The following is a 115,343-nucleotide window of genomic DNA, read 5'->3' as shown; positions in this document are numbered from 1 at the left end:
CCACCAGCCGCTGACAGTCCTGCGGCAGCACGTCGGGATCGATACCGGCGGCGCGGGCCGGGATCAGCAGCACCGACCGGCCGCCCGCCTGGACCTCCGGCGCGGGCGGCACGAGCGAGGTAGTCCCCGAAGCCCTGCTCGCTGATCCGCTGCACGACCCGCCCGGCCACCACCAGCTCATCACGCTCGACCCGCACATCGACCAGCTGCTTGACCAGCCCCTCTTCCAGCAGGTGCGGCTCGTGGTCCCGCGATCGGCGTCGGGGTATCCGTAGGGCTCGTGCAACCAGGTACACACGTTTGAGTCCGCCCAGGTCAGCGGTGCCCTATGGATCGGCGGGGAGGCGTCCGACGGCGTCTTCGAGGTCGGCGTGGGTGGGCGGGGTTGGCCGCGTCGTCGGTCAACGGCGCACCCCATAGCGCAGGTGAAGCACCCGGTCGGCCTGAATCACCACGTCAGGATCCTCCAACAGGTGCTGCGCGTGGACCGACCCGAAGTAGCGCTTGCCAGACCCGAACACGACGGGTACGACGTCCATGCGCACCTCGTCGATCAGGCCCGCGGCAAGCACCTGACCACCGACGTCGCCGGCGGCGACCTCGACCACGCGGTCGCCCGCAAGCTCCCGCGCCTTGGCCACGGCTGCATCGACGCCGTCGACGAAGTGAAACGGCGCCTCGGGGGCCCAGCCGTCGGGCATCGGCCGGTGCGACACGACGACGACGTGGTCGATCCCGCCCGGAGGCTTCCCGTCCCAGCCGTCCGTCAGGTCGAAGACGTGGCGGCCGACGATCGTGACTCCGATCTGGTCCCAGTACGGCCGGGTGTGGTCGTAGGACGTCTGCGACACCTTCAGCTCGCCGCTCTCGTCCAACGGGACGTCACCGCTGGACAACCAGTCGAACAGCGGTCCGGGCTGGTCATTCTCGTCCGCGACGAAGCCGTCCACCGACACCGAGCCGTACATGACCACCTTGCCCACGGGGCTCTCCTCTGCTTTGGGTGCCCCAAATTAGCGTGTCGTGAGGGTCGCTCCTGTAAGGACCAAGTCGACGACGACCTCCCGTGACGGCGCCCTCTGAGACCTCGACCGCACAACGGTCCGCACGCGGGCTCAAACGCGCTCCCCGGTCCGCGGGTACGAGGTGATCCAGCCGCGGCGCACGTCCCAGGTGCCGCCGTCGGCGCTGGCGCCGCGCAGGCCGTGGAGGGCGGCGGGGCCGGTGAGCGCGGTGAGGCGCGAGTCGCTGAGGGTGGCGAAGGCGAACGCGCGGGCCGGGTCGAAGTCGGTGGAGTGGCGCAGGCGCCGTGCGAGCTGTGCGAAGCCGAGGACGCCGGCGGCGATGACCCAGGCGTCGGGTCCCCCGGCGGTCAGCCGGGTGGCCGGGCGCAGCCACGAAGCTGCGGTCTCAGGCCAGTTCACCACCGCGAGCACCTGTCCCCCGCGCGCCTGCCACGCGGAGGCGAAGGCCTCGGCCGCCGCAGAGGAGGGGCCGTCGCGGCTGTGACCGATGGCGACCGTCCGGGGCTGCGGTTTCATCGCCAGGAGCCCGAGGAGGGCTTCGAGTTCGGCTTCGGTGTGCGGCTGGGGCGCGGGCAGGTCGCGCGCGTAGGTGGTGACGTCGTCGGCGCTGGCCAGCGGCGACAAGGGGTTCTCCGACGGGTCGGCGGGTGGGCTCATGGCATGGTGCCTTCTCTGTTCGCTTTCCAGCGGGCGTACTCGGCGGGCATGCACACGGCGCACGGCCGGTACCCGGCCTTCGACGCGGCGTCCTCGTCGGCGAAGAACACCCGGTGCTCGGTATAGCGGCCGCAGGCGACGGCCCGTAGCGCGGCCCTGCAGTCCAGGCGCCCGTACAGGCGGCTCCGCCGGTTCCCGGCGAGCGTGCCCGGCGTCGGGCTCCGGTAGGGCCGCCCGTCCGGGCCGATCAGGGTGTAGGTCCGCGGTGATCCGCCTCGGGCGTGGCCGCCTGTGGTCATGCCGCGTCGTGGAAGACGAGGCCGAGGGTGTGCCGGCTGCCGGAGCGGACGGTGCTCACACCGTGCCGCATCGGCCCGTTGGACCAGCCCCGCTTCGTGGCCACCGGGCGGTCACGTGTGGTGAAGACGAGGCCGTGTCCCTGCGGGAGGGTCGTCGCCGAGCCGCGGGACTGGGCGCGGGGCCGCTGCTCGGTCATCAGGAACTCGCCGCCGGTGAAGTCGGTGCCGGGCGCGTCGAGTCCGACGACGACCTGGAGCGGGAAGACCATCTCCCCGAACACGTCGCGGTGCAGGGCGTTCCAGTCGCCTGGGCCGTAACGCAGCAGAATCTGCGCGGACTTTGCCTGGCCGGCCTCGTGGCACATCGCGAGCCACTTCTCCAGGCTGTCGGGCCAGGGCGCCGGCTTGCCGAGTTTCGCGGCCCAGTCCCTGGCCACGGGCAGCAGCCGGGGGTAGAACGCCTGGCGGAGCTCCGCGATGATGTCGGGCAGGTCGTGGGTGAAGTAGCGGTACTCGCCGGAGCCGAAACGGTGGCGGGCCATGTCGACGGTGGTGCGGAACCGGGGGGCCTCGTCGTACAGGTCGGCGATCCGCCGACACTCGGCCGCGGTGAGGATCTGCCCGGTCAGGGCGTTCCCGTGCTCGTTCAGCTCGTCGGCCAGGGCGGTCCAGTCAGCCTCTGCGACCCGGTGCGCGACCGGCGCCGTGAGCAGGGTGGTCTCGGTCATGGTGGAGTCCTTGGATCGGTGGTGGTGCTGCTCCGGCCCGGAACGGAGTCGGCCGGGGCGACGGCGTCTCAGGCGGCCCGGTGCACGCGCTCGGCGTCCAGGAGCTGCCGCTTGCGCTCCAGTCCTCCGGCGTAGCCGGTGAGCGCGCCGTCGGCGCCGACCACGCGGTGGCAGGGTCGTACCACCAGCAGCGGGTTCGCGCCGATGGCCGCACCGACGGCCTGCACGGCCTTCCTGGGGGCGCCCACCTCGTCGGCGATGCGGCCGTAGGTGGTCGTGGCCCCGTAGGGGACGGCGTCCACGGACCTCCATACCCGCTGCTGGAAGTCCGAGCCGCTCGCCACGTACTCGAGGTCGAAGCGTGCCAGGCTTCCCTCGAAGTAGGAGCGCAGCTGGGCGGCGATCTCGGCGAACGCCTCCGGCTCATGGGTCCAGCCCTCCTTGATGGTGGCTGCTCCCCTCTGCCCGGGCACCGACAACGAGACGAGTGCGGTGCCGCCCTTTGCCGTGGCGGACTCCTCTCCCACCAGCAGCAGTTCGCCCAGAGGGCTGTCGATCTTCGTGTAGGCAGTCATCGGTCCGGTGTCCTTTCGAAGCGTCGCCCTTCGGTGTTCCGCCCTCTACTTTGCAGCGTCGCCGCGGTCGTGTCCGGCGGGATTCGGACACTGCTTTCGTGCGGGACTTCCGGTGGCCGCGGGGCGGGCTGTGCCCGGTCTGCTACTTCTGGAACGCGGCAGCCGACCGGCGCCTGGAACCCGCGACCCGAGCCGACGACACGCCCGCCGACCAGCGTGCCCACCGCCCGAGGCGGTGCACTGTAGGACTGGCCGAAGCGACGGCCGAGCTGCCGGAGCCAGGACACCCCCGACCCGGAAAGGTAGTGCCGCCATGACGAGGGAAGTCATCCGCGTCGAGCCCCTCTCGTCGTACCTCGAACGGTGGAAGGCTCCGACCTCCGCCGTCACGAGGCACGGCGACACGCTGTACGTCTCGGGGTTCCCGCCCTTCGACCCGCAGACCGGCGAGATCGCCGCCGGGGCCACGGTGGAACGCCAGACGGAACTCGTGATGGAACAGCTGAAGCTCTGCCTGGAGACCGCCGGTTCCTCCCTGGACAACGTGCTCAAGTGCCACGTGTACTGCACGTCGGTCGAGGACTTCGCGACGGTCAACTCCGTGTACGCCCGCTACTTCACCGGTCCGCCGCCGGCCCGCATCCTCACCGCCGTGCCCGCCTGGCCGGGACCCTTCGACGTCGAGGTCGACTGCGTCGCCGCCTGCTGAAGGCCGCCCGGGACTGCGGGGCGCCCCGACACCCCGCGCCCTCTCGACGGAACGGCCTGACGCACAGGCCCTGTTGGAAAGGAGCCGCACACGATGTTCTCCGTACTCTTCGAGGTCCGCCCCGGCTCCGGCCGGTGGGACGACTACCTCGGCTACGCCAAGATGCTCAAGCCCGAACTCGGGGGAATCGACGGCTTCGTCGACAACATCCGCTACGGCAGCCTCACCCGCAACGGCTGGATCCTGTCCCTGTCGAACTGGGACAACGAGAAGGCGCTCGTGCGCTGGCGGACCCGGGCCCGCCACCACGGCGTGCAGGAGGCGGGCCGCGCCGGAGTCCTGTCCGACTACCACCTGCGGGTCGGGCAACTGACCGCGGACTCGGGCCTGTCCCCGGGGCAGACTCTGCCAGAGCAGCGACTCGACGAGACCGAGACCGGCGAGGGGACCACAGTGCTCATGGTCAGCGCCGAACTCCCCTCCGGGGAACGCGAGGACGCCGACCCACGCGGCCTCGCCGAGCGGCTCGGCCTGGTGCGCGACGCCCCCGGGCTCCTGGGATGGGACGTCTTCGACGCCGTCCTCACGCCGGGCGACGTCATCCTCGTCTCCACCTGGCGGGACCACGACGCGGCAGAGGCCTACCAGCAGACGGCCCCCATCCCGGACGGCGCCCGCAGCCGACGTGTCCGGGTGGTCCGCGACTACAGCATGCGCGACCGGGATGAGGCACCGCAGTACTACCCCGACGTCGAGTAGCCGTCACCGCACCGGCCGCCGCGACCCCGCCGGCCCCCGCCGCCCCACGGCGGGGGCCGGCCAGCCCCCGATCGGAACGCCCCACGCTATGGAAGAGCCCGACCCCCACAAGGCCCTCGCCGCGCGCGAGCCCGCCTTCGCCCGCCTGATCGCAACGTACGGCCCGCAGGACCCCTTCGTATGGCACGACGGAGGGCGGACCGGGAAGAGCCTGTTCGCCGCGCTGCTGCTGCACATCACCGGCCAGAGGATCTCGGCACTGGCCGGATTCACCCTGTTCGACCGGATCGCCGCCGCCGCGGACGGGATCCCCACCCCCGAATTCGTACAGGGCCTCGGTGTCTCCCGGCTGCGCTCCATGGGGTTGAGCAACACCAAGGCGGAGTGCGCGGTGGCGCTCGCCGGCGCCCAGACGCACGGGACCCTCGACCTCGACGCCCTCGCCGGCGTGGACGACCGAGCGGTGGTCGACGCACTCACCTCGGTCCGCGGCATCGGCCAGTGGACAGCACAGGCCTTCCTGATGCGGCAGCTCCATCGCCCTGACGTCCTACCGGCGGACGACGTGGGCCTGCGGCAGTCCGTCCAGCACCAGTGGCGCCTCGGTCACCTCCCCACGGTCGGCGAGGTGCGCACCAGAGGCGCCACGTGGTCGCCGTACCGCAGCTACGCCTCCGCCCTCCTGTGGCGCTCCCTCAAACCGGTAGGCGAACTCTCCGACCCCAAGGAACGTGCCCTGTACCATCTCGGCGGACCGACCGGGACCCGGCCTTCCTGAAGTGCCCAGCCACGGACCGCCAGTTGGCGCCCACCGGCTCGACAAGGATCCGCTTGCGGACTTCGGGTCCCGAGGGTGGTCCGCGTGACGGGCGGCGCCTCTTCATACGGTTCACCGAGCCGGCCGGTGACGCGCAGGACCGGTGATCGGACGAGGGGACGATGCTGCGTGGTCTCGTCGTAGTCTCCTCCCCCGTTCCTACGCGTCGGCCGCACGCCGGGCGAGCCGCTCACGTGCCCAGTGCATGAAGGCACGGAAGAACTCGTCGAGCTCGGCGTCGGCCTTGTCCAGCAGGGCTGCCACGGCAGCGACCGGGTCGTCATCGACACGCAGAAGGACCTCGCTCATCATCGCGTTCCTGAACCGCACCAAGCCGTCGTTCGGGTTGATGCGCGTCTCCGCCGGCAGGGTCTTGCGGTCCGACAACGGCACCATGCAGGACCGATCCCGGCCTGAGTCAGCCGTGCTGGTGCTGGGCGAGCTCGGGCGGTGTCCTGCTCATGTACCAACCCTCGACGCGGGGTCCGACGAGGTCGGACGGCCATCCTGCCGTCTCGACGGCGGCATCGTAGACGGCGTCACCGAACGCCACAATGGCCTGGTGCGGGTCCGCTGCCTCCCTGAGCTTGGCCCACGGCAGACGAACCAGACCGGCGTCGGGATGCCAGGCGGCGCCCTCAACACCCCAGGACCGGCCCCCGAGACCGTCCGGCTGGGGCCAGATGTACGCGTACATGCCGACGTTCGGCGCCATGGCGTCCCCGAAGGAGAATCCCACCGACACGTACGCGTCGAGCTGGGCATTCTGCATGAACGGCGGCTGGTGGGGCGTCGGCACGGTGGGCTGCGCCCGGTAACGCGTGGCGGACAGGTCGAAGCCGCCCCACATCACACCGACCCGGGGGCGGTGTCCCAGGAAGGGGGCCTGCCACGCCTCGAGCCCGTCAGCGGCGAGGTTGAGCGCTGTCCAGATCAGTCGGGCCGCGTGGCTGTCCCAGGTGCGTTCGACGTGATCGTTCTCGAAGCGCGGCGGGGCATCCGGAATCTCGCAGATCAACGAGCTGCGGGGTGGGTGTATGCCGAGCTCCTCCGCAGCGTCGCAGAAGGACGCGTAGAACATGGCGAGTGATCCCTTGGACAATGGCACCGTCCGCGAGCCACTGTCGGCCTCGATGATCACGTCGGCGTCGAGCAGGTTGTAGTGCACCGTGAAGGTCACGCCTCGCTGCCGAAGGGTTGGCGTTCTGAGCCCCCGGGGGGTGACATCGAGGACGGTGTTGCCCCAGCCGGCTTCGAAGGGCTCGTCGAGGGTGTACTTGCCTGCGACCTGTACCACCCGGTTCAGGTAGTCGACCATGGGTGCCAGGTCCTGATAGTCCAGCGTCGGCCACGCATTGAGACGTTCGCTCACGGAGAGCCTCCCAACGTGTCGAGCGGATCAGCGGGAGGAGACGTCACGTACCGCGCCCGCTCCCCCATGTGGCGAGGCCTCGGACACGGAAGTGCGATCCAGTACCCAATTTTCACACGCAGGTCAGGGTCCTGCCCGCTCGGTGGCGCCGAGCATCCGACCTGCTGGGTCGGTCATACGTCCCGCGAGATCGTCTGGGACGCCCTCACCGGGCACGTTCGCGTGTTCGAGAACGTGCTCACCCAGCTCTCGGGTGACCACCTCCCGCGGTGGATCAAGGCAGTCCGCGCGACGACCTGCCTCGCCTCCGCACCTTCGTCAACGGCCCGGGCTCTGCTGGAGTCGCTCCGCAGCCTGAGCAGAGGCGTCGTAGTAGCCAGGCTGTGCCACCAGGACTGAGCTGAGGCAGTAGCCCTGCTCTTCTTCTGGTTCATCGTCGGCTGCGAACGGGCGCCAGAAGCTCAGCAGCAAGTCTTGGGCGATGAATGAACCAGCGTCGTCGGGGTCTTCCTCGATGGAGGTGAATTCACCGACTCGTCGGGCGACCGCTCGAGCCGGGAGCCCGAACACATCCACACCCCGGAAGAGCATTCGGTCTGTCGGGGTCGAAGGTCTCTCCAGTTCAGCAACCCAGCCCAGCCACCCCCGAACAGAGCACACACCGCACGTTTCCGGGCCGACCTTCTCCGTGACGGGCGCACAGCACCCGTCTGGCGGCAGAGGCGACCTCGCCCCGCAAATCACCTGGACGGCACCGGGCCGCGGCTTGTGCGGCAGTCCGCGGCCCCGGCACGCAGTCAGAGCCGAGGAGCTTCCGACCGCTCGTCCTCAACGGCTTCCGCGTGCCCTCGTCCGCACGAGATGGCCTGCTGGGAGGCCGTCACCGGGTGCTCTCCGCCACCCCCGAGCCGGAACACCCGGGAGCCGCACCGCAGGAGTTCGACGAAGGCGTCCGGCGGCAAGCGGGGCGCACCCGGTTCATCCGTCGACCCGCTCGACAGGACACAGACAGCAGGACGGCTTCGCATCGCAGTGGAGAGGGACCGCATGTCGGTCGACCATGGCGGGATGACCCTCTACACGTTCGACAGACACCACGACAGCAGGAGTCTCCACACCGGCGAGACCGTGCGATGGCCGCCGCTCCCTGCCGAACCACACCACGACGAGCCGATGAAGAAGTGGACCCACATCACACGGAACGACGGCACCATGCAGTGGGCCTATGACGGCAAGCCCCTGTACACCTTCGTCAAGGACAGGAAAACCGCGAACACGACCGGCGACGGTGGCGGAATGAACGACGTCCTCCCTCCCGCCAGGCCGTAGAAGAAACAACCGCCGGGCGCGTCGGTTCCGGTGGACAGTCCCGCGCGACCCGACCACGCGCCTCCGCAGAGCGCCGCGCGCAGCCCCACCCTGCCAGCCCGGCCGCGGCATCCCGCACACCGTGGCGCCCGCGTGATCGACACACAAGCAGCCCCGGCCGGTGTCGGTCCCGGCCGGGGCTGTCGATGCGCGTGGTCGTGAAGGGCGGTCGCCTCCGCGGCGAACGGCTCCATGAGGCTTCAGCCGAACGATCGTCCTCATGGGCCAGAGGTGAGGCCCGGGGACACTGTCCCCTTCACCACCACGATCTCTCCAACCACGGCAGGCGTACGGATGTTCCCGGCCCCGTGCGACGGACCGGTTTCCGGTTCCAGGCCGCCGGTACCGTCCGGCCTCCCGGAGGTAGCTGGTCGGCGAGGCTGCCAGAGCAGGCCAGTCGCCATCATGACGGCATGCGGCGTCCTACCCGGAAGAGGTACACCGATGCGGCCGCCGGGATCAGCACGCTGGGAACGACGAGAGCAAGGAGCCCTGAGTCAAGCGGGCCCGTCGCCGTCGAGGTGAACGCTATGCCGACAAGCGCTACCGGGACCGGGAGCGCGGCCACGGTGCCGATGGCCTTGTCCCGCCGGCTCCATTGAGGTGCTGCCCACAGCAGCACGACGCCCGCGATCATGGCGATGCCGCCCAGGACGAGGCTGAAGCCCCCGAGGAGTCCGGCCACAGGCAGCAGGATCAACGGGGCGAGGCTGTGCCACTTGCCGACCGGCAGGGCGACGGTCTCGCCTTCGCGGGCGGTGGCCACGATGACGCGAGGGTCGCCGAGGCGGTCCAGGACCGCCTTCACCTCTGCCTCATCGCGGGCCGGCTGCTCGGCGAACGCCACCGCGAGGTGCTCCGTCAGATCGGCGAGAAGTTCGTCGCGGCGCTCCGGGCCCAGGGCTGCGGCCTCGCGTGCCACCGTCTCCAAGTAGGCCACCGCAAGCGGGTGCTCGATGGTCTTCATAGTGAACCTCCAGGTAAAGGCAGTGCGGAGTTGGGTCGTTCAATCGCTGATGAAGCGGTCCACGGCATCGCGGAAGTACGGCCAGATCTCGGTGAACTCCTCCAGCGCCGCCTCTCCCTGAGGGGTCAGCACGTAGTAGCGGCGCGGCGGCCCGCTCGGGGACTCCTGCCAGGTGGTGTCCACCAGGCCGTCACGGCGCAACCGGGCCAGCAAGGGATAGATCGTCCCCTGGCTGGTGGTCATCACGTTCACCGTGCCCAGTACCTCCAGCAGCTCTACGCCGTAGCGCGCGCCACCTCGCAGAAGCCCCAGGACGCAGTACTCCAGCACTCCTTTGCGGAGCTGACTTTCCGCCTTCCCTGAGCCACCCTTGCTTGCCTCATCAGGTACCATGCAATGCATGGTAGGCGGCACGGCCGTGTACGTCCAGACCGGACCGGCACCCGGCCCGGTACCGCCCCGGGTGCCGGTGGACGTGCGCAGTTGCGCCACGACCCGGGTTGGGGATGTGGTGCGGGTCGAGACTGTCCGTGCGCGGAATCGCCAGCGGGTGCGCTTCGTCGATGGTGTCGAGGGCTGACCCCGACCAATAAGGAGCACCGGACAGTGCGCAAGGAATCGTCCGCTGTGGCACGGCACCGCCGTGTCCGGGTGTGTCAGGCGGACAAGTACAGGCCGAAGAAGTCGGTGAGCCCGGTGACCGCGGGGGCCTGATCACCGACTTCAGCCGGATCCCGGAAAAACAGAGGAACCTGGTGCGGCTGGCATTCCTCGACCCGGTGTGCCGCCCGGCTGACAGGCCACCACGCGAAGAGCGAGCGCCCCGGCGCCTCGTCAGGCGGAGGTGAAAGCCTCCTCGGGAGCGTCGTCGAGGACGAATCCGTTGTCGAGCCGGACCCGGACCGTGACGCGGAGCATCCGTCGCTGGTAGGCGACCCAGTGCTCTTCCAGGGCCCCTACCTGTTCTTCGAGTTGTTTTCCGCTCGCCGACGGCATCTGGTGGCCGAAGTCGTCGAGGAGCGACTTGAGACGCAGGTACTCACGGACCTCGTGGCTCTGCTGCCGGTGATGCTCGTCCACACGCTCGACGGTGCCCTCGATGCCCTGCGCCAGGGCCAGAGAGGCGGCGAAGGCGCCCGTCTCCTCCGGAGGCTCCCCGGCTGGGGTCACCGACCCGGCCAACCGGAGATCCGCCGCCAGCCGCACCCGTTGGCCCACGTTCAGCGTCATCGATCCTTCGTCTTCCTCGTCGGTCACCGGCGATCCGGTACACGTGGCGTCACCAGGCCCACCGGAGGGAACAGGATCATCCCATCCTCACCTCCGGTCCCGGCACGCTCGAAGCCCTCACCGACCCTCGCCCTGGACCACCTGGGGGCGGCGGTACCACCGGGCCGCACTACGCGACGTTCTGCACGTGATCAGTGCCAACTGCCCTGCACACCGTTGGTCTCGCCGGTCCCCAGAAGATTCTTCAGGAACCGGCCCGGTGCTCCGAGGAACTCGCGTGTCAGACGCACGGGGAGGGCCTGATCGAATTCGACCCGCTCCAGTCCGCCTTCGTCGGAGATCTCCATGATGGTCGCGCCGGGGAGGGCGAGGAGTACCGGTGAGTGGGTGGCCACGAGGAACTGGCAGCCCTGTGCAGCGAGTTCGTGCATGCGGGCCAGGAGGGCGAGGCAGCTCTGGACGGAGAGGGCGGCCTCCGGCTCGTCCAGCAGGTACAGCCCCGAGGGCCCGAAACGGTGGGTGGCCAGATCGAGAAACGACTCTCCGTGGGAGCGCTCATGCGGAGAGACCCCGCCGTAGGCCGGCATCAGTGGCCGTCCTCCGGCTGCGTCGAGCCTTTCGATCTCGCTGGCCACGTTGTAGTAGGACTCCGCCCGCAGGAAGAAGTCGGTGCGAGGCTTCCGGATCCCCCAGGCCAGGATCAGGTGGTTGCCCAGCTCGGACTCGGTGGCCCGAGTGGCGAACCGGAAGTTGCGGCTACCGCCCTCCGGATTGAACCCTGCCGCCACCGCGATCGCCTCGATCAGCGTCGATTTTCCTGCGCCGTTCTCCCCCACCAGGAACGTGACCCCCGGCGGCAGGGTGAGTGCGCCTGAACAGGCGAGTTGCCTCACAGCGGGAAGGCTGAAGGGGTACCGGCCTTCGTCGGCGCCAGGGGCCAGCCGGATCTGCAGGATGAACCTGCCCTCTGCGGACGTCATGAGGCACCCACCACGCTCGCGTGCGGGGCCCTGGTCTGACGCCTGTTCGGCGGCGAAAGTTCGTCGTTGGCCACGCGGACTCCCGAACATCCTGGCTGCAAGGCGAATGGCTGCGTTGCCACGCCACGCTACAGGCCCTCGCCGACGGATCGGGGGTAGGTGATCCCCAGCGAGACCGCGCCCACTGAGTTCCGCGGTTTCGGTAGGGGAAGTCCACTGACCCGAGCCGCAACGCCTTCCGGCCCGAGCAGGAGGCCTACGCCGACACGACGTCGGTCTGCACCGACATCGCTCGCGCGGGGATGGTCCCGTGCCGCCCCGAGCCGCGGAGGGTGTACGCCAAGGGGGCCATCCTGATGACGTCGCGCTCTGTCTTGAGCTCGACCGGTTCCCCTTGGCCATGGTGGCGACCGTGGAGGACACGCTCGTGGTCCCCGTGCGTGCCGTGCGTGCCGTGCGTGCCGTCCGTGCGTCCGTGCGTCCGTGCGTCCGTACGTCCTGCCGTCGCCGACCGACGGGGCGTCGGCGTGATCGCCGGCGAGGTCCGGCGCTCTCCCCGTCGGCACCGCCCCCAGGGACCACGCCGTGGTGTGCACGGCGTCGACGGCGGCCGCTGCCGTGGCGACCTCCCTGCTCCTGTCGAACATGCTCCTGTCGAAGACCGGGTCGGGGACACCGAGGGAGACAGGGCGGCGCCCTTGCCGACGGTCACGCCATGGGATCGGTATCGTCCGCCCCGATGCCCCGAGTCCGCGGCCAGCGGCCGGCACCGAGGAGGAGCACCATGGCCGACCGCCAGCAGGGAACCGCGTCGGATGACGGATCCGCGTCGCGGGCACCGGAGGTGCGTCCGGCGAGCGCGCACGACTCGGTGCGCCTCGCGGTGGTCATCGGTGCTCTCGGCGTGGTCTTCGGCGATATCGGCACCAGCCCGATCTACACCCTCCAGACGGTGTTCAACCCGAGCGACCCGCACCCCGTACCGGTCACCACGGGCAATGTGTACGGGGTGGTCTCCCTGGTGTTCTGGTCGGTGATGGTCATCGTCACGGTCACCTACGTGCTGCTGGCGATGCGCGCCGACAACGACGGCGAGGGCGGCATCATGGCGCTGATCACCCAGCTGCGGCGATGGAGTTCGCAACGGGGGCGGCAGGCCGCCGTCGTACTCGCCGCGCTGGGCATCTTCGGTGCCTCGCTGTTCTTCGGTGACAGCATGATCACCCCGGCGATCTCGGTGCTCTCCGCGGTCGAAGGGCTCAAGGTCGTCGAGCCGTCGCTGGGCAGCGCGGTCGTCCCCGTCACCGCGGTGATCATCATCGTGCTGTTCCTGGTGCAGCGCCGGGGAACCGCCGCGGTGGGCCGGGTGTTCGGGCCGGTCATGATCGTCTGGTTCGTCGCGATCGCCGCGTGCGGCGTCGCCGGCATCGCCGACCACCCGGACATCCTCAAGGCACTGTCACCGACGTACGCGCTGGGCTTCCTGTTCGGGCATTGGGGCACGGCCTTCTTCGCGCTGGCCGCGATCGTGCTCGCGGTCACCGGCGCCGAGGCGCTCTACGCGGACATGGGGCACTTCGGCCGCCGGGCGATCACCCGAGGCTGGATGTTCCTCGTGCTGCCCGCCTGTGTCCTGAGCTACATGGGTCAGGGCGCGCTGATCCTCGACGATCCGGACAACATCAGCAGTCCGTTCTTCCTGCTCGTGCCCGACTGGGGCCGCTGGCCGATGGTCGTCCTGGCGACGGCGGCGACCGTGATCGCCTCCCAGGCAGTGATCACCGGCGCGTACTCGGTCGCCTCCCAGGCGGCCCAGCTCGGCTACCTGCCGAGGCTGCGCATCGCGCACACCTCCGAATCCACCATCGGCCAGATCTACGTCCCCTGGATCAACTGGCTCCTGATGGTCTCGGTACTCACCCTGGTCTTCGCCTTCCGCAGCTCCGCGGCGCTGGCCTACGCGTTCGGCATGGCGGTCACCGGCACCATCACCATCACCACCCTGCTCTTCTTCTATGTCGCCCGCGCCAAGTGGGGTACGCCCCGGTGGCTGCTCGCCATCGGCGCCGGCGTGCTGCTCTCCGTGGACCTGCTGTTCATGGCGGCCAACATGACCAAGATCGTCCACGGAGCGTGGCTGCCGCTGCTGATCGCCCTCACCGCGTTCACGGTGATGACGACCTGGCAACGGGGCCGCGAACTCGTCACCGCGGAACGAGCACGCCAGGAAGGCCCGCTGCCCGAGTTCATCGACCACCTCCGCGCAGAGCGGATGGAGACGCTCCGGGCGCCCGGCACGGCCGTCTTCCTGAACCGGGGCAAGGAGACCGCGCCCCTGGCCATGCGAGCCAACGTCGAGCACAACCACGTACGGCACGAGCATGTCGTGATCCTGTCCATCGGGACCGAGCCCGTGCCCCGCGTCCCGGCCGACCAGCGGATCGTCATCGACGACCTCGGGTATGCCGACGACGGGATCATCCACGTCACCGCCCGGTTCGGCTACATGGAGACACCGGACGTGCCCGCCACGCTGGCTCTGCTCGACCCGGCCGAAACCGAAGGGCCGCTGCAACTCGACCAGGTGTCCTACTTTCTGTCGAAGATCGAGCTCCGGCGCGGGAAGGCCCCGACGATGGCGCCCTGGCGCAAGCGGCTGTTCATCGCCACCTCCTACATCTCGGCCGATGCCGCCGAGTACTTCGGCCTTCCCCGCGACCGCACGGTCATCATGGGCTCGCACGTCGAGGTGTGAGAGGGAGCTCGCACGGCTCGGCGTATCAGGAGGTCACCGTGCGGTGGGCCCGCACCGCCGGCGTCAACGGATTTTCGTGCGCCGGGCGTTGACGTGGTGGCGGCCATGGGGGGACCGGGCGTCACCACTTGAGGAAGAACGCTCCGGCCACGAGACCGGAGACTCAGTGAGCCCCAGGAGACCTCACGGGATGTCGCGCACCCCCGGATCCACCCCCGGGTCCGGTGCAGAGGTTCACGATGCTGGAGGAGGCGCCCCGTCGGCCTGGCGGCACAGCTGACGCATCTGCCCGGGATGGGGTGGGGCGCGTCGTGGCCGCCTCCGTCGCCCGGTGGTCAGTCTTGCCGAACGAGGTGTTCCAGTTTCTCGGTGACGTGGTCCTCGCCGTAGCCGAACCGCGTGCCGAGTGCCCGGCAGTGGCTGTACTGCTCCTGGGTGAGGGACGGGGACACCACGTCGAGCAACCGCAGCAAGAGCCGGAATCCGAGGTCGGCATCAACGTCGGTGACGACCTCCTCGACGGCGGCCAGCGCGCTCACGCCCGGAATCGGCTCCCAGTGCGGGCTGATGACCGCGCCCTTCAGGAGCGGTGCGGCCTCCCGGACGGCCCGCAGCACAGCGCTCCGGAGGTCGTTCGACAGGTCGTTCCGGTCTGGCGGTTCGGCATGCCGGTACTGGGGGGCGATCCGCGTCAGACGCTCCTCGCACGTGCCTCCGATCAGCCGGAGCCAGTCCCGCGCGTCGATACCGCGGTGGTCGATGTTGTAGCCCCGGCCCGTGGCGGACAACCACAGCACCTTGATCGTCTCGGTACGCAGAGAAGAGTCGAGCAGGCGGCGTACGTCCGCGAGCAGCAGTGCCGCAGCCGAGCCCGGCGTCTGCGCACTGTCGTCGGCGGCCACGGCCCGCCGGACCCGTTCGTGTGCGGTGCTCTCCTGCCAGTCTCCTTCGAACCACGAGGTGAGCGCGGAGAGCCCGAAGTCGCCCGAGGCGTCGCGGCGCGCCGTGTCGATGGGGGGCCACAGCACGTTCAGGCCGTCGTACACCAGCGGTCCGGGAAAGCCGAGAGCGGCGTCCAAGGCCATGAGACGGTCGTACTGTTCCTTGCCGACCGGTACGTCGTGCCCCTTCAACACGCGCAGGAACAGCCGGAGTCCGAGGTCGCCGTCGCCTTGCCGGGCGACGGCCTCCAACGACTCGACGACCGCGCCGGACGGCAGTGCGAGGTGGCCACTGTCGGCAACGCATCGGCCGACCTGGACTGCCGATGCGCGGATCTCCGCGACGACGGCCGTACGTAGGTCCTCCTCGTTGATGTTCGGCCGGGCGTACCAGTGTCCGGGGGCGTGCCTGCGCTCGGGTTGCGGCCAGCGGTCGGCGAGCCGGCGCAGCCAGCCTCGGACACCCGACTCGCACGCCGCCGGATCGAAGCGCCCGTGCGCGGCGGCGAGCCACGCCGTGCGGATGATGTCGTCCGGCAACGGAGAGTCCAGGAGACAGCGCACGTCGACGCCCAGCTCGACCGCGCCCTCGCCCTCGGTGGCAGCGGCGACCTCGGACGCGAGACGCAGTGCGTGTGCCTCGTCGGGGGATCCGGTCGTCACGGACAGCATTTCGGCGAGTGCGCTGAGGCCGAAGTCGCCCTCGTAGAGAATGCCGTACTGCTCACGCTGTCTCGCCATGGTGGGTTGCCCTGCCTTCGAAATACGTCGGCGGGTGGGCCCCGTCCTGTTGCCGGAACGGGCCCACCCGCGGATTGGAATGTCAGCCGTCCACACCGTGTGTCCGGGTGCCTGTCGGGCTCCCTTGTCTGGGGCGCGACAGAGCATCACTTTCTTCGCTCAAAGAGGGCGGGCCCGGTCGAAGGCAACGGAAGAACAGCGGCCCTGGACCGGTAGGCCGGTGCCCATGGCGTGGGCTGGACCAGCCTGCGCGGACAGCCGGCACGGCGGCATGGCGAAGCAACCCCTCCCCGTGGGCGACGGTGTTCCCCCGGTCGCCGAATGACAGACGCGTGTGTCCGGGCTGGTCGAGATCCACCGCACGCAGCGCTCACCATAGACAGAGAACGCGTGAACGGAACAGGAGAAATTCCGGGCGTCCACGCGCACTCCTGTCCCCCGCGCACAACACCCTCGGCATCGGGGTCGACACCGTCCGCAACGGCTTCCGGCTGGAGTGACGGCTGAAGTCGGTTTGCCCGCGTGGAGGCCGTCACGATCCGGTCAAGGCCGCTTCACCACCGCTTACCCCACCGCGTCCGGTCTGACAAGATCACCGGAGGGGCGGCAGCGGTGACGACGGAGGTTCGGGGGAAGCCGGGTGGCGACGTACGGGGGGAGTTCCAGGGTGCGTTCGGGGCGTGCCGTGCTCGTGCTGGCGAGGGCGCGGGCGCATCGCACGCTGGTCGCCGCCGCGCTCGTCACCGTGCTGCTGGCCACGTCGGTGCTGGCGGCGCTGGCCGCGTACTCGAGCGCGATCGGCGACGCGGCCCTGCGCCATTCGCTGGCGGAGCCGCGCAACGCCGCCGATGCCGCGCTGGTCGTCAAGGCCGAGGTGACGGCCGATCGCCGGCGGGCCGCCGACGCCGAAGTTCGCGAGGGAGCGCGCCGTACCTTCGACGGGCTGCCGGTGACCGTGCGGACGCTGGTGCGCTCCGGCCCGTACGCCCTGCCCGCGACCATCCGGGCCGCGGCCACCCGGGCGGGCGACGATCCCGACCTCACGCACTTCGCGGCACTCGACCCCACGCAGGTGCGGCTCAGCGAGGGGCGCCTGCCCCGCGCGGGCACGCCGGACGTCGAGGTGGCGTTGCCCGAGACCGCCGCGCGGCGACTGCGGCTGGCGCCGGGCGCCCGCTTCACCGTCACCGACCGGCTCGACGGGCCGCCGGTGCGGATCCTCGTCACCGGCGTGTACCGGCCCGCCGAACCCGCCTCCCCCTACTGGCTGCTGGACGAACTGGGCGGTCGGGGTGTGCGGACGTCCGCCTTCACCACGTACGGCCCCCTGCTGACGGCGCCCTCCGTGGTCACCGGCGGCCGGGTGAGCGACGGGTCGTCGGCGTGGCTCGCCACCGCCGACTTCGCCCGCCTCACCGCCGGCCGCATCGACGCCCTGCGTGCCTCCGCGCGCACCGGGCCGGCCGCCCTGCTCAAGCTGCCCACCGGGGACGGCAGCAAGGGCGGTACGGCCGGCCGGGCGACCGCGAGCACCGCTCTGCCCGCGGTCCTCGACCGGGTCGAGCGTTCGCTGCTCGTCTCCCGCTCCACTCTCCTGATCGTCGCCCTCCAGCTCGCCCTGCTCGCGGCCTGCGCGCTGCTGCTCGTGGCCAGGCTGCTCGCTGCCGAACGCACCGGCGAGACCCGGCTGCTGCGCGCCCGCGGTGCCTCCCGCGCCGCCCTCGCGGGCCTCGCCGCCCGGGAGGCGCTGCTGCTGGCGGGGCCCGCGCTGCTGATCGCCCCGCTGCTGGCCGGCCCGCTGGTCCGGCTGCTGGCCGAGCGGGGGGCGCTGGCCCGGCTCGGCCTGGACCTGGAGGTGCCGGCCGGCGGACGGCCGGGGGTGTGGCTGACAGCGGCCGGTGTGGCGCTGGGGTGCGCGCTCGCGGTGACGGTCCCGGCGGTCGCGTCGAGCGGATTCCGCACCGTGCGCGCCCGCGCGCTGTCCGCTCCGCTGCGGGCCGGGGCGGACCTGGGGCTGGTGGCGGTGGCCGGGGTCGCCTACTGGCAGCTGCACAGCCGCACGTCGGGCGCCGTGAGCGCGGACATGACCGGCGCCTGGGGCGTCGACCCGCTGCTGGTCGCGGCGCCCGCCCTCGCGCTGCTGGCCGGTGCGGTCCTGACGCTGCGTCTGCTGCCGGCGGCCGCCCGGCTCGTCGAACGCCGGACGACGAGCGGGCGGGGACTGGCGGGAGCGCTGGCCGGCTGGCAGCTCAGCCGCCGTCCGGGGCGCGGCGCCGGTCCCGTACTCCTGCTCGTGCTGGCCGTCGCGCTCGGCGTACTGGCGATCGGCCAGGGCTCCTCCTGGGAACGCTCGCAGGACGATCAGGCCGACTTCGCGGCGGGCGCGCCCGTCCGGGTCCTGGGCAACGGTCCCGGTGAACTGGGCAGCACTCAGGACTACGCGGCCGTGCCCCGTGTGCGCGAGGCCGTCCCCGCCGTGCGGACGACCCTGCCGCTGTCGGGGGACCGCACGGCGACGGTGCTGGCCCTGGACACCGCGCACGCGGCGGACACCGTCCTGCTGCGCCCCGACCTGGCGCCGGTCCCGGCGGAGCAGCTGCTGGCGAAGCTGGGTGCGTCCGGTGCGTCGGCGGGCGCGCGCGTGCCCGCGGGGGCGACCCGGCTGACACTGACGGCGAGTCTGCACAGTTCGGTGCGGGGCACGAAGAGCGCGGCGACCGTGACCCAGACCCTGGAGGACGATCACGGCGTCCCCTACTCGTTGCCGTCCGGCTCCCTCCCCGCCGACGGTCGCCCGCACCCGCTGTCCATCGAACTGCCGCGCGGGCATGGACCGTTGACGCTCACCGGGGTACAGCTCATGCTGCCCATGCCGGCCCTCCACGCCGAACGGCACACCCTGACCCTCGACGCCCTGACCGCGGCGACCGCCACCGGGCCGGCCCGGCGAATACCCCTGCCGGCGTCCTGGACCACGGCCTCCGACACCTACGGTGAGGGACCGGCCGACGCCAGGACCGCCCCGGCCCGCCCACGCGTGCGCGCCGCCGCGCACCCCACCCTGGTGTACGGCACGGGCTACGTCCCGTCCGACCAGTCCTGGCTCACCCCGTCCCTGGCGCTGCGTATGCAGGTGACACAGCCCCGGACCACCGCGGTGGCGGCCCTGGCCACCGACCGTTTCCTCGCCTCCGGCGGCGCCCGCCCCGGTCAGACGATGGACCTCACCTTCGAGGGGCAGAGCGTGCCCGTGCGGATCGTGGGCGCGGTACGGCAGTTGCCGACGGCCCAGGGCGGTGAGGGAGAGGGCGACGGCGGCGCCGTGCTCGTCGATCTGCACGCCGTGAACCGGTTCCTCCAGACGCGTTACGGGGCCGCCCTCGCGCCCACCGAGTGGTGGCTGCGGCCGGACTCGCCCTCGGACAGCGCGGGCATCGCCACCGCTCTGCGCGCCCGGCCCGATCTCGATCCCGGGCAGATCGTCGTGCGCGACGAGATCGCCGCCGAGCTGCGTGACGACCCGTTCGGGGCCGCCCCGCAGGCCGCGTTCACCGCGGCGGCCGGGGCGGCGGCGGTGCTGGCCGCGCTCGGGTTCGCGGTGAGCGCCGCCGGGGCGCTGCGGGAGCGGAACGCCGAGTTCGCGATCCTGCGTGCCCTGGGCGCCCCCCGGCGCCGGCTGGCCCGTGCCGTCGCCGCCGAGCACGGCGTGCTGGTCGCGCTGGCGCTGGCCGTGGGCACGGGCCTGGGCGTCGCCCTGACCCGTGCGGTGCTGCCGCTCATCGTCCTGACCGGCGAGGCCACCCGCCCGGTGCCGGATCTGCTGGTGGAGGTGCCGCCGTTGCGGGTGGCCATGCTGCTGGTGGCCGTGGCCGCCGTCCCGGTCGTCGTCGTGGTGCTGCTGGCGGTGCGTCAGGCCGATCCGGTGCGGGTGCTGCGGGAGGGGGAGTGACATGGTGATCCCGTTCAGGCGTGTGGAGAGTGCCGCGGCTCCCTGGGTCCGCACCCGTCTGCGGTCGGCCCCCGGTGCCGCGATCGCCCTCGCGCTGCTGGTGGCGGTGACCGCCTGCCTGGCCGCCGCGTTCCCGCGCGCGCTGGAGCGGTACGAGGACGCGGGCCTGCGCCACTCCGTCGAACAGGTGCCTCCATCCCGGAGCGTCGTCCAGCTGTACGCCCCGGCGCCCCTGTCGGACCTGCCGCAGGGCCGGCGTGAGCAGACGCTGCGCCCCGCCACCGTGAAGAGCCAGTACGACGGCATCCTCGGCACGGTCCGGCACCCCTTCGTCCCCGACCTCGGCCAGTCGTCGTACGGCGTGGCCACTTCCGTCAACCAGCAGGTGCCCGACCGCTGGCTGCCCCGGCCGGACGCGCTGCCCGCCAAGGTCGCCCTCGTCGCGCAGGCGGGCCTGGCCGGCCACTCCCGGCTGAGCGAGGGCCGTCTGCCCCGCGTGTCCGGCACGGTCACCACAGCCACGCCCGAGGTGGAGGCGGCGGTCAGCACGGACACCGCCAAGACCCTGCACGTCAAGGTGGGGTCGGTCCTGCACGTTCCCGGCGCGGGCCGCGGCGCGCTCGTCGTCCGGATCACCGGCATCGTCGCCCCGCGCGACCGGGACGGCGCCTACTGGGCGACGGACCCCCTGCTGCGCACGCCCGTGCTGACGCGGGTGAAGCCCGCCGACCCGTACTCGGCCCGGTACTGGGTCGGCGCCGTGCTGCTGCCGCCCGAAGCGGCCCCCGCTCTCCTGGGCACCGAGGGACGGCCCTACCGCTACTGGCGGCTGGCCCCCTCCCCGGACACCCTGCACGCCCGTGACCTGGGCGCGCTCCAGTCCTCTCTCGCCTCCCTGGTGTCGGGCCCCGGCCTCCACCAGGTGAGCACGGTCACCGGCTCCCTCACGGACTCCTACACCGAGCTCGACGACGTGCTCGCCTCCTACTCCCGTCTGCACTCCGGCGTCCTGGCGCTGATCTCGGTCGCGGGGTTCGGCAGCGGTACGGTCGCCGTCGTCGTCCTGGCGATGGCGGGCGGCCTGGCCGCCGACCGGCGCCGCACCGAACTGGCCCTGCTGCGCGCCCGCGGCGCCTCGCTGCGGGGACTCGCCGCCCGCCTGTTCGCGGAGACGGCGGTGGTCGCCGTCCCGGCCGGGGCACTCGGCCTGGCGGTGGCGGTGCGGGCTCTCCCCGGCGCCCGGGTCCTGCCCGCCGTACTGGCCGCCCTCGCGGTCACGGTCGTCGCCTGCGCCGCCCTCCCCCTGCGTGCGGTGGCCGCCCACCGACTCGTCCGCGTCCCCGCGCTCCGGCAGGACGTGACGTCGGTACGACCGTCCCGGCGGCGTACGGTCGCGGATCTGACGCTGGTGGCGGTGGCCGCCGGCGCGGTGGTGAGCCTGCGCCGGCAGGGCACGTCCGGCGGGTCCGGCGATCAGCTGATCTCGGCGGCGCCCGTGCTGGTGGGGGTCATCGCCGCGCTGCTGCTGGTGCGCCTCTACCCCCTTCCCCTGCGGGGCGTGGCCGGCCCGGCCGGGCGCCTGCGCGGTGTGGTGACCCATCTGTCCCTGGCCCGGACAGGCCGCAGTTCCGCGTCCGCGGTGCTGCCGCTGCTCGCCCTGCTCACCGCCCTGACCACGGCCTCGTTCGGCGGCTCGGTCCTGGCGGGTATCGGCGAGGCCCGGGACCACTCGGCGCTCCTCGCCGTCGGGGCCGACGCCCGGTTGGAGTCGATGACGGATCCGCTGCCCGCGGGGTTGACCGACCGGGTGCGCCGGGTCTCCGGCGTGCGGGACGTGGCGGCGGTGAGCGTCGCGTACCAGGCGAAGCCCAACGACGGGCGCCGGACGGTGCCGGTGGTGGGCGTGGATCCCGGCGGCTACGCGGAGCTGACGCGGCGGACGGGGCTCGGTGCCTTCTCCGAAGAAGCGCTGGAGAAGGGCCGGGGCGGCCCGGGGGCCGGCGCCGTGCTGCCCGCCGTGGCCTCCCCGAGCGTGGCGGACACCTACGGCTCGGCTCCGTTCCCCGTCAGGATGGAGGACGGCAGCAGGGTCACCGTCCGCATCGTCACCGTCCGGGACATCACTCCGGCCGTGATGGGCACCGACTTCCTGGTGGTGGACCGCGCCGGCCTCGGCGCCACGGCGGCCAGGCCGACCGCGCTGCTGATCACGGGCCCGGAAGCGGACGGCCGTGCCTTGCGCGAAGCGGCCGGAAGCGCGGTGTCGGTCCACCTCCGCGCCGACGAGCGGGCCCGGTACGTCGACTCCCCCCTCCAGGCCGGCGTGGAGCACCTCTACACGGCGGCGGTGGCGGCGGGCGCCGGCTACGCAGTGCTCGCGCTGCTCCTGTCACTCCTGCGCGCGGCTCCCGAGCGCATCGCGCTGCTCGCACGGCTGCGCACCATGGGCCTCACCCGTCCGCAGGGCCGCCGCCTGCTCGTCCTGGAGTCCCTGCCGCAGGCCGTGCTCGCGGCGGCGGGCGGCGTCCTGACCGGCTGGGCCGCGATCCGTCTGCTCTCCCCCGGCATGGACCTGATCGCAGTGGCCCTGCCGCCCTCGGTCGCTCCTCTGGAGCGGGCCCCGCTGCACACCGACGCCTGGTCGCTGACGGTGCCGGCGCTGGCCGTGGTGGCGGTGACGGTGGGGATCGCCTGCGTACAGGCGTGGTGGGCGGGGCGGCGAGGAGCCGTGCGGGAGTTGAGAGCAGGTGACACGAGGTGACACGGGCGGCGCACCCCGTCCCCGGCGGCCTCGACTCCCACTCCGGCAGCGCCCATCCTGGCGGCCCCCGCCTTGCCGACCCCCGCCTTGGCGGCCCTCGCCCGCACGCGGCAGCCCCGGCGCGCACCCGGCCGGCCGCGTCCCCCGTTGACCAAGGAGCCCGATGACGCCGACGACGACGAATCCCACCCTCGCCGAACTGGCCGACAAGGCGACCGCCTCCCGCGCGCGGCCCGCCTTCGGCCACGACGCCCTCATCACCTGCGACCGTCTGGTCCGTGTCTTCTCCGCGGACGGCGTGGAGGTGCAGGCCCTCCAGGGCCTCGACCTGCTCGTCCGCAAGGGCGAACTCATGGCCCTGGTAGGCGCCTCGGGCAGCGGCAAGTCCACCCTGATGAACATCCTGGCCGGACTGGACACCCCCACCGCCGGGGCGGCCCAGGTCGCCGGCCACAACCTGCTGGCCATGACCGCGAAGGACCGCCTGCACTACCGGCGCAAGGTGGTCGGCTTCATCTGGCAGCAGACCGCCCGTAACCTGCTGCCGTATCTCACCGCGGCCCAGAACGTCGCCCTGCCCCTCCAGCTGGCGGGCGGGCGGCGCCGCTCCCGGGCCCGCACCGAACATGCCCTGGGACTCATGGAGTTGCTCCAGGTCGCCGACTGCCGGGACCGCCGCCCGCACGAGATGTCCGGCGGTCAGCAGCAGCGGGTCGCGATCGCCGTGGCCCTCGCCTGCGATCCGGCGGTGCTGCTCGCCGACGAACCCACCGGCGAGCTCGACTCCCACACCGCCGAGCAGACGTTCGCCGCCTTCCGCACGGCGAACGAGGAGTTGGGCACCACCATCGTCATCGTCACCCATGACCGCGCCGTGGCCACCGAGGTCCGCCGCACGGTCGCCATCCGCGACGGCCGCACCTCCACGGAGGTCCTGCGCCGCAGCGAGGTCGACGAGACCACCGGCCACGAGACGCTGGTGGCCCGCGAGTACGCGATGCTCGACCGGGCCGGCCGCCTCCAGCTGCCCGCCGAGTACACGAGGACGCTGGGCATGCGCGACCGGGTGGCGCTCGATCTGGAGGAGGACCACATCACCGTGTGGCCGGACGACAGCGGGCACAGCTGATCGCCGGCCCGTGACCGGACGGGAGGCGCGCGGGCCGCCACCCCTGTGAGGCGGCGGCCCGGCCTACTCCCCCGTCTCCTCCCGTATCTCCCCGTCGCGCATCTCCAGCACCCGGTCGGCCAGGTCGAGCAGCGTCGCGTCGTGCGTGGCCACCAGGGCGGTGACCTGTTCGCTGCGCACGACCGCGCGCAGCAGTTCCATCACGGCATGGCCGGTCTCCGCGTCCAGCTGGCCGGTGGGCTCGTCGGCGATCAGCAGCGAGGGGTTGTTGGCCAGGGCGCGGGCGATGGCGACCCGCTGCTGCTGGCCGCCGGAGAGCTCGCCGGGCCGCTGGGCCGCGTGGTCGGCGAGGCCCACCAGGGACAGCAGCAGCTCGACCCGCTCCTCGCGCTCCCGTACGTCGGCCCGGCGCATGCGCATCGGCACGCCCACGTTCTCCGCGGCCGTCAGGATCGGGATGAGGCCGAAGGACTGGAACACGAAGCCGATCCGGTCCCGGCGCAGCGCCAGCAGGCCGTCCTCACCGAGCTCCGACAGGTTCATGCCCGCCACGGTGACCCGGCCCCGGTCCGGTACGTCGAGCCCTCCGACGATGTTGAGCAGAGTGGTCTTCCCGGAGCCCGAGCGCCCCTTGAGCGCGATGAGCTCACCGCGGGGGATGTCGAAGGAGACGCCGCGCAGGGCATGGACGGCGGCGGCTCCCTGACCGTACGACTTGTGGACGTTCTCGACGCGCACCATGGTCTCGGTGACGACCTGGCTCATGTGTCCTCCCTTGATCCCCCGTGGGCCGGGCATCAGTATCGCTGCCTTCCGCCCGGCCCTCCATGCCCGGGTGCTGAAGAGGCGGGCGGCGTACCGCGGCGGCATCGCCACGGTCGGATGCCGGGGTGCGACCCTGGTCGGTCCTTCCGACCGGCGCTGTGCGACCGGGCCGGGTACGGGTGTCTCCGTTGCCGCTCCCCAGGCGGGTGGAGGTGGTCCGTGTGAATATGAGAGAGATTGTTTCCGGCCAGTAACTGGCGTCAGGAGCGCACATGGAGATCAGGCCACAGGCGGCGGTCCTCCCCAAGGACACCACTCAGCTCGAGCAGGGGAAATACGGTCCCGTATTTCCGAAGACGCCGGCATGCTACGGGTTCACCATCGTCGCCGAGGTGAAGCCCGGCCGCGCCGACGCGATGCGTGAGTACGGGTACGCCCTGGCCAAGGCGTTGGAGGAAGACCCCCACCTTCTCGCCCCGCTGAAGTTGCACTATCTGCGCTGGGTGCTTTTCGACGACGACACGCGCTTCATGTACCAGGGCATCTTCGACACCGACTTCGACAAGTACACCGAGGACGCCATCGCGCTTTTCGGCAGGGCGGGAGTGAACACGGCCTTCGAGAACCTCGAAGGGTTCCCCGAGGACTGGCGGACCAACCCCGAGGCGTTCGTCAGGTTCGTTCGTGAACACCACTGTCCCAGCTTCATCGAGTACGGGGAGTACCCGTATGTGAGCGCGGACGAGATCAAGAAGGCTCTGAAGATCAAAGGTGCCCTGTCGGAGATGCTCGACCAACTGCAGTAGAGCGGGCTGTCGCGGGCCTGTCCCCCTGGGGAATCGGAGCCGAGATGAGTGAGACCAGGACAGCACGCACCTACAACCAGACCCACATCCCGCGTGAACGCACCCCTGGTCGGCGACGGGTGAGCGTCTACGTCTCGTGGAGCTATCCGGCCGAGGCGGGCAGGGATCCCGCTGAGCTGGACAACCGGTTCTCGACGCTGACGGAGGTCAGGCGGGTGGCGTGGCCTGCCTACGAGGACCCGAAGTGGTCCGACCCGATGCGGTTCCAGCAGGGCATCGCCGGCTCGTTGGAACTGTTCTTCTGGGCCTGGGTTCCGTTCCAGGAGTTCGTCCAGGAGGTCACCGGGCATCCCGTCCCGGTGTACCAGCGCATCGACCAGGCCGGTTTCCGCACCCCGCTCGACGATCGCGTACTGGCCGACACCGACACCCTGTTCGTGTTCGGCCTCGACCACATGGCCACCGGTCAGGACGCCCGGCCCGAGGAGGTCGAGGCGCTGCGGGCCTTCCTCGCGCGGGAGGACGCCTGCCTGGTTCTTGGCCCCCACCATGACGTCGGGGCGTCGGACGATCTGGCCGTGCGGGACGTGGAGTACCGCCATCCCGGGGATCCTCTGGTCCCCCGTCAGCAGCGGTTCGCCACGTACGTCCGGGGCCTGATGCACGGCCTCGGGGTGCCGGTCGACAACCGTTACGGTCTGCGCCCCGCGGTGCGGGCGGAGCACGGGATCGCCCCGCTCTCCACGGTCGGGGACCTGGATGCGAAAGGGTGGCTGGAGGGCGTGACGAACTTCAACTTCCACATGCACCTGCCGCACTACGCCGTCACGACCGACGAGCCGGACATCATCCACGTGCTGGCCAGACAGCCGGTCGACACCTCCAGGCCGCATCCGTTCACCGACGCCGGCAACTCCGAGTTCAACATGTTCCTGTGGATGCCGCCGGGCGGTGACCGGGCCGGCGATGTGCTGCTGGCGGACTCCACGATCTTCAGTTCGCTGTTCGGGGGCGACGAGAGCCTCCGGAACTTCTGGCGGAACCTCGTCTCGAAGTAGTGCCGCAGGGAGGCCGATTGTGGGCGGGACAGCAACAGCCGGGTTGGAACTCGACGACATCCAGCGTGGGGTTCTCAGCCCGCGGCCGACTCCCTACGCGGCGACGTACCTGGCGTTCCGCATCGACGACCGGGCCGACGGGCGGGAACTGATGCGGCGCGCAGCTGCGGTGGTGACCTCGGCCGGCGCCCCGGTCAGCCCCCTGGGAGACACCTGGGTCAGTGTCGCGGTCACCTGTCACGGTCTGGAGGCGCTGGGCGTGCCGCGCGCCTGCCTGGACACGTTCGCCTGGGAGTTCCGGCAGGGGATGGCCGCCCGGGCCACGGCGTTGAGCGATGTCGGCGAGAGCAGCCCCGCGAACTGGGAAGCGCCGCTGGGTACGCCGGATGTCCATGTGGTGCTCACGGCGGTCGCGCCCGACGTCCGGCGGTTGGAGGCGGCCGTCGACGGGGCCCGCCCCGCATATGGCCGCCTCTCCGGTGTCACCGCGATCTGGCGGCAGGACTGTTACGCGCTGCCCACCGAGACCGAGCACTTCGGCTACCGCGACGGCGTCAGCCATCCGGCCGTCGAAGGGAGCGGCGTCCCCGGGTCCAACCAGCTGGAGGTTCCGTTGAAGGCCGGGGAGTTCGTGCTCGGCTACCGCGACGAGATCGGCGGCGTTCAGACCCCGCAGCCGGAGGTGCTGGGGCGCAACGGCAGTTACGCCGTCTTCCGTAAACTCCACCAGGATGTCGCGGCGTTCCGGCGCTACCTGCGGGACAACGCCACCTCCCCCGAGGACGAGGAACTGCTCGCGGCCAAGATCATGGGCCGCTGGCGCAGCGGAGCTCCCCTGGCGCTCAGTCCGCGGCACGACGACCCCGCTCTCGGTGCGGACCCGCAGCGCCGCAACACCTTCCTGTACGAACGGGACGATCCGGCGGGCTTCATGACGCCCGGCGGCTGCCACATCCGCCGGGCCAATCCGCGCGACGCGTCGGTGGCGGGCGAGGTGCGGCTGCATCGCATGATCAGACGCGGCGCCGTGTACGGTCCGCCGCTGCCCGAGGGAGTCATGGAGGACGACGGGGCCGAGCGCGGCCTGATGTTCGCGTTCGTCGGAGCCCACCTCGGGCGGCAGTTCGAGTTCGTCCAGTCGCAATGGATGAACGACGGTGTCTTCTTCGGTTCGGGCGAGGCCAAGGACCCTGTCACCGGATCCCACGACGGCGTCACCGGTTTCACGATCCCCCGGCGGCCGGTGCGTCGGCGCCTGGCGCCCCTGCCGCGGTTCGTCGTCACCCGCGGTGGCGCCTACTGCTTTCTGCCGGGCCTGAGCGCCCTGCGCTGGCTCGGCGACCTCCAGGACTGACAGGGCGGCGGCGCGCACGCCGGCACCGCAGGTACTCCGCCGACTGAGGGGAATGCCTCATGGACACCCTGCACATGCTGTTCAACGCCGTCACCGTGATCTTCATCGCGGCCACCATGTTCACGGCCGGCCTCGGAGCCACCGTCACGGCGCTGCGCGGTGTCTTCACCGACGTCCCGCTGCTGTCGCTCGCGCTGCTCACCAACATGGTGGTGGTCCCGCTGCTGGGCTGGGGCATCGGCGCGCTGTTCGGCCTCCCCTCGGCGGCGTTCATCGCGCTCGTCCTGGTCGCCTCCTCGCCGGGCGGGCCCTTCGGGGCGAAGCTGGCCATGGTGCAACGCGGGGACGTCGTCGCCGGCGCGGCCATGCAGGTGCTGCTTGCCGCCGTCGGCAGCCTCACCTTCGCCCCGACCGTCAACGGCATCCTCACCGCCGCGGGCCTCGGCAAGGACGTCTCCCTCGATGTCGCGACGCTGGTGCGGACCGTGGCCGTCCTGCAACTCGTGCCGTTCGTCGTCGGTTTGCTGCTGCGCCGCTACGCGGCGACCACCGCACGGTCGTGGCATCCCGTGGCGGCCGTGGTGTCGAACGTGACCTTCTTGTTCGTGCTGGCGGGCATGCTGTTCGGCAACTGGAGTGACGTGGTGGCACTCTTCGGCTCACTCGCGCTCCTCGCGGGCTTCGTGCTCGCAGCCGTCGTCTTCGCCGTCGGGACCCTGCTGGCCACCGGTCCGCCGGTACGCCGTACGGCCATGGGCGGCGTCGCCGCGGTACGCAACGCGGGGCCCGCCCTGGCCGCGATCGGTATCGCCTTCGACGACCAGCCCGCCGTCCTGGGCGCGCTTGCCGCGATCCTGCTCAGCGGCCTGGCGGCTGCCCTTCCGATCGCTGCCGTGCTCAGTGGCCGCCGAAGCCGCCCCGCGGCACCGGACGGCACACGCTGACCGGGTTGTGCGCTGTTCCGGGCAGCCCGCTCACGCCGGTGTGAGCGGGCTGCCCGGTCCAACGGGGCCATGAGTCCGGACGGATGGATCGAGCGGACGAGGCGGCGGCCGGCCGGGCTCCGAGCCGCGGGGAGCCCGGCCGCATCACTTCGACCGCATCGCCCCGGCGCATCACTCCGGCGCAGGCCGGACGGACCCGAGTGTGGATCCCCGCCAGGTACCGGGTGCAGATCGCCTTTGAGCGGCGGGAGTTGGGGGTCGGCTGCCGCCGGGACGGTCGCCCGGACCGACCGCGGTGCGCTGGCGGTTCGGACACGGGCTGACCGTGCCAGAGACCGCACCGGCCTCCCCGCGCGACGCGCGGCATCCACGTCGGCTCTCCTGCCGGGTGTCCGGGCGACAGGGTGACTGCCGGGCCGAAGTCGCCCGCGGGGTCCGGCCGTCGGCGCGGCCGTGCCGGTGCGCGGCGGCCCGTCCGCACCTCCGCCGGTTCCGGTCCTGCGCGGCAGAACAACGGTCCGCGGTATGTACGCCACGGGAAAACCTGGGATACCTTCTCTCCGCACCCTCGATTTGAATCGTTTCAATACCACTGCTTCCCATACGCCTGCACAGGGACGAGGTTCCATGTCGCCGAGCCGCAACATCCCCCAGCCCCCGAACGACCCCGCCCGCCGCACCGTCATCGCCGCGGGAGCCGGCCTGGCGGCACTCTCCGCCGTAGGCCTCCCCCTGGCCGCGGCGTCCCCGGCCGCGGCCGCCGCCGCCGGCGCAGCCCCGGACGCGGTTCCGCGCGGCAGAACCTCCTGGCACCGATACGTGCAGGGCCCGGCCGGTCGGACCGTCCGGCCGGTGGCCGTCACCGCGAGCACCGGTGACGTACGCCTCCCCCAGGCCCTGCTCAAGCCCGGCGGGCCCGTCACCGTCCTGCGCCGCCCGCAGCCCGTCGCCGCACCTCGGTGGCCCGAGGGCAGTACGGCGGTCGCCTCCTCCTCGCACGCGGGCAACAACGGGAACGACGGCAGCCCGCGCACCTACGACGCGGGCAACGCCATCGACGGCAACCCCGACACGTTCTGGAACGACGACACGCTGGGCGTCTTCCCGGACACGCTCACGATCACCGTTCCCTCGGTCCAGCAGTTGTCGGGCATCACCGTGATATCCAACAGTGACGGAGTACCCACCGACTTCACGGTCGAGACCTGGCAGAACGACGCCTGGCACACGGCCGCCACGGTTGCCGATAACGATGTCATCCAGCGGGCCGTCCCGTTCGCCCAGCCCGTCTCCACGACCCAGGTGCGCATCACGGTCACGAATGTGCAGGACACGCCGCGCGGTGCGTTCACCCGGGTCAACGAGGTGTGGCCCGCCGCTGTGGCGCCGGTCGAAGTCCCCAGCGTCACGGTCGACTTCGGCAAGGTCGTCGTGGGATATCCCCGCATCCGCTTCGCCTCCGCGTCGACCGACTCCCCCGGCGTGCGCGTCGCCTTCTCGGAGACCAGGCAGTTCCTCACCGACCGCTCCGACTTCACCCGCTCCGACCAGGCCGGCGGCGCGGGCCAGGGCACCGACCAGTTCGCCGTTCCGGCGGGTGGTACCACCTGGAAGGACCACAAGGGCTTCCTCCGGGACGGCAAGGTCTACGCCGACGGTCTGCACGGATTCCGCTATCTCAAGATCACTCTCGACGCGCTGGCGGCCGACGCACCCGTCGCCCAGCCCTGGGGCACCGTCAGCATCGACTCCGTCGACCTGGACTTCACCGGCTACGTGGGGACGCCGAGCACCTACCGCGGCTGGTTCCTGTGCTCCGACGACGACCTCAACCGGTACTGGTACGGCGCCTCCTACACCAACGAGCTCGTCACCGACACCTTCCGCCAGGACGACGTGGATCCCCGCAACGCGTGGAGCGCGTCCCTGGAAGGCCGGCTGGTGCTGCATGACGGAGCCAAACGCGACCGCGACCCGTACGTCGGCGACCTCGCCGTCTCCGCGCGCACCCTCTACCTCACCCACGACGACACCGCCGCGGCCGCCCGCAACGTCCTGGCCGACCTCGCCGACCACCAGCGGGCCGACGGTTGGATCCCCCCGGCCTCCATCTCCGGATACGAACTGCCCCTGTTCGACTATCCGCTGTGGTGGGTGACGTGCAGCTGGGACTACGTCCTGTACACCGGCGACCGCTCCTACGCGGCCCGTTACTACCCGCACCTGGTCAAGGTGCTGGACACCTGGTACCCGAGCGTCACCGACGACGCCGGACTGCTGAGCAAGGGCCTCAACGACACCGGTGGTTACGGCGACTACGCCTTCCTCGGCCGCACCGGCAGAATCACCTACTACAACGTCCTGTACGTGCAGGCGCTCAACGACAGCGCGGCACTGGCCCGTTGGCTCGGGCACGAGGCGGACGCCCGGCGGTGGACCGACCGCGCCCGGGAGGTCACCGACGCGGTCAACACCCACCTGTGGGACGAGACCGCCGGAGCCTATCTCGACTCGGCGACCGGAGCCGTGCGGCATGCCCAGGACGGCAACTCCCTCGCCATCACCGCCGGCGTCGCCGGGACCCAGCGGGCCGCCTCCGCGCTCGACCACCTCGACGCGACCACGCACCTGCCGTACGGCAACGCCTTCATGGACAACGACACCATCTTCGACGGCGCGTCCCAGCGCGTGTACGCCTTCACTTCCTACCCCGAGATCGTCGCCAGGTTCGAGACGGGACGGGCCTCCTCGGCACTCGACCAGATCAGGCGCACCTACGGCTGGATGGACAGCCACGACCCCGGTGTCACCCACTGGGAGGGCATCGGTCCCGGCGGTTCCCTCTACGAGGGGGCCTATACGAGCATGGCGCACGGGTGGTCCACGGGCGTGCTGCCGGCACTGACCCACCAGCTCCTGGGCGCCGGGCCGACGTCGCCCGGATACGCCCGCTGGGAAGTCCGCCCCAATCCCGGGGACGTGGCCTGGGCGCAAGGACAACTCCCCACCCCCGCAGGACCGTTGGAAGTCGAGTGGACGAACACGGCGACGTCGTTCACTCTCACGCTGCAGGTGCCCCACGGCACCCGCGGCGTGGCCGCGCTGCCCGTCAGCGGCTCACACGTGGTGGTACGGGACGAAAGCCGCGTCCTCTGGGACGGCCACCGCGCGCCGGACCCCCGTGTGACGATCGACGGCGACCGCGTCACCGTCTCCGGCCTGGGACCCGGCAGGCACCGCCTCAGCGTCACGCGCCGGCGATAGCCGCGCCGGGGGCCTTCCGAAGGCGCGGGTCGTCGGCCGGCGACTGCCGGCTCGTCGTCGGTGCCCGGTGCCGGGGTGCCGTTCTGCCGCACGACCTCGATGCGCTGCTGAAGGGCAGTGTTTCCGTCCTTCAGCAGGCCGAGGACGGCCCCCGGCGTCTCGCCGGTCCACGCGGTCTCTGAGTCTCCGGCACAGGCCACGAATGCCGTCCTCCTCGGAGGCGGCTCGCAGGCCTGTGCCGGAGGTTCCGCCGCACCAGCGCGCCTTGCCGTTCCCGGCCGGCCCAGGCGTCGGCCGCGTCGCTGACGCACGCCCCGAGTCGGGTCCGGCGCACAGTCGGGGCCCCTCGTCGTCGCTCCGGGCCCGGGTACGTCGAAGGCACGGCGTCCGGTCGTGGTGAGGACGTAGAGAAGACGTAGACGAGGCGCGCAGAAGGGCCGGTGTGCCGGACGGCCCTGGACGGACCACGGCGATCACATGGGCCGCCTCGTGGGCCGTCCACCCCGCACGCGGAGACGCTCCCAGGGTGGAGCCGCCGTCGGCGGGCGTGATTACCTGCTCCCCGCACGCGACCGCACACGCGCCCACGCCCGCGACCGCGCCCAAAATCTTTCCCGACATCCGCGGACAAGGCCTCACCGTGGGAAAACTCAACATGACGAACGTCGTCCAGCCCAGCGGGGAGTGCCTGTGACCCGACCCGAAACCGCCCGCGCCCTCGGCGCCACCCTCCTGACGGCCGGCGGCACCGCCACCTCCTTCCACCACCTGTGGTGGGAGACCGGTGTGTTCTGGGCACTCGCGCTCCTCCTGGCCGAGGGCGTCATCCGACAACGCCGCGCACGCAGCGGCCGGGAACGCCGGGCCCGCGTCGAGGCGGAACGTGCCGAGCTGGCCGCCCGCGGCCCCGCGCCGCTCCCGGTCCCGTGCTGCCGGATCTGGAGGTCCTCCGAAGGTGCCGCGCACGGGGCCGACTGCACCCGGCCCCCGGCCGCGCGCACCACACTCCGCGACGCGGAGCAGCGCATTCTCGACCAGCTCGACGACGACACCCGGGACACCGCGTGACCGGCCCGTCGTCCACGCCTGGGGGCGCACGCACCCGTCGCGTCGGGCCCGGCGGAGCATGCGGTCGCAGCGCCGCCGGTGTCGCGGGGCGGCGCGGGTCGGCGTCACCAACGCCACAAGCCGGATATCAGTCTGGCCAGGAACACTCCCGCCCCGGCCCATTTGGCGCAGATGATCAGGAGTCGCCGCGCATCGCCGTGCACCATGTCGAAGACCAGGGCGGGGCTGGCGATCAGGGCGAACGCGGCTCCGGCAAGGATCACGGCGGAAACGGCGACGTACATCGACTCGACGGTGCTCTCATCTTTCTGCGCCTGCGGTCGGGATGCCCCCATTGGTGGATTTTCCCCCGGGCGACGGGGCCGCAATCCGACCACCGCATACGTAAGTTGGGCGCGGGCAAGAACGGTGACATCCGTCCTGGTGCCGGAGCCGGCTGACCTCGGCCGGTGGCTGTGAGCCCGAGGACGGGCCCCGTTCCCGGGTCAGCCGGGCGGTCCCGCCCGCGCCGCCGGAACAGATACGTCGGTCGGCGACGCGGCGCGGCCGGAAGGTCGCCGGGGTCAGTCGCGGTACGCCTTCATCAGGTGGAGCCACACCTCGCTGATCGTCGGGAAGCAGGGCACCGCGTGCCAGAGGCGGTCCATGGTGATGCCTCCGGCCACGGCGACGGTCGCCGAGTGGAGGAGCTCGGCCACCCCGGGGCCGACGAAGGTGACACCGAGGAGGTGGCGGCCCTCCAGGTCGACCACCATCCTGGCCCGTCCCCGGTAGCCGTCCGCGTACAGGAACGCCCCGGGAACCGCGCCCATGTCCACGTCGACGACCTTGGTCCGGTGGCCCGCCCGTTCCGCCTCGGCCGCGGTGAGTCCGACGGAGGCGGCTTCGGGATCGCAGAAGAAGACCTGGGGGACCGCCTGGAAGTCGGCGGTCGTGGCATGGGCACCCCACGCTGCCGTGTCGAGGCTCTCTCCGCGGGCGAGGGCCCCGATGGCCTCTCCGGCGATGCGGGCCTGGTACTTGCCCTGGTGGGTGAGGAGGGCGTGGTGGTTGACGTCACCCGCCGCGTACAGCCAGCCGCCGTCGACTCCGCGGACGCGGCAGGCGTCGTCGATGTCCAGCCAGGTTCCGGGGGCGAGCCCGACCGTGTCCAGGCCGATGTCGTCGGTGTGCGGGGTGCGTCCGGTGGCGAAGAGGACCTCGTCCGCTTCGAGTTCGGCGCCGCCGGCCAGCCGCACGGTGACGGGGCCGGCCGGGTCGGGCCTGCTCAGTGACACCACGTCGGTGTTCGTGCGCACGTCCACACCCGACTCTGCCAGGCCGTGTGCCACCTCTTCCCCGACGAACGGCTCCATACGCGACAGCAGAGCGGATCCTCGGGCCAGGAGGGTGACCCGTGCGCCCAGGCCCTGCCAGGCGCTCGCCATCTCGACGGCGACACCGCCCCCGCCGATCACGACGAGGCTGCCGGGCACCCGCTCGGAATCGGTGGCCTTCCGGTTGTTCCACGGGCGTGCCTCCTCGATGCCGGGAAGGCCGGGGAGGAAGGCGCCGCTGCCGGTGCACACCACGACCGCGTGCCGCGCCTCCAGCATGTGCTGTGCGCCGTCCGGGCCCTCCACCGCCACGCGTCGCTCCCCCGCGAGGCGGCCGTGGCCGCGGACCAGCGTGGCCCCCAGCCCCGTCATGTTGGCGGCCTGCCCGCTGTCGTCCCAGTCCGATACGACACGGTCCCGGCGCGCGAAGGCGCCGCGCGGGTCCACCGTGCCCGTGACCGCGGCACTCGCCCCCTCGACGCGGCGTGCGTCGGCGACGGCGACGACGGGCCGCAGCAGCGCCTTGCTCGGGATGCAGGCCCAGTAGGAGCACTCGCCGCCCACGAGCTCGCGCTCGACCAGGGCGACCGAGAGCCCGGCGGCCCGCGCCCGCTCGGCCACGGTCTGGCCCACGGGACCGGCACCCACCACGATGACGTCGTGGACATCGGTGTTGTCAGGCGGCGTCGTTTCCATGACACATCCTCATTCATCGGTAAGGGGTGGGGTTCCGCTCCCGCCGCGCAACCGGCAGGCGCCGACCACGACGCTCAAGGGGCCGTGTGACAGCGGACGCGGTCGGTCGTCGCGATCAGCACAGCTTCGAGTACGACCGTGTCTCGGCAGACCGGGGCCATGAGGAGAACCCTCTGCGGCTTCGAGGAACACCACCGGGTCGCACAACGATCGGCGCGCTGATCATCACCCCAGCTTGCCCTGGCAGGGCCCGCCCAACGAGCCAACACCCCGTCGTCGCACACCACCGGCCGGTACCGGCGGAGCCGGCCGTGCTCGGGTCTCACTCCTTTGGCAGGTGTGTGGGGGCCCTGCGGCGAGGAGGGGGGCGGGTGCGGGCGGGAACTCGTCCATGGTCCGTCCGGCCCAATCGCCGTTCTCCTCCCGTACGGGCGAGCGGAAAGTACGGTAGGAATCCGACGTGGACGATCTGCTCACCGAAGTCATCGAGGCCCATGGCGGGACCGCGCGCTGGGAGGAACTGACCCAGGCGCGGGCCACCCTTGTCAGCGGTGGCGACCTGTTCGCCGTCAAGGGCCTGCCCCAGGACGCCACGCCACGCGTGATGACCGTCAGGCTGCACGAGGAGCACGCCTCGGTCCGGCCTTTCGGCGCTCACGACCAGAAGACCGACTTCACGCCCGGGCGGGTGAGCATCGAGAAACTCGACGGGCAGGTCGTCGCCGAACGCGAGGACCCTCGGACGTCTTTCGCCGGTCACACGCTCGAGACACCCTGGGACCCGCTGGACCGCGCCTATTTCAACGGCTACGCGTTGTGGACCTACCTCACCACGCCCTTCCTGCTCGCCATGCCCGGCTTCACGGTCACCGGCATCGAGCCGTGGCGGGAGGGGGACGAGCTCTGGCCGGGGCTGCGCGCCGCCTTCCCGCCGCGGATCGCGAGCCACAGCACCCTCCAGGACTTCTATTTCGGTCCCGACCGGCTCCTGCGGCGCCACGACTACCACGTGGACGTGGCCGGCGGATTCGCCGCCGCACAGTACGTCCACGACCACGTGGAAGCGGACGGCATCGTGCTGCCCACCAAACGACGGGCCTACCGCCGGGACTTGGAAGGTCGGCCGCTCCTGGAGCAGGTCATGGTCTCCATCGATCTCAGTGACGTCCGCTTCAGCTGACGGGGAGCCTCCTGCTGGTGCCTGCCTGTGCGGACTCGCGCCTCGCGATCAGCTCCCGGGCGGAGTTGTACACGCGCTTCGCCCTCCGAGCGGTGGTCGCCGCTCGGAGGGCGCCGAAGATCTGGGTGACGCCGGACAAGCGGCCGGCGGTCGACTTCGGGGGCGTGGGTTTGTCAGTCGGTGCAGATGGTGCCGGGGGCGGGCAGCGCGCGGGTGGTCAGATAGCGGTTGGTGGCCTTCTGGACGCACTTGGAGACCAGGAACATGCTGTAGTCGTCGCCCTCGTGGCCGAGTACGACGCTGCCGGGCAGTTGGGCGGCCATGGCCGCGCCCGCGCGGTAGGGGGCGAGGGCCTGGTGGGTGGACTGGACGACCAGTGCGGGCGGTGCGCCGTGGACCGGGGCGCCCGCCTTGACGGGCTGGGCCGGGGTGGGCCAGCCGAGGCAGCCGGCGATGGCCTTGTAGGAGCGCACGGCGCCGCCGAGGTGCGGGGACACGCGGGCGAGTTCCTCACGCAACCGGGTGAGCTGCGTGAGGGTGTGCACCGGGCGGGCGTTGTCGAGGCAGGCGGGCACCTGTATCTGGGCCTGGGCGGGGTCGAGGGTGTCGTCCGGGTCGTGGGTGAAGGCCGTCGCGTCGCCGCCCTGGGCGTTGACGATGGTCTTCGCCAGCTCCGGCCAGGAGTGATCGGACAGGGTCAGGTAGTCCTGGGTGGCCTCGCGGATGTCCTCACCGGTCAGGGGCTGGTGGCCCGTGGTCCCGGTCGGGATCGGGTCGCGGTCGGCTCGGGTGACGAGGGCGTCGTACTCGGCCGCGACGTCCTTGCCGTGCAGGGCGCAGTCCTTCGAGGCGGTGCACCAGGCGGCGAAGCGGTCGAAGGCCGTCTCGGCGGTGACCGCCTCCTGGGTGACCCGCGACAGCGGCGAGCCGGTGTCGTCCAGGGCGGTGTCGAGGACGATGGTGCGCAGTCTGCCGGGATAGAGCTTGGCGTAGGTGCGTCCGAGGAGCGTGCTGTAGTGGATGCCGTACCAGTTCAGCTGCCGTTCGCCCAGCCCGATCCGGACCGCCTCGAAGTCCCTTGCGGTACTGGTGAGGTCGGTGTGGTCGACGAGGGGGCCGTTGCGGCGCAGGCAGTCCTCGGCGAAGGCCCGGTTGTGGGACACGAGGGCGTCGAACGCGGCCCGGTCGCGCGGGAAGTGGCTGACTCCGGCGGGCTTGGGCGGTTCGCCGCAGAGGATCGGCGTGCTGTGTCCCACTCCGCGCGGGTCGACCGCGACCAGGTCGAAGTTCCGGGTCATGGCGCCGGCGAAGTTCGGCATGCCGATGTGCATCGCGAGGCGCAGCTGTTCGATGGAGGAGCCGCCGGCTCCGTCGTTGAGGAGCAGGGTGCCCAGGCGGTGGGCCCGGTCGTCCGCCGGGCGGCGGACCAGGGCGAGGGTGGTGTGGCCTGCGTCGGGGTGGGACCGGTCCACGGGTACCTGGATCGATCCGCACTGCATGTGCTTGAAGTCGCTGTCGGCGCAGTCGTGCCAGTCGATGGTGCGGTCGGCCGGGGTCCGGTGTCCGTCCTGGTCCGCCTGGGCGAGCGTCGGTACGGCGAGGGCGGTCGCCAGCGTGGTGACTCCGGCGGCGATCCAGCCGGCGTGCTTCCGGTTTCCTGTCATGATGCGATTCCTTGGTCTGGGCCCCGGCCCGTGGGGAGTCGAGGGGGTGTACGAGGGGTGCGGGCGAGGGTGGTCCTCGCCAGGCGTCAGCTCCGGGCGGCGTCCATGGCGGTGTCGGGGATCCAGGAGCCGTGGATCCCGGCGGTCACCCGGCGGGGCAGGTGGACGGTGGCGACGCGGTCGAGGCCTGAGGCGTCGAGGACCAGCAGCTGCGCGGCGTCCTGCTTGAGGTCGGAGACCACGGTCAGGAGGTAGCCGTCGTCCTCGCGGGTGGCTCCGGCGGCGGGGACGAAGACCGCTTCGCTGGGCAGCCGGGCGTCGCCTGCCTGGTGGATGCGGCGGGCGCCGGTGGTGCGGTCGTACTTGACGACGCCGTAGCCGCCGAAGCCCTTCTCGTCGGGGAAGGAGATGGCGTACTGGTAGCGGTTCTCGGAGCCCAGGTAGTCCTCGTTGAGGGTCGGGAACTCCACCGCGAGGTCGTCGATGATCTGCTCGTCGACGCTACCGGCGGCCAGGTCGACGACCCAGCGGCGGGTGTAGGAGCGGGCGTTGGGCTCGGTGCTGCGGCCGGGAGCGCCGGTCCACCAGTTCCAGGACAGCTGGAAGCCCTCGCGGTCCACGGTGGGGCCCTCCAGGACGATGCGGCCCTGGCCGTCCTCGTAGGCGTTGGAGACGTGCAGCATGTTGCCCGGTTCGATGGAGAACCAGCGGATGTGCCGGGCGCCGTCCGCTCCGCGGGGCATGACACCGATACGGGAGGGCTGCTGATCGCTCCAGCCGTAGGGGATGCCGGAGTGCTCGGCCGGGTCGAAGGTGACGTTGCCCTCGATGAAGACCACATGGCGACGGGTGAGGGCGAAGTCGTGCTTGAGCGAGGCGGTCGCTCCGGGGATCTCGGCGCTGTGGACGATCTCGCCCTTGGCGTCGGAGACGTAGTACATCAGGAACGGCGGGAACGGCGAGGATCCGAAGAAGTGGAGCTCCCCCGTCACCGGGTCCTGCTTGGGGTGCGCGGTCATCGCGGTGCGCAGCTTGCCGTCGAAGTCGAAGGCGCCGACCGTGTCCAGTTCACGGGTGAGTTCGAAGGGGAGGTTCGCCTCGCACAGGGCGAGCAGCCGTCCGGCGTGCTCGATGACGTGGGTGCCGGCGGTGCTGGCGGTCAGGTCGGGGCCGCGTTCGGTCAGGTAGGGCGCGCCGTCGAGGGCGGGGGTGCGCACCCAGCGGTTGCGGTACCACTCGGCGCGGCCCGCACGGAGGCGGATGCCGTGGACCATGCCGCTGCCCTTGAACCAGTGGGCGGGGGTGACACCGGGCTTGGGGTTGTGGCTGTTGCGGATCAGCCGGCCGTTCAACTCGGGGGGCAGCGTGCCCTCCACGGTGAGTCCGGTGGCGGTGACCTCGTCGGTGACCGGGGTGTAGTGGCCGGTCAGGTAGGGCTTCGGGGCAGTCATGGCAGGAACCTCTTCCAGTGGGTGTGGTGCTCGGTGTGGTGCTTGGTGCGGTGTTCGGTGCGGTGTTCGGTGTGGCGCTCTTGTGTCAGGCGGCTTGTTCGGAACGGGACTTGAGGTGGGAGAGCCAGTTCCGCAGGGAGTCGTGGAGGGCCTTGCCGAGGTGGTCGGCCGCGGCCGCGACCGGGGCGCCGCTCCAGGACTCCTCGGTGCGGACGGTTAGGCGGGGCGCGGGCCGGAGGCCGGGCCGGTGGAGGGAGTGGCGGTCCGCGGGCCGGTGCGGTGGGTGAGGAGCAGCGCGAGGAGGGCTGTGGTGAGCAGGACCGCGGCGGCGACGGTGAAGACGGTGCGGTAGCCGGCCGTGAGGGCTTCCAGTGGGGGCTGACGGGTGGACGCGCGGGCGGTGACGGAGCCGGCCAGGGTGGCCAGGGCGGCGAGGCCGATGGCGCCGCCGATCTGGCGGGTGGTGTTCACCAGGCCGCCGGCCAGGCCCGCGTCCTCCCGTGGGACGCCGTTCACGGCGAGCGCGGTGAGCTGGACGAAGGCGATGCTGAGGCCCAGGCCGATCAGGATGCTCGGGCCGAGGAGGTCGGCGAGGTAGCTGCCGTGGGCGCTGATCCGGGACAGCCACATCAGGCCCGCGGCCTCGGTGAGGAGGGCCGCGGTCACGGTCACGGGGCCCCCGATGCGCCGGGAGATACGCGGTGCCAGGGTGGCACCGAGCATATTGGCGCCGGCGAGCGGGAGTTGTCCCGCTCCGGTCACCAAGGGGCTGGACCCGAGGACCTGTTGCTGGTACAGCGGCAGGAAGAAGAACAGGGCGATCCACACCGAACCCAGCAGCGCCATCAGCAGGTTGCCCGCGGCGACCTGGCCGGTGGTGAGCAGACGCGGCGGTATCAGTGCGTGCGGGCGGCGGCGCTCGAGGACGGCGAAGGCCGCGAGCAGCACGGCGGCGGCCCCGAGGGCGCCCAGCACCCGGCCGTCGGTCCAGCCGGCGCCGCGTGCGGTGGTCAGGCTCCAGACCAGGCAGGTCAGGGCGAGGGTGACGGTGGCCGTGCCCAGCAGGTCGAACCGCCCGACCCCGCGTCCGGCCCCGCGCCCGGCCGCGTGTGGCACCAGCACGGCCACGGCGGCCAGGACCAGTGCCGCCCCGAGCGCGACCGCGTGGAAGACCCAGGGCCAGCCCCACGCCTGGGTGAGCACGCCGCCGAGCAGGACGCCGCCCGCTCCTCCCGCGCCGGAGACGGCCCCCCACACCCCCAGTGCCTTGCCGCGCCCCGGGCCGGAGGGGAACTGGTCCATCGTCAGGGCGAGCGCGGCCGGGGCGATGGCGGCGGCGGCAAGGCCCTGCACGGCGCGGGCGGCGATCAGCACGTCCGCGGCGGTGGCGAGTCCCGCCGAGAGGGAAGCCGCGGCGAACAGCGCGAGTCCGGCGATCAGCACCCGGTGGCGGCCGAGGAGGTCGGCCGCCCTCCCGCCCGCCAGGAGCAGCGCGCCGAACGCGAGGCCGTAGGCGTTGACCACCCAGGTGGTTCCGCCGTCCGACAGGCCGGCGCCGGCGCGGATCTGCGGAAGCGCCACATTGACGATCGAGGTGGCGAGCATGACGGTGAACTGCGCCGCGGCGAGTGCCGCGAGCACGGCTCCCGGCCGGGGCGCCCGGCGTGGTGCCTGCTTCGTCTGCGTGCGTGCAACGTTCATGACGCACAGGCTCGTGTCGGACGCTGTCCACTTTCCAGGCCTCACCGGGGCCGGCACTGTCCACTGCTGTCCGCACCCGTCCACTCGCGTCGGCCGGAGAGTGCGGCTCGGCTGCTACCGGGAGCCGTGCAACTCCTGCTGCCACAGGGCTTCGTAGAGCAGGTCAAGGCCCTGCCGCAGGTGGCGGCGGTAAGTGCCGTACGGAAGGCCCAGGCGGCGGGCGGCGGCCTCCTGGGTGGGTGCGCCGGAGAAGTAGCCGGCCGTCAGGGCCTCGCAGGCGCGCACTCCGCGGGGGTCGTGGGCGAGGTCGGCGACGGCCTGGCGCAGCAGGGTGCGCAGTTCCTCGACGGGATCGCCGAGGTCGGCCGCGAGACGGGTGCGCATCAGGGCGCAGGCGGCGAAGGCGGCCGGGTCGCGCCAGTGCGCCAGTGCTTCGCGTACGGCCTGGTCGAACGCGGCGCGCGAGATGGGCGAGGGTCCGGACGGGACCGGTATGTCGGGGGTCGATATGAAGCGGAGGAGCCAGCTCTCCACGGGGACCTGGCGCCAGTCGACGCTGAACAGCCCGTAGGTGTGCTCGCCCACACGCGGGCGCGCCCCGGTGTCGCCGAGGGTGCCTTCGACGCGTTCGGCCCAGGTCTCGGCGTCCTGGTAGACGGCGAAGCCGTAGGCACGGCCGCGGGCGCGGGCCGCTTCGGCCTGGGCCCGGGAACTGCTCAGGTCGATGACGCGCGAGGGCACCTGGTAGCGCTCGGGGTAGATCGAGAAGCGGCTTATGCCGATGTGTTCGCCGGGGTTCACCGGGGCGGTGGCTTCGGTGTGGCGCCACGCGGCGGCGACGACGGGGTCGGTGGCGAGGTCCTGGGGGTCGGGAGGGGCGGGCAGCGCGAGCCGGGCCGTGAAGGCGACGGTCCGGCCCGTGCTCACGAGACGGTAGACGCTGAACGCCTGCGGCTGGCGCCGGGCCCAGTAGCGGACCAGTTCCGCGGAGGCCGCTCCTTCGGTCTCCTCGGCCATCCGCAGCACGACGTCCATGTCGTCCGGGTGCAGAGGGCGGTCGTGCACCTCGTCCTCACGGGACCAAGTACGCAGCCGGGACAGGGCCGCTCCCTCCCGGAAGAGGTAGAAGAGCTCGTCGGTGACGGTCCACACCCGTTCCTCGGGTGCCTCGCGCAGGATGCGCAGGTATTCGTCCGCCAGGCGCCGGCGCATCGCCTCGAACGCGTGGGGGGCACGCCAGCGCAGGTCTGCGGCCAGCGTCTCGCGTGCCGCGTCGTGCGGGTGGAGCCCTCGGTGCGTGGACTCCATGAAGGGCAGGTCCCTCAGCCAGGAGAAGAGCAGATGGGCGTCCTCCCCGGGCAGCAGGGCGGCAAGCAGTTCCTCGGAGGTCGAGTGGGCCTGTGCGCCGACCTCCAGGGCGCGGCGGTGGGCAGCCGTGGGGACCTCACCGATCAGCCCGGCGAGCAGCGTGCGCAGGACGTCCGCGGACGGGGCCCAGATCTCCTCCCTGGAGCAGCCCGCCGATCCCGCGGCGGCCGCGAGGGACAGGGCCAACGGGTTGCCGCCTGCGAACCGCAGTACCCGGTCGCGCAGTTCGGGCCGGATCTGTGCCGCGGCAAGCAGGCTGCGGGCCTGTTCCGTGGAGAACGGCTCCAGTTCGGTCACGTGCAGGAGTCCGGACCAGGCGGGGTCGGTGGTCCACTGCGGTTGCGGGGCGCGCCGTCCGGCCAGGACGACCAGGGCGTCGTCGGCGGCGCGGGGCAGGAAGTGGTGCCACAGCCAGCTCTCCAGCCACTGGCAGTGCTCGAAGGAGTCCACGAACAGGACCGTGCCCGGAACGTCCAGGAAGGGACCGGCGGCGTGCTCGAAATCGGCCGGGTCCCGGCTGACGAAGCGGCCGTCGAGCTCGACGAGCGGTCGGCCCGCCGTACGAGCGTGGTCCGCCAGGCGCCTCAGCAGCGTCGACTTCCCGATGCCGCCCGGACCGTACACGTAGAACGCGAACGGTGCCTGCGGATCGCCGGCCAAGGCCTCCTCGAAACGTCCGAGTTCCTCGTCCCGGCCGATGAAGGAGCGCCCGCGCGCTCTGCTCAGTCTCTCTCCCACGGACACCATGGCGGATCCCCCTGCCCTTGCTCCGGAGGCCGATCTCCCCACCGGGGCCGCTGCTCCGCGCAGAGCCTAACGGAGGCCCAGTCCGGCCCACTTGAACAGCCCGGACCGCCTGCCGAGCCTGACCACCTGACGAGCTCCGATCACCTGACGAGCCCGGACCGTTGATGGGCCCGAACCACCTGATGGCCCGAACCTCCTGACGGGCCGGGTCACTTGATGTGCCCGAGGTTCCCGTCGTCGGAGTGGCCGGTGATCAGGAGGGTGGTTTCCTCGACGCGTCGGAAGCGGCCGTCGGGGGCCAGTCGCGCGAAGAGGTAGACCTCGGTACGGGAGACGCGGCCGTTGTGCTGGGTGAGGGTGACGGTGTGGCGGTCGGCGTAGCGCAGTCCGTCGCGGAGTTCGTCGTGGACCTCTATGTGTCCGCTGCGGATCAGGGAGCGGAGGCGGGTGATGTGCTGGGCGAAGGAGGTCCGGTCGCTCCACACGCCGTCGGTGCGCTGGCGGTAGTCGGGGGTGAAGTGCCGGTCGAGGGCTTCGGCGAGGTCGAGGTCCGGGTCGAAGAGCAGGTCGTTGATGGCGCGGGTGATGTCGGTCGGTTTCATCGCTGTGTTCGCCTGAAGGGAGTGGGGACAGGGAGTGTTCCTGGCTGCCGGGGCCGTGGAGGACAGGATGTCGGGCCGGTCCCGGGCAGGCCGGGTCAGGGGCTGTCGGTCATGGCCGGAGCCGCCTTCGTGGACGGAGTGAAGTCCAGTGACAGGGAGACGGGGCCTCGGGTGTACAGGCCGGTCTCCCGGTAGCGGAAGCCGGGGCTGTAGCGGACCTGGTCGAGCAGGGGCAGGAGCATCGCGGCGACGGTCTCGATCTCGGCGCGTGCGAAGGCCGCGCCGGCGCACTGGTGGAGTCCGGTGCCGAAGGACAGGTGCTGGGCGGCCGCGGTGAAGGAGCGGGCGGTGCCCAGGTCGGGGCGGTGGATGTCGAACGTGTCCGGGGCGGTGAAGGCCTCGGGGTCGCGGTTGGCCGCGCCGATCAGGCAGAAGACGGTGGCACCAGCCGGGACGGTGGTGCCCGCGAACACCGCGTTCCGCTCCGCCTGGCGGGGAATGAGCTGGACCGGTGGGGTGCGGCGCAGGGTCTCGGCGATCGCGGCGCTCAGCAGGGCCGGATCCTGGCGGACCTGTGCCATCTGCTCGGGATGGTCGATCAGGTGCTTGAAGAGCAGGGCGAGGGTCTTGTCCGCGGGTTCGGTGGCGGCGGCCAACACGTTGATGATCAGCGCGGTGACGTCGCGGTCGCTCAGGGCGATGCCGTCGAACTCGGCGGCGCACAGCTTCGATATCAGGTCCTCGCCGGGGTGGCGGCGCCGCTGTTCAACGACGGGTGCGAGGTAGGCCTCCAGCTGTTCCGCGCAGTCCATGCAGTGCCGACGGCGCTCGGGGGTGAGCGTCATGCTGGTGATGAACTCGGCGACCCCGCTGTGCCAGGCGGCTACCCGCCGCCAGTCCTCCCTGTCCAGACCGAGGACGTCGAGCGTCACGTGGACGGCGAGGGGCTTGCCGAAATCGTTGACGAGGTCCATCCGGCCGCGGGACAGGAAGGGGGTGATGAGTTCGGCGGCGTTGGCGCGGATGGCGTGTATCTGGCGCTGGAGGGCCTCGCCGGTGAAGCCCCGCACGACGATCTTCCGCTTGGCGGTGTGCTCGGCCCCGGTCATCTGGGCGAGGACCGGCCCGCGCATCACCGGCTCGGCGCGCACCTGCAACGTCCGGGTGGTGAACGCCTCATGGTCGGTGAGCACCCGTTTGACGTCCTGGTGGCGGGAGAGGAAATAGCTGTCGATCGCCGGCTCGTGGTGCACCGGAGACTCCTGCCTCAGCCGTGCGAAGTAGCGGTAGGGGTCTGCGGCGAAGTCCTCGGACAGGATGCTGAAACGGGGACTGACCAGGGGCATGGCGAAGACCTCTCCAAGTGCGCGGTGCCGGGGAGGAACAGCCCTGGCCGGAATGCGTGACCTGCCGTGTGATGCGCCCCCACCCCCGTCTGCCGCGTCCGCGAGAGGGTGAGCGAGCAGGCCCACCCGGCCTACAGGATGAACGAACGGCGGCACTGGTTCCGGTCACCTGCGGACTTCTTGCTCGGCGCGGACCGGCCGGGGATCACGGGAAGAGCCGGTTGCGGTGGTGGGCGGTGCCCGCCCCGCCGGCACCGCGATGTCCCGCCCGTACGGACCTGAACAGGCGCTACGAGGTAATCCATTCGCCCGACCGGCTTGCGTACGACGAGAATGCCGAGGCCCTCGACGATTCAAAAGGAGCTTCGCCATGACCGGTCCGCAGCACGCCCGCGACAGCCTGGACGGCCTGGTGATGGGCGACGCCTTCGGGGACAGTTGGTTCACGCGTTCCGACGAGGACGCCGAAGGCCAGTGGGCGGCGCGGCGGTTGCGTCCGGCGCCGTGGTCGTGGACGGACGACTCCGCCATGGCTTTCGTCCTGTTCGCACACCTCATGACCCATGGCGAGGTCCGGCCGGGCGAGCTGGCGAGGGAGTTCGCCGCCGAGTACGACCGGGACCCGGGGCGCAAGTACGGTCCGTCCATGCACGGTGTGCTGCGGCGCATCGGGGAGGGTGAGGACTGGCAGGCCGTCACCACGGCGCAGTTCGGGGGGCAGGGTTCCCACGGCAACGGCGCCGCGATGCGGGTCGCCCCTCTGGGGGCGTGGTTCCGGGACGACGTGGCGGTCGTGTGCGAGCAGGCCCGGCTGTCCGCGGTGGCCACGCACTCCCACCCGGAGGCGGTCGCGGGAGCCGTGGCCGTGGCGGTCGCCGCAGCGCTGGCGGCCGCCGGCAAGGGCCGGGACACCGCACCGCGCGCGGAGTTCCTGCGGGAGATCGCCTCGCATGTGCCGGACAGCGACGTGCGCTCCGGGCTGCTGGTGGCCGCGAGCCTCTCACCGCGCACGTCGGTTCGCCACGCGGCGTCCGTGCTGGGCTCGGGAACGCTGATCTCGGCTCCGGACACGGTGCCGTACGCCCTGTGGTCCGCCGCGGGGCATCCGGACGATCTCTCCGAGGCGTTGTGGCAGACCGTCGCCGGGTGGGGCGACCGCGACACCACCTGCGCCATCGCGGGTGGAGTCGTCGCGGCCCGAACCGGCACCGGCGCGCTGCCGGCGGCCTGGTTCCGGGCCCGCGAGGACATCCCCGCCTGGAGCCACTGGGATTCCGCCGAGGCCGGCCGGCGACACGCCGAGCACGCCGAATAGGTGGGCCAGAGCGACCCCTTCGCCCTTCCCCGCGGCACCCGGCGCCCAGGACTCGGGACTCGGCGCCCGGGGCTCGGCGGGCCCTCACCCCCTGCTCACGTACGGTCCCCTCCGCCGGGCACGACGTCCGCGCGGGCCAGGTGTTTGTGCAGGAACGCGATCTCCGCCTCGACGGCCTCTTCGTGTGCCTCCAGGAACGGGGCATAGTGACGACCTGTCAGGTGCAGTACCTCGGCGTCCGGGGCGTTGCGGGCCGCCTCGACGGCCGGGCCGGGGAGCGCGCTCCGGTCCTGGTCGCAGACGACCACGAGCAGGGGGCACCGGATCCGGGGGGCGTGGAGGCCGGGCCGGTACCCGCCGATCCGCAGCGCGATCCGTGCGGCGACCGTCTGCTCCCAGTCCGTGTAGCGGTGGTCAGGGTCCAGGGCCCGGTCACCGTCCATGGCGTCGGGCGTGGTGAGTGAGGCGACGGCGCCGCGTGCTCCGGCGGTGGGAATCAGCAGCGGAGGCCGTCCCAGGAGGCTACCGAGCGCGTCCGCGACCGCGCGGCCGAAGAGCCGGAACAGCGCGCGAGGTGTCATGGCGCGCAGCGCGTTGGGCGCCGCCGCCCGGCCGTCGACGAGTGGCGACTGCGCGATCACGGAGGCCAGCCGCGGATTGTCGGCCGCGACACGGAAGACGTGGCCGCCCGACAGGGAGAAGCCCCAGAGTGAGATTCCGCCGGGATCGACGTCGGGCAGACCGGCCGCGAAGTCGATCGCGGCCTGCCAGTCGGCGCGTTGGTCGCCGAGGCGGACGACCTGCCGCGGCACGCCCCCGCTCTCCCCGAACCGCCGGAAGTCGAAGGCCAGGACGGCGAATCCGGCGTCGTTGAACCGTCGGGCGAAGAGATCCGAGGCGGGCTCCTTCGTCACGCCGATCCCTCCGGCCATGATCACGCAGCCGCCGTTGGTGCCCGGATAGTGCCAGGCGGCGCACGTGGTGTCACCGCTGGCGAAGCGTACTTTTTCGCGTTGCTCGGACATGGGCACAGGGGCCTCCGTGGGTGTGAGTCGATCCGTCGTTCTCGGGGCTCTCTCGGTTCTCGGGGCTCTCTCGCGGATCCCAGGGTCTCGCGGACTCGCGGACTCGCGGACTCGCGGACTCGCGGACTCGCGGACTCGCGGACTCGCCGGGCGCGGGATGGGTGGGCGCGGGATGGGTGGGCCTGCGGTCCCGCAAGCACCGTGGTCGCGCAGTGGTCGCGCCGCGGGCACCGCTTCGCCGGTCACAGGTGACGATCAGTCAACTGTCGCCCACCCCCTCTCGGCTGCCGCCCGCCGCCTGTCAATCGACCACGAGGGGGGACCAGTTGTGCGGGTCGAGGATCATCGGGTGCTCCTTCCATGGCTACTCGGCTCCGTCGACGCGGGTCGCGCCCGGCGCGGAGTACGTACCGTCCATCCTTGGGGCGAGGCCTGCGGGACAGGCGGCGCGAGGCGCCGGAATGAGCGAAACTTGCCGCCATGGCACACGTGGCGGCGGATTCCGTACTGAGTCTCACGGACCAGCGGCTGGTGGCCGCCCTGCAGTGGGACGGCCGTCTCAGCGCGGAACGGGCGGCCCAGGTGCTGGATCTCAGCCCCGCCACCGTGCGCCGCCGCCTGCACGCGTTCGGCGCCGAAGGCACCGTGCGCGTGGTGATCTCACCGGTCGCGCGACCGCGCAACGGGGGTTCCGCCGGAGCTCTGTTCCTGCGGATCCGGGTGCTTCGGGGAAAGCTCGACACGATCGTGGCCGCGCTCGCGGCGCGCGAGGACATCCCGTTCATCGACGTCACCACCTCGGGTGACGAGATCTTCGCGGTGGCCCGTACGGAGCCGGGTTCGCGCGACCCGCTCGTCTTCCGCCAACTACCCTCCACGCAGGCGGTCACGTCGCTGGAGAGCGCCACCATCCTGCACGTCTTCCGGCTCACCTCGGAGTGGCGTCACGCCGTCCTGACGCCGGCCGAGCTCGCGGCCCTGAGTCCGGCCCCCGGCCCGGACCGGGGGCCGGCGTCCTCCGGGTCCCCGGGCCCGTACGGCGTCGACACCGATCCCCTGGAACAGTCCCTCATCGACGCACTCACTCCCGACGCGCGCCTCTCGGCCGCGGCCCTGGCGGCGCACACCGGTCACCCGGAGACGACGGTCCGCCGGCGGATCGCCCGACTGACGGCCCAGGGGCGTCTGGTCACCCAGGTCCTGGTCGACCCCCGCCGTATCGGGCTGCCCATCGAGGCCAAGCTCCTGCTGCACGTGGCGCCCGATCATCTGGCCGCCGCGGGCCGGGCGCTGGCCGACCATCCCTCGGTGCACGGCGCGTTCGCGACCTCGGGGCCATCGAACCTGCACGCGGCGGCCTACTTCCCCGACCTGGCCGCCCTCTACGGCTTCCTCTCCCGCGACCTGGTCGGCCTGGGGATCACACAGGTCGAGACGGCCATCGTCAGCCGCGCCGCCAAGCGCACGCCCGCGTTGGGCCTCGCCCAGCCCTCCCCCGCCGTCCCGCGCCACCGGCAACCGACCCGCGCGGGGCTGGACAAGGGCTGAGAACCGGCCTGCCGAACGCGTCCCGTTCGGGTAGGGCGGCCGGATGCGACGCCGTCCGTGCGGGGTGGCGCGTGGACGGCGGCGTTCAGCGCGGAAGCACCCAGTCCGGCGCCCAGGTCCCGGAAACGTCGTGGCCGGGCGTAGTGGCGGCGAGGTGGGCGCGGAGGGTGGCCAGCGCCGGGTGGGGGTTGTCGCGGTGCCACAGGAGCGAGTGCGGGTACACGGGCGTCGGGTCGGTCACCGGGATGCGGCGCAGGCCGTGGCCGGCGGGCCAGACGAGGCGGGTCTGCCCACCCATGAAGGTGGCCAGGGCCGGGGTGTCGGCGATGGTGTCGAGGAGGGCGTCGGAGCCGAAGTTGGGGCCGGTCGCCTCGATGGTGAGGCCGAACTCGGCGATGAGGTCGTCGTAGTAGGCGGCCCACTCGGTACCGGGGACGATGCCGGGCATCCAGATCCGGTGCCCGGCGAGCTGGGCGAGGGGCACCGACCGGGCGCCCGCCAGCGCATGGGCGGGGCCGGTGAGGAGCTCGAGCGGCTCGTCGAGGACCCGGACGGACTCGATGTCCGCGGCCAGGGGCCGGCCGGGCACGGCGACGGCGCGGAAGGACGCGTCGATCGCACCGGAGCGGATGGCGGTGACGGCCGTCTCGATGTCGAACAGCATCACCACGTCGAGGTCGATCTCGGGGTGTGCGCGGTGGAAGCCGCGCAGCAGGCCCGCCGCCGCGCCGCGCGAGGCGATCACGTCGACGCGCAGCGGACGCCGGCCGGTGTGTACGGACGCGACGGCGCGTTCGGCGACGCGCAGCAGCTCGCGCGCGTGGGGAAGGAACGCCTGCCCGTCGATGGTGAGCTCGGCGCCGCGGGCGGTGCGGGTGAACAGCCGCACGCCGAGGGTGCGCTCCAGCGCGGCGATGCGCTTGGAGACGGCCTGCTGGGTGACCGAGAGCTCGGCGGCGGCCTCCTGGAACTGCCCCGCGTCGGCGGCGGCGACGAAGGTCCGGACGGTGTCGAGGTCCATAGCGGCAGCCTACGGCCACAACCGTTGGTTGTGGCCAGGAGGTCCTGTGGTTGTTTGACCCCTGGGTGCGGCGCTCGCTTTGATGCTTCCGGTCGCGGATCGGTTGTGCGGGTGAGGTGTGCGGGTGAGGGGCGAGGGGCGGCGAGGGTGAGAAGCGGACACAGAAGTGGGCACTGGCCGGGACGTCTGCGCGGCCATCGGCTGGGGCGGCGGTTCGGGTGGTTCTGGGGAGCGTACGGAACCAGCGCGCTCGGCACCTGGCTCGCCTTCGGCGCGTTCCCGCTGATCGCCATCCGGGTCCTGCACGCCGGACCGGCCGAGGTCGCCGCGCTGTCCTCCGTGGGGGCCGCGGTGGGCGCGGCCGTGGCGGTGCCGCTCGGTCCGTGGGTGGAGTTCCGCCGCAAGCGCACGGTGCTGATCGCGATGGACCTGGTGCGGTTCGCGGCGCTGCTGACGATTCCCGCCGCGTTCGCGTTCGGCGCGCTCACCTTCCTTCAGCTCCTGCTGGTCTCGGTCGTCGTCGCGGCGGCCGACATCACCTTCCGCGCCGCCTCCGGCGCGTACCTGAAGACGCTGCTGGCGGCCGAGGACCTGCTCGTCGCCAACGCCCGGTTCGAGTCCACGGCCTGGACGACCACGATCATGGGGCCGCCGCTGGGCGGCGCCGCGATCGGGCTCCTCGGCCCGGTGGCGACGGTGGTGGCCGACGCAGTCAGCTACCTGCTCTCGGCCCTGGGCATCCGCGCGGCGGGCGGCCACGAGCCGCCGCCCGAACGCCGGGCGTCCGCACGCATGCGGGCCGGGGACCTGCTCGACGGCTGGCGGTACATCCTGGCCGACGCGACGCTGCGTCCGCTCTTCTTCAACACCGCCCTGTTCAACGGCCTGGTGATGGCCACGCAGCCGCTGCTGGCCGTCCTGATGCTCGGCCGGCTCGGGTTCGCACCGTGGCAGTACGGCCTCGCCTTCGCCGCGCCCTCGATCGGCGGCCTGCTCGGTTCGCGGCTGGCCCGACCGCTCGTCACCCGGTTCGGGCAGCACCAGGTCCTGGTCGTGACCGGGGCGCTGCGCGCGCTGTGGCCCGTCGGTCTGGCCTTCCTCGGACCGGGCACCGGCGGGCTGGTGCTGGTGATGGGCGTCGAGCTGGGGCTCATCTTCTGCTGCGGGGTCTTCAACCCCGTCTACGCCACCTACCGCCTCGAGCGCACCGCGACCGACCGGGTCACCCGCACGCTGTCCGCCTGGGCGGTGACGACCAAGGCGTCGGCCGCACTCCTGACGGCCGTCTGGGGCGGACTGGGCGGCCTGCTCGGCCCGCGTACGGCCATCGGGCTGGCCGGTGTCCTCCTGCTGGCGACCCCGATGCTGCTCCCCCGCCGCGCGGCGGCGCGTCTCCGCGAACCGGAGCCGTCACCGAGCCGCACCTGACGGCCACCACGGCCCTCACCGGCAGGCCGGCCGAGCCGGCACCGGGTCGGTCTCACCCCCCTTCTCCCCTCCCCGTCGTCCTCGCAGTACCCGTCGCCGTCGCCCTCGCGGTACCCGGGTCGTCGCACCCACCACTCGGGTGCGATAGGAAGTCCGGTGTGAACGACCAGACCCCGCCCGCGACTGTTCGCGTGTTCATCGCCCTCGCCCCGCCCGACCACGCGAAAGAAGAACTCGCCCGGGAGCTGCGCCCCGCCTACGGCACCCACCCTCAGATGCGGTGGAACCGCATCGAGGACTGGCACATCACCCTGGCGTTCCTCGGAGAGCTGCCCGCCGAGACGGTTCCGCTCCTGCGACCGCCTCTCGCCGGCCTCGCAGCCGACCACCGGCCCTTCTGCCTGGCACTGCGCGGCAGTGGAACCTTCGACGGCCGGGTGCTGTGGAGCGGGATCGACGGAGACCTCGACGAGCTGCACATGCTCGCCGCCGATGTGCGCACCACCGTCAAGAACTGCGGGGTCGCCTTCGAGGACCGGCCTCTGCGCCCCCATCTGACGCTGGCCCGCGCCCGCCGAGGAGACCGGTCCTCGGCGGAGGAGATCGCCGAAGGGGTCGCCGGATTCACCGGCCGCGGATGGCCTGCCGAACGTCTGCACCTGGTCGGCAGCAACGCCGGCCGCAGCCGCGGACCGATCCACTACCGCGACATCGACGCATGGGCCCTCGGCAACCCCGACATCACCGGCTCCTGAACGAACCGGCAGCACAAGGGCGGACGTGTCGCTCCGGTGGGCCGAAGAGGCGGACACGTAGCGGCCGTTGTCGTGGTGCACGTATGCCTCGACGGGCATCCCGGCCATCGAGCCGCCCATCGACCCAAGCCGACGGCGCACCCCCGCCCACCGGGCCGGCGAACCGCAACTTCCGGTACTCACACCAGAATTCATTTCTCGTTGAACCACCAAGATCTATGCAAGCGCACGCACCACACCGATCCTTGTTGTCATGCACCTGCGGCCCGACTGGCGGGCCGCGGATTCATGGAGGTGTGGAATGCGCCGAAGACTCGCCACCGCTCTCACCGCGTCCAGCCTGTCCCTGGTAGCCCTCATCGGCACCGCGAGCACCGCACAAGCCGCCGTCCCCGCCGACAAGGCGCAGGTCCTGTCGAGCTGGACCCAGACCAGCGCGTCCAGCTACAACACCTGGGCGGCGGCGCGATCGAACCAAGCCGCCTACGCTGCCTACCAGTTCGACTGGTCGACGGACTACTGCTCCACCTCCCCCGACAACCCCTTCGGCTTCCCGTTCGCCACCTCCTGCGCACGGCACGACTTCGGATACCGCAACTACAAGGCCGCGGGTACCTTCTCCGCCAACAAGTCCCGCCTCGACAGCGCCCTTTACGAGGACCTCAAGCGCGTGTGCGTGAACTACAGCGGCGCCACGAAGACGGCATGTGACGGCACGGCATGGACCTACTACCAGGCGGTCAAGGCCTTCGGCTGACCGACCCGGCCAGGACGCGGCGGGTCACGAGGCAGCCCGAACCTCTCGTGACCCGCTCCGCCGGGGCTCCTTACCGGCGCGCTGCCGGGCTCATCGCCCGCCGAGCCACCCACATCACGATGAGAAACCCCGAGCGCCCTCTCGGCGGTCCCGGTCTCAGATCCTGACGCCGGCGCCCACGGCAGGGCGTGACCGTCGGATGAAGACTCGGCGATCCGCGTGGCCGCATGCCCGGTCCACCCGCCGCAGGACACGTCCGCGCTCCGCTCCCGCCCCTCGAGGGGCGACACCGGGCAAGCTCAACCCTGCCCGGCATGGCCGTGACGATCACCCCCACCACACCGGCGTCGGCACCCAGGTTGATAGGCAAGGAGATACTTGCCTATGGTGTCGCCCATGCCGGACGATGTCTTCAAGGCACTCGCCGACCCCACCCGTCGGCGCATCCTTGACGAGCTGGTGGAACGGGACGGGCAGACCTTGTTCGAGATATGCGCACGGCTGGTGACGAAACACGGTCTGGGGATGTCCCGCCAGGCGATAAGCCAGCACTTGGCCGTACTCGAATCCGCGGGCCTGATCGTCTCGCGGCGCCAGGGCCGCTACAAGTTCCACGATCTGAACACCGAACCTCTTGAGCGCATCGTGACCCGATGGCTCAGGCCCGATGCACCGGAGAGCCGCCCATGAAGATCCACCTGTCCAGTGTCTTCGTCGACGACCAGGAGAAGGCCCTGCGTTTCTACACCGACGTGCTGGGCTTCGTGAAGAAGCACGACGTCCCCCTGGGCGAGGACAGGTGGCTCACCGTCGTCTCGCCGGAGGATCCGGACGGGACGGAACTGCTGCTCGAGCCCTCCGGTCATCCCGCGGTGCAGCCGTACAAGACGGCGCTGGTCCAGGACGGCATCCCGGCCACCTCCTTCGCCGTGGACGACGTACAGGCGGAGTTCAACCGACTGCGTGAGCTCGGGGTGTACTTCACCCAGGAGCCGCTGGAGATGGGCCCGGTCACCACCGCGGTTCTGGACGACACCTGCGGCAATCTGATCCAGATCGTGCACAGCAAGTAATAGGTGGTTTCAGAAAGGCGGGTCGTCCGCGGCGTCTTCGGCCATGCTGCCGAGCCAATCCAGAAGACCGACGCGAAGGAAGAATCGAGGCTCCTCAAACGTTCGGGCAGCGATGCTCCACCCAACTCCAGTCTGTCCGCAGCGACAACTCCTCCGGATCAACGGAACGACCGAGCTGACTCTTCATGCTCATCGGGCGAGGGTGACAGCTGCCAGTGCATCACTGCACCCACGCCCGGACAGCCTGATCACTGGATCGTTGCTTGGACAGTTGGCGCAGACATGGCCTGATCACGGTCCGTCCTGTCGCGTGATCGAGTCGCCCAGCCGGACCGTGCCTGGTTCCAGGACGTCCAGGTACACCCCGAGGCACGCCAGCCGGCCCAGATCGAAGACGGGTATCCGGTGTTCGCGGGCGATCGCACGCATGACGCCAGGGTCGGCTCCCAGTTCGTCATGACCGAGGGTGGGCACCACACACCGGGGCGTGGGCACCACCACTCGGAACAGCGCCTCGCCGACGCGTACTCGCCGGTCCACCCATGTGTCCTCCACGAAATCCTGTCCACCGCCGGTGTCGACAACCAGGTTCGGCCGGAAGCGGCGCGGATCGAAGTCACTGTCGGGATACCCGGCCCGGAGCCCCGCCAAGGAGGACGTCGTGACGAGGTGCACCCTCCCGAAGTCGAAGAACGTCCCCGCGGCGACGTTGCCGACGGTGATCTCGTCCCCCGTACCGTCCACGGAGGCCGTCGCCCGGACGACGTCGGGGACACCGCCTTCGTACTGGGGGACGGCGCGCTCCAGCGTGCTGTCCGCTGGGGCACTGGCCGAGACGCACACATGGCGGCCCAGCAGCTTGGACAGCCGCATGTCCAGATCGGGGTCTCCGACGGGGAGAGTCACGCCGTCGGGCAGTTCCACCTCGACGGCGCCGTCGTCGGTCAACCGGCTGCGGCAGTCCAGCAGTTGCCCCCACTTACGGGGGTGCTTGACGCTCCCGATCGCGCCGGTGTCGTCGAGGACGGCATACGTCCTGTCCCCGGCGAGCCCCGCGTGGGTGACGGCCGCGGACAGCAACGTCTCCCCGAGCATGGACTTCACCGGATACCGGCACAACGCAGCCACAGTCCCCATGGAGATCAATCATGGCACCGGTCACAGCTCCTCGGCCAGATCGCCTGGACGACTGCGATCACGCCCGAACTCGGCCCCACCGCATGCCCATTGGGCGGTGGCGCACCTGCAAGACGACTCACGAACAGGAGGGACGCCCGGCTGTCCTCGCGAAGGGGGGCCGGTCGCCTTCGATCTTGACAATCCGCTACCGCGACCTGAAGGCTGACCAACCAGTCGGTATGAAGGATGGGATCGTGACCAAGCTGAGCATCTCCACCGCCGCGGGCGTGTTCGACGCCATCACGGCGGGACCGTCCGAGGGCCGCCCGGTACTGCTGCTGCACGGTTTCCCCCAGACCGGGCTGGCGTGGCACCAGCAGATCGAGGCGTTGTCCGCCCGCGGCTACCGTGTCGTGGCACCCGACCAGCGTGGCTACTCCCCCGGTGCCCGCCCCGATCGGCCGGAGGACTACCGCATGGGTGCGCTGGTCGACGATGTCGTCGCGATCACGAAGGAACTGGGCTGGGCGACATTCGACCTGGTCGGCCACGACTGGGGAGGCGCGGTGGCGTGGTGGACCGCGGATGCCCATCCCGGCCGCGTCCGTACCCTGACCGTTGTCTCGACCCCGCACCCCGGCGCTCTGGCCGGTGCCCTGCGCAACGACCCGGACCAGCGCGCACGATCCCACTACATGATCGACTGGCGCGAGACTCCCTCGACCGAGGATCGCATGCTCGCCGACGACGCTCGGCAGCTTCGCAGCATCTACGCCGGGAAGGTACCGCAGGCCAGTGTCGACGCCTACGTACGGCAACTGTCGCAGCCGGGCGCGCTCACCGCGGCACTGAACTGGTACCGGGCCGGTCGCCCCGACGGGACGATCGGGCTCATCGATGTTCCCACGCTGTACGTCTGGAGCACGAAGGACGCCGCGTTCGGCCCCGCGGCCTCGCAGGCGACCGAACAGTGGGTCGGCGGACCGTACCGGTTCGAGACACTCCATGACGTCAGCCACTGGATTCCCGAAGAAGCACCCGAAGCGCTGAACGGTCTGCTGCTCGAACATCTGCGAGCGCACGGCGAATAGGGCGCCACGGCACACCCCGCCTGTCGACTCCTGCGGCGACGCCGCGCGGACCTCGGACCCAGCGGGCCCCCAGGACACCCCGCCCGCTGGAGACTTTCGGGTGGCTGTCAGCGCGACCCCCGGGCCGGCGGGGTATCCGTGGCGGGTGCGCCACCGGTCCCATCCACGTCGAGTCGGCAGGGGAACGGTGGCGCGGTCACGCCTCGACGAGATCGCCCGTCGCCGTCGCGGGCTTCGGCCCAGGTGCGGCGGCAGCGGTGCGGCGGCGGGCCAGCACTCCGGAGAACCAGTATCCGCCGATCATCAAGGCGATGAGGGCGATGGTCTCGGTGCTGCCCAGTACCCAGGTGGAGGCACTGACCACCTTGTCGGGACGCCTGGGCAGGTCCTCGGGGGAGATCGCGATCGCGGAGTGCTTGGCGGTCTCGGCCTGGAACGCCTGGTTGCGAGCGGAGCCGTGGAGGAAGGGCGCGACGAAGAGCAGTGACATTCCGAGCAGGGTCTCGACGGTGACCACCGCCGGGAACTGACGCACGAGGATGGTGCGCAGCGGACGCTCGTCACCGGCGGCCCGAAGCGCGTCGATCCGCGGGTGCAGCCAGAACTGGTTGAAGACACCGAGCAGGAGCAGGGTTCCGAAGATGAGGATCTTCACGCCCAGCACGCGCCCGTACATCGTCGTGAACAGCTGTGAGGGGCCGTCGACGTGCTCCCAGTACAGGAACAGCCCGGACAGGGTGATCGCGGTGACGCAGCTCATGGCGGCGGCGGAGAAGCGGCGGATCGCGGGGGACCAGAAGGCGGAGCGTTCGGCGGACGGGACGGCGCCCGGAACGGCCAGCAGTGCGAGTCCGGCCAACCCGCCCAACCAGATTGCTCCGCCGAACAGATGCAGCATCCACATCGCCGTCTCGAAGATGGTGTGGCCCCACTCCTCGGGCATCGCGTCCGGGAACCTGGTGGTACCCAGGGCGATCATCCCCGCGCCGAGGCCTGCTGTGAGCAGCCCCTTCCGCGCTCGACCGTTCGCGGCCCCGCGGAAGGCGAGCGGGGCGATCAACGCCGCACCGACCAGCAGCATGGTCACCTCGAGCCCCGACAGCCGTCCGGCGTTGGTGCCGTCGTAGAGGGCGTTCCAGGCGGCCTTGTAGTGGTATCCGCCGCTGTCCCCGGAGTGCGCGAGGTCGGTGAGCACCGCGGCAAAGGCCAGCACCGCCAGGACGACCGCCGCGCGGGCGAGTCTGGCCGTCACCGCGGCGAGGGCGTCGGCTCCGATCCGGCGCGCCGCAGGCCCCGCGGCCATCAGAGCCAGGGCAGTCACCCCGACAAATCCCATCAGGGTCACCCACGTTGCCCACGCCACCGCACTGTCCTCGAAGGGACCGAGCGGGGTCGACGGCGCGGGCGCCGCGGAGAACCGCAGCAAGCCGGATGTCGGATCGGACAGGGGCATGACTGACCACCCTCTTGAGGACGGGGAAGATTTCGAAAGCGACTTAGGTTAGGCACTCCTTACTTGAAACGTCAACAGGTGCCCGCCTGCCCGGGGCACCTCCGCGGAATCACACCGAGTTCCAGCACTCGCACGACCGCGTTCGACACCGGGAACCACCACCGACGCGCCGCCCCGCCGGAAGCGCTCCCGTCCCCCCTTCGACACCACAGGAGACGGCGGCGCCGTGTGCGCGCTGCCCGATAGATTGCCCGCATGCCCTCTGCACTTGTCGTCGGTTACGACCCGCAAGCGATACCCGGCGTCGACGGGCAGGCGCTTCGCGCGGCTCTCGACGCGGAGTTGGCCCGCTTCGGCGAGCACGGCATCAACGCGGCGATGACACTGGTCACGTTCGACGAGTCGACCGAGTCCGCCCTCGCCGCTTCGCTGACCGAGCACCCGTGGGATGTCGTGGTCGTCGGCGGTGGGATCCGGAAGGCCGAACAGCTTCTTCCGCTCTTCGAGAAGATCGTGAACCTGATTCGCCGTCATGCGCCCCAGGCGGCGATCGCGTTCAACACCAGTGGCGGGGACAGCGTCGAGGCGGCACAACGCTGGCTCTGAACTCCGGCGTCCCGACGGTTCGTGCTCTGGCCACGTAGGTTCGCGATCACCGGGACCCGGTTCCCGTCAGCCGAGCCAGCAACAGTTGGTGCAGACCGACGAGGACACCGTCCGCGACGTGATCCACCGGTTCAACGAGACCGGCCTGGCCTGCATGGACCCTCAGTGGGCGGGAGGCCGTCCCCGCCTGCTCAGTCCTGACGACGAGGACTTCGTCGTCCAGACGGCCACCACCCGCCCGACCAAGCTCGGCCGGCCCCTCACCCGCTGGTCCCTCCGTAAACTCCACCCGGGTCGCCCTCAAGTCATCCGCGCGGCCCACCCGGACGGTGCCCCCGATCTACGTCAAACACCGCCACCCCGACGCGCTGTCCGCCCAACACCGCGAACACGCCCGTAGCGGCAGCGAGATGGGCATCCGCTGGGGCGGCCGAAGTCAGACAGCCGCTGCCTAAACCGTCCGCACTCCCCGGCGGCCACGCACTACGGTGGGATACATGTCCGAGCACTCCGTGCGGGATTTCTACGACGATTTGGCCCACGACTACCACCTGATGTTCCGGGACTGGGACGCAAGCATGGCCTACCAGTCCGAGGTACTGGGCGGGCTCCTCCGTCAGTCTCTCGGCGCGGGACCGCACACCGTCCTGGACTGCTCGTGCGGGATCGGCACCCAGGCCATCGGGCTGGCCCTGGCCGGGCACCAGGTCGTCGGCAGCGACCTGAGCCCGGTCGCCGCCGCGCGCGCCGCCGCCGAAGCGGCGGCCCGGGGCATCCGGCTTCCGGCCGCTGCGGCTGACATGCGCCAACTGCCGTTCAGGGAGACGTCATTCGACGTCGTCCTCTGCGCGGACAACTCGCTCCCGCACCTACTCTCCGGGCAAGATCTCCGGGCGGCACTCCTCGGCATGAGACGCGTGCTCCGAGACGACGGACTGTTGATGATCACTGTCCGGGCCTACGACGAGACGCGCCCGACCAGACCCACGTCGACACCTCCCCAGGTCTCGGAAACACGCGACGGCCAAGTGATCACCTTCCAGCTGTGGCACTGGCATGAAGACGGCGAGCGCTACGACTTGGAACACTTCCAGCTCATCCCCGCGGAGAACACCTGGCACGTCCGAGTCCGCCGGAGCACCTACTGGGCGCTGACGCCCCCGCAGCTGACAGAGTTCGTCACTGACGCCGGCTTCACCGACATCACCTGGCACAGTCCGGCCTCCAGCGGGTACTACCAGCCCGTGCTCACCGCACAGCGTGCTCCCTCAGCGCAGTAGTCCAGACATCGGTTCCGCCCTGCCTGGCTCTCCGTTCGTCCATGGAAAACCGCTGAACGTTGCCGGTCACAGCAGTAGGGGCTGTGATTACGGGACGGCCCTCAGACGCGTGAACGCCCACGCGGCGTGCCCGACCCGGTGGGCTCAGCGTACGGGCGAGTCGATGCGCTGCAGGATGCGCTCGGTGTCCTGGCCGAGTCGGCGCAGGCGCTCGTTGGACAGGTTGTCCACCACGAGGTGCCGTACATAGGCCGCATGCTCCGGCCCGGCCGATTCCGGCTTCCTCATGCCGTCGGGCAGAGGATGGCGTTGATGAAGCGTCCATCGCTCGGATCCGGTTCACGCCGGAGGTAGCCACGGCTTTCCAGTCGTTTCACCAGGTGCGACAGGCGGGACAGCGCCGAGCTGGTGCGCTCGGCCAGCACGCTCATGCGCAACGTCCACTCGGGCGCGTCGGCCGGCATCGCCATGGCCATGTACTCGACCATGCTCAGCTCCGCGTCGCGCTGCAACTGGGCATCCAGAGCCCACGGAAGCCGGGTGATGAGGCGTACCACCGACATCCACGACGCCAGTTCGGCCGGCGCCAGCCACGGGCCGGCATGCTCGTCTGCCTGCCGCGACGCGTCGGGGGTGGTCATTTCCCGAGCGTATCGGCCACGGTGTGCGACGGCCTGGACCGCGAGACGTTGACGTACGACCAAGGTCTGCTGCTACCGCTGCCGCCGAGTCGTCCTCCGGGCTGCGGGCGAGGGCAGCTCGGACCACACGGTCACTCGTGTAGCCGGCCAGTCAATGTCCGCGCAGGTGAGGGAAGTTGTCGACGCCGAACCTGCGGGGGCGCCGGCGGTGATCCAGGTGGTCGCTCGCCGCTTCAGCCTCCCGTCCGCCCAACTGGGACTGGCCCGGCGCCTCCCCCTGACTGTCTGGCGGTGTCGGTCAGGGTCGGCACGACGGGCACCATCGGGCACCCGCTCTACCCGTCCCGGGATGCTGTCCGGCGTCAACCGGCCCTCGTAAGCGGGCGGCTGGGGTCCCCACGACGCCTGCGGCCGATCAGGCCGTGCGTGAGGGGCCATGACGAACCGTGACGGGCCGCTCGATGGTCGCACCCTCGCAATACCGCGGCACCGCAGCTGTCAGCGCGACGCGTTGGAGTCGGCGCCGTCCGCCGGCTCCGCCTCGGCGGCGAGCACCTTGGCGCGCAGCTCCGCCCGAAAGACCCCCTCGAAGGTCGCGGACGGAGCACGTCCGTTGCCCTCCGCCGGGCGCAGGCCGTCGTGGACGACCACCGCTCCCCAGCCGTTGTACAACTCCTCTTCGGTGAAGCACGGGTACCACGACATGATCTTGCCGTGCCACTGCTCGCTGGCCAGGCCTTCTCCGGCCGAAGTCCTGGCCGGCGCTCCGGCTCGAAGGGTTTACCGGCTGTCGACGTCCGGCACGGCACTAGCCGATGACGCGGATCGGCCGCCCCGCTCGGAAGGCGGCGATGTCCTCCACGGCGTCGCGGTAGAAGACCTCGTACAGTTCGCGGGTCACATAGCCGATGTGCGGGGTGAGCACGGTGTTCGTCAGCGTACGGAAGGGGTGGTCGGGAGGCAGCGGCTCGGTGTCGTAGACGTCGAGCGCGGCGCACCTGATCGCCTCGCGGCGCAAGGCGTCCAGCAGTGCGTCCTGGTCGACGATCGGGCCACGCGAGGTGTTCACCAGGATCGCGGACGGCTTCATCGCGGCGAGTTCGGCACTGCCGACCAGCCCTCGGGTGCGGGCACTGAGCACGAGGTGCACCGACAACACGTCCGCCTCGGCGAAGAGCTCTTCCTTGGTCACCGCTCTCACCCCGTGCTCGGCCGCGCGTCCGGGCGTGAGGTTCTCGCTCCAGGCGATGGTGTCCATGCCGAAGGCCTGACCCACCCTCGCCACCCGACTGCCCAGGTTTCCCAGTCCGAGGAGGCCGAGGGACTTTCCGCGCAGCTCGGTGCCGACCGTGCACTGCCAGCCCTGGTCCCGCATCGACCGCTCCTCCGTCGGCAGGTTCCGTGCCGCGGCGAGGATCAGCGCCCAGGTGAGTTCGACCGTGGGCTCGGGATAGTACCCGGTTCCAGAGACGACGACTCCGTGCCGGGCGGCGGCCGCCAGGTCGATAGCGGCGTTGCGTGGACCGGTGGTGACCAGCAGTTTCAGATCGGGCAACCGGTCCAGAACGTCGGCTGTGAACGGGGTGCGCTCGCGCATGGCGACGACCGCCTCGAAGCCGGCGAGTCTGCGGACCAGTTCGTCGACGTCCGGGATGTGACTGTCGAACACCTCCACCTCGGCGTTCAGACCGCTCCAGTCGGCACAGTCGAGCGCGACGTTCTGGTAGTCGTCAAGCACTGCGATCTTCATGCGGGCGATGCTAATGGAGCGGGTCAGGATATGGCCGCAAGGGTGTACGCAGGCCCAGGTCGACGCCGCCGGGAGCGTCGGGGTGAAGCCTGCCCGCATGCGGTCGTGGTCAGGGACGAGGCAGTACGGGTTCGTCGTCGGGATCCGGCGAAGGTGGGGCCCCACTCGTCGGTCGCCGGGCGGCCGGCAGATCTCGGGTCCGCCCGATCGGTGAGAAGTACAGGATCAGCGCGGCAAGCGGAACTCCCGCTGTCGTGACCGCCATTGCGGTGCGGATGCCGAGCACGGTTCCGAGCGCGCCGCCCAGCAGCGCTCCGAGAGGGATCGTCCCGTAGCTGAGGAATGCAGTGCTGGCGGTGAGGCGCCCGAGGAGATCCGGCGGGCAGTAGCGCTGCTGGAAGCTCGCCTTGATGATGTTGCCGGCCACGACACCGGCGCAGACGCAGAATCCGCCTGTGACAAAGAGCAGGACGCCGACTCCCCGGACGGTCAGCGGGATGAGCAGGGCGAACAGGGGAAGTCCCAGTTCGAACAGCAGTGTCGCGCGGGCCGTGCCGACTCGGTCGGCGACCCGGCGTACGGCGAAGGCGCCCACCACGCCTCCCGCGCTGGTGGCCGCGATGAGCGCGCCGACCGGCCCCGGGGCCAGGCCGACAGTCCGCACCAGAAAGACCACCTGGATCGACTGGTATCCCATCAGGGCCAGGTTGGAGACGGCTCCGAAGAGTGTCAGCGCCCGGAACCAGGGGTCGTCGGCTATCAGTGACAGACCTTCGCGAACCTCACCGACCAGTGTTGCGGGGCGATGCCCGGATCTGGTGACGGGTGGCTCGCGGTGCCGGATGCCCGTGAGGCAGAGGAGGGAGACGAGGAAGGTCGCGGCGTTGGCGAACATGCCGTTCGCGGCACCCGCCAGTTGTGCGATCAGACCGCCGGAGCCGAGCCCGGCGATCTGCGCGGCGGACGCGCTGCCGTGCAGTTTGGCGTTGCCCTCGGGCTGGTCATCAGGTTCCAGAATGCTGGGGAGATAGGCACTGTAGGCGGTCTGGAAGAACACCGCTGCCGTGCCCGTCAGCAGTGCGACGCCCAGCAGCAGTCCGGTACTCAACCAGCCGAGCCAGGCGACGACCGGCACGCCGGCGAAGAGCAGGAGGGAGACCGCGGCGGCGGCCAGCATGATGGGCCTACGCCGCGACCGGTCCACCCAGACACCGGCCGGGAGACCGATGAACAGCCACGGGGCCCAGGCGGCCGCGCTCAGCAGACCGACCTCGAACGTATTGGCGTCCAAGGTGGAGACCGCGACCAACGGCATCGCGACTCCGGTGACGGACGCACCGAACTTGCCGGCTGTCTCGCCGCACCACAGCAGTCGGAAGTCCCGGTGTCGACGCAGAAGGCCACCACGTGTGCTCTGGCTCATGAGGGAGCACGCTACTGGCGGCGCGCGCCCGTCCGGCGATCGAGGTGCCCGCCTGCCGGGGCGCTGGAGAGAACTGTCTTGGCGAGAACGGAACGGCGCCGACGAGAGCCGTGGACAGGCGGAGGGGTGTGGCCCCGGTCCGGGCGGGCGCCGGGGAATGTGTCCCGCCCGGATCAGGGGGCCGGCGGCGGTCAGCCGATGGCGGGCCGTCCACCGGCGACTTCGAGGACGGCACCGGTGATGTAACTGGCGCGCGGGGAGGCCAGGAAGACGACAGCCTCGGCGACCTCCTCGGGCTCGGCGATGCGGCGCAGGGCGGTCGTGTCGGCGATGGCCCGCAGGGAGTCGGCGTCCATGGCGTCGGTTCCCGGGGTGCGGGTGGGTCCCGGGGCGACGGCGTTGACGCGGATGCCCTGCTCGGCGAACTCGGCGGCCCACACGGCGGTGAGCTGCTCGAGCGCGGCCTTGGACGCGGCATACATGCCGGCGCCCTTGGCGGCGACCGCGACGGCGAGGGTGCTGATGTTCACGATCGAGCCGCGGCCTCGCCGAGCCATCCCAGGAGTCAGAGCGCGAACGAGCACGTACGGGGCCTTGGTGTTGAGATCCATGTGCAGGTCGAAGAGTTCCGGGGTCATCTCCGATGTCGGCAGGAACTTGTAGACGCCTGCGTTGTTGACGAGTACGTCGACGTCTCCGGCATCACGGGCCAGGCGCTCGACGTCGGCGGGGTCACTGAGGTCTGCCTGGACGAAGCGGGCGGCCCCTCCGGCCTTCTCGATCTCGGTGACCACGTCGGCTCCGCGATCCTGGTCGCGGCCGTGGACGACGATGTCCGCGCCTTCGAGCGCGAGCTGGAGGGCCACGGCGCGGCCGATACCGGCGGTGGCGCCGGTGACGAGAGCGGTGAGTCCGGACATTCCCATGGTTCATTCCTTCGCGTGCTGTGGGCGTGTTGCCGTCGGTGAGCCGCCACGGTGGAGGCGGTGCCACTGCCACGGAGAGGGGCGGCGCGAGTGACTTGCGCGGAGTCGAAGATCAGGATGCCAATACTTAAAAGTGAACTTCATCTTTGAAGTTCCCTTCATCAGTGTCGTTGACGTTAACATTCCCGGCCGCTCCTCTGCCGGAGCGCGCGCCGGTAGGGCAGCGGTCACCCGCCTCGCTTGCCTGACAGGCGGGCGGGGCAGCCGGTCGCGCCGCGTGGAGGCGCGGGCTGGATGAGGGGAACCGCGACGCGGAAGCGGATTTCCGCGGGACGCGTGGGGTGTTCGGCGGCCTGGATCGCGGCGTGATCAGTGTGAGGTCACGCAGGGCGGCCGAGGCCGGGCAGACGTCGAGGCCGACGCCGGATTGTCGAGCCCATGAGTGCGGCCTGCGGCGAGGGTCCCGTCCGTCGCGTGCGAGCGAGCTCTACTCCGACGCGCCGGCGTCGACCCCGGGAGCCAGGTCGGCCACTCGGTCGAGAAGCTTGACGAGGTGGCCGTAGTCGTCCTCGGACAGTGCCTCGCGCAGGCCGTGTTCGACACGCTCGGAGAAGGACTTCGCGGCGGCGGCCCGCTCCACGCCTGCCGGAGTGAGGGACACGAGCATGACGCGGCCGTGGTCCGGCGAGGCGTGGCGCTCGACCAGCCCCTTGGCTTCGAGGTTCTTGACGATGCCGGTCATCGTCTGCGAGGTGACCAGGCCCTCACGGGACAACTGGGTGCACGATTTCGCCACACCGCCGGTCAGGTAGCCCAACACCTTGCACTGGGACTCCGTCAGGTCCAGGCTCCGCACGCCGTGGGCCTTGCGTGCCACGATGGACTGTTCGGCCCGCTTGAGGTGAAAGCTGAGCATGGTCTCGGGGACCACCGGCGCGGACGGGGCGGCGGCCGGTTCGCGGTTCTTCTTCGCCTGTGACATCGCTGTCGGGCCTGCCTCTCCTGGAGCCGTTCACTAAATCATAACGCTTCACGAATGCAGGAACCTGCGTGGAATCAGGGCCGCACAGTCCGTTCGCCCTGCAGTCGCCGCACGACCCACAACGCGCCGACACCGCGGCACTTCCTGGGCGACTCATTTCTTCCTCGGCGCATGGGTTCCCAAGGCCCCTGAAACGGAGGCGAGTTCACTCGTCCGCGCCGTCCAGGATCAGTCCCGCCCGACGAAGCTCTGGCGTTGCCCTCGCTCGGGCGGCGGGCCCGGGGGTGTGGCGTGGCTTGTTGATCGTGGGCGTGAGGTCGCGTTCACTCGGTGCATGTGGTGACCAACGGTGACTCCCGCACGCCGCTGCCTCTGGGCGTAGCGCTCGACCAGGCTTCCATTTCGCCGATGCACCGGCGTTTCTGGCTGGTGGCGGCCCTGGGGGTGATACTGGACGGTTTCGACTTCTTCATCATCGGCGTGGCCAATCCGCTCATCGCCAAGGACCTGGGCGGAAGCGCGACGGATCGGGGTCTGCTCTCTGCCGCGGCCATCGTGGGCGCCATGTTCGGAGCGGCTCTGCTGGGACCGTTGGGCGACCGCGTGGGGCGCAGCAAGATCTTCCGGGTCGATCTGTGGCTGTTCGTGGCCTTCTCCCTGGCCTGTACGTTCGCCTGGGATCTGTGGTCGTTGATCGTCTTCCGTTTTCTGCTCGGCATCGCGGTCGGGCTCGACTATCCGATTGCGGCCAGCTACCCGGCGGAGATCCTGCCGGCACGCCAGCGCGGCAGGTGGCTGGTGAGCGCCTTCAGTCTCCAGGCGGCGGGGATCATGACCGGCGCGATCGTCGGCGTCGTCATCCTCACGGTGTGGCCCGCAATCGGCTCCTGGCGAGTCATGCTCGGCTTCGGTGCGCTGCTGGCGCTTGTCATCATCTGGCTGCGCCGCAACGTTCCGGAAAGCCCCCGCTGGCTGGCTCAGCACGGCCGCGAGGAGGAGGCTACGGCGATCGCCGAGAGGATGACGGGCGTCGCCTGCCGGGTCACCGACAGGGACCGGGCACACCCGCAGACTCCGCGGGAAGGCTGGAACGCGCTCGTGCAGCCCCAGCTTTTCAAACGTCCCTTGCTGCGGGTGACGGTGTTCACCGCGGTGCCCTGGTTCCTGATGGACATCGCCACGTACGGGGTCGGTATCTTCACCCCGACCCTGCTCGCCGGGCTGGCACTGGCCGGCCCGAACGCGACGTTCCTGGCCGACGACATCTCCTCGACCGAAGGAACCGCGTTCCTGGACGTGTTCCTCGTCGTCGGCTTCGTGCTGGCCATCGTCTTCGTGGACCGGGTCGGGCGGATCCGACTGCAACTCATGGGCTTCGCCGTGATGGCCGTCGCCTTGTGCCTGCTCGCGGTCGCCGACCAACTGCCCGGCGGTGGCACCACCCATCTGCCCCTGGTCTTCGTCGGGTTCGCGCTGTTCAACACGTTCATGAACCTGGGACCGAACGCCACCACGTTCACCCTGCCCGCCGAGGTCTTCCCGGCCGACGTCCGGGCCGCCGGACACGGCTTCGCCGCCGGATTCGGAAAACTGGGCGCGGCCCTGGGCACCTTCCTCTTCCCGGTCCTGCTCGCCTCCGCCGGCACCTCCCCGCTTCTCTACGGAGCAGCAGCTACCAGCGCCCTCGCCTTCCTCGTCACCTGGACACTCCGCATCGAGACCCGGGGCCGTTCCCTGGACGAACTCTCCGGCCTCGAAGCGTCCACGCTCTCCCCGCGCATCACCCCTCCGTAGTCCGGTCTCTTGCCCGGCTTGGCCTCGCGAAGGTGGCGCGCGTGGGACAGCGTGACGCCTTGCACCTCACGCGGCGGGACGATGCCTGGTTGCTCCCGCGCTGCGCTGCGAAACTGCGACGCCTTCCGATGTCCACCGGTGAGCGCCCTGAGCCGTCGCTCGGGTCGGGCCGGACCGCGGCATGTGGGGCGCCCGTCCTGCCCGCACGACCGGCAACCCCGAACAGGACAACTCCTGATTCACAGGCTCCCCCGTGCCGTTCGCAGCGCGAGGGGCGTCGCGGCCGCCCATGCCTGGGGCGAGCAACTGTGCGGGTAGGGGACGGGCTTGCCGGTGGCAGAGCGGTCATATCCGGCGATGACCTCGGGCAGGCGATGTCCATGATGGGCCGCCGCTGTCACGAGTCCTTCCGTCACGGTGGCCAGTTCGTCGGCGAGCCCGTAGCGCGCCATGCCCAGGGCGATGACGGCGTTGTCGTGGGGCCAGGCACTGCCGCGGTGGTACGACAGCGGGTGGTACGGCTGTTGGCCGGCCGCCAGGGTCCGGATCGCCCAGCCGGAGAAGAAGTCGGGCGCCACGAGACGCTGCGCTACTCGACGGGCGTGGTCCGCGTCCAGAATCCCTGACCACAGCAGATGACCGGCGTCGGACGCCAAGGCATCGACCTGGCGGCCCGCGCCGTCCAGTGCGAGCGCGGGGAAGTCGGCGTGTGGCATCCAGAAGTCTGCGAGGAAACGGTCGCGCAGTTGGGCGGCGCATTCGCGCAACCGGCGCGCGTACGCCTCGTCCTGCCAGACGTTCTCTGCCAGGGTCGCGGTGCGAAGCAGTGCGTCGTAGGCATAGCCCTGGGCTTCGGATACGGCGATGCGGCCTTCCGCTTGAGTTCCGTCCGCGAAGCAGACAGCGCCTTCCGAGTCCTTCCAGTTCTGGTTGACCAACCCCCCTGGGTCGGGCTCGTAGACGAGGTATCCGTGTGTCTCCAGCCCTCCGTCGGTGAGCATCCAGTCAACTGCCCGCCGGGCGTGCTTCTCCAGTCGCTGGGCCGGTGTGCGGTCGCCGGTCGCTTCGTAGTGGGCGTGGAGCAGCACGAGGAAGAGCGGCGTGGCGTCGACGGCACCGTAATAGCGTCCGTAGGGAACCTGGCGGAAGTGCGCGAGTTCTCCGTGGCGGGTCTCGTGGACGATGCGTCCGGGCTGCTCGCCGCTGTAGGTGTCGTAGCGGCTGCCTTGGGTGGCGGCCAGGGCGCTGAGCGTGGCTGCCGCTGTCGCAGGACGGAACGGCAGCAGGAAGTACGACGTCAGAAGGGAGTCGCGGCCGAACAGTGTCAGGAACCAGGGGATGCCCGCGGCGGGGACGTGCACTTCCTCGCCGTCCACGCCAGTGGCCGCGATGGTCAGCAGATCGATGTCGGCAAGGCCCCGCTCGCAGGCGCGGTCCAGGTCGTCGCCCGCTTCTGAGGTGACGTGCTTCGGGTGGCGTGCGACGAGCGTGTGCGGAGTCTGCCCGTGCGGGTGGGCCTGAGCGCTCACGTGCAGCTCGGCCTCCCCGTGCGCTGCAAGTGGCAGGCGCCAGCGGAGGGTTCTGCCGGTGGGCAGGTCCGCGTTCTCGGCGGCTTCCACGGAGTCGGGGTCGGGATGACAAGTGAGCGTGGTCTGTGCGTGCCAGTCGTCACGGCGGTAGTCGAACAGCAGTCTGCCGTCCGTGATCCGGGCTTCCCTTGTGGCGTCCGGTTTGGGGTAATGGCGGTCGTCGCTACGCAGCTCGAAGAGGTCGGCGAAGTCGGCGTCGACGGTGAGCTCCAGATGAGCTGTCACAGGCTCGGGCCGGTTGTTGACCAGGCGCACGTGCTCGGTGAACGCCCCGGCGGAAAGGCTCTGCTGTCGGAAGACGGTGAAGGCGGGTGGATTGTCTCTGGTGCCCTGCGGTGTCAGGACGCATGTCGCCGTGTGGTCGTCGGCCGTCTCCGCGGGAACCAGAGTGCTGAGGCCGGTGCCGGCGACGGTGAGCTGCCAGCGGCTGAGGTGCCGGGCGTCGTACGAGAACAGCCCGTCGGGTGTGGTACCACGCGTTCCACTGATGTCGCCGTCGGCGGCGAGGAGTACGAAGGAGGCGTCACGGACCAGTTGGACGCGGTGGTCGGCCCCGGTCATGCTGCGAGCTCCTTGGTGTCGGCGTGGTCGGTGCACAACAGGTCGAGGGTGAGGGCCGCGGTCCAGGAGAAGTGCCGTGCGCCGCGGGCCGCGCCGGTGACGGGGTCGATGTACTCGGCGAAATCAGATCGCCCGGCATCGGCGAGGAATCCTTGGCGCAATCGAGCGGCGGACGTGTGGAGGCCATGTGCCCGCAGCCCGCGTTCGATCAGCCAACTGGTGTTGAACCAGGCCGGCCCTCGCCAGTAACGGTGGGGGGCGAACGCATGCCCGGTCAGGTCATAGCTGGGCACCAACCGCGTGGACGGGGCGGTGAATTGGGGACTGCCGAGAGTGCGGTGCAACCGATCGACGATGTCGTGCGGAAGCTGGGGAACGATGAGCGGAACCAGACCGGTGACGCCGCTCTCGTCGACCGGCGTGTCGTCGGTGAGGTCGCGGACTCGGAAGATGCCGGACCTGTCGTCCCACAGCCGGTTGACGAGTCGCCGGGTCAGCTCGCCCGCGTGCGCCAGGTGTGGTCCGGCGTCGGTTCCCAGTTCCCGTGCCATCTTGGCGAGAGCGAGCTCGCTGACGATGAGCAGTGCGTTGAAGCCGGGGTCCTCGACGGCGAATTGGTGCGGTGCCGTGCGATCGTCGTAGCCCGCCGCGCGGTAGTCGGTGGCCAGGCGGACGTATCGTCCGTAGTCGAGGTCGGTGGGGCGGTCGGCGGGATGGCCGTGGTTCAGGTCGGCACGCCTGTACGTGGCGGAGTGGGCGGGCTCGATGCGTTGCAGGGCTCGGTCCCAGGCCGGGCTGTTGTCCATGCCGGGTTCCCACGGGTGCACGACGGCGACGAGGCCGCCCTCGGCCAGCGTCCGGCGGGTGAGGAGGTAGTCGTGCCAGGCGACCAGTCGCGGGTAGACGCGGCGGAGGAAGCCTCGGCGCGCGGACTCGGCCGGGTCGGAGCGGTGCACGAGCCAGGCCGCCAGTGCGTGCACCGGCGGCTGGACGATGCCGGACGTCTGGGGTGCCGCCGGTGCCCCCGCCGCGCGGCCGGCACGTGAGGACTGCCAGAAGTCGGGGCTGGGGAAGTAGGCGTCGTGAGGCACGTCGGCGTTGAAGACGATGTGCGGGATGCGTCCGTCGGCCCACTGTGCCGCCAGCAGGGACTCCAGTTCCCGCTGGGCCCTGCGCGCCGAGAGGTGACGCAGTCCGATGGCGATGAACGCGGAGTCCCAGCTCCACTGGTGGGGGTAGAGAGTGCGGGAGGGAACGGTGGAGGTGCCGGTCCAGTTGTCGATGAGGACCCGCGCCGCGCCGCGCCGCAGGGTCAGGGCTGCGGTCGCGGCGGGCGCGGGCCGGTCCAGAAGGGCCTTCACGCTCCGGACCTCCGCAAGAAGGCCGGAATGGATCGGACGGCCTCGACGGGGTCACCTGTGAGACGGCATTCCGCGGCGAGGTGACCGTCGTAGCCGATGGTGTGCAGGGCGGCCAGCCACGCGGGCCAGTCCAGGTGCCCGGCGCCCGGCTGGAACCGGTTGGAGTCGGAGACCTGCGCGTGCCCGATGACGTCGGCGTGCGCGACGATCGCAGATGCCGGGTCACGCTCCTCGATGTTCATGTGGTAGCTGTCGATACCGATCTTGACCGAGTCGAGACCGACCGTGCGGATCAGGTCGGCGGCCTGCTCCAGCCGGTTGATCATGTGGTCCTCGTAGCGGTTGAGCGGCTCGAGGAAGAGCGTGACGCCCTCTCTGCGCGCGTGCTCGCCCAGTTCCGTCAGCCCGGCCAGCAGGATCTCCCGGTCCTCCTCCTCGGTGCGCGGGGGCTCGAAGGGGGGAAGGCGACGGGAGAACATGCCGTAGGACGCCGGTGTCTGAGCACCCAGGCCGCCGATCTCGGCGATCACGGTGAGCTGCGACTTCATCTGGTCGAGGGCGTCGCGGCGCAGGTCGTCGTCGAAGGCGCCGAAGAAGTGGAGCATCTCGACGCACACGGTCGGCATGACCACGCCGTCCTTCTTGGCCTGCTTGAGTTCGTCGAGACGGGAAGCGAAGTGGAAGTCGCCCTTGGCGCGCAGTTCGATGGCGCCGTAGCCGGCCTCCTGGGCGAAGTCCCACTTGGTCTGCAGGGTGTCTCCGGGCAGGAGTTGTTCCTGAGCAGCGATATTGAGCATGCGAAGGCCTTTCAGAATTCCAGGACGACCTGAAGGGCCTCGGCGGGCCGCTCGTCCAGCAGTTCGTAGGCGTCGACGGCGTCGGCGACGGGGATCACATGGCTGACGAGGGAGGTCACGTCGACCTGTCCCTCGGCGACCAGGCGCAGGAAGGTCTGCTGGAGGCGCTCCACACTCCAGCGGCCCGACAGCTGCGGGGGCACGCCGCCGATCTGTGAACAGATGAGCTGGACCCGGTTGTGGTGGAACTCGTCGCCCAGGCGCAGCCCGATGCCGTCGCCCTGGTAGAAGCCGGACGCCACCACGCGGCCGCCCACGGTGACGGAGCGCAGGGCGTCGTGCAGCGCGGGGTAGACACCGCTGATCTCGATGGCGAGGTCGGCGCCGAGGCCTGCGGTCGCCTCGCGGATGCGTTCGGCCACGGCGTCGGTGCGGGCGTTGAGGGTGTGCTGGGCTCCGTAGCGCTTGGCGGTCTCCAGCCTGCCGTCCAGGGCGTCCACCGCGGTGACCCGGGCGCCGTTCAGCTGGGCGAGACGTGTGGTGAGCAGCCCGATGACGCCCTGGCCGAAGACGGCGACGTCCTCGCCTACGTGGATGTCGGCTGCCAGAACGGCGTTGTACGCGATCGCGCCCACCCGGGCGAAGGCGCCGGCCAGCGGCTCCAGTCCGGCGGGCAGGGTGTGGCCGACCATGCGTTCCGCGGGAACGATGCCCTCGCTGCGGTGTCCCCAGATGCCCCACACCACGTCGCCGACCTGCGGCAGACCCGGCGTACCGGACAATTCGGGCGATATCTCCAGCACCTCGCCGACCTCGGAGTAGCCCCAGCCGGCCACCGGGTACTCGATGCCGGCCGCGCCGTCGCGGAACAGCCGGGCCTGCGGGTCCCAGGTACGCGTCAGGTACGGGTTGGTCCCGCGGTAGGCGGTGAGCTCGGTACCGGCCGAGATGCCCGAGTAGCGGGTGCGGACCCTCAGGTGGCCGGGAGGCAGCTCGGCGGGCGGCTGCTCGGCGACCTCCACCTGACGGGGGCCGGTGAATTGAACGACGCGTTCCACGTGATGGCTCCGGATAGTTGCGCGGATGGCGGTTACGTTGACGATATCCCGAAGTTACGTCTTGTCAACAAGCAAAAGTAGTGCTGAGATGCCTGATCAGTGGACGTAAGTCGGAACGAGGACATGCGATGCGAATGAAGCCCCGGCGGTCGAAGGTGACCGCGGTCGGCGTCACGGCAGCTTTGGGATTCGGGCTGCTCACGGGCTGTTCCAGCAGCACCGGCCCCGGCAAACCGGACCGCGAGATCACGGTCTGGTCTCAGGAGAACCTGCCCGATCGAGTCGCGGCGACGCAGAAGATCATCGGCGGGTTCGAGAAGAAGACCGGCATAAAGGTCCATCTCGTGGGGGTCGATGAGGGGCAAATGCCGCAACTCATCATGTCAGCCGCAGCTTCGGGCAAACTGCCCGATGTCATCGGCGCCGCCCCCATGGGCCAGGTGTGGCAAATGTATACAAACGGCCTGCTCAACACGGCCGTGCCCCGGCAGATCATCGACGAGCTCGGCCGCAAGACCTTCAACGCCAACGCGCTCGCTCTCACGTCCGACGGCTCCACCAGCCTCGGCGTACCCTCCGACGCCTGGCTGCAGCTACTGGTCTACCGCAAGGACCAGTTCGACCAGAAACACCTCGCCGCTCCGGACACCTACGACCGCGCGGTGACCGCCGCCAAGGCGCTCACCGGCAAGGGACACGACGGCATCTCGGCGGCCACCGATCCCGGCGACGTCTTCACGTCCCAGAGCTTCGAGAGCGTCGCCCTGGCCAACAACTGCCAGCTCGTCGACGATCAGCACGCCGTCGCTCTCGAATCTCCCCAGTGCGAAACGGCCTTCCGCACCTACGACACACTGGCCCGCACCTACGGCGCCCCCGGCACCCAGAGCGTCGACTCGACGCGTGCCACCTACTTCGCCGGCGGCTCTTCCATGATCATCTGGTCCTCGTTCCTGCTGGACGAACTCGCCGGCCTGCGCAAGGACGCCCTGCCCAGCTGCCCGCAGTGCAAGAAGGACTCCCACTACCTCTCCGCCAACAGCGGAATCGTCACCGCGCTGAAGGGTCCGGACGCGACGAAGGCGGCCCAGTTCGGCGAGATCACCTCCTGGGTGACCACCAAGACAGCCGAGACGGCCGCGTCGCGCGAGTTCATCGAATACATGATGGGCACCGGCTACGAGTCCTGGTTCGGTATGTCGCCCGAGGGCAAGATCCCCGTCCGACACGGCACGGCCGCCCAGCCCGAGCGCTACATCAGCGCCTGGCGGCACAGCGACATCGGAGTCGACACCAAGAAGCCCTTCGACCAGGCCTACCCGGCCGGTGTGCTGAACCAGATCGTGGACGGCGTCAGCAACATGCGCCGCTGGGGCATCACCCAGGGCGACGGAGCTCTCGTGGGCGCCACCAACGGCGAACTCCCGGTGCCCAAGGCCATCGGCGCCATGACCGGGGGACAAGCCTCGCCCTCCGAGGCCGCCCATCAAGCCGACAACGACGTCGCCGCCCTCAAGAAGTCCCTCCAGTAGCGCCCGCATGCACGTCACGAAGGTCTCGCCATGACAACAGCACCCTCCGACACCGCACAGCGCCACCAGCCTCCGCACCAGTCGTCGGATCCCCCCGCCCCCCGAACACGCCGCCCCATGACGGCCAGCCGCCGCGCCAACCGCGCGGGGCTCGCCTTCGTCTCGCCCACTTTCATCGTCGTCCTCGTGGTGGTCATCCTGCCCATCCTGTGGACGGTGCTGCTCGCCTTCCAGCACGCCAAGCTCGTCGACATCCAGGGCATGGGACTGTTCGGCAACTGGTCGCTGGACAACTTCAGTCAGGTCTTCGACTCGGCAGGTTTCTGGTCCAGTCTCACCACCACGCTGCTCTACACCGTCGGCGCCACCCTCGGATCCGTCGTCCTCGGTCTGATCGCCGCCCTGGCGCTGCGCAAGCCCTTCCGCGGGCGCGGCCTGCTGCGCGCCGCGATGCTGCTGCCCTACTGCGCACCGGTCGTGGCCGTGTCCTTCGTCTGGGAAGTCGCCTTGAGCCCCCAGTACGGCATCGTCAACGACTGGGGCCGCCGGCTGTTCGGCTGGGACGACCCCATCGCCTTCCTCTCCACACGCGAGTACGAAGTGCACCTGCTGGGCCTGCACTTCAACATCCCGTTGGCCCTGCTGACCGTCATCGCCTTCGAGTGCTGGCGCTACTTCCCCTTCGCCTTCCTCTTCATCCTCGCCCGCCTCCAGGCTCTCCCCGGCGGACTCGAGGAGGCCGCCAAGGTCGACGGAGCCACCACCTCCCAGCGCTTCCGCTACGTCCTGCTTCCCCAGTTGATGCCCGTCATCGCCCTGCTGTGCGTCCTGCGATTCATGCTCACCTTCAACAAGTTCGACGACGTCTACCTGCTGACCGGCGGCGGAGCCGGCACCGACGTCGCCGCGGTCCGGGTCTACGACTTCCTCACCGCCCGCTACGACATCGGAGCCGCTTCCGCGCAGGCCCTTGTCCTGGCCGCGGCACTGGCCGTCCTGCTGGGCCTCTACTTCAAGTTCTTCGGCAACAAGGTCCAGGAGGAATCGTGACCCGCAAGGCCGCCCTCACCAGGGCCCAGTTCGAGGACAGACTGTTCGGCGTCCTGCGCTGGATCGTCATCGCGTTCCTCGCAGTGATCACCATCGTGCCCTTCCACTACATGCTGCTGCTGTCGCTGAAGCCCATCGACGCACTCCTGCTCGACCCGGGATCCCTGTGGGTGTCCACCAAGGACCTCACGCTGTCGACCTACCGCGACGTGCTGCGCTCCACCGACAACGGCGGCCAGGGATTCTTCAGGTTCCTGATCAACTCCGCGCTGGTGTCCCTCGGTACGGTCGTCCTCACGCTCCTGGCCGCAGTGCCCGGCGCCTATGCCGTCAGCCGCCTGAAGTTCTTCGGGCACCGCCAGATCAGCGCACTGTTCCTGGCCGTCTACCTCTTCCCCTCGACCCTGCTGGCCGTCCCCCTGTTCGTCCTCTTCGCCAAACTGGGCCTGTCCTCCAGCCTCGTCGGGCTCGCCATCGTGTACATCGCCCAGACGGTGCCCGTGTCGATCTACATGCTGAAGAACTACCTCGTCACCATCCCCCAGTCCATCGAGGAGGCCGCCGCCCTCGACGGCGCCAGCCGACTGCAGACCATGCGCAAGGTGATCCTGCCGCTCGCCCTGCCGTCCTTGATGGCGACCGGTCTCTACGTCTTCATGATCGCCTGGAACGAGTTCCTCTTCGCCCTGCTCTTCCTCGCGGCCGATCCTGCCAACTGGACCGTCTCACTGGGGCTGGCACAGCTTTCCAACGGCATCGAAGTACCCAAGACGGTCCTCATGGCCGGATCCGTGGTGCTGACCATCCCCGTGGTACTTCTGTTCTTCGCCGCCGAACGCCTTCTCACCGAAGGCCTCACCAGCGGCGCCGACAAGAGCTGAACCATAGGGGACACCTTGATGACGCAGAACCAGGTCAGCGCGGGGGACCTGCTACAACTCATCCGCAGTGGCCGCGCCAACACCCGCGCCGACCTGCAACGCGCCACCGGTCTGTCCCGCTCCACCATCGGACAGCGCCTCGACCTCCTCAACGGTGCCGGGTGGCTGCGGCACACCACGGGCACCTCCACCGGCGGCCGGCCCTCCCACCGCATCGACTTCGACCGCGCACACGCCTCGATCATCGCCGTGGATCTGGAGACCCGGCACGCCCACGCGGCGGTCCTCGATCTCTCGGGGAACATCCTCGCCGAGACGACCGCCGCGCTGGACATCACCCACGGTCCCGAGGAAGTACTGGATCAACTGGCCCGCTGGATCCCCGACCTGATCGCCGCGGCCGGCGTCGAACCCACCCGGGTCTGCGGCATCGGGCTGTCGGTGCCGGGTCCCGTCGACTGGGAGATCGGGCGCATCGTCGAACCCCCGATCATGCCCGGCTGGGACCGGTACCCGATCCGTGAACGCCTGCAGCAGGCCTATGCCGAGCATGTGGGCCCCCACATGGAAGACGGACCGATTCCCGTCTTCGTCGACAACGACGCCAATCTCATGGCGCTGGCCGAGCAGCAGGCCAACCATCGTGACTGCTCGGCCTTCGTCCTGGTCAAGGTGTCGACGGGAATCGGCGCCGGGGTCGTCATCAACGACGCGGTGTACCGCGGCATCGACGGAGGAGCCGGCGACATCGGCCATATCCGCCTGCACGACCGGCCTGACGCCCTTTGCATGTGCGGATCGCACGGGTGCCTGGCCGCCGTCGCCAGCGGTAGGGCACTCGCGAGACAACTGACCACCATGGGACAGCAGACAAGCTCGGGATCGGACGTCAAGCGTCTTCTGACCGAAGGCAATCCCGACGCGATCAACCTGGCACGCGCGGCCGGACGGCGGGTGGGTGAGGTCCTGGTGACCGTCGTCACCCTCCTCAACCCGGGCGTGCTGATGCTCGCTGGTGACCTCTCCGGAGCCCCCTTCGTCACGGGGGTACGTGAGCTCATCTACCAGCGTGCGATGCCCCGTAACACTGCCAACCTCCAGATCGTCACCTCACGGCTCGGCGACCACGCGGGCCTCATCGGCGCCGCCGCGATGGTCACCGACGTCCTCTACTCCCCCGCTCGCGCCGATGCGCGGCTCGAGCGGCTCGCCGCGTGACGGACGAGCCCTCCGCACAGACAGGAACACCGTGATCAGCGACACCTCCCCCTGGTCCCATCGGCCCGTCGAGATCGGACTCGTGGGCGCCGGCCCGTGGGCCCGGGCCATGCACGCACGCATTCTCGCGGAGGGCCCGGAGACACGGCTCACCGCGGTCTGGGCCCGCAGAGCGGAAGCCGCCCGAATGACCGCGGCACCGTACGGGGCGCACGTCGCCGCCTCCTACGACGAACTCCTGGACCGCTGTGAGGCGGTGGCGTTCGCCGTCCCGCCGGTCGTCCAGGCCGAACTTGCGCCGCTCGCCGCCAAGCGGGGCAAGGCCGTGCTGCTGGAGAAGCCGCTCGGCCCCGACCTGCCGAGCGCGCGGCGCGTCGCCGACGCGGTCGCCGAGGCCGACGTCGTCTCACAGCTCGTCCTCACCAAGCGCTACCACCCGGTGACCCGGGCCTTCCTGGCGGACGCCCACCGCATGAACGTGTCCGGGGCGCGCTCGTGCTACCTGCACGGGGCCTTCCTGGGCGGGGAGTTCGCCACCGGCTGGCGACTGGAGCACGGCGCCCTCCTGGATCTGGGGCCGCACCTCATCGACCTCCTCGACGCGATCAGCCCCATCACCGCCATTCGCAGCACCGGCGACCCCCGCCGGTGGATCGAGCTCACCTGCGAACACGCCAACGGCGCGGTCAGCCAGGCCTCCCTGTCCGGCTCCGTCAATGTCCCCGGGGCGCTCACCCGCGTCGAACTCTTCGGCCCGGAAGCCACGTTGACCTACGACACGGCGGAGATCGACCACGAGGAGTGCTGGCCCGTCCTGCGTCGGGAGTTCGCCACTGCCGTACGGACGAACAGTCGGAGTGAACTCGATGCTCAGCGGGGCCTCCACCTCCAGACGCTGATGGACCAGGCAACGCGGAACTGGTCCAAGCACTAGAGACCTCTGCCGCGCCACCGGGTGCACCAGTCGATCGCCACCGCGCGGTGCGATCCCGATGTCGGCCGCGATGGGGAGGCCGCACCAGCGAGGGAGAACCATGGACACGTCGGACGAGTCCCCGGTCGGGAGGCGGCGGAACACCGTGCTCAAGGCGACTGGGCCTCCGTGCCCGTGGTCCCGGGAATCGCTCCCTGGGTGCGCAGTTCGGCGATCTCGGCGGGGTCGAATCCCAGCTGGGCGAGGATCTCGTCGTTGTGCTCGCCCAGGTCCGGTGCCCGTTTCGCCGGGACCTTCGGTACTCCGCGCAGGTTGACGGGACTGCTGATGGTCTCCGCAAGCCCCTCGACCCCTTCCAGGGGCACCACGATGTCGTTGGCGCGCAACTGCGGGTCCTGGGCGGTCTCCTCGGGCGTCTGGATGAGGCTGTACGTGATGCGTTCGCGGCCCAGGACGTCCGTCCAGTGGGCGAAGGGCCGCGACCGGAACTCGGCGTCGAGCAGCTCGCTCAGCGCGGCGGCGTTCCGGACGAAGCCCTCGAGGTCCGCGAATCGGGGATCCTCGAGCAGCTCGGGGTGTCCGACGGCCCGCGTCAGCCCCGGCCAGTGCGGGGGCGAGGCGACCAGCATGAACCACTCGCCGTCCGCGGTCCGGTACGGGTTGATCAGCGGGTTCGCGGGCGCCTTCCGGTCGTGCAGCTCGAACGGTGTGCCGCCGGCGAGTGCGCCGGCCACGAGTGTTCCCGTGGCCCAGACGCCCGTGGCGAGCAGTGAGGTTCCGACGTTGGCGCCTTCTCCGGTCCGTTCGCGACGGTAGAGGGCGGTCGTGATCGCCGCGTAGATGGCGATCGCGGTCGTGTAGTCGCCGCTGCCCCAGACCGGGACGGTCGGCGGGGCCCCCGCGTCGCGGGTGGAGGCCAGCAGGCCGCTGCGCGACCAGTAGGCGGTCAGGTCGAAGCCCGGCTGCCGTGCGTCGGGGCCGGCGTCCCCGAAGCCGGTGATGTCGGCGTAGACGACCCTCGGGTTCCAGTCCGCGACCTCCTCGTAGCCCAGGTGCAGCTTCTCGCGCGTGCCGTGCGGGAAGTTGGTGATCACCACGTCGGCCCACTCGACGAGTCGCTTGAGGACCTCGACAGCCGCCGGCGACTTCAGGTCGATGACCATGCCCCGCTTGTTGCGATTGGCCAGGTGCCAGCCGTAGTTGGCCTGGGCTCTGGGGCTGGGCGGGACGGAACTCAGCCGCCGTTGGGGGTCCCCCGTCCCCGGCGGTTCGATCTTGATGACGTCCGCTCCGAAGTCGGAGAGCATGGTCGCCGCGGCCGGTCCCGCGATGAACGAGGACGCGTCGAGTACCTTCAGCCCGGTGAAGACGGATTCGATGGTCATCGTCATCACTTCACGAAGGCGCTGAGGCCGCCGGTGACGGCGCGTCCGACGATCAGGGTCTGGATCTCCCGCGTGCCCTCGTACGAGTAGAGGGCCTCGGCGTCGGCGACGAAGCGGCCGACCTTGTAGTCGAGGACGATGCCGTTGCCGGCCAGGAGTTCCCTGGCCCAACCCACGTTCTCGCGCATGCGCACGGTGCAGTACGCCTTCGCCAAGGCGGACTGCTCGTCGCGGAAGATCCCGGCGTCCTGCAACTGGGCCAGCCGCGTCACCATCCCGCAGGAGGCCGTGGCGTTGCCCAGCATCTTCACCAGCAGGTCCTGCACGAGCTGGAAGCCTCCGATCGGGCGCCCGAACTGCTCGCGTTCCTTCGCGTACTGCAGGGCGATCTCGTAGGCGCCGAACATCACCCCCACCGCCTGCCACGCCACGCCGCTGCGTGTCTGGCGCAGGATGTTGGCGGTGTCCTTGAAGGTGTTCGCGTTCTGCAGCCGGTTGGCCTCGGGAACACGGCAGCCCTCGAGCACGATGTCCGCGTTCTGCACGATGCGCAGCGCCATCTTGTTCTCGATCTTCGTCGCGGTGAACCCGGGGGTGTCCTTCTCCACGACGAAGCCCAGTACGTGCTGCGTGTCGACATCACGGGCCCAGACGACCACCACGTCGGCGAACGTCGCGTTTCCGATCCACCGCTTGGCTCCGTCGAGGACCCACTCGTCGCCGTCCCTGCGGGCGGTCGTGCGCAGACCGCCCGCCACGTCGGATCCCCCGTGCGGCTCGGTCAGGGCGAAGGCGCCGATCTTCTCGAAGCGGCTCATCGCCGGCAGCCAACGCCTTTTCTGCTCGTCGGAGCCACAGGCGAGGATGGTGCCCATGGCCAGACCCGTGTGCACGCCGGAGAACGTCGCCAAGGACGCGTCGGCATGTGCGAACTCGAGGGCGAGGAAGCCTGAGAAGAGGTTCGTCGGCCTGGATTCCGTGGAGCCCGGGTCGGCCCAGTCCACCAGCCCGAGCCTCCCGAAACCCTCGACCAGCTGGAAGGGGAACTCGGCCCGGGCCCAGTAGTCGTCGACGATCGGAGCGGCCTGCGCGCGGAGGAACTCCCGGACGGACTCGATCTTCTCCCGCTCGCTGTCCGTGAGCAGTTCCTCGAAGGCGTAGAAATCGGCGGGCAGCAGTCCTTCGTCCAGGTAGGGCCCTGACGGCGTCGGCAATTGTGTGGTGCCGCTCATGGCAATCTCCCTCAAGCGCTGTGGGACATGGCTCGGAGATCCGAGCCCGTCGGTGCTGTGGGCGCCTGGCGTGTCGGTTCTCCGGCGCGATTAAACGCGGATCCCGGACCGATCCCCCGGACCCGCGCCGCGCGGGGGTGCCGTTCTCGCCGCAGACCACTCCAGTGGCCCGTCGCCGCCCCGTGTCGGGTCCGGTGCGAGAACCACGGCCGGGCGACGGACCACTGCGGGCCGACCGTGGGCAGCAAGCGCTCGCCATGACCTGCGGTGCCCGGTGCCCTCTCGGCGAACCCGCTTGTCGGGGTTGTCGCCGATATGCGCGCCTGCGAAATGCGGCTCTAACAAGTGACGCATTGACACGTCATCGTCCGGGACTCGTAATTGATCATCGACGGATGTGAATCCGCCATCGCTGGGCCCGAGTTGGGCCCTTTCATGGATTGGTGAACAGTGTCGACATCACCACCCGCGAGAAGTGCCGCCACCGGCTTCCGCATACTCGGCCGAGGTGTCGTGGCGTTGGGGGCGGCCGCGACCCTCGTACTGCTGGGGGGCCTGCCTTCCGCGCAGGCGGCCCAGGCCTCCGACTCCCCACAGGTCCGCACCGGGACGCCGACCGTGGCGACCGCGGCGGACGCGACCGGACAGAACGCCCAGCCCCGGCTCGAGCCCGTGTGCGGGACGCCCGGCAAGGATCGGGCGACCTGCTACGCGATGCGCGCTGCCGACGAGACCCCCGTCATGCGGCTCAGTGCCACGGCCACCCCCGCCGGGCTGGGCCCCCAGGACATCCAGAGCGCCTACAGTCTGCCCGCGAACGGCGGCGCGGGCCAGACGATCGCGATCGTCGACGCGTACGACAACCCCCACGCCGAGGCCGATCTGGCCGTCTACCGCGCGCAGTACGGCCTCCCCGCCTGTACGACCGCCAACGGCTGCTTCACCAAGGTCGACCAGCGCGGCGGCAGCTCCTACCCGCAGCCCAGTGAATCGTGGGCCGGCGAGATCGCCCTCGACCTGGACATGGTCTCCGCATCGGCCCCGGGCGCTCACATCCTCCTCGTCGAGACGGACAACGACGGTCTGGAGAACCTCGCCGCCGGTGTCGACCGCGCCGTCGCCCTCGGCGCCAAGTACGTGTCCAACTCCTATGGCCGACCGGGCGACTTCGCCTCCGACCTGTCCACCTACGGCGCCTCCTACGACCATCCCGGCGTCGCCGTGGTCGCGGCCTCCGGCGACAACCGGTACGGAGTCTCGTTCCCCTCGACGCTGCCCTTCGTGACCGCCGTCGGCGGAACGGCGCTCACTCCCGCGCCGGACACCGCCCGCGGCTGGACGGAGACGGTCTGGGCACGTGACCCCTACGGACCGGGCTCCGGGTGCGCGCAGTACCAGGCCAAGCCCGACTACCAGAAGGACTCCGGGTGCGCCGGCCGCAGCGTGTCGGATGTCTCCGCGGTCGCTGACAACGTTGCCGTCTATCTCACGTACGGTGCGGGCGGCGTCGGCTGGCAGCGCTACGGGGGCACCAGCGCCGCCACCCCGCTGATCGCCTCGGTGTACGCGCTCGCGGGCGCCCCTCGCCCCGGCACCTCCCCCGCCTCGTACCCGTACGCGGCCGGTGGCGCCGGGCTGAACGACGTCACCACCGGCACCAACGGCACCTGCTCCAGCGATTACCTGTGCCATGCCGGTCCCGGTTACGACGGCCCGACCGGCCTCGGCACCCCCGCCGGCCTGGCCGCGTTCCGCAGCGGGCCGCACGGCACGCTGTCGGGCACGGTCAGGGACGCGAAGTCCGGCAAGCCCGTCGCCCACGCGACCGTGGGCTCGGGCCTGGACGTCGCGACGACCGACAGCCGGGGCGCCTACCAGCTGGACCTGCCCGCGGGCACGGTCAAGGACCTCACGGTCCGCGCCTTCGGCTACACCTCTTCGGCCCCCGCCACCCTCACCGTCGCCGACGGCGCGTCCCTGACCCGCGACTTCCGTCTCGCCGCGATCCCGCGCGAGAAGGTCCACGGCACCGTCAAGGACGGCTCCGGCCACGGCTGGCCGCTCTACGCCAAGGTCACGGTGGACGGTTCTCCCGAAGCCCCGGTCTGGACCGACCCCACCACCGGCGCCTACGAGCTCTCCCTGCCCAAGGGCGCGGACTACGGTCTCGAAGTCGCCGCCGCGCTGCCCGGATACGAGCCCGCCGAACAGACCGTCACCGTCGGCGGAGACCGCGTCGGCAGGAACTTCACCCTGAACGCGGACCCCGATTCCGCCACGGCCGTCGGCTACGCCCTGCAACGCCAGGGCACGACGGAGACGTTCGACTCCAACACCTCGGCCCCGCAGGGATGGACGGTGGCCAACGCCTCCGGGACCGACAACGGCTGGGAGTTCGACGACCCGATCCAGCGCGGCAACGCGACCGGCGGCAGCGGCTCCTTCGCGGTCGTCGAGAGCGACAACTGGCCGATCGGCCCGCACCAGGACAGCCAGTTGATCAGCCCGGTGTACGACTTCTCCGGCAGTGAGTCGGCCGAACTCGACTTCAAGACGGCCTATCTGTACAACCCGAACAACCAGCGGATGAGCGTGGACGTCACCACCGACGGCGGCACCACCTGGCAGACGGCCTGGGCCAGTTCCTCCACGAGCGGGGACGGCAGGGACCACCGGACCGTGCACGTCCCGCTGCGGGCGTACGCGGGTGACAAGGCGGTCCAGCTGCGCTTCCACTTCGTGGCGAACTGGGGCTACTACTGGTCCGTCGACGACGTGTACGTCGGGACGCGCGACCTCGTACCGGTGTCCGGCGGTCTGACCGTCGGCACCGTCCGCGACAGCCGCACCGGCGCCGGCCTGGTCGGCGCCACCGTGGCCGACTCCCGGCAGTCGGACGCCACGACGGTCACCGTGGCGACGCCGGACGACACGGCCGTCGGCGACGGCTTCTACACCCTGTTCGTCGCCGGCCCGGGCAGGCACACGCTGCGCGTGAGCGCTCCCGGCCACGTCACCGCGTACCGAACGACCAAGGTGCGTGCGGACCGTACAGTCCGCGTGAACCCCCGGCTGAAGGCCGTCCCGGCGACCTCCGGCTGATCCACGTCGCACACGGGTGCCCCCGGCGCCACGACAGACCACAGCCGGGGGCACCTCGCCACGTCCGCCTGGACCGAAAAAGGGATTGCGGTCACAGACCGCGATCGGATAGATGTAGTCACCGATCCTTCGGCCCGACGCTGAAGACATGTCAAGAAGACATATCAAGAGGAGAGGAGGGACAGGCAGATGATCTCCGCGACCACCGCGCTCGTCTCCTCCCGGGGTACGGACAGGATCTGACCCCGGAACGGACGAGCGCCCTTCACTGGAGCATGACTCGACCGTGGACCTGAACAGCCTGACCATACGTCCGATCACCGGACGCGACGAACTGAGCCTCTTCTCCCGACTTCCCTATCTCCTGAACGAGGAACTGGCGGACGACCTCGCCCAAGGCCGGCGACGACCGGAATGGATGTGGGTGGCCCTGCTGGGAGACCGGCTGCTGGCCAGAGCGGCCTGGTGGAGCCGACCGGGAGACGCAGCCCCGCACCTCCTGGACATCCTGGATGTCGACGACGGTCTTCCGGACGCCTCCGCCCGAGTGGAGATCGGCGTCCGGCTCCTGCGCGCGGCCCTTCCGGCCGTCGTCCCGAACGGATCGCCTCTGCCCGAATCCAGCCGCCTCGTCCCGCCCGACTGGCGCGACAGCGCTGTCACCAGACGCGCGACCGAAGACCGCATGACGATCCTGGAGCGCACCGGCGCCACGCTGTTCGTCGAACGGCTTCGCCTGGAATGGCGACGGGGATCGCCGCTTCCCGAACCGGGCGGACGCCTCGCCTTCCGGCCGCCTCACGAGGACCACGAGTTGCTGACCCTCATGACTCGGGTCCTGGACGGGACACTGGACGCCCACAGTCGCCATGACCTGACCCGGATGTCCGCCGGCGCCACGGCGGCCAGGCACTACGAGGACGAACTCGCCCGCTACGCCAGCCCCAAGGACTGGTGGCGCGTGGCCGTCCTGCCCGACGCGGAACCGGTGGGATTCGTCATCCCTGCCCACAACGGCTACAACGCGATCATCGCGTACCTCGCCGTGCTCCCCGAGCACCGCGGCCGCGGCTACATCGACGACATCCTCGCCGAAGGCACGCGCGTTCTCGCCCGGCAGGACGTCCCCCGCGTTCGCGCGTCCACGGATCTCGGGAACGTTCCCATGGCGAACGCCTTCCGACGCGCCGGATACGTCAACTTCGGCCGCGAGATCAACATGACCTGGGCCTGATCCGCGGCGGCGAGGCGGCCTCCGTGGGGCCGCCTCGCCCATCCGTTCACCCGACCCGGCAACTACGCTGGTTCCCAGGAGCCGGGACATCGGAAAGGGAACTCGTCCGATACTTTCTGTGGTCGGAGGACACACGATGGGCGACCGAGAGATTCGCGCGGCGCTTGACCGCCACTGGGCGGCGTCCGCCGCCGGGGACCAGGACACCGAGCACGAGATCTATCACGACGACGTCATCACTGATTATCCCCAGTCGGGTGAGCGCGTCCACGGTCGCCGCGATCTGCAGGCGCTGCGCTCGCACCACCCGGCCAAGCTCACGTTCACCATCCGCCGGATCCTCGGCAGTGGAGACCTCTGGATCACTGAATACGTGATCGATTACGACGGGAAACCGGCGTCCACGATCAGCATCATGGAATTCCGCGACGGCAAGGTGGCCCACGAGACCCAGTACTTCGCGGATCCGTTCGCTCCACCCGACTGGCGTGCCCAGTGGGTGGAGTCGATGCCCGAGCTCTGAGGCCTTCCTCCGATCCACTCGCGTGCCGGGTCCGGTCGTGGGCGTGGGTCTACGGCGTCGCGGCTGACCGCAGGGTCCACAGATGGTCCGCGGTGCCGTTGTCGGAGTACTGGACGACGTCGGCGCTGTCGCCGGTCGACATGCCGGCTACGCCGAGCAGCAGCCCGCTGTTCTTGTTGACGATCTTGTACTGGCCGCCGCCCGCGTCGACCAGCCGCCACAAGTGATCGCTGGTGCCGCTGTCGTGGTACTGCTGAATCTGGGCGCTCAGGGCGGTCGAGGCACCCTGCACCGCGAGGAGCAGACCGCTGTTGACATTGACGATCTTGTACCAGCCACTGCCGGTTTTGACGAGTTTCCACAGGTGGTCCGGGGTGCCGGTGTCCGCGTACTGCTGCACGTCGGCGCTGTCGGAGAGCGAGGCGTGCTCGACGGCGAGGAGTTTGCCGCTGTTGACGTTGGCGATCTGGAAGACGGGCGCTCCCCACACCTGGAACTCCGACAGACCCCAACCGGTACCGCCGCCGGCGTTGGGTGCCACGACGCGCAGCCGGCTGGTCGTCAGGGTCGGGAAGGTGATCTTGTTCTCGGCGTTCGCGGTGGGTGCCGCCGGAGAGCGGGTCTGGCCGGGCACGGTGGCCCACGCGGCGCCGGTCCAGTACTGCAGGTCGTAGTCGGCCGGGGTGCGCACCCCGCCACCGTCGTCGTAGAAGTACAGCCGCACGTCACCGGTCTTCTGGTCGCGCCCGAAGTCGACGCCGTAGTAGTCGCTGGGATGGCCGGTGGCGTACGAGGTCCATCGGCTGTTCTCGGGAATGCCCTGCCGGTAGACGATGCCGTCGACGGCGTTCCAGACGTTGTCGTAGCTGGAGGTGTAGGAGGCGAAGGGCTGCGGACCGGACGCGAAGTGCTGCCCGTTGGCGGCCATGTCCACGGGGGCGTCCGTGCTCGGCCGGATGTTCGGCGCGCCCACGTCGACCGTGACGGCGCCGAGTTCCGTCCTGGCGGCGGCCTGGCTGCCGTCGACGTAGACGTGCAGGCCGGCCCCTTGGCCGTAACGGCTTCCGGTGCGGTCCCACAGTACGGTCACGTTGTGCCCGTGGTACGGGGTGTTCTCCAGGGCGAAGTAGTCCCAGCCGGACGGTGCGAGCGGTTTGACGACCAGGGTGTCGTCGCTCTGGCCCCGCAGGCCGATGAGTCCGGAGATGACGTTGTCGTTGTAGGTGGAGTGGTTGTAGTCCTCGCTGTGGTTGTTCCCGTCGTAGAGCCAGTTGTCGCTGTCCGGGTCATGGGCCTCGGCGACATAGGGGACCCCGCCCCGGTACTGGGTGGCGGCATACGTGTGCAGCAGTTGGACGTAGTCGCTGTTGGAGAACGCCGACTGGGCCGGGTAGTCCTCCAGGAGGTTCGCCGCCGCCGTCAGCGTCTGGGACGTCGCGAACGGCCAGGAGGGGCCGTCCCAGCGGCAGCAACTGCCGGCCTGGTACATGAACCAGGGGCTGCGCCGTTCCACCGTCGTCGGCCCGTAGCGGGCGGCGAAGCCGCTGGAGTCCTTGAGCTGGGCGAACGCTCCGGCATTCGCGGCCGGTGCCATGTCGAACATCCAGGGCAGATAGCCCATCAGCTCGCGGCTGCCGGTCTTGCCCAGTGACGGGTTGTCGTCGCGGGCCACACCGTAGTAGAACTGCCGCCCCGCGTCCCACAGATGCGCCTGCACCGCGCTCCGCAGCGCACCGGCGCGGGCCTGGAAGTCGTCGGCCGTGCCAGTGTCGCCCGCCAGCGCCGCGATGGCGGCGATCGCCCGCGCGTCGCCGTACTGGTAGGCGTTGATCGTCGGCCGGTAGCCATAACCCCCGTGATACGGATCGGCGGACTCGTACGACGAGGCGGAGTACTCCGTCGCGTCCCACACCGGCGCCTGCCAGTAGAGACCCAGAGCCGGGTTGAAGTGGTTGCCCCAGCCGTTGTACTGCTTGACGAGCGACGCCAACTGGGCCTGTGCGAAGGTCCGGTCCCCGGTGGCCAGCAGTTGCTGCCACACCGCGTCGGCCGCCCAGAAACTGTACTCGTGGGCCCAGTCCGAGGTGTCGGCGTTCACACCGTCGGTCCGCGGCTTGGAGAACTGTCCCGGGCCACCGAGCCAGTAGTCGACGACGTCCTTGGCGTACGACTGGTCGCGCAGCCACCGGCCCTCGGTGATCTGGTGGCCTGCCGCGGCCGAGATCCCGCCGTACGGAGCGCCGTAGCCGACCGGTTGGAGGAACTCGCTCGACAGCCAGCCGTACTCCGGCCCGGTGTAGACCAGATGTTCCTTGTAGGTCTGCCAGCGGTAGTAGTACACGTCCCGGATCTGCTGGTCGGGCACGTCCAGGAAGGGGATGTTGGCCTTGAACCAGGCCGGGTCCTGCACGCCCTTCAACAACGCGTCGTGGTCGAGGAACGATGTGCCCGCCGGGGCCGGGGAACCGGACGCGGCCGGAACTCCGGCCGCGGCAGGCGATGCACCGGGCCCGCCGGGGAGACTGCTGAGCAACACCACGGCGGCCGCCGCGCCCCACCATCCGCCCGACCTCACCATGACGTACCCCTCCGAGCCTGAACGGTGGCCTGACACGGTCTGCTCACTGACGCCGCACGATGAGCGCCCACCACGGAGGGCAGCCCCTCATCTCTCCCGAACTCCTCTTACAACGTTGTAAAACGAGGGCCTCGTGAACATGACAACATAGGGTTCCGGGGGTGTCCAGAGGCCGCGAACAAGGTGCTCGACTCCCGCGTGTGCCGACCGGTGGACGCTCGTGAGGTCGTACGGCTGACTCACTCGGTCATACGGCTGAGGCGAGTTGCTGCTCGGCCCAGATGGTCTTGCCCCGGTCTTCGTAACGGGTCCCCCACCGCTGTGCGAACTCCGAGACCAGCAGCAGACCGCGGCCGCCTTCGTCGGTGGTGCGGGAGTGCCGCAGATGGGGGGCGGCGCTGCTGCTGTCGGAGACTTCACAGGTCAGGGTGCGATCGTAGATCAGCCGCAGTCGTACGGGCGGTTCGGCGTACCGGATGGCGTTGGTGACCAGTTCGCTGACGATGAGTTCGGTGGCGAAGACCTCGTCGTCCAGGGCCCACGCGCTCAGTTGGCCCGAGGCGAGAGTGCGGGCCGTGGCCACGGCTGCCGGGACTGCGGGCAGGCTCCAGGTGGCGACGTGGGAGGGGTCGAGGGCCCGGGTGCACGCCACCAGGACCGCCGCGTCCTGCGGGGGGTCGACGGGGATGAGGTTCTCGGCGAGGCTCAGACACAGATCCTGCGGGGGCTGACGGGACGCGGCGAGCAGTCGCGTGACCTCGACGTGTCCGCCATCGTCGCCGAAAGCCTGCACCAGTCCGGCCGTGTACAGCACCAGGCGGGTCTGGTCGGGCACCGTCATGTCGAACTTGGTGAAGGACGGTCCGGGCCGGCCCAGCGGCGCCCCCACCGGAAGATCGGGGAAGGTGACCGTGCCGTCCGGGCGTCCCACGGCCAGCCCCGGCCGTCCGGCCGTGGCCATGACGCACTGCCGGGTGACCGGGTTGTAGACCAGGTACAGGCAGGTGGCCCCGGCGGCCTCGCTGCCGGTCGCCGGCTCACTGTTCTCCGCGTCCATCTGGTGTACGACGTCGTCGAGACGGGCCATGACCTCGTCCGGTGCCAGATCCAGGGCCGCGAGGATGTGCACGGCCGTCCGCAGCCGTCCCATGGTGGCCGCCGTCCGCATGCCGCGACCGGGGGCGCTGCCCGTCACCAGGCCCACGCGAGCCCCGGGGAGAGCGATCACGTCGGCCCAGTCGCCGCCCGCGCCGGAGTACACCACGTGGTGCGCGGTACGAACCGAGTGCGCGGCGGGAGGATCCTGGGGCAGCATGCCACGCTGCAGGGAGAGCACGGCGTTTCGCTCGCGGACGAAGCGGCGGGCGTTGTCCAGGGCGACGGCGGTGCGCCCCGCGAGGTCCTGGGCCAAGGTGAGGTCTTCGTCGTCGAAGGCGCCGCAGGCGCTCCAGCGATAGAAGGCGACCAGGCCGAGAACGCTGTCACGTGCGACCAGGGGCACCATCATCAACGAGTGGATCCGCTCCTCCAGGAGCCGCCGGCCACGGACCAGGTCATCGCGTATCCAGGCGCTGTCCGCGTCGACCGTACGCACCAGGCACGCCTTGCGGTCGGCCAGGACCCGCATGGCGGCCGCGTCACCGGGATAGTTGCTCGGCTCGCCGACCGCGTACACCCCTGGCGTGGCATCCGCCCGGGTGGATCGAGAGGCCGCGCGCTGGAGGGTCCATCCGGCCTCCCCCGGCCCGTGCGGCACCTCGTGTCCGGAAAGCACCGGTTCGAGCAGTTCCACGGCCACGCTGTCGGCCAGCCGGGGAACCACCACCTCGGCGAGTTCCTGCGCGGTGCGCAGCACGTCGAGGGTGGTCCCGATACGGGCTCCCGCCTCGGCCACCAGCGCGAGGCGCTGCTGCGCCCGGTCCCGCTCGCTGACGTCGACCACGGTATCGGCGATGCCGATGATGCGTCCGTCGGGGTCCTCCAGGCGGAACACGGACGCCGAATACACGTGCTCGTGGTCGGGGTCGCCCGGCGGTCGCCCCCGCTTTTCGAAGGCGATCGCCGGTTCACCGGTCTCCAGCACCTTGGCCATCACCTGCTCCGCCATCTCGGAACTGAAGCCGGGCCACGCCTCGGTGGGGCGCAGCCCGAGGCCCTCGGTCACGCGCGTGCCCTGCATCCCTTGTGCCGCGGCGTTGTAGCGCGTCAGACGCAGCTGCGGATCCAGGACGAACAGGCCGATCGGGGAACGGGTGAACAGGGCCTCCAGCAGTGCCTGGTCGACGGCGGGGACCGTCTCGGACGGCGCCGGTGACAAGTCCATCCGCCAGCACGCACCGAACTGCGGGTCCTGTTCGGCGCACACGCGGATCCGGCAGCCGACCGCATGCCCGTCCCGGTGCTTGAACGCGGTGTCGCTCGCCCCGAAGTACCCGGGCGGGGCGACGGCCAGGAGTTCCGTGACCGTCCGGCCGACACCCCACCGCGCCGGATGGCCGAGCAGCTCTTCGACCGCCGGGCTCCACCGGACCACCACGCCGACGGCATCCACCAGGAGCGATGCCTGACCGACCGCGTCAGGCGTACGTCCCGCGGTCCGCGTGCTGCCGACTTCCGATCCGTCCATGACCTTCCGCCGTTCTGGGCCCCCTCGGCTCGGCCGGTGCCTCCAGTCTCGCGCAGCCGGATCTGCTTCGCGCGGTCTGGGGCGGGAGCGTGCCGAACAGCGCCGTGCGTCCGGGTGGCTCCCGCCGACCCGCAGCCGACCGGACGCCCGGCGCATTCGTCACCTGCTTGACCGGTGACGCGCGGCGATGTCATGATCTCACCCGTCAGAACGGTGACGCGCCGAGGCCCCCAGCCTCCGTCCGCGAGAGAGAAGGCAAAAAAAAGTGGATCTGAAACTCGAAGTAGTCGTGCTGCCCGTCTCCGATGTCGACCGGGCCAAGGCCTTCTACGAGAAGGCCGGCTTCCGTCTCGACGTCGACTACGTCGCCGACGACAGCTACCGCGTGGTGCACCTGACGCCGCCCGGCTCGCAGTGCTCGATCCTCTTCGGCACCGGGGTCACCACGGCCGCACCGGGTTCGACGCAGGGCCTGCACCTCGTCGTCACGGACGTCGTGGCGGCCCGTGCCGAGCTCGTCGGCCGTGGTGTCGAGATGAGCGAGATCTTCCACGACGCGGGCGGGGTGTTCCACCGCGGCACGGAGGAAGGCCGGGTCAGCGGCGCCGATCCGCAGCGCGCCAGCTACGGCTCCTTCACCGCCTTCAGCGACCCGGACGGCAACGGATGGGTGCTGCAGGAAGTGACGACCCGACTGCCGGGCCGGTGACGACACCTCCTCCCCGCCCCATACGCGTCAGAACACCCATGCTCCCGCCGTCCGGTTTCCGGCCGGGGCCGGAGCATCCAGGCACAGGACAGGAACAGTGATGGACGAAGCCTCGCGCACCTACGACGTGGTCGTCATAGGCGGCGGACCGGTCGGCGAGAACGTGGCCGACCGGGCCCGCGCCGCCGGGCTCAGTACCGTGATCGTGGAACGCGAACTGCTCGGCGGCGAGTGCTCGTTCTGGGCCTGCGAGCCCAGCAAGGCCCTGCTGCGGCCGGTGGTGGCACGCGCCGACGCGCGCCGCGTACCGGGGTTGAGCCAGGCGGTGCGGGGGCCACTGGACGTGGACGCGGTCCTCGCGCACCGCGACAGGATGGCCGCGTACTGGAAGGACGAGGACCAGGCCGACTGGCTCGGATCCGTGTCCGTCGACCTCGTCCGCGGTCACGGACGGCTCGTCGGCCCCCGGCAGGTGTCGGTACGGACTCCCGACGGGGACACGGTGCGCCTGACAGCGCGGCACGCGGTCGCGCTCTGCACAGGCACCGGCACCGCCCTGCCCGACCTGCCCGGACTCGACACCGCAGGACCGTGGACCAACCGCGAGGCGACCGCCGCCGGCCGCGTACCGGGCCGCCTGGCCGTGGTGGGCGGGGGTGTGGTCGCCGTCGAACTGGCGACCGCCTGGCAGGCGCTCGGCTCACAGGTGACCCTGCTGGTCCGCGGCGACGGCCTCCTGACGAAGATGGAGCCGTTCGCCGGTGAACTGGTCACGGAAGACCTCCTCGAAGCCGGCGTCGACATACGGCTGGGAGCCGAGGTCGCCTCCGTGGAGCGCCAAAGCGGCACGGACGGCCCGGTGCGGATCGGCCTCGCCGGCGGGGACGAAGTGACCGCGGACGAGGTCCTGTTCGCCACCGGCCGGGCACCGCGGACCGCGGACGTCGGTCTGGAGACCGTCGGCCTCACACCGGGCGACTGGCTCACCGTGGACGACACCTGCCGCGTGACGAACGTCGCCGGAGGCTGGCTCTACGCCGTCGGCGACGTCAATGGGCGGGCCCTGATGACCCACCAGGGCAAGTACCAGGCCCGAGCGGCCGGCGGCGCCATCGGCGCGCGCGCCGGGCGAGCGCCGGTCGACGACGCCCGTTGGGGCGCGCACGCCGCGACCGCCGACCACGTCGCCGTGCCTCAAGTCGTGTTCACCAGCCCCGAGATAGCCTCCGTCGGCCTCACCACGCACGAAGCGGAGCGGACCGGACGCCGGGTCGAGGTGGTGGACTACGACCTCGCTCGTCTCACGGGGGCGCAACAGTACGCCAAGGGCTACCGCGGCCGGGCCCGCATGCTGGTCGACACCGACCGGGGCACCGTGGCCGGCGTCACCTTCGCGGGCCCGGGCGTCGGAGAGCTCCTGCACTCGGCCACGATCGCCGTCGCGGGCGAGGTGCCACTGGAACGGCTTTGGCACGCCGTTCCCGCCTTCCCCACCATCAGCGAGGTCTGGCTGAGGCTCCTGGAAACCTACCGGGACACCGCCGGGTAGGCCGGGTCGCCCGGCAGTCCTCGTCACCTCCCGTGCGCCGTCCGCCCCCCGGGCACGGGAATCGACGCACGGGTCGAGGGTCCCAGTCGGACACCCGGCGCGGCCGGCGCCACGGGACGTTTAGTTGACACATAAACTACATGGCTTACGATGGATGCGACGAGCAGCGGGCGCCTTCACGGCGGCGCGGGGCGCGTCCGCACCACCGCACAACCTCGTTCTCTTGATTGACACGTCAAGCATGTATCATGGGGATATACTTGACGTGTCAATTACTTGCTTCTGAGTGGTCAGCTGCCCACGGGCTGCCGGAGGAGGAGACCATGACGCCGCTGACCTTCAAAATCGGCCTCGACTCGTTCGGGGAGGTCGCCGACGATGACGGCCGGACGCTGGGCGACGCCGAGACACCGCCCCGCCGGGCCCGCGCTCGCACGATCGAGTCGCTGGGCCGCGAAGTCGCCCCGCTGGTAAGGGAACTGTTCACCAAGGAGTCCTTCCATGTCTGATCTCACCTTCGGCCTCGACACGTTCGGCGACGTACCCACGGACGACGCAGGCGTGCTGGTCTCCCACGCGCGGGCGATCCGGCAGGTCCTCGACGAAGCGGTCCTCGCGGACGACCTCGGCGTCGACGTCATCGCGCTCGGCGAACACCATCGGCCGGAGTACTCGATCTCGTCCCCGGAGACCGTGCTCGCCGGCATCGCCACGCGCACCTCGCGCATCCGGCTCGCCTCCGGCGTGACGGTGCTCAGTTCCGACGACCCCGTCCGGGTGTTCCAGCGCTTCTCAACCGTCGACGCCCTCTCCGGCGGCCGGGCCGAGGTGATCCTCGGCCGCGGCTCCTTCACGGAATCGTTCCCCTTGTTCGGATACGACCTCGCCGACTACGACACGTTGTTCGAGGAGAAGATCGAGCTGTTCTCGAGGCTGCTGGAGGAGAAGCCCGTCACGTGGAAGGGCACCGTGCGGGCTCCCCTGGAGGACGCCGAGGTCTTTCCCCCCACCGAGTCCGGACACCTGTCCACCTGGGTCGGTGTCGGCGGCTCACCCCAGTCGGTCATTCGAACCGCCCACTACGGGCTTCCCCTCATGCTCGCCATCATCGGCGGTTCTCCCGAGCGGTTCGCGGCCTACATCGACCTCTACCGGCGCGCGGCCGACCAGTTCGGCACCACCGCGCATCCGGTGGGAATGCACTCCCCCGGCTTCATCGCCGACACCGACGAAGAAGCCCGAGAGCTGCACTGGCCGAGCTACCGGGTCATCCGCGACCGCATCGGCGCCCTGCGAGGCTGGCCGCCGATCCGCCGGGAGGAGTACGAGGCGGAGATCGAGCACGGCTCCCTTTACATCGGCTCACCGGAGACGGTCGCACGCAAGATCGCCGGCGCCGTTCGCCAACTCGGCGTCGGCAGGTTCGACCTCATCTACACCGCGGGCGCGCAGCCGGTCAGTGCCCGCCTGCGGGCGGTCGAGCTGTACGGCACGAAGGTCATACCCATGGTCCGCGACATCCTCGCCGGCTGACTCGCGGAAAGGAGACGGAATGAGTACCGAGGACGTCCGCACCATCGGCATCCTGGGCGCCGGCAAGGTGGGAACCGTACTGGCGCGGCTGGCCCTCGCGGCGGGCTTTCGCGTGCTGATCGCCGGTTCGGGCGCGACCGAGAAGATCGCGCTCACCATCGAGGTCCTCACCCCGGGTGCCGTCGCGGTCACCGCGGCCGAGGCGGCGGCGCGGGCGGACGTCGCGATTCTGGCCCTCCCCCTGGGCAAGCACCGCGGCGTTCCGGTGGACGCGCTGCGGGGCAAGCTGGTCATCGACGCGATGAACTACTGGTGGGAGGTCGACGGCGTGCGCCACGACTTCACAGACCCCCGCACCTCCACCAGCGAGATCGTCCAGGCCTTCCTGCCGGACTCCCGTGTGGTCAAGGCCTTCAACCACATGGGCTACCACGACCTCGAGGACGAGGCCCGGCCCGTCGGCACGCCCGGCCGCAAGGCGATCGCCATCGCCGGTGAGGACCCTGCCGACCGGGCCACGACCGCCCGCCTCGTGAACGCCTTCGGCTTCGACCCCGTCACCGTCGGCCCGCTCGCCGAGGGCGTGCGCCTGGAACCGGGGACCGAACCCTTCGGGGCCGATGTCCCCGCCGACGAGTTGCGCGCCATGATCGACCGCTTCCCCGCCTCGCAACGCGGCGAGAAGGTCAGCAGGGCGCGCGCCGCTGCCACGCCGCCGCCCGCCGACGTGGCATAGCGGTCGATTTCCTTCGATGCCGCATCGCGGAAGCACCGTTCGATCCCGGCGGCTCGGGTCGCGCACCGGGAGTGCGCGGCCTCGCGGGGATGTGGCGGGCCGGGCGTCGTCCAGGACGGGTGATCCCCTCCTTGTCGGCGGTGTCGGCGGTGCCGGCAAGGCGCGGGCCGGCCTCCCGGCAGCGCGGTGTCCGCGTCGGACCGCCGGCGCGGCGTACGTTCAGCGCGTCGCGGGCAGGCCCGGGTAGAGGTTCGCGAGGTCGCCGGAGAGTGCGGCGCGTACGGTGCGGCTCTTGTCGTCGGCCACGACCTCGAGCGCGCGGTCCTGGACGCCGTCGAGCGCGAGGCCGGCCACCCACGCGGGGTCGACCTTGTCGGAACCGTCCACGTAGCCGGCCATGTCGGTGTCCATGTAGCCCACGTGCAAGGCGGTGACGTCGATACCGGACGGTGCCAGCTCCTGCCGTGTCACGTTGGTCATGGCCAGCTCGGCGGCCTTGGCGGCGCTGTAGCCGCCGTAGTTCGGGTAGTGCGCCCAGCTGAGCACGGAGAGCACATTGAGGATGGCGCCACCGCCGTTCGCGGCGATCACCGGAGCGAAGGCCCGGGTGACGTTGAGGGAGCCGAAGAAGTGCGTCTCCATCTCCAGGCGGATGTCGCTCATGTCGCCACTGGCGAGCCCCACGTGCGTGCTGATTCCGGCGTTGTTGATGAGAAGCGTCGCGTCCGGGGCGGCCTCGGCCGCCCGTGCCACGGAATCGGGGTCCGTGATGTCCAGGGCGAGCGGGACGACCCCCGGCAGGTCGACGGACGACGGGTCGCGTACGCCCGCGTAGACCTTCGCGGCGCCGCGCTCGAGCAGCTGGGCGGCGAAGTGCCGGCCCAGACCGCGGTTGGCACCGGTCACGACCGCCACTGCGTTCCTGATGTCCATGGTTCCTCATCCCTGAGATGCTGAATAGGCATTTCCAACATAGGTAGCTGGATGTGAAAACGCAACTCAGGAGTAGGCTGACTCGCATGACGCACGCCAAGGCCACGCGGAAAGACCGCGACCGCGAGGAGACCTGCTCGATCGCCCGCTCCCTGGAGATCGTCGGCGACCGCTGGTCCATGCTGGTCCTCCGCGAGGCGGCACTGCGGGACGTGACGCGCTTCGCCGACTTCCGCGACCGCCTCGGCATCGCCCCCGACGTCCTCACGCTGCGCCTGGGCACCCTCGTGGAAGGGGGCGTCATGGAGAAGCGGCCCTACCGTGAGCCCGGTGCGCGCACACGCTTCAGCTACCACCTGACACCGGCCGGTGAGCAGTTGCGTCTGGTCCTGGCCGCTCTCCAGCAGTGGGGTGACGAGAACCGGCCGCCCTCCACCGGGCCCAGCACCCTGCGGCGCTCCGCGGACGGTGACCGCCCTGTGCGTGTGGCCTTCGTCGATGACACCGACGCCGTCGTCCCCGGGGGCGACGTGCAGTTCCTGACCACGGTTCCTCGCCCGGCGCGCGGACGAGAGGAAGCAGGGCTGGCGCCGAAGCCCTGACCGTCGAGCGCCGGGCGGCCGTACTCGGGGTCCGGCGCCCTCACGGCCGATGAGGGCGCACCCGCGCGTACCCCCGAACCGACCGGACGACGACGGCAGTTCGAACCGGCCACCGGCCGACCGGCCGCGGAACGCGGCCGTCGCGAGCACGAGCCCCTCGCGAGCAGCCGCACGCGGCCTGTGCCGGCGCAGCACCCCGCATCCCTTGCCGCGGTCAGCCCGTTCTCCGGACGCGTACCGGCGGCGCAGCGCATCCGCCGGGTCGCCCCTGGGACGAGGCCGGTCAGGCGGTCGCGGTGTCCGCGACGTACGGATCGCAGCCGACGTGACCGGTCAGCTCACACCCCGGCCACCGGCCCGGGGCCCTTCCCTTCCGAACCGGCGCCCAGGCCGTCGCCGACGTGCGGAATTCGGACACCCCGGTCGTCACGCGCGCCTCCGGATGGACCGCCCGACGCCCCCCTTCCCCTCCCGTCCGCTCCCCTCCCTGCCCTGTCCGTCTCCCATGCCGGAAGGACGTCGCGGTCTCGCCGGTCAGGCATCACACCGGCCGTCCCCGTACGACGACGGCTGCCTCAATCCCCTCGGTCACCGATCATCACGAGAGCATCCGACAACTCGAACTGTCTTGACAATAATTTTTGTCGGCTGCATCCTGGAGCGGTGCTGGACCTTGCCGTGACCGAAGTCCGCACACCGCAAGGCGGCCCGCAATGAATCCTCGCCGGAAGGCCGCCACCGCGGGCGTGCTCCGCGCGCGCTCCGAAACGGCGGCAAGCAACCGAGATACGTCCACCGGACACCGAAGGAATCCACCATGCGTACCCTGATCAGCTCCGCCTTCATCTCGCTCGACGGTGTCGTCGAGGGCCCCGGCGGCGAACCCGGCTACCGCAACTCCGGATGGACCTTCAAGGACATCGAGTTCGTCCCCGAGGCGTTCGCCATCAAAGGGCGGGAGCAGGAGGAATCCACCGCGATCCTGATGGGACGGGCCAGCTACGAGGCGTTCAGCCCGGTGTGGCCGGACATGGCCGAGTTCGCCCACTACAAGACCCTGCCGAAGTACGTCGTGTCCACCACCCTCACCGAGGACAGGCTCGTGCCGAACTGGGGCGAGACCACCGTCCTGCGCTCCCTCGACGAGGTCGCCGCTCTCAAGGTGACCGACGGCGGCCCGATCATCGTCCACGGCAGCGTCGCCCTGAACCACGGCCTCGCGGACGCCGGCCTGATCGACCGGTACCACCTGCTCGTCTTCCCGCTGCTGCTGGGCGCGGGCAAGCGGCTGTTCCCCGCGAGCGACAAGGACACCCAGAAGCTGAAGCTGGTCGAGCACGCCGTGTACGCCAACGGGCTGCAGATGAACGTCCTCGACGTCGTGCGCTGACCAGGCTCCGGCCGTCCGCCCCGCACCGGGCGGTGCCCGGCGATCGCGCGCCGTGCGGCTGCAAGTACCCGAGCCGCGCCCGGATATCATCCACCGATGTCGACGATCTGCCTGATCGGTGTGGGCCGCATGGGCGAACCGCTGTGCGCCGGTCTGGTCCGCGCGGGATACCGGGTGAGGGCCTACGACGTCCTGGCCGAGCGCAGGGAAGCGGCTCTGTCGCACGGGGCCCTGACCGCGGATTCGGCGGCAGCCGCGGCAGCGGGGGCGGACGTGCTCCTCACCGTCCTTCCCGGACCGGCCGAGGTGGCGGCAGCGGTCGATGACGCCGTTCTCGCCGCGCTGGCGTCCCGGGCCACCTGGATCGACATGAGCAGTAACACGCCGACCGGCGCCGAACCCTGCTGGAAGCGGGCCGCCGCCCACGGGGTAGCCGTACTGGAGGCGCCCATCGGAGGTTCACCCGCGGACGCCGCCGCGGCGCGGCTGCGGCTCTTCGTCGGCGGGGAGGACGCCCTCCTCGAGCGCCACCGCCCGCTGCTGTCCGCGGTGTCCGACCGCATCACGCACGTCGGTGGACCCGGTACGGGATACGTCGCCAAACTGCTGGTCAACCTCCTGTGGTTCGGCCAGGCCGCCGCCACCGCGGAGGCTCTTCTCCTGGGGCGACGTGCCGGCATCGATCTGGGCGTGCTCACCGAGACCCTGGCCGCGGGTCCCGCCTCGACCGCGTTCATCCGCCACGACCTGCCCGCCCTCCTGGCCGGCGACTACCTCACCGACTTCGGCCTCGACCGCATCCACGACCAGTTGACGGCAGTGACCGCACTGGCGGAACAACTCGCCACGCCCCACAGCGTCGCGGACACCGTCCGTCACCTCCACGCGGAGGCACTCGAGCGCTATGGGCCCGTGGACGGCGAGCTGCTGGCGGTGGCCCTGCTGGAGGAGAAGGCCGGGATCCTCTTGCGTCACCCTGCTGCGCCCGCCGCCGGGGGCAGTACCGGAGCGGCCGAAAGGCGGGCCGAGCGGCACCCGTGACCCTGTCTCAGCCGCGCCGAAGGAGCGGGGGGACGGGCGGCACGTCGACGGCGTCGGCGATGTCGTCGACGGTCATCCTGAAACTGTCGGGATAGACGTCGCGCTCGGTGCGGCGGGCGGGTTCACTGGTACGCCAGCAGTAGAGGCACTGCCGGCACTGCAGCACCACCCATACGCCGGGGACGGGAGAGCTGAAGAGCTGTTCGATGGTCTCGTGGGCGCAACGCGGACAGATGCCGGTGCCTTCCATGGGCAGTGGTTCCTTTTCACGTGGGGAGGACGGGAGTTCGGCTTCGTCAGCGTTCCGCGGCGAGTTGCCTGAGCCTGGTGAGCCATGCGCCCGCTTCGGGCAGGTCCTGGACCGGGTTGCCGTAGTTGCCGCGGTGATCCGGCCTGACGGGTGTGGTGGCGTCGATGATGAGCTTGTCCACGATGCCGGGTGTGTTCGCCTGCGGACCCAGCTCCATCACGGACAGGTTCGGAATCGTGATCAGGTCGCCGGCGGGGTTCATCTTGGTCGACAGCGCCCACATCACCTGCGGAAGGTTGAAGGGGTCGACGTCCTCGTCCACCACGATCACGGTGGCGGCGTATCCCAGTCCGTGCGGTGTGGTCAGGACGCGCATGCCGACCGCCTTGGCGAAACCGCCGTACCTCTTCCTGGTGGAGACGATGACGACCAGGCCGTGGGTGTACGTGGCGTTGACCGCCTGGACCTCGGGGAAGTCCTTCCTGAGCTGCTCGTACAGCGGGGCACAGGTGTTGGCGGCCATCAGGTAGTCGATCTCGGTCCACGGCATGCCCAGGTAGAGGTGTTCGAAGACCGGGTTGCTGCGGTAGGAGATCTTGTCGATCCGGATCACCGGCATGCTGCGACCGCCCGAGTAGTGGCCGGTGAACTCGCCGAAGGGTCCTTCCACTTCGCGCTTGCGACCCTCGATCACGCCCTCGATCACGACCTCGCTGCCCCACGGCACCGGCAGCCCGGTCAGGGGCGCCCTCGCGATCGGCGCCGGGGCGCCGCGCAGGGCGCCGGCGAGTTCGTACTCGTTCTCGTCGTACCTCATCGGGGTGGACGCGACGATCGAGATCACCGGATCATTGCCCACGGCGATGGCGACGGGGAGGTCCTCGCCGGATTCCTCGGCCTTCCGCAGGTGCTGGGCGATGTCGTGCACCGGTACCGGCTGGAGGGCGAGCCTGCGTCTGCCCTTCACCTCGATGCGGTAGATGCCGACGTTCTGCTTGCCGCTGTTCTCCGGGTCCTCCGGGTCCCTGGACACGACCGCGGCCTTGTCGATGTAGAAGCCGCCGTCGCCGTCGTTGAGGCGGATCAGCGGAAGTACCTCGAAGATGTCGACGTCGTCCCCCTCCAGGGTGTTCTCGGCCCACAGGGGGTGCTCCCGCCACTCGGGCCGCACGGGGAACTCCGCCCAGCGGCGGATGAACTCCTCCACCTGCTCCTTGGTCCCCGTCTCCTTCGGCAACCCCAGGGCCAGCGCGTGGTTGGCCCAGGAGCCGTGCACGTTCATCGCTATCCGGGCGTCGGTGAAACCGCTGATGTTGTCGAAGTAGAGGGCCGGCGCCGCATCCCCGAGACGTGGCGCCGCGTTGGCGGCGGCGGCGATGTCCGGCTCCGGCTTCACCTCCTCGGTGATCCGCAGCAACTGTCCCTCCTTGTCGAGTACTTCGAGAAAACTGCGCAGATCGTCATAGGCCATGTGAACCCCTTGGTGACAGTCGTGGTGAGGCGTCAGAGCGCTGCCCTGAGCTCCTGGGCACGGGCGGCCCGCATGCCGTCCCACCGTTTGGCGGCGGGCGCGGGCAGGTCGAACTGGTCGAGGACCCGGGCTGTGATGTGGTCGACGATGTCGTCGACGGATGCGGGGTGGTTGTAGAAGGCGGGCATCGGCGGCACCATCCGCACGCCCATGCGCGACAGCGCCAGCATGTTCTCCAGATGGACCTCGCTCAGCGGTGTCTCACGCGGAACGAGCACCAGCTTGCGGTGCTCCTTCAGCACCACGTCCGCCGCGCGGCCGATCAGCCCGTCGGCGTAGCCGGCGCGGATCCCGGCGAGCGTCTTCATCGAGCACGGGACGATCACCATCCCGTCGGTCCTGAACGACCCGGAGGAGATCCTGGCGCCCTGGTCCTCGGGGGCGTGCACCTCGTCGGCGAGGGCACCGACGTCGCGGGCCGACAGCCCGGTCTCCAACTCGATGGTGGTACGCGCCCAGCGGCTGAGGACCAGATGGGTCTCCACCTCGCGCAGCCGGCTGAGATTCTCCAGCAGACGGACGCCGAGCACCGAGCCGGTCGCCCCCGTCATCGCCACGATCAGTCGCACAGGGCTCAGCTCCTCGGTAGACGTGAGCGGGTAGAGGTGAGTGGGTGCGGAGGGGACGGACCACCTCGGTCACCACTCCGCTCCCGCGCTTCACACTAGATTCGATGTTCCTGGTCAAAGCCGTAGGATGAAGACAAGCCATGGACAGAAACGGACACGCTGACGTCACCGAGGTCCCCTACCGGTCATCCGCCGGAACTCCGCCGGGGGTCGAGGTACTCGACTTCGCCGACCTGAGTGCCCGGGCTCGCGGTCACGGGGTCGACCCCTACTCACCGGTCCGGGTCGCGTTCCACGAGTTGATCACCGTTCGGACGGGCACGCTGTGCTGCTCGCTGGATTTCACCGATCACGAGCTGACCGAGGGCGACTGGTTGTGGGCGCGCCCCGGTCAGATCCACCAGTTCCGCTCCGATCTGGCCTCGGCCGAAGGAACCGTCGTCCTCTTCCAGCCCGGCTTCCTGGACACGACCACCGCCGAGGTCGCCCGAGTCGATCAGTACTTCCCCTACCGTCCGCTGACCCCCTCGGACGCCGCGGGAGACGCGCTGAGGAACACCCTCGGCCTGCTGGACAGCGAGTACCACGGGCTCGGCGGCCTGCCGTTGGAGGCGCACGTCGAGGTGTTGCGCCACCTGCTGGCGGCACTCGTCCTGCACCTCTCCCACCAGCAGCCCTCCACGGGCGACGAGCCGGAGGACGGAACGGGCACCGAGGCGTTCCGCCGATTCCAGCAGGCCGTGGAGCGCGGATACGCCCGAAGCCACCGGGTGGACGACTACGCCAGGGACCTGGGCTACAGCGTCCGCACCCTGACCCGGGCGACCCGTGACGCCGCCGGGTGCGGGGCCAAGCGCTTCATCGACAACCGGGTCCTGTTGGAGGCCAAACGCCTGCTCGCGCACACCGACCTGTCCGCGGGGGTGATCGCCGAACGGATCGGCTTCCCGGAGGCCACGGTCTTCACCAAATTCTTCCGCAAGCTGGCCGGCGAGACCCCGACCGCCTTCCGTAGCTCCTCGAGGACGCACGGCCGCGGCGGCCAACCGCGAAGCGCGGGCCAGTAGCCGCGTTCAGCACGGTGGAGCCGCTCGGCGAGTGACGGCGGCGTTGCCGCGACACGCGCGTCGTGCGGCGGTCGCCGCCCGCACCGAGTCCCGAGCGCGGCACTGGCGGTCGGCATCGTGCGCCTCCATCAGGGCTACGGAGATCGCCGGTCTCACGGGCCGAGACCTTGCCCTGTGGGGCTGGGCGTACCCGCCGACGCGCCGCCGGTTCGGGCTCTCAGAGCAGCCGCAGGACGCCGACGACCTTGCCGAGGATCTGCGCGTCGTCGCCGGGGATCGGCGCGTAGGAGGCGTTCCGGGGCATGAGCCACACCCGGCCGTCCTGGCGGTGCAGCACCTTGATGGTGGCCTCGTCCTCCAGGAGCGCGGCGACGATGTCTCCGTGGTCGGCGCTGTCCTGGCGTCTGACGGTCACGATGTCGCCGTCGCAGATCGCCGCGTCGATCATGGAGTCGCCGGAGACCGTCAGGGCGAACAGGTCGCCGTCGCCCACGATCTGGCGGGGCAGGGAGTAGACGTCCTCGACCATTTCCTCCGCGAGCAGGGGCGCTCCCGCGGCGATGCGTCCTACGAGGGGCACGTCGACCGGCGCCTGGCTCACGCTGCCCAGGTCGGGCGCCCAGGAGGGCCGGACGCGGTAGGCGCGGGGTCGGTGCGGGTCGCGGTAGAGGACGCCCTTGCGTTCCAGAGCCATCAGCTGGTGGGCGACCGAGGAGGTGCTGGAGAGGTTCACGGCCTGGCCGATCTCCCGCATCGAGGGCGGGTAGCCCTGGCGGTCGACCGTCTCGGTGATGTAGCCGACGATGGCCGACTGGCGGCTCGTCAGCTCGCCCCCGGCGTTCCGGGTGCCCGGCGGGCGGCCTCGGCGGGCGGGCGCGCTGTTCTCCATCCCGGGTACCTCCGTACAAGATCTTCGCAGAACGCGACCTTAACCCGCCATCCGGCGCAATCGGAACACCGGTGTCGTCGTGGTCCTGCGGACAGATGCGGCAGATCACCACATCGACCGTGTCCGGGCGCACGGCAGCCGGGACGACCGCCGGAGGTGACGGTCGGTGGCCGTGCCTTCGAGGGCGGTTCGAAGCCGCCTCCGGCCTTCTCCCCGGTGCCGAGTAGTCGTGTGCGGTCATGCCCGGGGTCCCGGCTGTTCGCGGGTGGCGTCGCCCATGAGCGCCGTACGGGCGCCTCGCGCGTCTCGGGTGCCTCCCCGCCGGGGCAGGTCGTGCGCGCCTGACGGTCGGGGGCCGGAGCGGGGGGTTCAGCAGGGGCGGTTGTCCGAGCCGGGCACGAGGTGTCGGCCCACGATCTCCCGCGCGGTCCTTTCGGCGTCGGCGAACATGCCCCGTCCGGTGTCGGTCAGCATGACCTTCACCGCCCGTCGGTCGCGGTCGTATCGATCGCGCTCGATCAGACCGGACGCCTGCATCTCTCTCAGGACGTAGGACATCCGGCCTCCCGATTCCCCGAGGAAGTCGGTCAGCTCGGCAACCGGCGCGGCTCCGTTCGCGGTTTCGGCGAGGGCGCCGAGGATGAGGTAGCCGTGGAGCGACAGACCGTGCCGTGCCCGCAACTCGCCGTGCAGGAGGCCCAGGGTCCAGAGAGTCCCTGGAGCCTGCCGCTGGGTGACGTCGGGCGAAGTGCGGTCTGTCATGTTCGTTCCCGGGGGTCGGCTCTTCGGTCACGAAGCCGCGACCGAAGACTCACAACCAGGTTCCGCACGCCGGCCATGGCGGGTGCGGCGGACTTGAAGCCCTCGGATCAGGACACGGAACACCTCGTCCGCGCCTCGCCTGTGCGACGGGAGACCTCCACGCGGAGCCGGCAGCCCGGCCCGACGTCCTGATGTGAGGGAGTTGTGGCACGTCCGGCCACCTGTCCCGGCCCTCATGCCGCCGTAGCGTCATCACCGACCGTGACGTGGTCGGCCGGGTCGACCACCACCACGGCGGCGGAGGGCTTGGTCACGTACGGGGACGAGAGCCCCGGCGGGTCCGGCACGGACGGTTCGGAACTGAGGACAGGGGGCGTTCGGCGCTGTGACGGCACGATCACGCAACGATCGGCACCCACCCACTCACGTCGCAACCTGCCGCCGGACACGCCGAGTTCGATGGGGCCGTCTTCCGGTACTCCACGACGAGGACCGGGAAGCGGAGTTCGTCGTGGGCGGTCGGGACGGGAGTGACGTCGACCGCGCGCAGGCCTCAGGCTCGGCGTCGAACTCCGCGGCCGTCGCGGGGCCGATGGCCCTCGGTCTCCTCCGCGCGGTCATCAGGTTCGCCGCGCCTCGCGCCATACCCGTCGCCGACGCATCAGGGGCTGAATCGCCCTCCACGTCACAGAACGCGCACGCACCGCCCTGCGCGCACGGTCGCCGTCGAAGCTCTGTGGTTCAGCATCAAGGAGGAGCAGTGGCATGACGCTGCTGGCAGGCATCAACCAACCCTCGGATCTGCGGAGTCTCAGCCGTGCGCAGCTGATCCGGCTCGCCGGGGAGATCCGCGACTTCCTGATCCGCCATGTGGCGGTCACAGGTGGCCACTTGGGGCCCAATCTGGGCGCGGTGGAGCTCACCCTGGCACTGCACCGGGTCTTCGACTCACCACGCGACACACTGCTGTGGGACGTCGGGCATCAGGCGTACGTCCACAAGATCGTCACCGGTCGGGCCGATCGGTTCCCGGGCTTGCGCCGGCGCGGCGGAATGTCCGGATACCCCAGCCGGGAGGAGTCCGCGCACGACCACATCGAGCACTCCCACGCCTCGGTGGCCCTGTCCTACGCCGACGGCATGGCCAAGGCCAGAGAGCTTGCGGGGGAAACGGACCGGCACATCGTCGCCGTCGTCGGCGACGGAGCACTCACCGGCGGGCTGGCCTGGGAGGCACTCAACAACATCGCGGCGGCACCCGGGCGGCCCGTGGTGATCGTCGTCAACGACAACGGACGCTCGTACGCACCGACCGTGGGCGGACTCGCCCAGCACCTGGCGGCCCTGCGCACGCACGCCGGCTACGAGCGACTGCTCGGATGGGGCAGACAGACCCTGGGCGGCGCCGGAACGCCGGGGCGGGCCGTCTACCGCACTCTGCACGCCGCCAAGGAAGGGCTCAAGGACGCCCTCGCGCCGCAGCCGCTCTTCTCCGATCTGGGCCTGAAGTACCTGGGCCCCGTCGACGGGCACGACATCCCGGCATTGGAAGCGGCCCTGGAACGCGCCAAGGATCACGGCGCACCCGTCATCGTCCACTGCGTCACCCGCAAAGGGCTGGGCTACACGCCTGCCGAGCAGGACGACGAGGACCATCTGCACGGCGTGGGCGCCATCGACCCGCGGACCGGCCGCCCGCTGCGGCCCGGTGGTCCGAGCTGGTCGGCGGCGTTCGGCGAGGAACTGGTGTCGCTGGCGGCACAGCACCGGAAGATCGTGGCGATCACCGCGGCCATGCCCGGCTCGGTGGGCCTCAGGGACTTCGCCGCCCGGTATCCGGAGCGGTTCTTCGACGTCGGGATCGCCGAGCAGCACGCCGTCGCCTCGGCCGCCGGACTGGCCATGGCGGGGTCGCATCCGGTGGTCGCCGTCTACGGAACCTTCCTCAACCGCGCACTCGACCAGGTGCTGATGGACCTGGCGCTGCAGCGGCTCAGTGCGACCCTCGTCCTCGACCGGTCCGGTGTCACCGGCGACGACGGACCCAGCCACAACGGACTGTGGGATCTGGCGACGCTCCAGGCCGTCCCGGGCCTGCGCATCGCGGCTCCCCGCGATGTCCTCACCCTCCGGGAGGAGTTGGGAGAGGCCGTCGCGGTCACCGATGCGCCGACGGTCCTGCGGTACCCCAGAGGCGCGGTGCCACCGACGCTCCCCGCGGTCCGCCGGGTCGGCGGGGTGGACGTGCTGCGCGAGGCTCAGGGCACCGGCGTCCTGCTGATCGCGGTCGGCACGATGGCGAAGGTCGCCCTTGAGGCGGCGGAGCTCTGCGCCGAGCAGGGTGTGCGGGTCACCGTGGTGGACCCGCGGTGGGTCAAGCCGCTTCCGGCCGAGCTGCTGGGGCTGGCCGCCGATCACGTGCTGGTCGCCACGGTCGAGGACGGCCTCCGCAACGGTGGCATCGGGGCAACGGTGTCCCAGGCCCTGCACGAGGCCGACCTCCAGGTCCCCTTGCGCGTCTTCGGAGTGACCGACGGGTTCCCCGAGCAGGGGACCCGCGCCGAAGTCCTCGCCGAAGCGGGCCTGACCGCGCAGTCCATCGCGCGGGCCCTTGTCACCGCGGTGCCGGTCGGCTCCACGCGGCCGGGACGTACGTAGTCATGGCGCCCGTACCGCGACCACCCAGGAACACCGGGTAGTCGCACACCACGTTCCGTAGCGGCTCGGGGCGGCGCGGTGCCCTGTGCGTGCACCGCGCCGTCCTGTGCGTGCCCTCCGCGGCACGCAGCCTGAGCCGTTCGATCGGAGCCTCATTAGAATGGACCTGCCGGAAGGGCGGATGTGCGGTGACGCACGCTGCTGATGCTCGCAACTGTGGCCCACCGGCATCGACATTCCTGAGAGCGGGCCGAACCCAGGGCAAGGGCCCCGCCGCGGGGCAGGCAGCGCCGATCGCCTCGACGGCCCGGGTCACCCACCCGCGAAAGGTGCGTCATGGCCAAGCAGGTGACCTGTCGCAGAGTCCATGAGCGGACGTCTTTCGAGGACGGCAGGCGGGTGCTGGTCGATCGTGTGCTGCCTCCGGACATCAGCGGGGACGACGCGCGTGTCGACGAGTGGCTGAGTGACGTGGCGCCATCCACCGACTTGCGGTGCTGGTACGGCCATGACCCCCTTCGTTTCACGGAGTTCCGCCGCCGCTATCTCGCCGAACTCGACGATCCCGCACACCGGTCGGCGGCGAACCGCCTGCGTGACCTCGCCGACGACGGCAAGCTCACCCTGCTGACCGCCGCCGAGGACGCGGATCACAGCCATGCCGCCGTACTCGCGGAATGGCTCACCGGTGCCGAACCTTCCGAGCCCGGTCCACCCGCGCCTCCGCCTCCGCCTGGATACCGGGCGGCTGTTTCCGCCAAGGTCGCGAACCTCAATCCGGGAGCGTTCGCGTTCGTCATGGGCACAGGCATCGTGTCCACCGCCCTGAACGCAAACGGTGCCCACACCGCCTCCCTCGCGCTGCTGGTGGTGGGCCTGGCGGGTTGCGCGGTGCTGTTGCCCGCCTACGTGTGGCGGCTGCTGCGCCGGCGGGAGCGCTTCGTCGCCGATCTCGTCGGGCCGCGCTCGTTCGCCTTCCTCACCATCAGCATCGCTTCCAATGTGATCGCCGCCCGCATGGTGGCGGACGGACACATCTCGGTGGCCGGGGGGTTCCTGGCGTTCGGGGCGGTGGGGTGGCTGCTGCTGGGCTACGGGATTCCCCTCGGACTGATCGCCAGCACGCGGCGGGACGCGTCGTTCGACCAGGTCAACGGCACCTGGTTCCTCTGGGCGGTCGGATCCCAGTCGGTGGCGGTCGCGGCGGCGGGTCTGGCCCGGCTGACGTCAAGCCACCCGTTGCAGGTACTGGCCCTGGTCTGCTGGGGCATCGGGCTGATGCAGTACCTGCTGACCGCCGCGATCGTCCTGGCCAGGCTACTGGCGCGGCCGGTGGCACCGGCGAACCTCATGACATCGTCGTGGATCTGCATGGGCGCGGCGGCGATCAGCGTGCTCGCCGGGACGAGGCTGCTCGCACTCCCGGCGGGAAGCATGCTGCTCTCCCGTTCGGTCGTCGCCGGATCGTCCGTCGTCCTGTGGTCGTTCGCCAGCTGGCTGATCCCGCTGCTGCTCGCTCTGGGCGTATGGCGGCACGGCCTGCGAAAGGTTCCCTTCCGATACGAGCTCGGCTGGTGGAACCTGGTCTTCCCCATCGGCATGTACGCGCTGACCACCCACGAACTGGGGCGCACGACCGGGACGTCGTGGATGACCACCCTGGGCCGCTGGGAAATCTGGGTCGCCGGCGTGGTCTGGGTGCTGGTGATCGCCGCCATGGGGGCCGCCACGGTCCGGCCCCACCTCACGACCGGGCGTGCGGCCGGCCCCGAAGCGACGCGTCGCGTAGCCGCGCACACGCCAACGGGCCGAAGCGACGCGTCGCGTAGCCGCGCACAGACCAGCTGCCCGGACCCACGCCCAGCTCAACGGGCCTATCACCGCCGTCCCCCGCATGGGCTCCGCGTACGCTGACACTCGTGCCCACCTCTCGTCTGCGCCGCGTCGCCGTCCTGGTGCTCAGTGGTGCGAAACCGCTCGACGTCGGCATCCCCGCGCAGGTGTTCACGACACGCGCGAGCATGCCGTACGAGGTACGGGTGTGCGGCGCGGCGCCCGGCCTCGTCACCGGCGGCGACGGCTTGTCGTACCACGTCGCCGACGGGCTCGACGCGCTCACGTGGGCCGACATCGTCTTCATCCCCGGCTACCGGTCTCCGGCCGACGACGATCCGCCCCAGGCGGTCGTCGAGGCGCTGATCGCCGCCAGTGACCGGGGGGCACGGCTCGCCGCCATCTCCACGGGTGCCTTCGCGCTCGCGGCCACGGGCCTGCTCGACGGCAGGCGCGCGACCACCCACTGGCACTACACGCGGGCGCTCGCGGCGAAGCATCCACTCGTTCAGGTCGACGAGAACGTGCTCTTCGTCGACGAGGGAAAGGTGCTGACGTCGGCAGGGGCCGCTTCGGGCATCGACCTCTGCCTCCACATTCTGCGGGGCGACCTCGGAGTGGCGGCGTCGAACCACGCGGCCCGGCGTCTGGTCGCGGCCCCCTACCGCAGCGGCGGTCAGGCTCAGTACGTGCCGCGCAGCGTTCCCGAGCCTCTCGGCGAACGGTTCGCCGCCACCCGCGAGTGGGCTCTGCACAGACTCGGCGAGCCCCTCACTCTCGAAGTCCTCGCTCGACATGCGGCGGTCTCACCGCGCACCTTCCTGCGGCGCTTCAACGAGGACACGGGATACACCCCGATGGAGTGGGTCAGGCGCGCACGTATCGACGTGGCCCGCGCCCTGCTGGAACGCTCGGAGCGGAGCGTCGAGCAGATCGCCGCCGAGGTCGGTCTCGGCACGGGAGCAAATCTCCGGATGCATTTTCAGCGCATCCTCGGCACCACCCCGAGCGAGTACCGACGCACTTTTGCCCGGGGCGAGTAGCTCGTCGTCGGATGGCGGGATCCTTGCGGACCATGGCGCTCCCGCCGATGCCACGAGCGGGCCGTGCGCGCCATCGTGGTGGTGAACAGAAAGGACACCCCACTCATGACTCGCATCGCCATCAACGGATTCGGCCGCATCGGGCGCAATGTGCTACGCGCACTGCTCGAGCGCGACAGCGACCTCGAGGTCGTCGCTGTCAACGACCTTACGGAGCCTGCCGGTCTTGCGCGGCTGCTCGCCTTCGACTCGACCGCCGGTCGGCTCGGGCGCCCGGTGACCGTGGACGGGGACACCCTCGTCGTGGACGGCCGTCGTATCGCGGTGCTTGCCGAGCGCGAACCCGCTCAGCTCCCGTGGGCGAAGCTCGACGTCGATGTCGTGCTCGAGGCGACGGGCCGTTTCACGTCGGCCACGGCCGCCCGCGCGCACCTCGACGCGGGCGCGAAGAAGGTGCTCGTCAGCGCACCGTCGGACGGAGCGGACGTCACGCTCGCGTTCGGGGTGAACACCGACGCCTACGACCCGGCCACCCACACCATCATCTCCAACGCCTCCTGCACGACCAACGCGCTGGCGCCGCTGGCAGCGGTCCTCGACGAGCTCGCCGGCATCGAGCACGGTTTCATGACGACGGTGCACGCCTACACGCAGGAGCAGAACCTGCAGGACGGTCCGCACCGTGACGCCCGGCGAGCCCGTGCCGCCCCCGTCAACATCGTGCCGACAACGACGGGCGCCGCCAAGGCGATCGGCCTCGTCCTGCCGAACCTGGCGGGCAAGCTGTCGGGTGACTCGATCCGGGTCCCGGTGCCGGTGGGCTCGATCGTGGAACTCAACACGACCGTCAGCCGCGATGTGACGCGTGACGAGGTGCTGGCCGCGTACCGCGCCGCGGCGGAGGGACATCTCAACGGCGTCCTCGAGTACTCGGACGATCCGCTCGTCTCCTCCGACATCACGGGCAGCCCCGCCTCGTCGATCTTCGACTCGGCCCTCACACGGGTCGACGGCCGCCACATCAAGGTGGTCGCCTGGTACGACAACGAGTGGGGCTTCTCGAACCGCGTGATCGACACGCTCGAACTGCTGGCAGGCAGCTGACCGTTCACCAGCCCGCCACCGCGCGCCGGAGCCCTGCCGACGCCCCGCTCCCCCATACGTGACGACCACGGGTGCCCGGGACCGCCGCGTCCCGGGCAGGGCGAGCCGGCGGAACCAACTGCTGTGCGCCATCGGCCCGTCGACACGGCCGGCGCGACCATGAGGCGCGGATCGCGTCGGAGCGGCGCCGGCCTTCACTGGTGCCCGTAGGCATGGTTGCGTGCTGATCCCGCGGGGCGACCACCTGTCGGCCGCCGGCACGTCCATGCCCGTCCGGGACCCAAACCCTACGCGTGGACACGGCAGTTGCCGAGCGGGGTTGTCCCTAGATCATTGTCTGGGGGTGCGGCAGGTGGCAGCATCGGGCGCATGTCGGGAATCAGTGAGCCGGCCCCGCGCCGGCGGGTGGGACACTTCGTACGGGCGCGGCTGCTGCCGCTTCTGCTGTGCGTGCTGGCGGTCGCGGGAGCCGCCGGCTTCGCCGTGGTCGGAGTGTCCTCCGAGGAACGGCGGGACCGGGACTGGCGGGCAGCCTCGCCGTGCCCGGCCGCGGCACCGGTCGATGTGCGTGCCGACTGCGTGACGACGCTGCCCGCGGTGATCGAGCGCACCACGGCCAAGCTGAACCGGTCCAACAGGGACGACTGGCTGTACTTTTCGGGCGGAAGGCCCGTGGAGCGGCTGAACGTCTCGTACGACACCGCCACCGCCTTCGAGGCGGGCGACCACGTCACGCTGACGTGGTGGCGCGGCGCCCTGATGAAGGTCGCGAGCGAGCGGCACACCGCGAACGAGGGTGTGCCGCGTCCCGGGGGCATCGCCGGCGGTGTCGTCTTCTGCGTCCTCGTGGCCGGCGCCCTCGTCGTCCTCACGCTGGTACGCCGGCGCCGCGACGGTCGCCCCGTCGCCGCGGACGAACCGGCGTCGCCCAGCGTGTTCACTTTCCTGCTGCCGCTCGGTGTCGCCGCCCTGTGGGCGGTGCCCCTCGCCGGAGCCCGGCCGGGCCGTGCCGTCGCGGTACCGGTGGCGGCCGTCGGCCTGCTCGTGGTGCTCGTCCTGCTGGCGCGGGCCTGGCAGGTGAGCGGCCGGACAACGCCCCTCGAGCCGCGCCCGCTGGCCGAGGGCGAGGACGTCGTTCTGCCGGCCCGCTTCCTGCAGGGCATGCCATCCGACCCGGGTCTGCAGGGCAGCCATATCGCCGTCGGCGCGGGGCCGATGGCGGTATTGTCCCACGGCGGTCCCGGCCGCTTCGGCGGCAAGGAGATACCCGAGGGACGTTTCGCCGTACAGGGGATACGGCGGCCGAAACGCTTCATGGAGCGGACCGTGCCGGCCCACTGGAACGTCGCCGAACTCCTCGACTCCGGAGCTCCGGTCCGGCTCGCCGCCGCCCCCGCCGACCTGCTCCTGCTCGTACAGGAGCTGGAGCGGGCGGGGCTCGGCGTCTCACGGTGAGCGCGACGTCCCCCAGCGCTCCGAGCGGCGAGGACGCGCCGCGCCCCGCCCGTCAGCGACCGCGAGGGCGAATGCGACCGCGACCGCGACCGCGACCGCGACTGCGACTGCGACTGCGGGGAGTCGAGCATCACCGCATCAGGTCATCGTCACCCCCGCACATGAGGAGCCCGTTCGGGCTACGTGGCCCACTGCCGATCGCCGACCGTTTCCGCCTTCTCGGGTCACCGGCCCAGGATGCCCGGGGCGCCCGAGCCTTGCCCGTCGCTCTCCAGTACGGGGTGGAGGCGGGGGCCAAATAGCGCATGCCGAGGTGCCTGGACGGATGCGCGATGCGGAAATGGCATATGCATGGAGGAGCGATGGAATAGCGAAGGCAGCTGGAACTGGAGAGAACTGCGTCATGCCCCCGAACAGCAAAGCAATCGTATGTCCGTTTGATTTCAGTACGGGCTTGGAATTCGACCCCTCCCTCGCGGCGCTCATGGCCCGCGATTCCATCACCCGGATCCGGCTGCCGTACGGCGACGCCGACGCCTGGCTGGTCACCGGGTTCGACGCGGTGCGGCAGGTGACCACCGACCAGCGGTTCAGCCGGGCGGGGATCATGGGGTTCGACTATCCGCGGCTGACGCCGGAGCCGATCGTCTCCCCGGAATCGATCAACGTCATGGATCCGCCGCACAGCAGCCGTCTGCGCCGCCTGGCATCACAGGCCTTCACCAAGGGGCATGTGGAGCGGATGCGCCAGCGGATCAGTCGCCTCGCGGACACCCTGCTCGACGAGATGGCCGCACAGGGACCGCCCGCGGATCTCGCACACCATCTGTCGAACCGGCTGCCGCAGCACACCATCTGCGACGTTCTCGGGATCGTCCAGGACGACTGGCCCCGGATGGACCGGTACGTCCACCAGTTGCTCTCCACCGGCCCCGACAGCCGCGAGAGCGCCGCGACCGCCAAGTCCGAGCTGCGGGCGTACTTCGGCGCCCTGGTCGAAGAGCGGCGGCGCTCCCCCGGGGACGACCTGATCAGCGTGCTCGCCACCGCCAAGGACGGCGAGGACGCGCTCGACGACCGGGAACTGGCGGTCATGGCACTGACGCTGATGCTCAGCGGACACGACACGGCCACCTGCCAGATCAGCAACATCTCCTACCTCCTCCTGACCCGTCCCGAGCTGCTGAAGCACCTCAGGAGCCGTCCGGAGAACCTGACTGCCGTCCTGAACGAGCTGCTCCGCTTCATTCCCTTCCGTAAGGGGGTCGGCATTCCACGAGTGGCACTGGAAGATGTGGAGATGGACGGGGTGCGGATCCGGGCGGGTGACTTCGTCCACGTCTCCTACCTGACCGCGAACCGTGACCCGGAGCGCTATCCGAACCCGGACACCATCGACCCGGAGCGGCCCGCCCTGCCGCACATGACCTTCGGCTGGGGCGGACACCTGTGCGTCGCCGTGCCGCTGGCCATGGCCGAACTCGAAGTGGCCATCGGACAGTTGCTGGAGCGGTTCCCGGAGCTGCGGCTGGCGGTGCCGCCCGAGGAAGTGCGCTGGGACACGGAGACGATCCGACGCTTCCCCATCGAGCTGCCCGTGACCTGGTAGGGCCACGGAGACCAGGACCACGGAGACCGAGCATCCCTCCGCAGACGCGGGCGGCCACGACGACCGTGGCCACCCGGCGGATCTCCGCGCCTCGGCGCACACGGGCGCGTCCACCCCGCGTCACCCGCACTCCCCCATCGCTCCTCCGTGTCGCATCCGCGCGCTGACGGAGCTCGACGGAGCGATGCCGAGGACAGACCGGTCGAGCTCGGCCGAACGGCCGGACGCGAGGTCCTCGGTCTGCGGAGATCCGCTTGCCGTTCGATCATTCTGACCATGGCCCCGAATTCCTCCGGCGCCCCTTGGTCGCCTCCTCCGATCGCACCGATGCTGGCCGTGCCCGGCCCGCTGCCCGAGCCCGACGCGGACTGGGCGTTCGAGGCCAAGTGGGACGGTGCGCGCTGCGTCCTGACCACGACGGGCGACGGAACCGTACGGCTGGTCTCGCGGGCGGGCAACGACGTGACCGTGACCTATCCCGAGCTGCAGGCTCTGGGCGGCGTTCTGCACGGGCGCGGTGTGGTCCTGGACGGTGAGGTCGTGGTCCTGGACAGGTCCGGTCGCTCCGACTTCGGGCTGCTCCAACGCCGGATGGGCGTGGTCAACGCCCGCCGTGCCGCGCGGCTGGCGCTGGATTCCCCCGCCCATTTGATGATCTTCGATGTCATGTTTCTGGACGGCCACACCCTGCTCGGCTCCTCCTACGGCGAGCGGCGCGGGGTCCTGTCCTTGCTGGGGCTGGACGGCCCGCACTGGTCGACACCGGCCTATGTGCACGGGAACGGGGCGCAGGTGTGGGACGCCGTGGTTCGTGAAGGGCTGGAGGGCGTGGTCGCCAAGAGGCTCTCCTCCCCGTACACGCCGGGGGTCCGATCGGCCGACTGGCGCAAGACCAGACGGATGGAGACCCTGGACGTGATCATCGGCGGCTGGACGCAGCGGAGAGGCGCGGCCGAAGGTGTGCTGGGTGCGGTACTGGTGGGCCTGGACGGGCCCGCCGGACTGCGGTACGCCGGATCGGTGGGATCGGGGATGTCGGAGCACGAGATCGGCGAACTGAGCGCGTATCTCACGGTCATCCCGCGCTTGACGCCCCCGTTCATCGACCGGCCCGACGTGGCCGGCGCGCACTGGGTCGAGCCGCGGCTGGTGGCGGAGGTCACCGCCTCGGAGTGGACGGCGGCCGGCCGTCTGCGCCATCCGGTCTGGCAACGGCTCCGGCCGGATCTGACCCGGCTGGAGTGACCTGTGCGAGCCCGTGCGGCAGGGCGAGAGGTGTGCGGCGCCGCCGTGACGACCCCCGCAGCAACCGCAAAGACTTCTTCGCGAAGAACTCTTTG

Annotated in this window: 97 protein-coding genes and 2 pseudogenes (1 of these 99 only partly in view); 52 read left to right on the top strand and 47 right to left on the bottom strand. The window is 70.6% G+C overall.

Features of this window, described 5'->3' with window-relative positions; translation table 11 throughout:
- The 6 genes from OG199_RS42555 to OG199_RS42530 all read right to left on the bottom strand — a co-directional run.
- Positions 1-112: the beginning of a hypothetical protein gene (locus OG199_RS42555; RefSeq protein WP_405834336.1), read on the bottom strand. 134 nt of this gene lie to the left of the window's left edge; only the first 112 of its 246 coding nucleotides appear in the window; its start codon is at positions 110-112; its stop codon lies off the left edge, out of view.
- A 289-nt stretch (positions 113-401) separates the two neighbouring features.
- On the bottom strand, positions 402-983 hold the full coding sequence (locus tag OG199_RS42550; protein ID WP_405834334.1) for a dihydrofolate reductase family protein: 582 nt from the start codon (positions 981-983) through the stop codon (positions 402-404).
- A gap of 132 nt (positions 984-1,115) precedes the next feature.
- On the bottom strand, positions 1,116-1,682 hold the full coding sequence (locus OG199_RS42545; protein WP_405834332.1) for a hypothetical protein: 567 nt from the start codon (positions 1,680-1,682) through the stop codon (positions 1,116-1,118).
- Positions 1,679-1,981 carry an Ada metal-binding domain-containing protein gene (locus OG199_RS42540; protein ID WP_405834330.1) on the bottom strand — a complete coding sequence of 101 codons (303 nt, stop codon included), beginning with the start codon at positions 1,979-1,981 and terminating at the stop codon, positions 1,679-1,681. The genes OG199_RS42545 and OG199_RS42540 overlap by 4 nt, the downstream gene beginning before the upstream one ends.
- The gene (locus OG199_RS42535; protein ID WP_405834328.1) at positions 1,978-2,709 is read right to left on the bottom strand and encodes a 2OG-Fe(II) oxygenase; all 732 of its coding nucleotides are present in this window, start codon (positions 2,707-2,709) and stop codon (positions 1,978-1,980) included. Before OG199_RS42535 ends, OG199_RS42540 begins: the two co-directional genes overlap by 4 nt.
- A 68-nt stretch (positions 2,710-2,777) precedes the next feature.
- Positions 2,778-3,284, bottom strand: a complete 507-nt coding sequence (locus tag OG199_RS42530) for a methylated-DNA--[protein]-cysteine S-methyltransferase (RefSeq protein WP_405834326.1) — start codon at positions 3,282-3,284, stop codon at positions 2,778-2,780.
- A gap of 313 nt (positions 3,285-3,597) precedes the next feature.
- Between OG199_RS42530 and OG199_RS42525 the strand changes: the two genes are divergently transcribed.
- The 3 genes from OG199_RS42525 (at position 3,598) to OG199_RS42515 (ending at position 5,530) form a co-directional block, all read left to right on the top strand.
- The gene (locus tag OG199_RS42525) at positions 3,598-3,993 is read left to right on the top strand and encodes a Rid family hydrolase (protein ID WP_356798022.1); all 396 of its coding nucleotides are present in this window, start codon (positions 3,598-3,600) and stop codon (positions 3,991-3,993) included.
- Positions 3,994-4,086: 93 nt separating this feature from the next.
- Positions 4,087-4,752, top strand: coding sequence for an antibiotic biosynthesis monooxygenase (locus OG199_RS42520; protein WP_405834324.1), 666 nt, complete (start codon positions 4,087-4,089; stop codon positions 4,750-4,752).
- Positions 4,753-4,840: 88 nt separating this feature from the next.
- Complete coding sequence (locus OG199_RS42515; protein ID WP_405834322.1) at positions 4,841-5,530, top strand: DNA-3-methyladenine glycosylase family protein; 690 nt, start codon at positions 4,841-4,843, stop codon at positions 5,528-5,530.
- A 198-nt stretch (positions 5,531-5,728) separates the two neighbouring features.
- Here OG199_RS42515 and OG199_RS42510 read toward each other — a convergent pair whose 3' ends face one another.
- Complete coding sequence (locus OG199_RS42510) at positions 5,729-5,965, bottom strand: hypothetical protein (RefSeq protein WP_405834320.1); 237 nt, start codon at positions 5,963-5,965, stop codon at positions 5,729-5,731.
- A gap of 22 nt (positions 5,966-5,987) precedes the next feature.
- Positions 5,988-6,941, bottom strand: a complete 954-nt coding sequence (locus OG199_RS42505) for a DUF5996 family protein (RefSeq protein WP_405834318.1) — start codon at positions 6,939-6,941, stop codon at positions 5,988-5,990.
- 1,047 nt (positions 6,942-7,988) lie between these two features.
- On the opposite strand from OG199_RS42505, the gene OG199_RS42500 reads away from it, so the two are divergent.
- Entirely contained in the window at positions 7,989-8,270 is a 282-nt protein-coding gene (locus tag OG199_RS42500) for a hypothetical protein (protein WP_405834316.1), read from the top strand.
- Positions 8,271-8,712: 442 nt separating this feature from the next.
- Here the strand turns inward: OG199_RS42500 and OG199_RS42495 are convergent, their stop codons facing one another.
- The 4 genes from OG199_RS42495 to OG199_RS42480 all read right to left on the bottom strand — a co-directional run bounded on the left by OG199_RS42495 (position 8,713) and on the right by OG199_RS42480 (position 11,486).
- The gene (locus tag OG199_RS42495) at positions 8,713-9,276 is read right to left on the bottom strand and encodes an HAAS signaling domain-containing protein (protein WP_405834314.1); all 564 of its coding nucleotides are present in this window, start codon (positions 9,274-9,276) and stop codon (positions 8,713-8,715) included.
- A gap of 39 nt (positions 9,277-9,315) precedes the next feature.
- Positions 9,316-9,669: a PadR family transcriptional regulator gene (locus OG199_RS42490; RefSeq protein ID WP_097228118.1), complete on the bottom strand. Its 354-nt coding sequence runs from the start codon at positions 9,667-9,669 to the stop codon at positions 9,316-9,318.
- A gap of 441 nt (positions 9,670-10,110) precedes the next feature.
- Positions 10,111-10,533: a hypothetical protein gene (locus tag OG199_RS42485; RefSeq protein ID WP_405834312.1), complete on the bottom strand. Its 423-nt coding sequence runs from the start codon at positions 10,531-10,533 to the stop codon at positions 10,111-10,113.
- Positions 10,534-10,697: 164 nt separating this feature from the next.
- Positions 10,698-11,486: an AAA family ATPase gene (locus OG199_RS42480; RefSeq protein WP_405834310.1), complete on the bottom strand. Its 789-nt coding sequence runs from the start codon at positions 11,484-11,486 to the stop codon at positions 10,698-10,700.
- A 325-nt stretch (positions 11,487-11,811) separates the two neighbouring features.
- Between OG199_RS42480 and OG199_RS42475 the strand changes: the two are divergent.
- Both OG199_RS42475 and OG199_RS42470 read left to right on the top strand, forming a co-directional pair.
- Positions 11,812-11,919, top strand: a pseudogene (locus tag OG199_RS42475) (2-phosphosulfolactate phosphatase); the annotation flags it as partial.
- Positions 11,920-12,270: 351 nt separating this feature from the next.
- Positions 12,271-14,241, top strand: a complete 1,971-nt coding sequence (locus OG199_RS42470; protein ID WP_405834848.1) for a potassium transporter Kup — start codon at positions 12,271-12,273, stop codon at positions 14,239-14,241.
- Between the two features lie 335 nt (positions 14,242-14,576).
- Here OG199_RS42470 and OG199_RS42465 read toward each other — a convergent pair whose 3' ends face one another.
- Positions 14,577-15,923 carry a hypothetical protein gene (locus OG199_RS42465; RefSeq protein WP_405834309.1) on the bottom strand — a complete coding sequence of 449 codons (1,347 nt, stop codon included), beginning with the start codon at positions 15,921-15,923 and terminating at the stop codon, positions 14,577-14,579.
- A 667-nt stretch (positions 15,924-16,590) separates the two neighbouring features.
- Between OG199_RS42465 and OG199_RS42460 the strand changes: the two genes are divergently transcribed.
- The 3 genes from OG199_RS42460 (at position 16,591) to OG199_RS42450 (ending at position 23,762) form a co-directional block, all read left to right on the top strand.
- Positions 16,591-19,872 (top strand): FtsX-like permease family protein, encoded by a 3,282-nt coding sequence (locus OG199_RS42460; protein WP_405834307.1) that lies wholly within the window; start codon positions 16,591-16,593, stop codon positions 19,870-19,872.
- A gap of 1 nt (position 19,873) precedes the next feature.
- The gene (locus OG199_RS42455; protein ID WP_405834305.1) at positions 19,874-22,633 is read left to right on the top strand and encodes an FtsX-like permease family protein; all 2,760 of its coding nucleotides are present in this window, start codon (positions 19,874-19,876) and stop codon (positions 22,631-22,633) included.
- A 163-nt stretch (positions 22,634-22,796) separates the two neighbouring features.
- Complete coding sequence (locus tag OG199_RS42450; protein WP_356797997.1) at positions 22,797-23,762, top strand: ABC transporter ATP-binding protein; 966 nt, start codon at positions 22,797-22,799, stop codon at positions 23,760-23,762.
- 63 nt (positions 23,763-23,825) lie between these two features.
- Here the strand turns inward: OG199_RS42450 and OG199_RS42445 are convergent, their stop codons facing one another.
- Positions 23,826-24,527, bottom strand: coding sequence for an ABC transporter ATP-binding protein (locus OG199_RS42445; protein WP_405834302.1), 702 nt, complete (start codon positions 24,525-24,527; stop codon positions 23,826-23,828).
- A 272-nt stretch (positions 24,528-24,799) separates the two neighbouring features.
- Here OG199_RS42445 and OG199_RS42440 point away from each other — a divergent pair, with 272 nt between their 5' ends.
- From OG199_RS42440 to OG199_RS42415, 6 genes are all read left to right on the top strand, one after another.
- On the top strand, positions 24,800-25,333 hold the full coding sequence (locus tag OG199_RS42440; protein WP_356797993.1) for a hypothetical protein: 534 nt from the start codon (positions 24,800-24,802) through the stop codon (positions 25,331-25,333).
- A gap of 44 nt (positions 25,334-25,377) precedes the next feature.
- Entirely contained in the window at positions 25,378-26,391 is a 1,014-nt protein-coding gene (locus OG199_RS42435; RefSeq protein WP_405834301.1) for a hypothetical protein, read from the top strand.
- A 19-nt stretch (positions 26,392-26,410) separates the two neighbouring features.
- Positions 26,411-27,745 carry a Dyp-type peroxidase gene (locus OG199_RS42430; protein WP_405834299.1) on the top strand — a complete coding sequence of 445 codons (1,335 nt, stop codon included), beginning with the start codon at positions 26,411-26,413 and terminating at the stop codon, positions 27,743-27,745.
- Between the two features lie 59 nt (positions 27,746-27,804).
- Positions 27,805-28,689, top strand: a complete 885-nt coding sequence (locus OG199_RS42425; RefSeq protein WP_356797987.1) for a hypothetical protein — start codon at positions 27,805-27,807, stop codon at positions 28,687-28,689.
- Positions 28,690-29,316: 627 nt separating this feature from the next.
- A complete protein-coding gene (locus OG199_RS42420) occupies positions 29,317-31,953 on the top strand; it encodes an alpha-L-rhamnosidase C-terminal domain-containing protein (RefSeq protein ID WP_405834297.1) in 2,637 nt (878 codons plus the stop codon).
- Positions 31,954-32,643: 690 nt separating this feature from the next.
- Positions 32,644-33,021, top strand: coding sequence for a hypothetical protein (locus tag OG199_RS42415; RefSeq protein ID WP_405834296.1), 378 nt, complete (start codon positions 32,644-32,646; stop codon positions 33,019-33,021).
- 104 nt (positions 33,022-33,125) lie between these two features.
- On the opposite strand, the gene OG199_RS42410 is transcribed toward OG199_RS42415, so the two are convergent.
- Both OG199_RS42410 and OG199_RS42405 read right to left on the bottom strand, forming a co-directional pair.
- The gene (locus OG199_RS42410) at positions 33,126-33,356 is read right to left on the bottom strand and encodes a DUF6332 family protein (protein ID WP_356797982.1); all 231 of its coding nucleotides are present in this window, start codon (positions 33,354-33,356) and stop codon (positions 33,126-33,128) included.
- Between the two features lie 228 nt (positions 33,357-33,584).
- Positions 33,585-35,033, bottom strand: a complete 1,449-nt coding sequence (locus OG199_RS42405) for an NAD(P)/FAD-dependent oxidoreductase (protein WP_356797980.1) — start codon at positions 35,031-35,033, stop codon at positions 33,585-33,587.
- A 460-nt stretch (positions 35,034-35,493) separates the two neighbouring features.
- Here OG199_RS42405 and OG199_RS42400 point away from each other — a divergent pair, with 460 nt between their 5' ends.
- Complete coding sequence (locus OG199_RS42400) at positions 35,494-36,213, top strand: hypothetical protein (protein ID WP_356797978.1); 720 nt, start codon at positions 35,494-35,496, stop codon at positions 36,211-36,213.
- Positions 36,214-36,386: 173 nt separating this feature from the next.
- Here the strand turns inward: OG199_RS42400 and OG199_RS42395 are convergent, their stop codons facing one another.
- The 6 genes from OG199_RS42395 to OG199_RS42370 form a co-directional block, all read right to left on the bottom strand.
- Positions 36,387-37,877 (bottom strand): alpha/beta fold hydrolase, encoded by a 1,491-nt coding sequence (locus tag OG199_RS42395; RefSeq protein ID WP_405834293.1) that lies wholly within the window; start codon positions 37,875-37,877, stop codon positions 36,387-36,389.
- Positions 37,878-37,963: 86 nt separating this feature from the next.
- The gene (locus tag OG199_RS42390; protein WP_405834291.1) at positions 37,964-39,328 is read right to left on the bottom strand and encodes a carotenoid oxygenase family protein; all 1,365 of its coding nucleotides are present in this window, start codon (positions 39,326-39,328) and stop codon (positions 37,964-37,966) included.
- Between the two features lie 216 nt (positions 39,329-39,544).
- A complete protein-coding gene (locus OG199_RS42385; protein ID WP_405834289.1) occupies positions 39,545-41,029 on the bottom strand; it encodes an MFS transporter in 1,485 nt (494 codons plus the stop codon).
- Between the two features lie 114 nt (positions 41,030-41,143).
- On the bottom strand, positions 41,144-43,144 hold the full coding sequence (locus tag OG199_RS42380; RefSeq protein WP_405834287.1) for an AAA family ATPase: 2,001 nt from the start codon (positions 43,142-43,144) through the stop codon (positions 41,144-41,146).
- Positions 43,145-43,353: 209 nt separating this feature from the next.
- Positions 43,354-43,746, bottom strand: a complete 393-nt coding sequence (locus tag OG199_RS42375; RefSeq protein ID WP_356797968.1) for a nuclear transport factor 2 family protein — start codon at positions 43,744-43,746, stop codon at positions 43,354-43,356.
- 95 nt (positions 43,747-43,841) lie between these two features.
- The gene (locus OG199_RS42370; protein WP_405834285.1) at positions 43,842-45,092 is read right to left on the bottom strand and encodes a cytochrome P450, cyclodipeptide synthase-associated; all 1,251 of its coding nucleotides are present in this window, start codon (positions 45,090-45,092) and stop codon (positions 43,842-43,844) included.
- 370 nt (positions 45,093-45,462) lie between these two features.
- Here OG199_RS42370 and OG199_RS42365 point away from each other — a divergent pair, with 370 nt between their 5' ends.
- Positions 45,463-46,407, top strand: coding sequence for an ADP-ribosylglycohydrolase family protein (locus OG199_RS42365; RefSeq protein ID WP_401808150.1), 945 nt, complete (start codon positions 45,463-45,465; stop codon positions 46,405-46,407).
- Positions 46,408-46,502: 95 nt separating this feature from the next.
- On the opposite strand, the gene OG199_RS42360 is transcribed toward OG199_RS42365, so the two are convergent.
- Positions 46,503-47,432, bottom strand: a complete 930-nt coding sequence (locus OG199_RS42360; protein ID WP_405834283.1) for an alpha/beta hydrolase — start codon at positions 47,430-47,432, stop codon at positions 46,503-46,505.
- Positions 47,433-47,912: 480 nt separating this feature from the next.
- On the opposite strand from OG199_RS42360, the gene OG199_RS42355 reads away from it, so the two are divergent.
- Positions 47,913-48,980 (top strand): Lrp/AsnC family transcriptional regulator, encoded by a 1,068-nt coding sequence (locus OG199_RS42355; protein WP_405834282.1) that lies wholly within the window; start codon positions 47,913-47,915, stop codon positions 48,978-48,980.
- Positions 48,981-49,065: 85 nt separating this feature from the next.
- Here the strand turns inward: OG199_RS42355 and OG199_RS42350 are convergent, their stop codons facing one another.
- Positions 49,066-50,001 carry a LysR family transcriptional regulator gene (locus OG199_RS42350; RefSeq protein WP_401808157.1) on the bottom strand — a complete coding sequence of 312 codons (936 nt, stop codon included), beginning with the start codon at positions 49,999-50,001 and terminating at the stop codon, positions 49,066-49,068.
- Between the two features lie 147 nt (positions 50,002-50,148).
- On the opposite strand from OG199_RS42350, the gene OG199_RS42345 reads away from it, so the two are divergent.
- The 5 genes from OG199_RS42345 to OG199_RS42325 all read left to right on the top strand — a co-directional run bounded on the left by OG199_RS42345 (position 50,149) and on the right by OG199_RS42325 (position 54,014).
- Positions 50,149-51,429 carry an MFS transporter gene (locus OG199_RS42345; protein WP_405834279.1) on the top strand — a complete coding sequence of 427 codons (1,281 nt, stop codon included), beginning with the start codon at positions 50,149-50,151 and terminating at the stop codon, positions 51,427-51,429.
- A gap of 158 nt (positions 51,430-51,587) precedes the next feature.
- The gene (gene thpR, locus OG199_RS42340; RefSeq protein WP_401808162.1) at positions 51,588-52,184 is read left to right on the top strand and encodes an RNA 2',3'-cyclic phosphodiesterase; all 597 of its coding nucleotides are present in this window, start codon (positions 51,588-51,590) and stop codon (positions 52,182-52,184) included.
- Positions 52,185-52,485: 301 nt separating this feature from the next.
- Positions 52,486-52,941 (top strand): phospholipase, encoded by a 456-nt coding sequence (locus tag OG199_RS42335; RefSeq protein ID WP_266696036.1) that lies wholly within the window; start codon positions 52,486-52,488, stop codon positions 52,939-52,941.
- A gap of 396 nt (positions 52,942-53,337) precedes the next feature.
- A complete protein-coding gene (locus OG199_RS42330; protein WP_405834277.1) occupies positions 53,338-53,631 on the top strand; it encodes an ArsR/SmtB family transcription factor in 294 nt (97 codons plus the stop codon).
- Positions 53,628-54,014, top strand: coding sequence for a VOC family protein (locus OG199_RS42325; RefSeq protein ID WP_356797950.1), 387 nt, complete (start codon positions 53,628-53,630; stop codon positions 54,012-54,014). Before OG199_RS42330 ends, OG199_RS42325 begins: the two co-directional genes overlap by 4 nt.
- A gap of 291 nt (positions 54,015-54,305) precedes the next feature.
- On the opposite strand, the gene OG199_RS42320 is transcribed toward OG199_RS42325, so the two are convergent.
- The gene (locus OG199_RS42320; protein WP_405834275.1) at positions 54,306-55,151 is read right to left on the bottom strand and encodes an MOSC domain-containing protein; all 846 of its coding nucleotides are present in this window, start codon (positions 55,149-55,151) and stop codon (positions 54,306-54,308) included.
- A gap of 236 nt (positions 55,152-55,387) precedes the next feature.
- Between OG199_RS42320 and OG199_RS42315 the strand changes: the two genes are divergently transcribed.
- The gene (locus tag OG199_RS42315) at positions 55,388-56,224 is read left to right on the top strand and encodes an alpha/beta fold hydrolase (RefSeq protein ID WP_405834273.1); all 837 of its coding nucleotides are present in this window, start codon (positions 55,388-55,390) and stop codon (positions 56,222-56,224) included.
- A gap of 196 nt (positions 56,225-56,420) precedes the next feature.
- Here the strand turns inward: OG199_RS42315 and OG199_RS42310 are convergent, their stop codons facing one another.
- Positions 56,421-57,677: a CopD family protein gene (locus tag OG199_RS42310; RefSeq protein ID WP_405834271.1), complete on the bottom strand. Its 1,257-nt coding sequence runs from the start codon at positions 57,675-57,677 to the stop codon at positions 56,421-56,423.
- Positions 57,678-57,932: 255 nt separating this feature from the next.
- On the opposite strand from OG199_RS42310, the gene OG199_RS42305 reads away from it, so the two are divergent.
- The 3 genes and pseudogenes from OG199_RS42305 (at position 57,933) to OG199_RS42295 (ending at position 59,563) form a co-directional block, all read left to right on the top strand.
- Positions 57,933-58,283 (top strand): hypothetical protein, encoded by a 351-nt coding sequence (locus OG199_RS42305; protein WP_405834269.1) that lies wholly within the window; start codon positions 57,933-57,935, stop codon positions 58,281-58,283.
- 85 nt (positions 58,284-58,368) lie between these two features.
- A pseudogene (locus OG199_RS42300) lies at positions 58,369-58,569 on the top strand (helix-turn-helix domain-containing protein); the annotation flags it as partial.
- Between the two features lie 211 nt (positions 58,570-58,780).
- Entirely contained in the window at positions 58,781-59,563 is a 783-nt protein-coding gene (locus tag OG199_RS42295; protein WP_401808171.1) for a class I SAM-dependent methyltransferase, read from the top strand.
- A gap of 144 nt (positions 59,564-59,707) precedes the next feature.
- Here the strand turns inward: OG199_RS42295 and OG199_RS42290 are convergent, their stop codons facing one another.
- The 7 genes from OG199_RS42290 to OG199_RS42260 form a co-directional block, all read right to left on the bottom strand.
- The gene (locus OG199_RS42290) at positions 59,708-59,851 is read right to left on the bottom strand and encodes a hypothetical protein (protein ID WP_356797940.1); all 144 of its coding nucleotides are present in this window, start codon (positions 59,849-59,851) and stop codon (positions 59,708-59,710) included.
- Positions 59,848-60,204: a MarR family winged helix-turn-helix transcriptional regulator gene (locus OG199_RS42285; RefSeq protein ID WP_405834266.1), complete on the bottom strand. Its 357-nt coding sequence runs from the start codon at positions 60,202-60,204 to the stop codon at positions 59,848-59,850. The genes OG199_RS42290 and OG199_RS42285 overlap by 4 nt, the downstream gene beginning before the upstream one ends.
- A 498-nt stretch (positions 60,205-60,702) precedes the next feature.
- Positions 60,703-60,909, bottom strand: a complete 207-nt coding sequence (locus tag OG199_RS42280; protein WP_405834264.1) for a hypothetical protein — start codon at positions 60,907-60,909, stop codon at positions 60,703-60,705.
- 103 nt (positions 60,910-61,012) lie between these two features.
- The gene (locus OG199_RS42275; protein WP_405834262.1) at positions 61,013-61,954 is read right to left on the bottom strand and encodes a D-2-hydroxyacid dehydrogenase family protein; all 942 of its coding nucleotides are present in this window, start codon (positions 61,952-61,954) and stop codon (positions 61,013-61,015) included.
- A gap of 109 nt (positions 61,955-62,063) precedes the next feature.
- Complete coding sequence (locus OG199_RS42270; protein WP_405834260.1) at positions 62,064-63,377, bottom strand: MFS transporter; 1,314 nt, start codon at positions 63,375-63,377, stop codon at positions 62,064-62,066.
- 191 nt (positions 63,378-63,568) lie between these two features.
- Entirely contained in the window at positions 63,569-64,303 is a 735-nt protein-coding gene (locus OG199_RS42265; RefSeq protein WP_401808178.1) for an SDR family NAD(P)-dependent oxidoreductase, read from the bottom strand.
- Between the two features lie 487 nt (positions 64,304-64,790).
- Positions 64,791-65,285: a MarR family winged helix-turn-helix transcriptional regulator gene (locus OG199_RS42260; RefSeq protein ID WP_356797928.1), complete on the bottom strand. Its 495-nt coding sequence runs from the start codon at positions 65,283-65,285 to the stop codon at positions 64,791-64,793.
- A gap of 408 nt (positions 65,286-65,693) precedes the next feature.
- Here OG199_RS42260 and OG199_RS42255 point away from each other — a divergent pair, with 408 nt between their 5' ends.
- Entirely contained in the window at positions 65,694-67,079 is a 1,386-nt protein-coding gene (locus tag OG199_RS42255) for an MFS transporter (RefSeq protein ID WP_405834258.1), read from the top strand.
- Between the two features lie 239 nt (positions 67,080-67,318).
- Here OG199_RS42255 and OG199_RS42250 read toward each other — a convergent pair whose 3' ends face one another.
- Genes OG199_RS42250 through OG199_RS42235 form a run of 4 tightly spaced genes read right to left on the bottom strand, consistent with a single transcriptional unit; the run spans position 67,319 to position 72,445 of the window.
- Positions 67,319-69,229 (bottom strand): glycogen debranching N-terminal domain-containing protein, encoded by a 1,911-nt coding sequence (locus tag OG199_RS42250; RefSeq protein ID WP_405834256.1) that lies wholly within the window; start codon positions 69,227-69,229, stop codon positions 67,319-67,321.
- On the bottom strand, positions 69,226-70,590 hold the full coding sequence (locus tag OG199_RS42245) for an MGH1-like glycoside hydrolase domain-containing protein (RefSeq protein WP_405834254.1): 1,365 nt from the start codon (positions 70,588-70,590) through the stop codon (positions 69,226-69,228). The genes OG199_RS42250 and OG199_RS42245 overlap by 4 nt, the downstream gene beginning before the upstream one ends.
- On the bottom strand, positions 70,587-71,387 hold the full coding sequence (locus OG199_RS42240) for a TIM barrel protein (protein WP_405834252.1): 801 nt from the start codon (positions 71,385-71,387) through the stop codon (positions 70,587-70,589). The genes OG199_RS42245 and OG199_RS42240 overlap by 4 nt, the downstream gene beginning before the upstream one ends.
- 11 nt (positions 71,388-71,398) lie before the next feature.
- Positions 71,399-72,445 carry a zinc-binding alcohol dehydrogenase gene (locus OG199_RS42235; protein WP_356797918.1) on the bottom strand — a complete coding sequence of 349 codons (1,047 nt, stop codon included), beginning with the start codon at positions 72,443-72,445 and terminating at the stop codon, positions 71,399-71,401.
- Positions 72,446-72,573: 128 nt separating this feature from the next.
- Here OG199_RS42235 and OG199_RS42230 point away from each other — a divergent pair, with 128 nt between their 5' ends.
- From OG199_RS42230 to OG199_RS42210, 5 genes are read left to right on the top strand one after another with little or no spacing between them, the layout of a single operon-like run.
- Positions 72,574-73,977 (top strand): extracellular solute-binding protein, encoded by a 1,404-nt coding sequence (locus OG199_RS42230; protein WP_356797916.1) that lies wholly within the window; start codon positions 72,574-72,576, stop codon positions 73,975-73,977.
- 30 nt (positions 73,978-74,007) lie between these two features.
- The gene (locus OG199_RS42225; RefSeq protein WP_401808196.1) at positions 74,008-75,027 is read left to right on the top strand and encodes a carbohydrate ABC transporter permease; all 1,020 of its coding nucleotides are present in this window, start codon (positions 74,008-74,010) and stop codon (positions 75,025-75,027) included.
- Positions 75,024-75,908 carry a carbohydrate ABC transporter permease gene (locus OG199_RS42220; RefSeq protein ID WP_405834249.1) on the top strand — a complete coding sequence of 295 codons (885 nt, stop codon included), beginning with the start codon at positions 75,024-75,026 and terminating at the stop codon, positions 75,906-75,908. Before OG199_RS42225 ends, OG199_RS42220 begins: the two co-directional genes overlap by 4 nt.
- Before the next feature lie 18 nt (positions 75,909-75,926).
- Positions 75,927-77,126, top strand: coding sequence for an ROK family protein (locus tag OG199_RS42215; RefSeq protein ID WP_356797912.1), 1,200 nt, complete (start codon positions 75,927-75,929; stop codon positions 77,124-77,126).
- A 31-nt stretch (positions 77,127-77,157) separates the two neighbouring features.
- Complete coding sequence (locus OG199_RS42210; protein ID WP_405834247.1) at positions 77,158-78,060, top strand: Gfo/Idh/MocA family protein; 903 nt, start codon at positions 77,158-77,160, stop codon at positions 78,058-78,060.
- A 149-nt stretch (positions 78,061-78,209) separates the two neighbouring features.
- On the opposite strand, the gene OG199_RS42205 is transcribed toward OG199_RS42210, so the two are convergent.
- Both OG199_RS42205 and OG199_RS42200 read right to left on the bottom strand, forming a co-directional pair.
- A complete protein-coding gene (locus tag OG199_RS42205) occupies positions 78,210-79,445 on the bottom strand; it encodes a CaiB/BaiF CoA transferase family protein (RefSeq protein ID WP_405834245.1) in 1,236 nt (411 codons plus the stop codon).
- Between the two features lie 5 nt (positions 79,446-79,450).
- Positions 79,451-80,677: an acyl-CoA dehydrogenase family protein gene (locus OG199_RS42200; RefSeq protein ID WP_405834243.1), complete on the bottom strand. Its 1,227-nt coding sequence runs from the start codon at positions 80,675-80,677 to the stop codon at positions 79,451-79,453.
- A gap of 513 nt (positions 80,678-81,190) precedes the next feature.
- Here OG199_RS42200 and OG199_RS42195 point away from each other — a divergent pair.
- The 3 genes from OG199_RS42195 (at position 81,191) to OG199_RS42185 (ending at position 85,536) form a co-directional block, all read left to right on the top strand.
- Positions 81,191-83,779: a carboxypeptidase regulatory-like domain-containing protein gene (locus OG199_RS42195; protein ID WP_405834241.1), complete on the top strand. Its 2,589-nt coding sequence runs from the start codon at positions 81,191-81,193 to the stop codon at positions 83,777-83,779.
- Between the two features lie 286 nt (positions 83,780-84,065).
- Entirely contained in the window at positions 84,066-85,013 is a 948-nt protein-coding gene (locus tag OG199_RS42190; protein WP_405834239.1) for a GNAT family N-acetyltransferase, read from the top strand.
- Between the two features lie 136 nt (positions 85,014-85,149).
- Entirely contained in the window at positions 85,150-85,536 is a 387-nt protein-coding gene (locus tag OG199_RS42185) for a nuclear transport factor 2 family protein (RefSeq protein WP_356803986.1), read from the top strand.
- A gap of 49 nt (positions 85,537-85,585) precedes the next feature.
- Here the strand turns inward: OG199_RS42185 and OG199_RS42180 are convergent, their stop codons facing one another.
- Both OG199_RS42180 and OG199_RS42175 read right to left on the bottom strand, forming a co-directional pair.
- Positions 85,586-88,114 carry an MGH1-like glycoside hydrolase domain-containing protein gene (locus tag OG199_RS42180; RefSeq protein WP_405834236.1) on the bottom strand — a complete coding sequence of 843 codons (2,529 nt, stop codon included), beginning with the start codon at positions 88,112-88,114 and terminating at the stop codon, positions 85,586-85,588.
- A 247-nt stretch (positions 88,115-88,361) separates the two neighbouring features.
- Complete coding sequence (locus OG199_RS42175) at positions 88,362-90,740, bottom strand: SpoIIE family protein phosphatase (protein WP_405834234.1); 2,379 nt, start codon at positions 90,738-90,740, stop codon at positions 88,362-88,364.
- A gap of 265 nt (positions 90,741-91,005) precedes the next feature.
- Here OG199_RS42175 and OG199_RS42170 point away from each other — a divergent pair, with 265 nt between their 5' ends.
- The 5 genes from OG199_RS42170 to OG199_RS42150 all read left to right on the top strand — a co-directional run bounded on the left by OG199_RS42170 (position 91,006) and on the right by OG199_RS42150 (position 95,267).
- The gene (locus tag OG199_RS42170) at positions 91,006-91,449 is read left to right on the top strand and encodes a VOC family protein (protein WP_405834232.1); all 444 of its coding nucleotides are present in this window, start codon (positions 91,006-91,008) and stop codon (positions 91,447-91,449) included.
- A gap of 100 nt (positions 91,450-91,549) precedes the next feature.
- The gene (locus OG199_RS42165; RefSeq protein WP_405834230.1) at positions 91,550-92,998 is read left to right on the top strand and encodes a dihydrolipoyl dehydrogenase family protein; all 1,449 of its coding nucleotides are present in this window, start codon (positions 91,550-91,552) and stop codon (positions 92,996-92,998) included.
- Positions 92,999-93,321: 323 nt separating this feature from the next.
- On the top strand, positions 93,322-93,507 hold the full coding sequence (locus OG199_RS42160) for a hypothetical protein (RefSeq protein ID WP_405834228.1): 186 nt from the start codon (positions 93,322-93,324) through the stop codon (positions 93,505-93,507).
- Positions 93,500-94,531 (top strand): LLM class flavin-dependent oxidoreductase, encoded by a 1,032-nt coding sequence (locus tag OG199_RS42155; protein WP_401808219.1) that lies wholly within the window; start codon positions 93,500-93,502, stop codon positions 94,529-94,531. Before OG199_RS42160 ends, OG199_RS42155 begins: the two co-directional genes overlap by 8 nt.
- A 19-nt stretch (positions 94,532-94,550) precedes the next feature.
- Entirely contained in the window at positions 94,551-95,267 is a 717-nt protein-coding gene (locus OG199_RS42150; RefSeq protein WP_405834227.1) for an NADPH-dependent F420 reductase, read from the top strand.
- 219 nt (positions 95,268-95,486) lie between these two features.
- Here the strand turns inward: OG199_RS42150 and OG199_RS42145 are convergent, their stop codons facing one another.
- Positions 95,487-96,200 (bottom strand): SDR family oxidoreductase, encoded by a 714-nt coding sequence (locus OG199_RS42145; RefSeq protein ID WP_401808223.1) that lies wholly within the window; start codon positions 96,198-96,200, stop codon positions 95,487-95,489.
- An 86-nt stretch (positions 96,201-96,286) separates the two neighbouring features.
- On the opposite strand from OG199_RS42145, the gene OG199_RS42140 reads away from it, so the two are divergent.
- From OG199_RS42140 to OG199_RS42130, 3 genes are all read left to right on the top strand, one after another.
- Positions 96,287-96,802 (top strand): helix-turn-helix domain-containing protein, encoded by a 516-nt coding sequence (locus tag OG199_RS42140; RefSeq protein WP_356801620.1) that lies wholly within the window; start codon positions 96,287-96,289, stop codon positions 96,800-96,802.
- An 817-nt stretch (positions 96,803-97,619) separates the two neighbouring features.
- Positions 97,620-98,192, top strand: a complete 573-nt coding sequence (locus tag OG199_RS42135; RefSeq protein ID WP_405834224.1) for a dihydrofolate reductase family protein — start codon at positions 97,620-97,622, stop codon at positions 98,190-98,192.
- A 42-nt stretch (positions 98,193-98,234) separates the two neighbouring features.
- Positions 98,235-99,233 carry an NAD(P)-dependent oxidoreductase gene (locus OG199_RS42130; protein WP_405834847.1) on the top strand — a complete coding sequence of 333 codons (999 nt, stop codon included), beginning with the start codon at positions 98,235-98,237 and terminating at the stop codon, positions 99,231-99,233.
- Positions 99,234-99,240: 7 nt separating this feature from the next.
- On the opposite strand, the gene OG199_RS42125 is transcribed toward OG199_RS42130, so the two are convergent.
- From OG199_RS42125 to OG199_RS42115, 3 genes are read right to left on the bottom strand one after another with little or no spacing between them, the layout of a single operon-like run.
- The gene (locus tag OG199_RS42125; RefSeq protein WP_356801616.1) at positions 99,241-99,483 is read right to left on the bottom strand and encodes a non-oxidative hydroxyarylic acid decarboxylases subunit D; all 243 of its coding nucleotides are present in this window, start codon (positions 99,481-99,483) and stop codon (positions 99,241-99,243) included.
- Positions 99,484-99,529: 46 nt separating this feature from the next.
- Positions 99,530-100,954 (bottom strand): non-oxidative hydroxyarylic acid decarboxylases subunit C, encoded by a 1,425-nt coding sequence (locus tag OG199_RS42120; protein ID WP_405834222.1) that lies wholly within the window; start codon positions 100,952-100,954, stop codon positions 99,530-99,532.
- 32 nt (positions 100,955-100,986) lie between these two features.
- Positions 100,987-101,583, bottom strand: a complete 597-nt coding sequence (locus tag OG199_RS42115; protein WP_356801613.1) for a non-oxidative hydroxyarylic acid decarboxylases subunit B — start codon at positions 101,581-101,583, stop codon at positions 100,987-100,989.
- Between the two features lie 140 nt (positions 101,584-101,723).
- Between OG199_RS42115 and OG199_RS42110 the strand changes: the two genes are divergently transcribed.
- A complete protein-coding gene (locus OG199_RS42110; RefSeq protein WP_405834219.1) occupies positions 101,724-102,650 on the top strand; it encodes a helix-turn-helix domain-containing protein in 927 nt (308 codons plus the stop codon).
- A gap of 217 nt (positions 102,651-102,867) precedes the next feature.
- Here the strand turns inward: OG199_RS42110 and lexA are convergent, their stop codons facing one another.
- Both lexA and OG199_RS42100 read right to left on the bottom strand, forming a co-directional pair.
- Positions 102,868-103,539, bottom strand: coding sequence for a transcriptional repressor LexA (gene lexA / locus OG199_RS42105; protein WP_356801609.1), 672 nt, complete (start codon positions 103,537-103,539; stop codon positions 102,868-102,870).
- 369 nt (positions 103,540-103,908) lie between these two features.
- Positions 103,909-104,301: a MarR family transcriptional regulator gene (locus OG199_RS42100; protein ID WP_405834218.1), complete on the bottom strand. Its 393-nt coding sequence runs from the start codon at positions 104,299-104,301 to the stop codon at positions 103,909-103,911.
- 765 nt (positions 104,302-105,066) lie between these two features.
- On the opposite strand from OG199_RS42100, the gene dxs reads away from it, so the two are divergent.
- The 7 genes from dxs (at position 105,067) to ligD (ending at position 115,248) form a co-directional block, all read left to right on the top strand.
- The gene (gene dxs / locus OG199_RS42095) at positions 105,067-106,959 is read left to right on the top strand and encodes a 1-deoxy-D-xylulose-5-phosphate synthase (protein WP_405834216.1); all 1,893 of its coding nucleotides are present in this window, start codon (positions 105,067-105,069) and stop codon (positions 106,957-106,959) included.
- Between the two features lie 336 nt (positions 106,960-107,295).
- Entirely contained in the window at positions 107,296-108,873 is a 1,578-nt protein-coding gene (locus OG199_RS42090; protein WP_405834214.1) for a DUF488 family protein, read from the top strand.
- A gap of 5 nt (positions 108,874-108,878) precedes the next feature.
- A complete protein-coding gene (locus OG199_RS42085; protein WP_356801601.1) occupies positions 108,879-109,835 on the top strand; it encodes a helix-turn-helix domain-containing protein in 957 nt (318 codons plus the stop codon).
- A gap of 105 nt (positions 109,836-109,940) precedes the next feature.
- Entirely contained in the window at positions 109,941-110,939 is a 999-nt protein-coding gene (gene gap, locus OG199_RS42080) for a type I glyceraldehyde-3-phosphate dehydrogenase (RefSeq protein ID WP_405834212.1), read from the top strand.
- A gap of 369 nt (positions 110,940-111,308) precedes the next feature.
- Positions 111,309-112,394 carry a hypothetical protein gene (locus OG199_RS42075; RefSeq protein ID WP_405834210.1) on the top strand — a complete coding sequence of 362 codons (1,086 nt, stop codon included), beginning with the start codon at positions 111,309-111,311 and terminating at the stop codon, positions 112,392-112,394.
- 403 nt (positions 112,395-112,797) lie between these two features.
- Positions 112,798-114,003: a cytochrome P450 gene (locus tag OG199_RS42070; RefSeq protein ID WP_356801596.1), complete on the top strand. Its 1,206-nt coding sequence runs from the start codon at positions 112,798-112,800 to the stop codon at positions 114,001-114,003.
- Positions 114,004-114,279: 276 nt separating this feature from the next.
- Positions 114,280-115,248, top strand: coding sequence for a non-homologous end-joining DNA ligase (gene ligD / locus OG199_RS42065; RefSeq protein ID WP_405834207.1), 969 nt, complete (start codon positions 114,280-114,282; stop codon positions 115,246-115,248).
- Positions 115,249-115,343: the final 95 nt, after the last annotated feature.

This window comes from Streptomyces sp. NBC_01176 (assembly GCF_045039825.1).
In the GTDB taxonomy this organism is placed as follows: Bacteria; Actinomycetota; Actinomycetes; order Streptomycetales; family Streptomycetaceae; genus Streptomyces.
The sequence above is the reverse complement of the archived record's forward strand: the minus strand, read 5'-3'. Positions and strand labels throughout refer to the sequence as shown.

Bases quoted from the DNA above. Each gene is read 5' to 3' on its own strand.
- OG199_RS42360 (WP_405834283.1), bottom strand. From the start codon at position 47,432: ATGTCCGAGCAACGCGAAAAAGTACGCTTCGCCAGCGGTGACACCACG.
- OG199_RS42265 (WP_401808178.1), bottom strand. From the start codon at position 64,303: ATGGGAATGTCCGGACTCACCGCTCTCGTCACCGGCGCCACCGCCGGT.
- OG199_RS42200 (WP_405834243.1), bottom strand. From the start codon at position 80,677: ATGAGCGGCACCACACAATTGCCGACGCCGTCAGGGCCCTACCTGGAC.
- OG199_RS42090 (WP_405834214.1), top strand. From the start codon at position 107,296: ATGGCCAAGCAGGTGACCTGTCGCAGAGTCCATGAGCGGACGTCTTTC.
- OG199_RS42250 (WP_405834256.1), bottom strand. From the start codon at position 69,229: ATGACCGGGGCCGACCACCGCGTCCAACTGGTCCGTGACGCCTCCTTC.
- OG199_RS42285 (WP_405834266.1), bottom strand. From the start codon at position 60,204: ATGACCACCCCCGACGCGTCGCGGCAGGCAGACGAGCATGCCGGCCCG.
- OG199_RS42365 (WP_401808150.1), top strand. From the start codon at position 45,463: ATGACCGGTCCGCAGCACGCCCGCGACAGCCTGGACGGCCTGGTGATG.
- OG199_RS42470 (WP_405834848.1), top strand. From the start codon at position 12,271: ATGGCCGACCGCCAGCAGGGAACCGCGTCGGATGACGGATCCGCGTCG.
- gap (WP_405834212.1), top strand. From the start codon at position 109,941: ATGACTCGCATCGCCATCAACGGATTCGGCCGCATCGGGCGCAATGTG.
- OG199_RS42375 (WP_356797968.1), bottom strand. From the start codon at position 43,746: ATGAAACCGACCGACATCACCCGCGCCATCAACGACCTGCTCTTCGAC.
- OG199_RS42435 (WP_405834301.1), top strand. From the start codon at position 25,378: ATGAGTGAGACCAGGACAGCACGCACCTACAACCAGACCCACATCCCG.
- OG199_RS42070 (WP_356801596.1), top strand. From the start codon at position 112,798: ATGCCCCCGAACAGCAAAGCAATCGTATGTCCGTTTGATTTCAGTACG.
- OG199_RS42215 (WP_356797912.1), top strand. From the start codon at position 75,927: ATGACGCAGAACCAGGTCAGCGCGGGGGACCTGCTACAACTCATCCGC.
- OG199_RS42175 (WP_405834234.1), bottom strand. From the start codon at position 90,740: ATGGACGGATCGGAAGTCGGCAGCACGCGGACCGCGGGACGTACGCCT.
- OG199_RS42405 (WP_356797980.1), bottom strand. From the start codon at position 35,033: ATGGAAACGACGCCGCCTGACAACACCGATGTCCACGACGTCATCGTG.
- OG199_RS42255 (WP_405834258.1), top strand. From the start codon at position 65,694: ATGCACCGGCGTTTCTGGCTGGTGGCGGCCCTGGGGGTGATACTGGAC.
- OG199_RS42305 (WP_405834269.1), top strand. From the start codon at position 57,933: ATGCCCTCTGCACTTGTCGTCGGTTACGACCCGCAAGCGATACCCGGC.
- OG199_RS42230 (WP_356797916.1), top strand. From the start codon at position 72,574: ATGCGAATGAAGCCCCGGCGGTCGAAGGTGACCGCGGTCGGCGTCACG.
- OG199_RS42455 (WP_405834305.1), top strand. From the start codon at position 19,874: ATGGTGATCCCGTTCAGGCGTGTGGAGAGTGCCGCGGCTCCCTGGGTC.
- OG199_RS42180 (WP_405834236.1), bottom strand. From the start codon at position 88,114: ATGGTGAGGTCGGGCGGATGGTGGGGCGCGGCGGCCGCCGTGGTGTTG.
- OG199_RS42495 (WP_405834314.1), bottom strand. From the start codon at position 9,276: ATGAAGACCATCGAGCACCCGCTTGCGGTGGCCTACTTGGAGACGGTG.
- OG199_RS42165 (WP_405834230.1), top strand. From the start codon at position 91,550: ATGGACGAAGCCTCGCGCACCTACGACGTGGTCGTCATAGGCGGCGGA.
- dxs (WP_405834216.1), top strand. From the start codon at position 105,067: ATGACGCTGCTGGCAGGCATCAACCAACCCTCGGATCTGCGGAGTCTC.
- OG199_RS42135 (WP_405834224.1), top strand. From the start codon at position 97,620: ATGCGTACCCTGATCAGCTCCGCCTTCATCTCGCTCGACGGTGTCGTC.
- OG199_RS42410 (WP_356797982.1), bottom strand. From the start codon at position 33,356: ATGGGGGCATCCCGACCGCAGGCGCAGAAAGATGAGAGCACCGTCGAG.
- OG199_RS42380 (WP_405834287.1), bottom strand. From the start codon at position 43,144: ATGGTGTCCGTGGGAGAGAGACTGAGCAGAGCGCGCGGGCGCTCCTTC.
- OG199_RS42145 (WP_401808223.1), bottom strand. From the start codon at position 96,200: ATGGACATCAGGAACGCAGTGGCGGTCGTGACCGGTGCCAACCGCGGT.
- OG199_RS42125 (WP_356801616.1), bottom strand. From the start codon at position 99,483: ATGGAAGGCACCGGCATCTGTCCGCGTTGCGCCCACGAGACCATCGAA.
- OG199_RS42450 (WP_356797997.1), top strand. From the start codon at position 22,797: ATGACGCCGACGACGACGAATCCCACCCTCGCCGAACTGGCCGACAAG.
- OG199_RS42540 (WP_405834330.1), bottom strand. From the start codon at position 1,981: ATGACCACAGGCGGCCACGCCCGAGGCGGATCACCGCGGACCTACACC.
- OG199_RS42330 (WP_405834277.1), top strand. From the start codon at position 53,338: ATGCCGGACGATGTCTTCAAGGCACTCGCCGACCCCACCCGTCGGCGC.
- OG199_RS42525 (WP_356798022.1), top strand. From the start codon at position 3,598: ATGACGAGGGAAGTCATCCGCGTCGAGCCCCTCTCGTCGTACCTCGAA.
- OG199_RS42425 (WP_356797987.1), top strand. From the start codon at position 27,805: ATGGACACCCTGCACATGCTGTTCAACGCCGTCACCGTGATCTTCATC.
- OG199_RS42515 (WP_405834322.1), top strand. From the start codon at position 4,841: ATGGAAGAGCCCGACCCCCACAAGGCCCTCGCCGCGCGCGAGCCCGCC.
- OG199_RS42385 (WP_405834289.1), bottom strand. From the start codon at position 41,029: ATGAACGTTGCACGCACGCAGACGAAGCAGGCACCACGCCGGGCGCCC.
- OG199_RS42205 (WP_405834245.1), bottom strand. From the start codon at position 79,445: ATGACCATCGAATCCGTCTTCACCGGGCTGAAGGTACTCGACGCGTCC.
- OG199_RS42545 (WP_405834332.1), bottom strand. From the start codon at position 1,682: ATGAGCCCACCCGCCGACCCGTCGGAGAACCCCTTGTCGCCGCTGGCC.
- OG199_RS42325 (WP_356797950.1), top strand. From the start codon at position 53,628: ATGAAGATCCACCTGTCCAGTGTCTTCGTCGACGACCAGGAGAAGGCC.
- OG199_RS42520 (WP_405834324.1), top strand. From the start codon at position 4,087: ATGTTCTCCGTACTCTTCGAGGTCCGCCCCGGCTCCGGCCGGTGGGAC.
- OG199_RS42075 (WP_405834210.1), top strand. From the start codon at position 111,309: ATGTCGGGAATCAGTGAGCCGGCCCCGCGCCGGCGGGTGGGACACTTC.
- OG199_RS42240 (WP_405834252.1), bottom strand. From the start codon at position 71,387: ATGCTCAATATCGCTGCTCAGGAACAACTCCTGCCCGGAGACACCCTG.
- OG199_RS42395 (WP_405834293.1), bottom strand. From the start codon at position 37,877: ATGACAGGAAACCGGAAGCACGCCGGCTGGATCGCCGCCGGAGTCACC.
- OG199_RS42350 (WP_401808157.1), bottom strand. From the start codon at position 50,001: ATGGACCTCGACACCGTCCGGACCTTCGTCGCCGCCGCCGACGCGGGG.
- lexA (WP_356801609.1), bottom strand. From the start codon at position 103,539: ATGGAGAACAGCGCGCCCGCCCGCCGAGGCCGCCCGCCGGGCACCCGG.
- OG199_RS42290 (WP_356797940.1), bottom strand. From the start codon at position 59,851: ATGAGGAAGCCGGAATCGGCCGGGCCGGAGCATGCGGCCTATGTACGG.
- OG199_RS42500 (WP_405834316.1), top strand. From the start codon at position 7,989: ATGTCGGTCGACCATGGCGGGATGACCCTCTACACGTTCGACAGACAC.
- OG199_RS42355 (WP_405834282.1), top strand. From the start codon at position 47,913: ATGGCACACGTGGCGGCGGATTCCGTACTGAGTCTCACGGACCAGCGG.
- OG199_RS42225 (WP_401808196.1), top strand. From the start codon at position 74,008: ATGACAACAGCACCCTCCGACACCGCACAGCGCCACCAGCCTCCGCAC.
- OG199_RS42155 (WP_401808219.1), top strand. From the start codon at position 93,500: ATGTCTGATCTCACCTTCGGCCTCGACACGTTCGGCGACGTACCCACG.
- OG199_RS42420 (WP_405834297.1), top strand. From the start codon at position 29,317: ATGTCGCCGAGCCGCAACATCCCCCAGCCCCCGAACGACCCCGCCCGC.
- OG199_RS42275 (WP_405834262.1), bottom strand. From the start codon at position 61,954: ATGAAGATCGCAGTGCTTGACGACTACCAGAACGTCGCGCTCGACTGT.
- OG199_RS42310 (WP_405834271.1), bottom strand. From the start codon at position 57,677: ATGCCCCTGTCCGATCCGACATCCGGCTTGCTGCGGTTCTCCGCGGCG.
- OG199_RS42445 (WP_405834302.1), bottom strand. From the start codon at position 24,527: ATGAGCCAGGTCGTCACCGAGACCATGGTGCGCGTCGAGAACGTCCAC.
- OG199_RS42270 (WP_405834260.1), bottom strand. From the start codon at position 63,377: ATGAGCCAGAGCACACGTGGTGGCCTTCTGCGTCGACACCGGGACTTC.
- OG199_RS42150 (WP_405834227.1), top strand. From the start codon at position 94,551: ATGAGTACCGAGGACGTCCGCACCATCGGCATCCTGGGCGCCGGCAAG.
- OG199_RS42160 (WP_405834228.1), top strand. From the start codon at position 93,322: ATGACGCCGCTGACCTTCAAAATCGGCCTCGACTCGTTCGGGGAGGTC.
- OG199_RS42110 (WP_405834219.1), top strand. From the start codon at position 101,724: ATGGACAGAAACGGACACGCTGACGTCACCGAGGTCCCCTACCGGTCA.
- OG199_RS42295 (WP_401808171.1), top strand. From the start codon at position 58,781: ATGTCCGAGCACTCCGTGCGGGATTTCTACGACGATTTGGCCCACGAC.
- OG199_RS42480 (WP_405834310.1), bottom strand. From the start codon at position 11,486: ATGACGTCCGCAGAGGGCAGGTTCATCCTGCAGATCCGGCTGGCCCCT.
- OG199_RS42510 (WP_405834320.1), bottom strand. From the start codon at position 5,965: ATGGTGCCGTTGTCGGACCGCAAGACCCTGCCGGCGGAGACGCGCATC.
- OG199_RS42335 (WP_266696036.1), top strand. From the start codon at position 52,486: ATGCGCCGAAGACTCGCCACCGCTCTCACCGCGTCCAGCCTGTCCCTG.
- OG199_RS42185 (WP_356803986.1), top strand. From the start codon at position 85,150: ATGGGCGACCGAGAGATTCGCGCGGCGCTTGACCGCCACTGGGCGGCG.
- OG199_RS42535 (WP_405834328.1), bottom strand. From the start codon at position 2,709: ATGACCGAGACCACCCTGCTCACGGCGCCGGTCGCGCACCGGGTCGCA.
- OG199_RS42140 (WP_356801620.1), top strand. From the start codon at position 96,287: ATGACGCACGCCAAGGCCACGCGGAAAGACCGCGACCGCGAGGAGACC.
- OG199_RS42465 (WP_405834309.1), bottom strand. From the start codon at position 15,923: ATGGCGAGACAGCGTGAGCAGTACGGCATTCTCTACGAGGGCGACTTC.
- OG199_RS42370 (WP_405834285.1), bottom strand. From the start codon at position 45,092: ATGCCCCTGGTCAGTCCCCGTTTCAGCATCCTGTCCGAGGACTTCGCC.
- OG199_RS42100 (WP_405834218.1), bottom strand. From the start codon at position 104,301: ATGACAGACCGCACTTCGCCCGACGTCACCCAGCGGCAGGCTCCAGGG.
- OG199_RS42280 (WP_405834264.1), bottom strand. From the start codon at position 60,909: ATGTCGTGGTACCCGTGCTTCACCGAAGAGGAGTTGTACAACGGCTGG.
- OG199_RS42390 (WP_405834291.1), bottom strand. From the start codon at position 39,328: ATGACTGCCCCGAAGCCCTACCTGACCGGCCACTACACCCCGGTCACC.
- OG199_RS42120 (WP_405834222.1), bottom strand. From the start codon at position 100,954: ATGGCCTATGACGATCTGCGCAGTTTTCTCGAAGTACTCGACAAGGAG.
- OG199_RS42260 (WP_356797928.1), bottom strand. From the start codon at position 65,285: ATGTCACAGGCGAAGAAGAACCGCGAACCGGCCGCCGCCCCGTCCGCG.
- OG199_RS42440 (WP_356797993.1), top strand. From the start codon at position 24,800: ATGGAGATCAGGCCACAGGCGGCGGTCCTCCCCAAGGACACCACTCAG.
- OG199_RS42320 (WP_405834275.1), bottom strand. From the start codon at position 55,151: ATGGGGACTGTGGCTGCGTTGTGCCGGTATCCGGTGAAGTCCATGCTC.
- ligD (WP_405834207.1), top strand. From the start codon at position 114,280: ATGGCCCCGAATTCCTCCGGCGCCCCTTGGTCGCCTCCTCCGATCGCA.
- OG199_RS42490 (WP_097228118.1), bottom strand. From the start codon at position 9,669: ATGGTACCTGATGAGGCAAGCAAGGGTGGCTCAGGGAAGGCGGAAAGT.
- OG199_RS42530 (WP_405834326.1), bottom strand. From the start codon at position 3,284: ATGACTGCCTACACGAAGATCGACAGCCCTCTGGGCGAACTGCTGCTG.